This window comes from Paraburkholderia sp. UCT31 (assembly GCF_014397655.1).
GTDB classification, from domain to species: domain Bacteria; phylum Pseudomonadota; class Gammaproteobacteria; order Burkholderiales; family Burkholderiaceae; genus Paraburkholderia; species Paraburkholderia tuberum.
In genome coordinates, this window is record NZ_VZQP01000001.1 from 112020 (window position 1) to 227362 (window position 115343).

General features: G+C 63.2%; 78 protein-coding genes and 3 pseudogenes (1 of these 81 only partly in view). 56 read left to right on the forward strand and 25 right to left on the reverse strand.

The window, feature by feature from the left end:
* Positions 1-637: 637 nt before the first annotated feature.
* The 6 genes from tssE (F6X40_RS00555) to tssK (F6X40_RS00580) form a co-directional block, all read right to left on the reverse strand.
* The gene (gene tssE, locus F6X40_RS00555; protein ID WP_184010942.1) at positions 638-1063 is read right to left on the reverse strand and encodes a type VI secretion system baseplate subunit TssE; all 426 of its coding nucleotides are present in this window, start codon (positions 1061-1063) and stop codon (positions 638-640) included.
* 14 nt (positions 1064-1077) lie between these two features.
* Positions 1078-3789 (reverse strand): type VI secretion system ATPase TssH, encoded by a 2712-nt coding sequence (tssH, locus tag F6X40_RS00560; RefSeq protein WP_187626476.1) that lies wholly within the window; start codon positions 3787-3789, stop codon positions 1078-1080.
* A 146-nt stretch (positions 3790-3935) separates the two neighbouring features.
* The gene (locus tag F6X40_RS00565) at positions 3936-4421 is read right to left on the reverse strand and encodes an Hcp family type VI secretion system effector (protein WP_184062887.1); all 486 of its coding nucleotides are present in this window, start codon (positions 4419-4421) and stop codon (positions 3936-3938) included.
* A gap of 111 nt (positions 4422-4532) precedes the next feature.
* Positions 4533-6308, reverse strand: coding sequence for an OmpA family protein (locus F6X40_RS00570; protein ID WP_316251773.1), 1776 nt, complete (start codon positions 6306-6308; stop codon positions 4533-4535).
* A complete protein-coding gene (locus F6X40_RS00575; protein WP_184062883.1) occupies positions 6305-7036 on the reverse strand; it encodes a DotU family type IV/VI secretion system protein in 732 nt (243 codons plus the stop codon). The genes F6X40_RS00570 and F6X40_RS00575 overlap by 4 nt, the downstream gene beginning before the upstream one ends.
* Positions 7033-8385, reverse strand: coding sequence for a type VI secretion system baseplate subunit TssK (tssK, locus tag F6X40_RS00580; protein WP_187626478.1), 1353 nt, complete (start codon positions 8383-8385; stop codon positions 7033-7035). The genes F6X40_RS00575 and tssK (F6X40_RS00580) overlap by 4 nt, the downstream gene beginning before the upstream one ends.
* 564 nt (positions 8386-8949) lie before the next feature.
* Here tssK (F6X40_RS00580) and tssB (F6X40_RS00585) point away from each other — a divergent pair.
* The 14 genes from tssB (F6X40_RS00585) (at position 8950) to tssJ (ending at position 31625) form a co-directional block, all read left to right on the forward strand.
* Complete coding sequence (gene tssB / locus F6X40_RS00585) at positions 8950-9462, forward strand: type VI secretion system contractile sheath small subunit (RefSeq protein ID WP_184010923.1); 513 nt, start codon at positions 8950-8952, stop codon at positions 9460-9462.
* A 73-nt stretch (positions 9463-9535) separates the two neighbouring features.
* On the forward strand, positions 9536-11092 hold the full coding sequence (gene tssC, locus F6X40_RS00590) for a type VI secretion system contractile sheath large subunit (RefSeq protein ID WP_187626479.1): 1557 nt from the start codon (positions 9536-9538) through the stop codon (positions 11090-11092).
* A 99-nt stretch (positions 11093-11191) separates the two neighbouring features.
* Positions 11192-13528, forward strand: a complete 2337-nt coding sequence (locus tag F6X40_RS00595) for a type VI secretion system Vgr family protein (RefSeq protein ID WP_187626480.1) — start codon at positions 11192-11194, stop codon at positions 13526-13528.
* An 8-nt stretch (positions 13529-13536) separates the two neighbouring features.
* The gene (locus F6X40_RS00600) at positions 13537-16224 is read left to right on the forward strand and encodes a glycoside hydrolase family 19 protein (RefSeq protein WP_262421314.1); all 2688 of its coding nucleotides are present in this window, start codon (positions 13537-13539) and stop codon (positions 16222-16224) included.
* Positions 16221-17195, forward strand: a complete 975-nt coding sequence (locus F6X40_RS00605) for a hypothetical protein (protein WP_187626481.1) — start codon at positions 16221-16223, stop codon at positions 17193-17195. Before F6X40_RS00600 ends, F6X40_RS00605 begins: the two co-directional genes overlap by 4 nt.
* Positions 17196-17404: 209 nt before the next feature.
* Entirely contained in the window at positions 17405-19945 is a 2541-nt protein-coding gene (locus tag F6X40_RS00610; RefSeq protein ID WP_262421315.1) for a glycoside hydrolase family 19 protein, read from the forward strand.
* Entirely contained in the window at positions 19945-20439 is a 495-nt protein-coding gene (locus F6X40_RS00615) for a hypothetical protein (RefSeq protein WP_187626482.1), read from the forward strand. The genes F6X40_RS00610 and F6X40_RS00615 overlap by 1 nt, the downstream gene beginning before the upstream one ends.
* Positions 20440-21403: 964 nt before the next feature.
* Positions 21404-21661, forward strand: coding sequence for a PAAR domain-containing protein (locus F6X40_RS00620; protein ID WP_187626483.1), 258 nt, complete (start codon positions 21404-21406; stop codon positions 21659-21661).
* Positions 21630-22907 (forward strand): hypothetical protein, encoded by a 1278-nt coding sequence (locus F6X40_RS00625; RefSeq protein ID WP_262421316.1) that lies wholly within the window; start codon positions 21630-21632, stop codon positions 22905-22907. The genes F6X40_RS00620 and F6X40_RS00625 overlap by 32 nt, the downstream gene beginning before the upstream one ends.
* Entirely contained in the window at positions 22904-26515 is a 3612-nt protein-coding gene (locus F6X40_RS00630; RefSeq protein WP_187626484.1) for an ImcF-related family protein, read from the forward strand. The genes F6X40_RS00625 and F6X40_RS00630 overlap by 4 nt, the downstream gene beginning before the upstream one ends.
* The gene (gene tssA, locus F6X40_RS00635; protein WP_187626485.1) at positions 26516-28102 is read left to right on the forward strand and encodes a type VI secretion system protein TssA; all 1587 of its coding nucleotides are present in this window, start codon (positions 26516-26518) and stop codon (positions 28100-28102) included.
* A gap of 15 nt (positions 28103-28117) precedes the next feature.
* Positions 28118-29932: a type VI secretion system baseplate subunit TssF gene (gene tssF / locus F6X40_RS00640; RefSeq protein WP_187626486.1), complete on the forward strand. Its 1815-nt coding sequence runs from the start codon at positions 28118-28120 to the stop codon at positions 29930-29932.
* Positions 29929-31080, forward strand: a complete 1152-nt coding sequence (gene tssG, locus F6X40_RS00645) for a type VI secretion system baseplate subunit TssG (RefSeq protein WP_187626487.1) — start codon at positions 29929-29931, stop codon at positions 31078-31080. Before tssF (F6X40_RS00640) ends, tssG (F6X40_RS00645) begins: the two co-directional genes overlap by 4 nt.
* A gap of 23 nt (positions 31081-31103) precedes the next feature.
* On the forward strand, positions 31104-31625 hold the full coding sequence (gene tssJ / locus F6X40_RS00650) for a type VI secretion system lipoprotein TssJ (RefSeq protein ID WP_262421317.1): 522 nt from the start codon (positions 31104-31106) through the stop codon (positions 31623-31625).
* Positions 31626-31638: 13 nt separating this feature from the next.
* Here tssJ and F6X40_RS00655 read toward each other — a convergent pair whose 3' ends face one another.
* The 3 genes from F6X40_RS00655 to F6X40_RS00665 form a co-directional block, all read right to left on the reverse strand.
* A complete protein-coding gene (locus F6X40_RS00655; protein WP_187626489.1) occupies positions 31639-32232 on the reverse strand; it encodes a ParB-like protein in 594 nt (197 codons plus the stop codon).
* An 86-nt stretch (positions 32233-32318) separates the two neighbouring features.
* Positions 32319-33971: a murein transglycosylase A gene (locus F6X40_RS00660; protein WP_187626490.1), complete on the reverse strand. Its 1653-nt coding sequence runs from the start codon at positions 33969-33971 to the stop codon at positions 32319-32321.
* 37 nt (positions 33972-34008) lie between these two features.
* Complete coding sequence (locus F6X40_RS00665; protein WP_187626491.1) at positions 34009-35979, reverse strand: serine/threonine-protein kinase; 1971 nt, start codon at positions 35977-35979, stop codon at positions 34009-34011.
* 277 nt (positions 35980-36256) lie between these two features.
* Here F6X40_RS00665 and F6X40_RS00670 point away from each other — a divergent pair, with 277 nt between their 5' ends.
* The 3 genes from F6X40_RS00670 to F6X40_RS00680 all read left to right on the forward strand — a co-directional run bounded on the left by F6X40_RS00670 (position 36257) and on the right by F6X40_RS00680 (position 44841).
* Positions 36257-38521 carry a CHAT domain-containing protein gene (locus F6X40_RS00670; RefSeq protein WP_316251774.1) on the forward strand — a complete coding sequence of 755 codons (2265 nt, stop codon included), beginning with the start codon at positions 36257-36259 and terminating at the stop codon, positions 38519-38521.
* 20 nt (positions 38522-38541) lie between these two features.
* Positions 38542-40215 (forward strand): ShlB/FhaC/HecB family hemolysin secretion/activation protein, encoded by a 1674-nt coding sequence (locus F6X40_RS00675; protein ID WP_187626492.1) that lies wholly within the window; start codon positions 38542-38544, stop codon positions 40213-40215.
* 66 nt (positions 40216-40281) lie between these two features.
* Positions 40282-44841 carry a beta strand repeat-containing protein gene (locus tag F6X40_RS00680; protein ID WP_187626493.1) on the forward strand — a complete coding sequence of 1520 codons (4560 nt, stop codon included), beginning with the start codon at positions 40282-40284 and terminating at the stop codon, positions 44839-44841.
* On the opposite strand, the gene F6X40_RS00685 is transcribed toward F6X40_RS00680, so the two are convergent.
* Genes F6X40_RS00685 through F6X40_RS00695 form a run of 3 tightly spaced genes read right to left on the reverse strand, consistent with a single transcriptional unit; the run spans position 44838 to position 47278 of the window.
* Complete coding sequence (locus F6X40_RS00685; protein WP_222945953.1) at positions 44838-45638, reverse strand: glycosyltransferase family 2 protein; 801 nt, start codon at positions 45636-45638, stop codon at positions 44838-44840. The two genes, F6X40_RS00680 and F6X40_RS00685, sit on opposite strands and share 4 nt — an antisense overlap.
* A gap of 34 nt (positions 45639-45672) precedes the next feature.
* A complete protein-coding gene (locus F6X40_RS00690) occupies positions 45673-46467 on the reverse strand; it encodes a PP2C family protein-serine/threonine phosphatase (protein WP_187626494.1) in 795 nt (264 codons plus the stop codon).
* Positions 46468-46501: 34 nt separating this feature from the next.
* Positions 46502-47278 carry a hypothetical protein gene (locus F6X40_RS00695; RefSeq protein ID WP_187626495.1) on the reverse strand — a complete coding sequence of 259 codons (777 nt, stop codon included), beginning with the start codon at positions 47276-47278 and terminating at the stop codon, positions 46502-46504.
* A gap of 783 nt (positions 47279-48061) precedes the next feature.
* Here F6X40_RS00695 and tssA (F6X40_RS00700) point away from each other — a divergent pair.
* The 22 genes from tssA (F6X40_RS00700) to F6X40_RS00805 all read left to right on the forward strand — a co-directional run bounded on the left by tssA (F6X40_RS00700) (position 48062) and on the right by F6X40_RS00805 (position 76067).
* Complete coding sequence (gene tssA, locus F6X40_RS00700) at positions 48062-49093, forward strand: type VI secretion system protein TssA (protein WP_187626496.1); 1032 nt, start codon at positions 48062-48064, stop codon at positions 49091-49093.
* Positions 49094-49186: 93 nt separating this feature from the next.
* Entirely contained in the window at positions 49187-49687 is a 501-nt protein-coding gene (gene tssB, locus F6X40_RS00705) for a type VI secretion system contractile sheath small subunit (protein WP_184031811.1), read from the forward strand.
* A gap of 25 nt (positions 49688-49712) precedes the next feature.
* Positions 49713-51209 (forward strand): type VI secretion system contractile sheath large subunit, encoded by a 1497-nt coding sequence (gene tssC / locus F6X40_RS00710; protein ID WP_184062841.1) that lies wholly within the window; start codon positions 49713-49715, stop codon positions 51207-51209.
* 45 nt (positions 51210-51254) lie between these two features.
* The gene (locus F6X40_RS00715; protein WP_184031795.1) at positions 51255-51743 is read left to right on the forward strand and encodes an Hcp family type VI secretion system effector; all 489 of its coding nucleotides are present in this window, start codon (positions 51255-51257) and stop codon (positions 51741-51743) included.
* A 95-nt stretch (positions 51744-51838) separates the two neighbouring features.
* Complete coding sequence (locus F6X40_RS00720) at positions 51839-52675, forward strand: type VI secretion system accessory protein TagJ (RefSeq protein WP_184062840.1); 837 nt, start codon at positions 51839-51841, stop codon at positions 52673-52675.
* Positions 52668-53180: a type VI secretion system baseplate subunit TssE gene (gene tssE / locus F6X40_RS00725; RefSeq protein ID WP_018422993.1), complete on the forward strand. Its 513-nt coding sequence runs from the start codon at positions 52668-52670 to the stop codon at positions 53178-53180. Before F6X40_RS00720 ends, tssE (F6X40_RS00725) begins: the two co-directional genes overlap by 8 nt.
* Positions 53181-53184: 4 nt before the next feature.
* Positions 53185-55080, forward strand: coding sequence for a type VI secretion system baseplate subunit TssF (gene tssF, locus F6X40_RS00730; protein ID WP_187626497.1), 1896 nt, complete (start codon positions 53185-53187; stop codon positions 55078-55080).
* Entirely contained in the window at positions 55065-56144 is a 1080-nt protein-coding gene (gene tssG / locus F6X40_RS00735; RefSeq protein ID WP_187626498.1) for a type VI secretion system baseplate subunit TssG, read from the forward strand. Before tssF (F6X40_RS00730) ends, tssG (F6X40_RS00735) begins: the two co-directional genes overlap by 16 nt.
* A gap of 4 nt (positions 56145-56148) precedes the next feature.
* Positions 56149-58962 carry a type VI secretion system ATPase TssH gene (gene tssH, locus F6X40_RS00740; protein WP_187626499.1) on the forward strand — a complete coding sequence of 938 codons (2814 nt, stop codon included), beginning with the start codon at positions 56149-56151 and terminating at the stop codon, positions 58960-58962.
* Between the two features lie 23 nt (positions 58963-58985).
* Complete coding sequence (locus tag F6X40_RS00745; RefSeq protein ID WP_018422989.1) at positions 58986-59375, forward strand: DUF4280 domain-containing protein; 390 nt, start codon at positions 58986-58988, stop codon at positions 59373-59375.
* 1 nt (position 59376) lies between these two features.
* Positions 59377-61368, forward strand: coding sequence for a type VI secretion system Vgr family protein (locus F6X40_RS00750; RefSeq protein ID WP_187626500.1), 1992 nt, complete (start codon positions 59377-59379; stop codon positions 61366-61368).
* Between the two features lie 31 nt (positions 61369-61399).
* On the forward strand, positions 61400-63157 hold the full coding sequence (gene tagH, locus F6X40_RS00755) for a type VI secretion system-associated FHA domain protein TagH (RefSeq protein ID WP_187626501.1): 1758 nt from the start codon (positions 61400-61402) through the stop codon (positions 63155-63157).
* 20 nt (positions 63158-63177) lie between these two features.
* The gene (tssK, locus tag F6X40_RS00760) at positions 63178-64512 is read left to right on the forward strand and encodes a type VI secretion system baseplate subunit TssK (RefSeq protein WP_187626502.1); all 1335 of its coding nucleotides are present in this window, start codon (positions 63178-63180) and stop codon (positions 64510-64512) included.
* Positions 64513-64535: 23 nt separating this feature from the next.
* Entirely contained in the window at positions 64536-65825 is a 1290-nt protein-coding gene (locus F6X40_RS00765) for a DotU family type VI secretion system protein (protein WP_187626503.1), read from the forward strand.
* A 46-nt stretch (positions 65826-65871) separates the two neighbouring features.
* On the forward strand, positions 65872-69417 hold the full coding sequence (tssM, locus tag F6X40_RS00770; protein WP_187626504.1) for a type VI secretion system membrane subunit TssM: 3546 nt from the start codon (positions 65872-65874) through the stop codon (positions 69415-69417).
* A complete protein-coding gene (gene tagF / locus F6X40_RS00775; RefSeq protein WP_187626505.1) occupies positions 69414-70118 on the forward strand; it encodes a type VI secretion system-associated protein TagF in 705 nt (234 codons plus the stop codon). Before tssM ends, tagF begins: the two co-directional genes overlap by 4 nt.
* 172 nt (positions 70119-70290) lie before the next feature.
* Entirely contained in the window at positions 70291-70896 is a 606-nt protein-coding gene (locus tag F6X40_RS00780) for an OmpA family protein (protein WP_184062826.1), read from the forward strand.
* 21 nt (positions 70897-70917) lie between these two features.
* Complete coding sequence (locus F6X40_RS00785) at positions 70918-71844, forward strand: hypothetical protein (protein ID WP_187626506.1); 927 nt, start codon at positions 70918-70920, stop codon at positions 71842-71844.
* A 53-nt stretch (positions 71845-71897) separates the two neighbouring features.
* Complete coding sequence (locus F6X40_RS00790) at positions 71898-72449, forward strand: hypothetical protein (protein ID WP_187626507.1); 552 nt, start codon at positions 71898-71900, stop codon at positions 72447-72449.
* Between the two features lie 165 nt (positions 72450-72614).
* Positions 72615-73604, forward strand: coding sequence for a hypothetical protein (locus F6X40_RS00795; RefSeq protein ID WP_187626508.1), 990 nt, complete (start codon positions 72615-72617; stop codon positions 73602-73604).
* An 86-nt stretch (positions 73605-73690) separates the two neighbouring features.
* Positions 73691-74569 (forward strand): DUF3365 domain-containing protein, encoded by an 879-nt coding sequence (locus F6X40_RS00800; RefSeq protein WP_187616297.1) that lies wholly within the window; start codon positions 73691-73693, stop codon positions 74567-74569.
* A gap of 40 nt (positions 74570-74609) precedes the next feature.
* Entirely contained in the window at positions 74610-76067 is a 1458-nt protein-coding gene (locus F6X40_RS00805; RefSeq protein ID WP_187626509.1) for a serine/threonine-protein kinase, read from the forward strand.
* 33 nt (positions 76068-76100) lie between these two features.
* Here F6X40_RS00805 and F6X40_RS00810 read toward each other — a convergent pair whose 3' ends face one another.
* Positions 76101-77861 carry a tannase/feruloyl esterase family alpha/beta hydrolase gene (locus F6X40_RS00810; RefSeq protein ID WP_262421318.1) on the reverse strand — a complete coding sequence of 587 codons (1761 nt, stop codon included), beginning with the start codon at positions 77859-77861 and terminating at the stop codon, positions 76101-76103.
* Positions 77862-77920: 59 nt separating this feature from the next.
* Complete coding sequence (locus F6X40_RS00815) at positions 77921-78070, reverse strand: hypothetical protein (protein ID WP_184062814.1); 150 nt, start codon at positions 78068-78070, stop codon at positions 77921-77923.
* Positions 78071-78394: 324 nt separating this feature from the next.
* On the opposite strand from F6X40_RS00815, the pseudogene F6X40_RS42065 reads away from it, so the two are divergent.
* Positions 78395-78532 (forward strand): annotated as a pseudogene (locus F6X40_RS42065) (DUF4148 domain-containing protein); the annotation flags it as partial.
* A gap of 129 nt (positions 78533-78661) precedes the next feature.
* On the opposite strand, the gene F6X40_RS00820 reads toward F6X40_RS42065, so the two are convergent.
* The 4 genes from F6X40_RS00820 to F6X40_RS00835 all read right to left on the reverse strand — a co-directional run bounded on the left by F6X40_RS00820 (position 78662) and on the right by F6X40_RS00835 (position 85232).
* The gene (locus F6X40_RS00820; RefSeq protein WP_262421319.1) at positions 78662-80908 is read right to left on the reverse strand and encodes an EAL domain-containing protein; all 2247 of its coding nucleotides are present in this window, start codon (positions 80906-80908) and stop codon (positions 78662-78664) included.
* Between the two features lie 299 nt (positions 80909-81207).
* A complete protein-coding gene (locus tag F6X40_RS00825; protein WP_187626511.1) occupies positions 81208-82569 on the reverse strand; it encodes a metallophosphoesterase family protein in 1362 nt (453 codons plus the stop codon).
* 212 nt (positions 82570-82781) lie between these two features.
* Entirely contained in the window at positions 82782-84074 is a 1293-nt protein-coding gene (locus F6X40_RS00830) for an NRAMP family divalent metal transporter (protein ID WP_187626512.1), read from the reverse strand.
* Between the two features lie 324 nt (positions 84075-84398).
* Positions 84399-85232 (reverse strand): class II glutamine amidotransferase, encoded by an 834-nt coding sequence (locus tag F6X40_RS00835; protein ID WP_187626513.1) that lies wholly within the window; start codon positions 85230-85232, stop codon positions 84399-84401.
* 181 nt (positions 85233-85413) lie between these two features.
* Here F6X40_RS00835 and F6X40_RS43410 point away from each other — a divergent pair.
* From F6X40_RS43410 to F6X40_RS00850, 3 genes and pseudogenes are all read left to right on the forward strand, one after another.
* A pseudogene (locus F6X40_RS43410) lies at positions 85414-85557 on the forward strand (nitrate reductase); the annotation flags it as partial.
* 248 nt (positions 85558-85805) lie between these two features.
* Positions 85806-86477 (forward strand): SagB/ThcOx family dehydrogenase, encoded by a 672-nt coding sequence (locus tag F6X40_RS00845; RefSeq protein ID WP_187626514.1) that lies wholly within the window; start codon positions 85806-85808, stop codon positions 86475-86477.
* Between the two features lie 273 nt (positions 86478-86750).
* Positions 86751-87644 (forward strand): class I SAM-dependent methyltransferase, encoded by an 894-nt coding sequence (locus F6X40_RS00850; protein WP_187626515.1) that lies wholly within the window; start codon positions 86751-86753, stop codon positions 87642-87644.
* 166 nt (positions 87645-87810) lie between these two features.
* On the opposite strand, the gene F6X40_RS00855 is transcribed toward F6X40_RS00850, so the two are convergent.
* Positions 87811-89958: a molybdopterin-dependent oxidoreductase gene (locus tag F6X40_RS00855; protein WP_187626516.1), complete on the reverse strand. Its 2148-nt coding sequence runs from the start codon at positions 89956-89958 to the stop codon at positions 87811-87813.
* Between the two features lie 717 nt (positions 89959-90675).
* On the opposite strand from F6X40_RS00855, the gene F6X40_RS00860 reads away from it, so the two are divergent.
* Together F6X40_RS00860 and dctA are read left to right on the forward strand one after the other, a co-directional pair.
* On the forward strand, positions 90676-91644 hold the full coding sequence (locus F6X40_RS00860; protein WP_184063383.1) for a LysR family transcriptional regulator: 969 nt from the start codon (positions 90676-90678) through the stop codon (positions 91642-91644).
* Positions 91641-92960 (forward strand): C4-dicarboxylate transporter DctA, encoded by a 1320-nt coding sequence (gene dctA / locus F6X40_RS00865; RefSeq protein WP_187626517.1) that lies wholly within the window; start codon positions 91641-91643, stop codon positions 92958-92960. The genes F6X40_RS00860 and dctA overlap by 4 nt, the downstream gene beginning before the upstream one ends.
* A 40-nt stretch (positions 92961-93000) precedes the next feature.
* Here the strand turns inward: dctA and F6X40_RS00870 are convergent, their stop codons facing one another.
* From F6X40_RS00870 to F6X40_RS00890, 5 genes are all read right to left on the reverse strand, one after another.
* Positions 93001-93783, reverse strand: coding sequence for a substrate-binding domain-containing protein (locus tag F6X40_RS00870; protein ID WP_187626518.1), 783 nt, complete (start codon positions 93781-93783; stop codon positions 93001-93003).
* Between the two features lie 53 nt (positions 93784-93836).
* On the reverse strand, positions 93837-95135 hold the full coding sequence (locus tag F6X40_RS00875) for an MFS transporter (protein ID WP_187626519.1): 1299 nt from the start codon (positions 95133-95135) through the stop codon (positions 93837-93839).
* Between the two features lie 202 nt (positions 95136-95337).
* Positions 95338-98037 carry a CoA-binding protein gene (locus F6X40_RS00880; protein WP_187626520.1) on the reverse strand — a complete coding sequence of 900 codons (2700 nt, stop codon included), beginning with the start codon at positions 98035-98037 and terminating at the stop codon, positions 95338-95340.
* 10 nt (positions 98038-98047) lie between these two features.
* Positions 98048-99352, reverse strand: coding sequence for an ATP-grasp domain-containing protein (locus tag F6X40_RS00885; RefSeq protein WP_187626521.1), 1305 nt, complete (start codon positions 99350-99352; stop codon positions 98048-98050).
* Between the two features lie 533 nt (positions 99353-99885).
* Complete coding sequence (locus F6X40_RS00890) at positions 99886-100626, reverse strand: FadR/GntR family transcriptional regulator (RefSeq protein ID WP_187626522.1); 741 nt, start codon at positions 100624-100626, stop codon at positions 99886-99888.
* A 244-nt stretch (positions 100627-100870) separates the two neighbouring features.
* Between F6X40_RS00890 and F6X40_RS00895 the strand changes: the two genes are divergently transcribed.
* The 7 genes from F6X40_RS00895 to F6X40_RS00925 all read left to right on the forward strand — a co-directional run bounded on the left by F6X40_RS00895 (position 100871) and on the right by F6X40_RS00925 (position 108294).
* Positions 100871-102418: a sugar ABC transporter ATP-binding protein gene (locus tag F6X40_RS00895; RefSeq protein ID WP_262421334.1), complete on the forward strand. Its 1548-nt coding sequence runs from the start codon at positions 100871-100873 to the stop codon at positions 102416-102418.
* Complete coding sequence (locus F6X40_RS00900) at positions 102411-103439, forward strand: ABC transporter permease (RefSeq protein WP_184031637.1); 1029 nt, start codon at positions 102411-102413, stop codon at positions 103437-103439. Before F6X40_RS00895 ends, F6X40_RS00900 begins: the two co-directional genes overlap by 8 nt.
* A 68-nt stretch (positions 103440-103507) precedes the next feature.
* On the forward strand, positions 103508-104452 hold the full coding sequence (locus F6X40_RS00905) for an ABC transporter substrate-binding protein (RefSeq protein ID WP_187626523.1): 945 nt from the start codon (positions 103508-103510) through the stop codon (positions 104450-104452).
* A gap of 114 nt (positions 104453-104566) precedes the next feature.
* Positions 104567-105583 (forward strand): aldo/keto reductase, encoded by a 1017-nt coding sequence (locus tag F6X40_RS00910; RefSeq protein ID WP_187626524.1) that lies wholly within the window; start codon positions 104567-104569, stop codon positions 105581-105583.
* Positions 105580-106011 carry an L-rhamnose mutarotase gene (locus F6X40_RS00915; RefSeq protein WP_316251775.1) on the forward strand — a complete coding sequence of 144 codons (432 nt, stop codon included), beginning with the start codon at positions 105580-105582 and terminating at the stop codon, positions 106009-106011. The genes F6X40_RS00910 and F6X40_RS00915 overlap by 4 nt, the downstream gene beginning before the upstream one ends.
* Before the next feature lie 113 nt (positions 106012-106124).
* Positions 106125-107135, forward strand: coding sequence for a zinc-binding alcohol dehydrogenase family protein (locus tag F6X40_RS00920; protein ID WP_187626525.1), 1011 nt, complete (start codon positions 106125-106127; stop codon positions 107133-107135).
* Between the two features lie 25 nt (positions 107136-107160).
* Positions 107161-108294, forward strand: coding sequence for a mannitol dehydrogenase family protein (locus tag F6X40_RS00925; protein WP_187626526.1), 1134 nt, complete (start codon positions 107161-107163; stop codon positions 108292-108294).
* Positions 108295-108338: 44 nt separating this feature from the next.
* Here the strand turns inward: F6X40_RS00925 and F6X40_RS00930 are convergent.
* Positions 108339-108755: pseudogene (locus F6X40_RS00930) on the reverse strand (TonB-dependent receptor domain-containing protein); the annotation flags it as partial.
* Between the two features lie 545 nt (positions 108756-109300).
* Here F6X40_RS00930 and bcsR point away from each other — a divergent pair.
* From bcsR to bcsB (F6X40_RS00950), 4 genes are all read left to right on the forward strand, one after another.
* On the forward strand, positions 109301-109723 hold the full coding sequence (bcsR, locus tag F6X40_RS00935) for a BcsR/BcsP family cellulose biosynthesis protein (protein ID WP_090806611.1): 423 nt from the start codon (positions 109301-109303) through the stop codon (positions 109721-109723).
* Between the two features lie 103 nt (positions 109724-109826).
* Positions 109827-112073, forward strand: coding sequence for a UDP-forming cellulose synthase catalytic subunit (gene bcsA / locus F6X40_RS00940; protein WP_187626527.1), 2247 nt, complete (start codon positions 109827-109829; stop codon positions 112071-112073).
* Positions 112070-114394 (forward strand): cellulose biosynthesis cyclic di-GMP-binding regulatory protein BcsB, encoded by a 2325-nt coding sequence (bcsB, locus tag F6X40_RS00945; RefSeq protein ID WP_187626528.1) that lies wholly within the window; start codon positions 112070-112072, stop codon positions 114392-114394. Before bcsA ends, bcsB (F6X40_RS00945) begins: the two co-directional genes overlap by 4 nt.
* A 40-nt stretch (positions 114395-114434) precedes the next feature.
* Positions 114435-115343 carry the 5' end (the start) of a cellulose biosynthesis cyclic di-GMP-binding regulatory protein BcsB gene (gene bcsB, locus F6X40_RS00950; RefSeq protein WP_187626529.1) on the forward strand. The gene runs 1500 nt beyond the window's last position, so the window shows 909 of its 2409 coding nt (coding positions 1-909); it begins with the start codon at positions 114435-114437; its stop codon lies beyond the right edge, outside the window.

A 115343-nucleotide genomic window follows, 5' to 3' on the forward strand; every position in this document is an offset into this window, starting at 1 on the left:
CCCCCTGTGCGGGATTTTTTTTGTCAGTCGACATTGCGGGCGCTCGGTAATGCACTGCCACATCCGCACGGCAGGGGAAAACAACAATTTTAACTTTTGTTTGCATTGCGTTTCTTGCTTAATCGTTATAGTCGAACGGGAATCGCGAAAATGTGATTCGGGTTCACTTTTTATTTTTTATGCGCACGCGACACAAGGAAAAGTGCATGTTTAGCTCGCGATTTATGTCGGCTGTGTGAAATTCGGGTGAAAAAGCAAGCGGAACAAATAATGCTTATTCGAAAATCCTTTCTGTTTGCCGTTATTGTCTCCGTCGTGGGGACGACGCAGACCGATAGTCCCGATCCTCACGAACGGCCCGCGCGGATGAATGCGGCGGACGGCACACTGGCCACGTGATCGCCTGCTAACGGGGCAGCAAGGAAAAAAGCCTCGAACACAGGGCGTGATCGAGGCTGCCGAAGGACAGACTCAATGCCTGTCTGGGAAGGTCGATCGGACCCGTGATCGACCTTCCCACTATAGCGAGTTACCCGCCGAGCAACTGTGAACAAATGTCGCGGTCGAATCGACCGGCGAATTCGCGAATAAATCTGAATCGTAGCTTCGGATTCGACTGGCATGCGGATAACGCTGATTACCCACGCCCCTGCATCCGGCGTCGTATATGCAGCCGCCCCGGCGGCTCGAAATACGTGCCGAAGCGCACGAGCCCGGCCTTCTTCAAATGACATGTCATTTCGAAGCTGACCAGCACGCCGGGGTCGTCGTCCTCGAGGATGTCGATGTCGATCGCGCGAATACGAGGTTCATATTTCAGCAGCGTCGCTTCCATCTGCTGCTTCAGCGCGTGCGCCGACGACGGCAATGCCTTGTAGATGTTCGTCATGTCCGGCAGACCGTAATCGGGCAGGTGCTTCAATGCGCCCGCGCGCGTGTTCAGAATGCGTTGCACGTTCTGCTGCACGCTCAGGCATTCGAGCGTGCGGTCGTCGTATGCGTCGAGCGGCTCGCCGCCGATCTGGCCGAGCAGCATATCGTAGAGAGACGGTCCCGCCGGCATCGAGTGGCGCTCCGTTAGCCGTTCGCCGCATGTTCAGCCACGGCTTCTTCGCGATCGATGAAATCGATCGTCAGACTACCTTCGGGTGAACCGGTCAGCAGGATCCTGGCGGGCGCGATTCCATATGCCATGCGCGCGAGCAGTTCGCGCGACACCGTGGGCAGAATGCGCTGATTGACAAACGCATCGACGTTGCGCGCGCCCGATTCGCGCGCGAGACACAACGCGGCCATCGCATCGATCAGCGCTTCGTCGCAGCTCAGTTCGACACCGTGCTGGCGGTGCAGACGCTGCGCGACGTTACCGAGCTTCAGGCGCACGATCGAGGCCAGCGCGCTCGCATCGAGAGGGCGGTACACGAGCGTCTGGAAGCGCGCGAGCAGCGCCGGTTGAAAGTGGCCGACGAGCTGCGGATGAATCGCGTCGAGCAGTTCGTCGTGCGAGATCTCGGGGCTTTCCGCGGTCGTGTCATCGATTTGCGCGCTGCCGAGATTGGACGTCATCAGGATCACGCAATTGCGAAAGTCGATCTCGCGCCCCTCGCCATCGCGCATCATGCCGCGATCGAACACCTGATAGAACATGTCGAGCACGTCGCGGTGCGCTTTTTCGACTTCGTCGAGCAGCACGACGCTGTACGGACGCTGCCGCACCGCCTCGGTCAGAATGCCGCCGCGTCCATAACCGATGTAGCCGGGCGGCGAGCCCTTCAGTTGCGAGACTGTGTGCGATTCCTGGTACTCGGACATATTGATCGTCGTGAGCGCGGCTTCACCGCCGAACAGCAGGTCGGCGAGCGCGAGCGCGGTTTCGGTCTTGCCGACGCCCGATGGTCCAGCAAGCAGAAACACGCCGAGCGGCGCGTGTTCATTCTTGAGCCCCGCCTTGGCGGTCCGCAGGCTTTCGGACAGGGCGGCGAGCGCGTCGTGCTGCGCGACGACGCGTGTCGCGAGCTGCGTTTCCAGCGTCAGCAGGCTTTGCAGTTCGTCTTCGACGAGACTGCCAACCGGCACGCCGGTCCACTCGGCGACGACGCGTGCGATCGCCTGGGCGTCGACGTCGGCGAAGATCAACGGGGCCTTGCCTTGTGCAGTCGTCAGTGCGCGACATGCTCGCGCGAAAGCGCTGGCATCGCGCGAGACGGCATCGCTGTCGCGTTGGCGGTGCAGCGCCTGGACGAGTTCGAGCTCCTGTTCGTAACGTGTTTGCAGCGCCGCGAGTTCGGCCTTCGCGCTCGCGAGCGCGGCGTCCAGTGCGCCGCGGCGTGCTTCGCTATCGTCGATGCCGATGCGTTCGTCGTCTGCGAGCGCCGCGCGTTCGAGCTTCAGCGCGGCGACCGCGGCCCGCGCGCGTTGCAACTCGGCCGGCGGTGCTTCGAGGCCCATGCGTACGCGCGCGGCGGCCGTGTCGATCAGATCGACGGCCTTGTCCGGCAGTTGCCGCGCCGGGATGTAGCGACGCGCCAGCTTGACCGCGGCGACCAGCGCTTCGTCGCGAATGTGTACATGGTGGTATCGGGCGTAGTGGCTTTTCAGGCCGCGTAGCATCAAGCAGGCCGCGTCGTCGTCGGGTTCTTCGACCTTGATCATCTGGAAGCGGCGTTCGAGTGCCGCATCGCGCTCGAAGAATTCCTTGTATTCGGACCACGTGGTCGCCGCGATCGTGCGCAATTCGCCGCGCGCGAGCGCAGGCTTCAGCAGGTTCGCGGCGTCGGCGCCGCCCGCCGCGTTGCCGGCGCCGATCAGCGTGTGCGCTTCGTCGATGAACAGCAGGATCGGCACGGGCGAAGCCTGAACGTCGTCGATCACGGTCTTCAGGCGTTGCTCGAATTCGCCTTTCACGCCGGCGCCCGCTTGCAGCAGGCCGAGATCGAGCGTGAGGATGCGCACGTCGCTTATTACGTTCGGCACGCTGCCTTCGGCGACGCGCAACGCGAGCCCTTCGACGAGCGCGGTCTTGCCGACACCCGGTTCGCCGACGAGGATCGGATTGTTCTTGCGACGGCGCGCGAGCACGTCGACCATCTGCTGGATCTCGCGCTCGCGCCCGAACACAGGATCGATGTCGCCGCGGCGCGCCTTGTCGGTCAGGTCGATCGCAAAGCGGGCGAGGGCGTCGGCGCTGGCAGGTGTGGTCTCTTTTGCGCGAAAGACGCCGTTCGCCGCCGCGGCGCTTGCCGCAGGTTGCGGCCGTTCAGATCGTTGTTCCTCGTCTTCGCTTTCGATTTCACTTTCGCACGACCGATGCGCCATTCGCGGCAGCAACCGTTCGATCTGCGCACTGCTGACGGCAAGCAGTGGCCACGCATTCTGGGCGCGCAGCATATGCGGCGCATCGACGATCGCCTGCAGCAAATTCCCCGAGCGGATTCGCGCCTCGGCGCTCTCCGAAGATGCGTGAAGCCATGCATCCCTAAGCAGTGCCGCCAGCTGCGGCGACAGGGCGGGCTTGCCGCGCAGATTGCGCGGCAGACGGTCGATTGCACCGAGCAGCGCATCCCACAGCGCGTCGATATCGATCGTGCAACGCCGCAGGATAGCGGGGATGTCGCCGTCGCCCGCTTCGATCAGCTTCAGCAACCAGTGCTCGACCGTGATCTCGTCAGCCAGCCGCGTCTGGCAAAGACTCGCGGCCGCTTCGAGCGCCTGCGCGCAGTGCGGGTTGAGTCGGCGCAGCAGATGAGTGATGTCCCAAAGGGCGCTTCTTCGGTCGTCGCGCAAGGTCATGTCGGCAGTTCGGTCACGGAGGGAAGCGGCAAGTGCGCTGTGCACTCGCCGATGAAAAAGGACCAGCCCGCCACGCGGACCGGTAAAGACGCGTCAACGCACGTCACGAGACCGGCGCTGCGCCGGTCCCACTTACCACGCTTACATCAGGAACGCTCGTTCCAGGTGTCCTTGTGGATGATGTTGCCGTCCTTGTACGACCACGTGATCGTCTCGTAGCGCAGCTCGACGTCTTCGATGTGGTTGTGCTTCTCGTAGTCGGGGTTCTTGATGTCGAACATTTTGGGCTTGACCGCGACGATCTTCACGTTGTCCAGCTTCGTGTTGAAGTACTCCTTTTCCTTGCCGGCGTCGTCGATCTTGTACCACTTGATCTCGACCGACTTCAGTGTCTGACCGCTCGTGACAGCCTTGTACAGATACGGCGTCGACGCATCGGTTTCCTTCGTCAGCGTGATCGGTTTGTGCACGCGGGTGCCGGTCAGCTTGCCGGTGTTGCCGTCGGTCGGAATATGCACGCCGTGATCGAACGCGACGAGCTCGACGCTGCCTTCGCGGCCTTGCACCGTCACCGAACCCTTGATGTCAGCGCCGCCGTCGTCCTTGAGCCACATGTAGGCCGGAATTGCCATACTTTCTACTCCTTGATTTTTCTACTGCTGCGACAACCGCCCGGAGCAGCCCCCGAGCGTCTGGATCCCGAAGCGCGGTGCTTCAGGGGCGAAACACTGCGATTTTTTCGCCTATTGGTTTGAAGGAGCGTCCGGCACGAGCGTGATTTCAACTCGCCGGTTCTTCGCGCGTCCGTCGTCGGTAGCATTGCTCGCGATCGGCCGCGTCTCGCCATAGCCCTGAATCGCAAACTGCGACGCCGTGAGGCCCGACACGTCGATCAGCCAGTCGCGCACGGCTTGCGCGCGAGCCGTGGACAACTTCAGATTGCTCTGCGGATTGCCGACGTTATCGGTGTGCCCGGCGACCAGAATCCGCTTGTCTGGATTCTTCCTGATCATTTCGAGTGCACCGACCATCGCGCGCGTCGAGCCGGGCTTCAGCTGAGCGCGGCCGCTGTCGAATAGCGACATGCTGTCGAGCGCGACGACCGCCGGCGGCGCAGCAGGCGGCACGTACGACGCGATCGCGGTGTCCAGCGCCGGCAGCAGTTGCGCACCGCGATACATGCCGAGCGACAGTCGCAGCGGCACTCCGATGCGCGCGTAACGGTCGAGCTGATCGCGATCGGCGACGAGCGCTTGCAGCGCGTCGCGTTTGGCGTTGTCGTGCGCGGCCGGAATCATCGAATAGCGGCCGAGGTCGGTGCCGATGCGATCGAGCAGGGCTTCGTTGTTTCTCGCGGCGGACCACGACGCGACGGCGGCTGCGCAAGCGAGCAGCGCGAGCGCATGCGCGCAGGCAGTGCGGCGCGGCGACATCCAGTAGCGCCGCGGTGTTGCTTCGATCAGCGGTTGCGGTAGCGGCCACGGCAGCGGTGATGCGCCGACGGCGGCGCGGCTCACACAGGTTTTCATCTGCACGTCGCGTTCCCACGGATCGGCCGAACCGGTTGCCGAACTGCTTGCTGGACCGCAATCGATCCAACCCGCGCCGAACAACGCCCACGGCGTGGCGGGCTGCTGCGGGTCGGTCAACGTGCCGATCACGAGACGCTGCGTCCAGCCGACGAGCGACGCGAGCGCCGCCGCGCGCGCGGCACCCGTGGTAGGCGTGGTAGCCGTGGTAGCCGTGGTACTGCCCGCGTCGCCAGGCACGCGCTGAGGCTCGGCTTCGGCCGCGCGGACCACGAGTTCGAAACGCTCGGCATCGACGATTCGCGTCGCCGACGACACCCCGTACCACGCAGGCGCCGACAGACCAGGCGGGCACGTCGTCATCCGCTGATAGACGGCGACATAGCCCGGCAGCCGCGTGCCGAGCGTGCGAGCCGCATCGGCGACGCAATGGCGCACGACGCGCAGCTTCTGCGTGAGCATGTCGGCCCCGACATGCAGCGCGGGCGCCACCGACAGCACGACGCCATCGGGCGCACGTCCGTCGCGCCACTGTCTGAGCGCAACCGCGAGACGCGGTAACTGCTGCGGATGATCGACGCGCAACCAGATCGCGCCGTCGCCGACATGCGCGAAGCGCTCCTCGTGGTTGCGATCGAACAGAGCCGGCAGACCGTCGCCGGTAACGAGCACGAGCGGCATGCGGGTGCGCAGCTTCGGCGGAATTCCGGCGGTCGAGGCGCCGAGCGCGGCCAGGACCTGCGCGCTCTGTTCGCCCGCGCGGGATAGCCAGAGCGTGCGCCATCCGACGAGTACGCCCACGAGCAAGCCGACGACCGCCGTCAGCGCCCATGCGATGCCGCGTCCGCCCGGCAGCACGAACCAGATCGCCGCGAGCGCCAGCACGGCCGTGAACACGAGCATCGCGCGCAACGGGTAACCGAGTCTCTCGTACGCGCGATCGGGCGTGCGCGTCGGCGTTGCGGACAGGATGCGCAGATCGGACTTCACGGCTGCGTGGGCTTCGCGTGCGCGAGTTGCGCTAGCTGGCTGTCGAGCAGGGCCGACCAGACCAGCCAGACGATGGCGGCGACCACGCATGCGAGCCCTGCAATCGCCCACGGCGAGAGCCGGTAGAACCAGTCCGACAAGCGGCGGCCGGGGCGATCGGCGATGAAGGTGCGTGCGGGCGCTGGGCGAAGTTTTTCCAGCTGCGCATGCAGCGCTGTCGTCAACGCCGTGCGTTTCGCTTCGCCATCGCGCGCGAAACGGCCGATCAAGCCGAGGCTCAGAATCGCCGCGTAGCATTCGAGCAGCTCGATGTGCGGCGACGCTTCACGCATGCGCGCTTCGAGCCGTTCGAACACGCGCTCACCCGCGTCGTGCAGGTTGAACAACTCGACTTGCAGCGGTTTCAGTTCCCACCCCGCGCGGCTTTCGGGCGGCAGATAGCGCAGCGCGACTTCATCGAGCAGCCCGCATTGCGCGAGTAGCGCTTCGCGCCGTACGTCGTCGGGATAGCCGCGCCGCTCGAGTGCAGTCGAGAAGTTGGCGATCAGCGCAGCGCAACGATTGCGGAAGTCGATTGCGTGACCCGCGTGACCGCCGGGCGTAAGCGTCGTGACGAGCAGCGCGGTGTCGCGCAGCAGGTCGCGAATGCCTTCGCGCGACGCGCGCGTCGCGCCGGGCGCGCTGTCGAGCAGCGCCGCTTCGTTGGGGCTTCGGGGCAGGGCGTTCATGAGCGCAGTACCGCGTAAAGTTCGAGCGATGCGTCGGGCACCGACGCCGGCAGATAGATCTGGCAGGCGCGCGCGGCGAGCATCTTCGCATGCGCGGCGTTCGCTGGATCGAGCGCGAAGTATTGGTTGTCGAGGCGCACCGGAATCGCGGCCGGCACGCGCGCTACCGCCTTGAGCGGGATGCCGAGCAGCGCCGAATTGATGATGTGCTCGACGTCGTCGGGCGCGCCGATCTTGCACAGGCGCGGGAACTGCTCTGCGAGCTCGAACGCCGGCACCGGCGCGTTGACCGACAGATACCAGTCGGCCGCGCCTTCGACGATGCGCTCGTCGAGGAACTGACCCGCCCACGTGGTCGCGCTTTTGCGCGTGAGGCCGATCGACACGACGCGCGACGGAATGATCGCGTCGAGCAATTCGCGGATCGTGGCCTCGAGCTTTGTGAACACCTCGTCGGCGCGCGCGTGGTCGTAGGCGGGAATGTCGGTGAGTTGCACGCGCGTCGAGAACGTGATCAACGCGCTGACCAGTTGCGCGAGCGTCGTGTAGAGCTGCTCCGGTGAGCGGCGCGGATGCGCCGCGTAGAGCCGCAACTGCGGCCATGCCGCGTGAATGCAGTGCAAAAGCCAGAACAGCTGCACGTCGGCGACGCCATATTCGGCGACCTGTTCGAGCCGTTCGCTACGACGCGCGCCGAGCGCAACGCTCTTCGCCTGCAGGATATCGGCGAGGCGATTGATGCGCTCGACATGCAGTGGGTGGCTGCCGAGCGTCAGGCACGGCGGCACGAAACGGTGATCGACCTGGAACTGGCCGCTCGCGCTGCGCGTGAGCCGCGCGATGGCGCAGACCGTGTCGTCGGCATGCGATTCGAAATCGAACAGCAGACGCAGCGCGTGACGCTCGGACGCGATCTCGGTTTCGCTGCCGCCGTTCAGATCCACGACCTTGACGAATTCGCGATACGTGCGGCGTGGACGCGCAAGCGACGTTTCATCGAACCGGCAGTTGTCGCCGTTCGCATCGGGCAGCGCGAGCGCCGCGAACACGACGACGCTTTGCAGATCAGCGGGCACGCCTTGCGCCAGATCGCGCGCGGCGGGCAGAGCGTCGGTCAGCGTCGTGTCGACCGGCGTGCCGTCTGAAAAGCGCAGCTTGAGCCGTGCGAGCTTCAGACGGCCGGTGGCCAACGCCTCTTCGTCGATCTCGACGCCGAGCGTGCCCCACGGTTGCGCGAGCGCGGACGTGGCGAGCTGTTGCAGCGCGAAGCCGGCCCATCGTTCTTGCTGCTGGAAGTGCTGCTGCGTGAGGATGAGGCCCTCATGCCAGAGCGGTTTGTCGATCCGCATAGGTATTTTGGTCTGATGCTTGTTGCTGATTTAATCTGGATTATCCGAGATTTCGGATTCTATATGTCGTATTCGCTGTTCGTATACCCATATTTCGACTGACGTTGAAAATATGACAAAAATTGACTAATTCAGATTTGAGATACGGTTGAGATTTATCCTGAGAAAGCGAAATTCAATTTGAGATTGTGTCAAATAAATGCGCGGCGAATTGACGAAATTTAATAAATGTTAAATTGCGTTAATTCCTCGTTTGCGGCTCTGGGCGGTGCAGCGGCGAGAATATGTGAAAGCAGAATTTATTTAACCATTGTTCACACTGTTTGATTCCGCGTCTCGATCAATATGCTTTGACGTCATGCGGGAAAACCTGCTTTAATATCGTCTGAATTTAAATGAGGTGCACGATCCGAAGTCGTGCAATGCGGTATCGTCGTCGTAATTCCCATTGCGAGTCGCGCATATCTCTTTAAGCGCGCTCGCGGGCATGCGCGAATGGAATTACCGCATCGCCATGGGCGAGATCTGCGGGTTGTGTCGAATCTGATTACATGAGGAGTATGAATGGACAGCTTTCAGCGCGAAATTCCGAAGAGTCGCGTCTCGATCACGTTGGACCTGCACACGGGCGGCGCGCAGAAGAAGGTCGAGCTGCCTCTCAAGCTGCTGGTCGCCGGCGATTTCAGTGCGGGCCGCGAGCAGGCGGCACTGGCGGAGCGCAAGAAGGTCAACATCGACAAAAATAATTTCGACGCGGTGCTCGCCGACTACGCCCCCGACCTGAAGATCGCGGCCGAGAACACGCTCGCCGACGATGGTTCGGAGCTACCGGTCAAGCTCGCGTTTCGCTCGATGAAAGACTTCGAGCCGGAGCAGGTGGCGCGTCAGATTCCCGAATTGCAGGCGCTGCTGGCGATGCGCAATCTGCTGCGCGATCTGAAGTCCAATCTGCTCGACAACAGTACGTTCCGTCGCGAGTTCGAAAAGGTCCTGAAGGACCGGCGCCTGTCGGACAAACTGCGCGGCGAACTCGCGCAGATCGCCACTGCCGCGACCCAGCCGGAAGGCCATGCCTGAGCGGGGACGGTCGAAGCAAGCCGTCACCGCCTGGCGCAACCGCATTGCTGCAAAAACTCAGCCAGGAACAAAAATGGAACAGAACGAATCCCGTCAGGGCGCGACCGAGACCGTTGTGCTCGATGCCGCGCAAGACATGTCCTTCGCCGGCGACAGCGTCTATGCGTCGCTGTGCAACAAGATCAACCTGAAGCCCGTATCCGAGGCGCGCCCGCTCGAGGCATTCCGCGATAGCGACATGCTGTCCGAGGCGTCGGCCGACGAGCGCATCGCGCGTGGTATCGGCGCGTTTCTCGAGCTGGTCGCGCAATCGAGCCAGCCTGTCGAGCGTCTCGACAAGTCGCTGCTCGATTTTCATATCGGCCAGCTCGACCGGCAGATCAGCCGACAGCTCGACGCGGTGCTGCATACCCCTGAGTTTCAGGCGCTGGAGGGCCGCTGGCGTGGCCTGAAGATGCTGGTGTCGCGCACGGATTTTCGCAAGAACGCGCGCATCGAAGTGCTGGACGTGTCGAAGGATGCGCTGCAACGCGACTTCGAAGACACGCCGGAGCTGATCCAGAGCGGCCTGTATCGCCTCACGTATATCGAGGAGTACGACACGCCGGGCGGCCAGCCGATCAGCGCGTTGATCAGCGACTTCGAGTTCGCCAATTCGCCGCAGGACGTAGCACTGCTGCGCAACATCTCGAAGGTCGCGGCGGCTGCGCATATGCCGTTCATCGGCTCGGTCGGCGCGGCATTCTTCGGCAAGAAGTCGATGGAGGAAGTCGCGGCGATCCAGGATATCGGCAACTACTTCGATCGCGCCGAGTACATCAAGTGGAAGAGCTTCCGCGATACGGACGACGCGCGTTACGTCGGTCTGACGATGCCGCGCGTGATCGGCCGCCTGCCGTATGGCAAGGACACGACGCCGGTGCGCGCGTTCAATTACGAGGAAGCGGTGAAGGGCCCGGACCATGACCGGTACCTGTGGGTCAACGCGTCGTTCGCGTTCGCGGCCAACATGACGCGCAGCTTCGTGAATAACGGCTGGTGCGTGCAGATCCGCGGCCCGCAGGCTGGTGGCAAGGTGGAAGACCTGCCGGTGCACCTGTACGACCTTGGCACCGGCGTGCAGCCAAAGATCCCGACCGAAGTGCTGATTCCGGAAACGCGCGAATTCGAGTTCGCGAATCTGGGCTTCATTCCGCTGTCGTTCTACAAGAACCACGACTTCGCGTGCTTCTTCTCGGCGAATTCTGCACAGAAGCCGGCACTGTACGAGACCAAGGAAGCGACGGCCAATAGCCGTATCAACGCACGGCTGCCGTACATCTTCCTGCTGTCGCGTATCGCGCACTACCTGAAGCTGATTCAGCGCGAAAACATCGGGACGACCAAGGATCGACGTCTGCTGGAGATCGAGCTCAACAACTGGATCAAGGGTCTCGTGACCGAGATGAAAGATCCGGGCGACGAGTTGCAGGCATCGCACCCGCTGCGTGAAGCGAAGGTGACCGTCGAAGACATCGAGGACAACCCGGGCTTCTTCCGCATCAAGCTCTTCATCATCCCGCACTTCCAGGTCGAGGGGATGGACATCGGGCTGTCGCTGGTGTCGCAAATGCCGAAGGCGAAGAGCTGATCAGGGGTTTTCTGATTGAGTCTTCGCACGAGCTGCCGGGGCAACCGTTAGCAGTTGCCTCGACAGCGCTGTGATATTGGCGTAATCGAGAGGAATTCAATGCTGATGGCATTGCCGTTGCAGGCTTATGAATTGAAGCTGGCGCCGCACCCGGCGCCGTTCTCGATCCTGAAGTTCACGGGCGTCGATCGCATCAGTGAGCTGTATGGCTATGAGATCGAATTCACAAGCCCGGTAGCGGGAATTCCGATGGATCAGGTGCTCGGGCGCCCGGGGCGGTTCACGATCGAGCCGGGCGATCCGGATATCGACTATCTGCGCAAGATGTTTGGCGAGAACGCCGAGAAGTTCAGCACGAGACCGCCCGCGCATACGATTCACGGCATCGTGACGAAGTTCGACGAGTTCGAGACATCGGCCGATCAAACGCGCTACAGGGTCGTGCTGGAGCCGAAACTCGCCGATCTCGATCGCGGCGTGACGAGCCGGTTGTTTCAGAAGCAATCGGTCGAGGAGATCATTACCGATACGTTGCGGCACTACGGGTATCGCAGCGGAGTCGACTTCGTGTTCCAGCTACGTGGGCAGTACAAGCGGCATGAGTACATCACGCAGTATCGCGAGACGACATTCAGGTTTATCCAGAGGCTCTGCGCGCAGGAAGGAATGTGGTTTCGGTGGGAACAGAAGAAGGATCGCGCGATGATCGTGTTCGGCGACGATCTCGATGCGTACGCGCGTAAGCAGCGTAGGGTGCCGTACCGGCGTAATGCGGGAATGGAGGGTGCCGGAGCGGAGGCAATCACGGCGCTCGAGAAAAGGACGCAGCGCGTTCCCGAGTCCGTGCGCCTGCACGACTATAACCATCGCCAGGCGGGAATATCGTTGCTCGTGGAGGAGAACACCGCGCGCGACGACAGCACCACGAACGCGGTCGATTACCGCTGGGGCGAGCATTACGAAACGCCCGACGAAGGTCAGCGTATTGCCCGGTTGCGGCATGAGGCGCATCTGGCCAGTCAGATTGCGTTTGTCGGCACGGGGAATCCGTTCTGGCTCGAGGCGGGCGAGGTCATGTCGATCGATCCGAATCCGGCCGATGCGAAGTATGGGATTTTCGTGACTTCAGTGAGGTCGCAGGGCGCGCGGGATCAGGCATATCAGGTGACGTTCGAGGGGATTCCGTCGGATCGTGTGTGGCGGACTTCGATGGAGTCGGTTCGGCGGCCTACCATCGATGGAATCTTGCCCGCGCGGGTCACGTCGCCGGGGAATTATAAGTACGCGTATCTGACCGAGCAGGGCTGGTATGTGATCGTGCTGCCGTTCGATCTCGATGAGTGGAGTCCGGGCGGAACCAGCCGGCCGGTGCGGTTTGCGAAGCCCTATAGCGGGGATGATTATGGTCATCACTTTCCGCTGATCGATGGGGCGGAAGTGGCGATCGTGTTCACGGCTGGGGACCCGGATCGGCCTGTGATCATCGGGGCGATGCATGACAGCTTGCACCCGGATCTGGTTAATAACCTCAACAATACGCGCAATATCGTTCGAACCGCCGCTCAGAATGAAATGCGGATGGAGGATAAGGAAGGGGTTGAGCATATCCATCTGACTACGCCGTTTCAGACCAGTGAGCTGAATCTGGGGCATATGGTTGATGGGGAGAGGAAGGAGCGGGGACAAGGCGCCGAGCTAAGGACGGATGGGTATCTGTCAGCCCGGGCGGCCAAAGGATTGTTGCTTAGTGCCGAGGCGCAGCCTGGTGCTGTGGGCGAGCAACTCGCGATGCCCAACGCCGACACAACACTTCAGCAAGCCGAGGAAATCCTGCGCTCGCTCAACGGTTCTGCGAGTGCCGCGCAGGCGTTGCTGGCCGCAGTCGATCAGCAACGTGTGCTCGTCGAGCAAAAGCTCGCGGAACTCCGGAAGCCGGTGATCGTGGCGAGCGCACCTGAAGGCATTGGTGTCGCTAGTGGCGCGCACATGCAGTTGGCCGCGGGTAAGCAGATGTTCGTTACTGCTGGCGAAGGAATCGACATCGGCGTGCTCAAGCGGATCACGGCAGCGGCCGGCGAGGCAATTTCACTGTTTGCCGCGAAGCTCGGAATCCGGATTTTCGCAGCCAAGGGCAAGGTGCAGGTTCAGGCCCAAGGGGACGCTCTGGAATTGATGGCGCTTACCAACGTCGCGGTTAGTTCGTCGACAGGCGAAGTAGTCATTACTGGGTCGAAAGGGATCACGCTGGGCGATGGAGCAGGTGCGTACGTAAAAATCGCAAACGGGAAGATCGTGATTGCGAGCTCAAGTGAGATACAGGTCAAGGGTGGGCTGGATGTCGATGGTCCGGCGAAGAGCAATTTTACCTTTCCAAGCTGGCCGGGTGCTCCCCTTAAAGATGTCAAAGGGAACGCGAACTTCGGGTTTTCAGAATAAGCATAGTCATGGCAACTACGACTCCTCCGCCGAATCCACCCATCACGCCCGTGAAGCTGCTTCAGTTTGCGTTTCCGTTCCGCAGGAAGGGCACCGGTGGGGCGCCGGCAGATTTCATTGACGAGCATGAATTCCACAAACTGTTGAGGCAGGAGCCATCGGGCGCCTATTCGGTCAGCGGCAAAGGCATGTGGCACGGCGGAATACATGTGACCGAGGCGGGCGCCGGCGCATCGCTGGATCTGAAAGGCGGAGTGCGCTGTATTGCGAACGGCGAAGTGGTCGCATGGCGCCTCGATAGTACTTACCCGGTAAGCGAGATCCCCGCGCGGAATGGCCAACCTGCAATCAGTGCGCCGTACAGCACAGGGTTTGCGCTGGTGCGTCATTCAATGGAGTTTCCCAAAGACAGGAAACTGACTTTTTACAGCCTGTACGCACACCTGCAGGACTTCGCGGACTACGAGAGTGACGCACATCTACCCAGGCCGAAGTACTGGGCGACGCGATTCGAGGTGACCACCTGTGCGCAGGACCGTCCTACGGCCGGGTCGGGTGGCCAGCTGGCGCCCGCCGGGCAGCAGGGACTGCGGGTCCGGGTATCCAGGCCGCATGGCGCGGTACTCTGCATCCTCCCTCAGGGGGCTCAGGTTAGCCTTGGAAGACGCGAGGACGGCTGGGGGCAGATCAAGGATGCGAGCGGCGTGTCACCCTATCCGGGAACCGCCGGCGGTGTCGCGCATCCCGCGACAAACGGATGGATCTTTCTTGGCGCAGAGCACGGTGGTCCAGTTGTCAGGGAAGTAATGCCTGACTCCTCGCTGGACCGGGTGATCGTGTTGTCGACGCCCTCCGAAGTCGTCCCGATCAAGGCGGGTGAACTGATTGGCCATCTTGGTCGCTACGACCCGTTGTCCCGGCAGACTTCCGGAAACCGGATGGTGCACATTGAGGTCTTCTGCGACGACAGCATCAAGTCGTTCATCGACGAGGGGCGCAGCTGGATCGGGCAGAACGGCGCAAAGGTCAACGCATGGAAGCAGTTGGCCCTTCCCGGTGAGCCAACGATCCAGCGGATCGACAGTGGGACCACGTTGTACACGAGACACAATGAGGAAGGAGCTGAAGCCGGACAGACCGGTGTAATCGAGGTCTTTCCGCTTGCGGCGCTTGCCAGGGGAAGCACAGATCGTCAGTACATCGAGACAGAGACAGGCGGCGATGGCGACAAGTGGCGTTGGTGGAAGATCGACAGCGCGGATGTTCGTCACCAGCCGATCGATGGCTGGGTACGGGAAGAGAATTTTGCGGGCGGGAGGGTGACGCGGGAATTCGCGCAGAAGTGGGTGGACTTCCAGACGCTGGACGACGAGCACGATCCGACGCATACGATGTTTGCGACGACGAACGGGTTTGTCGACTATGCGATGGGTGCGGACGTGCCGGATGCGGGTTCGCTGGGCAAGCTCAGTGCGCTCATGTCATCGATTTACCAGGCGCTGAATCTGGGCGGCGACCCTGCACGGGCTGCTGACGGATTACGCAATGCGGCGAACGACCCGTGGACGGCGCTGCGGATGTCGAGGCTGATCATCCAGCACGAGAGCGAGTGGGCGAATCCGGATAAGTGGAAGCAGTTGATTGCGGCGATCGAACAGCGCACGGGGCCGAAGGCTGAGCACGTCGAGGAGCAGAAACGGATCGGGAAGCTGGTCTGGTGGGATGTCGTCAAGGCCGGGCTGACGGACTTTCCTGGGTCGAATGTGTTTCATATTCATCCGGTTGGGTTGGTGGGGAATTTCCGGAAACTAGATAGTTGTGACTGCGGATGCTGCTTGATAAACGGGTGCAAGGTAACTCGTTGGAATGGACAGACTGTTCATTATGGACCGATCTATAAAGGCAATTTGTCATTGGAGAATTCGCCCGCCATGCGCCGGTTCCTTGACACTGGCCGAATGACCGAACAGGAACATCGCATTCTTGTGGCAATGTCGCAGAACGAAGGAAATGTCGATGGTGTTCAGGCATACGACAGTGAGATCTTTACTGCGGGTGCTTGTCAAAAAACAGTTAACCCCACAGGGGCGGGCGAATTCACAACGCAGGTTGCTCAGTTCAAAGCCGAGAACGAGGCAGCTTATCAGCGTCTTTTTGCTCAATGCGGCTGGACAATTGAAGAAGATAGCGGGTTGAAAATGTACTACCAAGATTCCGAGATAACGGGAGGTGTAAAGATAACTGGCGATGAGCTATACAAGAAGCTGAGGGAGGGCTGTACACAAGCTACGTTCGGGCACAGTATTAAGCAAAAACCGCTGGCCGCTATAGCTCATGCCATCCGGGACGACGAGTTTCAAGACAAGCAAGTGAAAGATTTCGTAGCTCGCTTGCGGTTGGTTCGCACGCTCACCCCAGTGGGCTATGCTCATTCACTTGCTGAGTACTTTCTGACGGATCTTGGTCACGCAACCGCACTTGACGAACACGTCAACCGCCCCAGCAATGTCGTGAAAGATACAGGAAAAGCCTTGGATGTCTTCTTTCATGCCAATCCCACGGTGAAAAAGGATCCATCAACTTGGGGAGACTCTCACGCTGCATACGAGTTAGAGATCCTTGCTTACTATGGTGAACATCGAAATATGAACGATTGTCGTCCCAGATTTGCGCAACTGAGGGGCAAGTTGTCATGAAAACGATTAGCTTATATTTTGGCAAGAGAAGATTCGTCGTCATTTGGATGGCGTCATGTTTCTTTGTCTCGACATTTCCTAAGACGGTTTTTGGGGAGCAAACCCTTCTGCCTGGCGGCCAGTCAATTGAGCTTGTGCGACCTTTAGCCGGTCAGATGAAGGATCGTTTTGGCGATGGCTGGTCCACAGGTTTTTTCGTTGACAAGGATGGTCATCGCCTCCAGCTATTTTCTGAAGAGCAATTGACGAAGAACGGTGGGGTCGTATTCGAGGGATTCGATCAAAGAGATGTGTCCGTCACCGGCCGCTATGCCGTCTTGCCCGTCGTCCGACAAGGAACGCTGGAGGTCGCAGGTGAGAAGCCGCGCATTGAGGGAAGGGAGTATTGTCCTGTCGTCGAAACGGCGACAGGGTGCATCCTTACCATGCAAACCGGTGAAATATGCGGTGGACAATGGGCAGCCCGAGGGGACCAATGGTTGGATGCGAGTGTCGATCGTACTGCGGAAATGATAGAGAAGACCACTTTCGATGCCAAAAGACTTTGGAAAGAGTTTTCGAATTCGAGCGTCCATTTAAAGCTCGTGGATGTAATTGTCGCGAACATGGGTATCTCAAATGTGATGGCGTGCGATCCCGTCAGTAACGACAATCATAAAGATTACTTGGCGATCGTAAGGCAGCTAAAAAACGAAAAGGCGACGTCGGAAGCCGAATACATAGAATCCAAATTGGCATTGCCTGCTGGAAAGTCACATCTAACTGGGACGAAACTCATAGTCATTGTCGACCGGACGTGGCTATATGACTCTCCTCATCCGGAAGAAAAGACAAAATCGTATATCGTTAGAGGTGAGGTTGTCACGGAAGTTAGTGCTGTTGATTCCGGCTGGGTCCAAGTAGATTATTTTAGAAGTAACGGTCGGGTTCTGCGCAAATGGATTCGAATCGACGATGTCAGACCGCTGTGAGAAAGGGGGGGCTTATTTCACGCTAAGACGGGCATAAGGCGGCTACGAATTTTTCGCGATCTCGGAGGGCGTATTGGCCTATGTCTGCAGCCTATAAGAAGATGCATCTGGACTTGATGAGCAAGTTGGCAATCTTTGATCGTCGGACAGAGTCCAGCCGATCCGGTCAAGGGGAATACGAACTTCGGCTTTTCAGAATAAGCATAATCATGGCAACTACGACTTCTCCGTCAAATCCACCCATCACGCCCGTGAAGCTGCTTCAGTTTGCGTTTCCGTTCCGCAGGAAGGGCACCGGTGGGGCGCCGGCGGATTTCATTGACGAGCATGAATTCCACAAACTGTTGAGGCAGGAGCCATCGGGCGCCTATTCGGTCAGCGGCAAAGGCATGTGGCACGGCGGAATACATGTGACCGAGGCGGGCGCCGGCGCATCGCTGGATCTGAAAGGCGGAGTGCGCTGTATTGCGAACGGCGAAGTGGTCGCATGGCGCCTCGATAGTACTTACCCGGTAAGCGAGATCCCCGCGCGGAATGGCCAACCTGCAATCAGTGCGCCGTACAGCACAGGGTTTGCGCTGGTGCGTCATTCAATGGAGTTTCCCAAAGACAGGAAACTGACTTTTTACAGCCTGTACGCACACCTGCAGGACTTCGCGGACTACGAGAGTGACGCACATCTACCCAGGCCGAAGTACTGGGCGACGCGATTCGAGGTGACCACCTGTGCGCAGGACCGTCCTACGGCCGGGTCGGGTGGCCAGCTGGCGCCCGCCGGGCAGCAGGGACTGCGGGTCCGGGTATCCAGGCCGCATGGCGCGGTACTCTGCATCCTCCCTCAGGGGGCTCAGGTTAGCCTTGGAAGACGCGAGGACGGCTGGGGGCAGATCAAGGATGCGAGCGGCGTGTCACCCTATCCGGGAACCGCCGGCGGTGTCGCGCATCCCGCGACAAACGGATGGATCTTTCTTGGCGCAGAGCACGGTGGTCCAGTTGTCAGGGAAGTAATGCCTGACTCCTCGCTGGACCGGGTGATCGTGTTGTCGACGCCCTCCGAAGTCGTCCCGATCAAGGCGGGTGAACTGATTGGCCATCTTGGTCGCTACGACCCGTTGTCCCGGCAGACTTCCGGAAACCGGATGGTGCACATTGAGGTCTTCTGCGACGACAGCATCAAGTCGTTCATCGACGAGGGGCGCAGCTGGATCGGGCAGAACGGCGCAAAGGTCAACGCATGGAAGCAGTTGGCCCTTCCCGGTGAGCCAACGATCCAGCGGATCGACAGTGGGACCACGTTGTACACGAGACACAATGAGGAAGGAGCTGAAGCCGGACAGACCGGTGTAATCGAGGTCTTTCCGCTTGCGGCGCTTGCCAGGGGAAGCACAGATCGTCAGTACATCGAGACAGAGACAGGCGGCGATGGCGACAAGTGGCGTTGGTGGAAGATCGACAGCGCGGATGTTCGTCACCAGCCGATCGATGGCTGGGTACGGGAAGAGAATTTTGCGGGCGGGAGGGTGACGCGGGAATTCGCGCAGAAGTGGGTGGACTTCCAGACGCTGGACGACGAGCACGATCCGACGCATACGATGTTTGCGACGACGAACGGGTTTGTCGACTATGCGATGGGTGCGGACGTGCCGGATGCGGGTTCGCTGGGCAAGCTCAGTGCGCTCATGTCATCGATTTACCAGGCGCTGAATCTGGGCGGCGACCCTGCACGGGCTGCTGACGGATTACGCAATGCGGCGAACGACCCGTGGACGGCGCTGCGGATGTCGAGGCTGATCATCCAGCACGAGAGCGAGTGGGCGAATCCGGATAAGTGGAAGCAGTTGATTGCGGCGATCGAGCAGCGCACGGGGCCGAAGCCTGAACACGTCGAGGAGCAGAAACGGATCGGGAAGCTGGTCTGGTGGGATGCTGTCAAGGCCGGGCTGACGGACTTTCCTGGGTCGAATGTGTTTCATATTCATCCGGTTGGGTTGGTGGGGAATTTCTGTCCAAGGAGCTTCCAATTCACAATGGAAATGATGCGACACATTTTCCCAAGCGCAGACGTTGCAACGTTGCAAGTGGTCATCATTGAATTAAATAATAATATCGATTTATTCAAGCTAAACACCTCACTGAGGCGAGAACATTTTTTTGCGCAAATCCGGAGAGAGGCTGGTTCGTCATTGGCTATTCACACCGGTGAAAGTCTGAACTATCCTCCGTCAAGACTATCGGTAAAATTTAGTTATTTCCGGCGTCATCCAGCAGAAGCAGAGCTATACGGACGGACTAGTAGTCATCCAGCCAATCAGAAGGAAATTGCAAACCGAGCTTATGCTAATCGGAATGGCAATAATGACGTCTCGAGTGGAGATGGATGGAAGTATCGCGGGAGAGGTTTGATACAGATAACAGGGCGAACGCAATATCGAAAATTCACTGAGTGGCATAGGCAGAATTCACAAGGTTGGCCAGCTGAGAAAGGTTTGGATTTCCTCGAGGATTTTGAGTTGATTGCGCAGCCAAAATACGCGGTGAGATCAGCTGCTGCTTATTGGATAAACAACAGAATGTACGAGATCGCTGATCAAGGTGCATCAACCGATGATGTCGATAACATTGCCAAAGTAATAAACCCGGGTCTTTTTAGCCATGCCCCAGGGCATTCCATAAGTGGTGACAATATGGATGATATTGTCGATCGGAGAAATAATTTCGACTCAATGCACAATTGGCAGGGATTAAGATAATGCAAACGCGGAAAATATTTCTTTTGATTCAGGTCGCAATTTTAAAATTTGCTTACGCCAACGAATTGGCTCCGCAAGAAGAAATAACCCTTTGCAATGAAGGTGAGGATGTGTATTTTAGTTGTCCGCTGGACAATGGAAAAGTAATTTCGGTTTGCGCAAAGAATAATTTGAATCCAAAACAGGGCTACGTAAAATATAAATACGGAGCTGGCAGGGATATCTTTGTGTATCCAAAAAACGGTATTCCGCCAAATAAAATATTGAAACTTTCAGACGTTTCGGAGGGAAGTATTCGAGGCTTGCATTTAAAATTTGAAAATGGACCGTATACTTATGTTGTATCCTCGGTTTGGCCCGGACAATTATATGTTTTGAAGAATAAAAAAATTGTTTTTGATAAACAGTGTCAAGCATCAAAATATAAAAGCTTTTCCAATAAAATATTTGATGGCGTAAATCAGGCGCCTCCTTCCGAAGTCGACGTGCATTAGGTTGTGACAATGAGGGCGAATGCGCGGATATCGGATGGCAATATTAACTATTCGTGTCTTGGCGCTGCGAACGCTGGTCGGAAAATGTGATGGCCGAGGCACACGAAGGTTCTGTCGCCGCAAAGGTAAATGCTATTGCCGCGATTGTTAACGTTCATGCTGATAGCTACGCGTCGCGCGTTAATCATTTAAATTCGATCTACACTAGAGGGACTTTCAATTGAAGGCGAACTGCTATCTGATTTTTCTTGCAAAAGCGATTTTTGTTTATGGGGTAACCTTGTTTAGCGCCAATGCGGGGGCAGGCGAGGTTACGCTTTGTTATCCTCATGAGGAAGTATATTTCAGCTGCCCAACAAATAGTAAAATAATGTCAGTATGCGCTGCAGGGAACATATCACCTGATAATGGATATGTTCAATACCGGTTTGGAAAAATTGGGCATGTCGAAATTGAATTTCCGGAGAAGCCATATCCTCCGGAAAAGTGGTTTTCAATAAGTGATATCCAGAATGGAAATTTGAGTTTCACGCACCTGAAATTTAGCTCGGGACGGTACCACTATGTTCTGTATCAAGGATTTCCGAGCGGAATATATGTTAAAAAGGACGCGAAAATAATATCCAATCATATTTGCGATGTTGGAGTGTACCAACCGATCAGTTTTCGAGCATTCAGAGGAATCAAAACAGTCGAGCCGATTGATGGAATAGATAATTAATGAGGAGGTACGTTCCGGCAACCTCTGTGTAATCGAGCTGATGAGCTATCGCATTTCATTTCTTGATGATGGAGTGAGCATAGAGTTCGGTGCGGAACCTCGCCACGATGGAGACGGAGTACGGGCATATCTGAAAGGTATTACAGATTCAGGGAGTGTTTTTGTCGATCTAACAATGAAGCGGACCGAGTCCCCCGGAAAATCAAGCCGAATTGATCGAATCTGATTAGGAAGATGAATCGAATGAAAAAACTAGCATACGAAGGCGACAGCACGAGCCACGGGGGCAAGATCCTGACCGGCTCGAATCGGATCAAGGTCAACGGGCGCCGCGCGGCACGGGTCGGAGACCTCGTGTCCTGTCCGATTCACGGCGACAACGTAATCGTGGCAGGAAGTAGCAGTTTCAAGGATGCTGGCACGCCACTTTCATGCGATGGAGACAAGACCCAGTGCGGGAGTGTCCTCATTGCCCTATCTGATGGCGCGACGGTTAGCTAAACGAATGCCGATCGACTTCGCTCGTTTTCCGCCGCGGGTAGCGGTGCCTCCGCCTCCGCAACTATCAAAACTGGTTTGGACTGCGCTTCTAGGCGTCCTACTGTGTTTTGGTGCAGCACTAACGATTCTTCTATGGCCGCGAGGCGGACCAACCAATCCGATCTGGTTTTGGTTCTGCGCCATCGGTTATCCGATCCTGGCGTGGGCGTTTTTGCTGTGCTGCCGTCTCGGATATCTATATGCGCGACGCAGCGAAGCGATAGCGATGAATCGAGTTAGCGACCGTGAGACCGAAAATTGTCACGCCCTTGCCAGCGTGCCGCTCGCGTTGATAGGTCATGCATGGCGCTTTTCTGCCAATCGCGACGAGAACGATGTTCGAGGCATTGTCGATGGCAGCCTGAAGCTGGAGCCTCGGGCGAGCAGGGCCACGCCGAATACCGATGTTGATGCACGCTGGATAGAAATCCCGAACCAGAGGTTCAATGCTGGAAACGAACTCACGGAATATCTTCGCCAACGCGTGGTCTGCAACTGGCTTCTGGCCCAGTTGATCGACGATCTGACGCCGCAACTCGCTGCTCTTCCTGCGCGGATGACGCTTTACGTTGAAGCAGTTTCGCATTGCGCCCTTGAGAGCATCGAAGTGTCGGCGAGACTGAAGAATCTAGTTGCCGGGAAGTTCCCGTCGGTGCATGTGATCTTGAAGCCTCCGGCCGGATCCTCCACGTTGTTTAGTACCGACGCGTGGTTCGACAGCATGAGGCCAGAGGTGGCTCATCTGCTGGTCGCAGTGCAATTGCGCAACGCCGTCAGCGAACGTCTAGAGGATGGTGTTGCAGAGGCGGGCGTCGCGTTACTGCTGGGGCACCAAAATCTTGCCCAGACGAAGGCGAAAGCTCCTGCTGTGCTCCTGCATCGTCCGGCACGCGGTCTGGCCAATGCGGTAGGCGAAACGGTGGAAAACGCCACGCGTTGGGGAAAAGTAGAGCGGACGAACATTGGGGCGGTCTGGCGCCACGGAGTTTCGTCGGAAATGGAGGCCGCAATCAGGTCGTCGCCCGAATTCGATCGACAAAGCTCCAGGGTCGACCTGAGCACCACCGTTGGGGATTGCGGAGAGGCGGGCGGCTGGCTCGCCACCGCACTCGCGGCTGAATTCGCCGCGCGAACCGGGAAACCGCAACTCGTCCTTACGCAAGAAAACCGCGACCTGATCGCGCTCGTGTGCAGAAAACAAGCATGAATGAACGCAAGTCTGAACCGGTAGCTCTTTTCATTGGCATCGGAATTTTCATCCTTTTCGTCGCGCTGGGTCTGGCCGTCTGGATAGAAGGGCGGGCGCGCGGATGGACGTATGAGACACGAATCATTATTGAATTGTGCCTTCTCTCGGGCATGCTCATTGCGCTGATGCTAGTAAAGCATTTTGAAGCCGTCCTGCTGTGGATCGCCTCGATGCACGCAACGCGGTGGTTGGCTCTCTACGATTCGAGAAAAAAGCAAGCGCAAGGTGCCAGCGAAGGCGCGCCAGTAACGCATGTTGCGGCCCCGCAGAAGCATGTTGCATTGCGTAATGCGCTCCGCGACCTCCACGGCCGCCGCTGGCGCTACTTCGACCGCTGGATCCTGATAGCCGGCGACCTCCCTCTAGTCAAACGCCTCGCCCCAACCCTCGCCGAAACCGGCTACGCCATCATCGGCAGCACAGTCCTGCTCTACGCGACACAAACCGGCACGACCCTCGACACGGCCTGGCTCACCCAAATCCGCCGCCTGCGCCGCCGCCGCCCGATCGACGCGATCGTCGCGGTAACGCGCAACCGCAGTTCAGGCAACGCGCCATTCGACGCCGCCGCATTATCCCAACGCCTCGCCCGCCACGCCCGCGCGCTGCACTGGTCCGCGCCTGCCTATCTGCTGAACGTGACCGATTTCAGCACGGAACCAAAAGGCGAGGACGAAGCCATCGGCTTCACATGGTCGAGCGCGCGGGTGCACGCCAACCACATCGACGACTCGCTGCAAAACCTCACCCGCAATCTCGCCGATGCCGGCGTGCTGCGTATAGCCGAGGACTCGAACGATCGCTATCCCGCGGAACTGTCGCAACACATCGAAAGGCTGTCCAGCGCATTGTCGGGACTGGTCGCGCAGACGGCGCATTCGCGCTACTGGCGTCAGGCCGTCCACGGTCTGCTGTTCGCGCCACTTTTCAAGGAGCGCGAACTCGCTCTGCTCGCAGCCACGAACAAAGATACCAACACGGACAACGCGGACGAAAACGCGCGAGACGATCACCTCACCCCCCAACACCGAACGATCCCCCAAGGGGACTTCCTTCGGGGCGTCTGGCAAACCGTCGCCGACCACAGCCGCAAGCTCCACGGCCGCCGCGTCGGCTTCTCGTTATTCACCGCCGCCGCATGGACGAGCACCGCGGCCATCGCGCTATGGATCACCGGCACGATGTTCTCCGGCTGCACGAACCGCGCAACGATCCACACCGCCGGCGACACCCTAACGAAACTCGCGGGCATCCAGGACCCAACCCGATCGATGCAAACGCTCGACGCCCTCGACAAGCAGATCGACACACTCGAATCGCACCAGCGCGAGGGCGCCCCGCGTCTCACGCGCTTCGGTCTGAACCGCGACGCGGCACTGCTCGACGCGCTATGGCCAAGGTATGAAAACGCCGCCGGCAGCATCCTCGTCAGCCCGATCCGCGAGAAGCTCGAAGCCCGTCTGCATCAACTCGCGTCACTGACCGACGCCGAAATAGCGAGCGGCGGCAGCGGCCAGGTACAAGCCGCGTACGACACGCTGAAGACCTACCTGATGCTCGCCAAGCCCGAGCGCGCGGTCGCCGCCTTCCTCGCTCCGCAGCTCGCCGCGACGTCCGCGCTCGCGCGTCCCGACAACTCGCCGCTATCGGCCGGCACATGGGAAGACCTGCGCCAGCACACAATCGACTTCTTCGCGCATCACCTCGGCCAGCACGTATCGACAAGCGGTTCGTCGCTCGCAATCGTCCTCGACAGCGGACTGATTTCAGCAACTCGTCAAACGATCATCGGCGTGCGCGGCATTCAGAACTCGACCGACACGGTCTATCAGCGGATCCTCGACGACGCGAAAGCCAAATACCCGCCGATTTCGCTCGCGACGCTGCTCGGCGATACGCAGAGCAGAGGCCTCTTCAACTCGACAGCGACGGTCCCCGGCGTCTTCACACGCGCCGCGTGGGATGAGCGCATCGCGAAAGCGATCGACGACGCGAGCGAGCAGAGCAACGTCGCGGGCGACTGGGTGCTGTCGGACGTGAAGAGCAAAACCGAGCCGCCGTCGTCGCTAAAGGCCGCGCTGCGTCAACGCTATTTCGACGACTACGCGCGCGCGTGGGCGCTGTTCCTGAATAGCCTGCGCTGGCAATCAGCCCCGACGCTGTCCGCGACGGCCGATCAGCTGACGCTGCTCGGTGACCCGCAGCGCTCGCCGCTTCTGATGCTGATGAACGCGGTCGTCTATCAGGCGGGCACGGGCGCCAGCACGCAATCGCTGTCCGACACGCTGATCAGCAAGGCGCAGCAACTGGTCGGCGCCGACGAGAAAGATCCGTCGAAGCAAACCCAGCCGCAGCTTGCGCCGCTCGCGGTCGCGTTCGGGCCGATTCTGCGTTTGACCGGCAGCGATGTCGCGTCCAGCGCCACGCCGGCGAACGCGAAGGCCGTGGCGCGACTTACGTCGACTGGCGACCTGAGTCTCGCGCGCTATCTCGAACGCGTGAGCGCGATGCGTCTAAGAATCGAGCAGATGGTGTCGAGTGCGGACACCGATGCGATGTCGCGTGTGGCCGCGCAAGCGGTGCTGCAAGGCAAGACCTCGGACATCGCCGACAGCCGCGACTACGCGGGCCGCGTTGCCGCGAGTCTGGGCGAGCAGTGGGCCGGGTTCGGCGAGCTGTTGCGGGCGCCGCTCGATCAAACTTGGCAGGTGCTCGTGCAGCCGGCCGCGGCGAGCCTCAACGAGATCTGGCGCACGGCGATCGTCGCGGACTGGAACGGCGCGTTCGGCGGCCGCTATCCGTTCGCGGACTCCGACAACGACGCGTCGTTGCCCGAGATGGCGCGCTTCATGCGGCCCGACAACGGCGTAATCGCGCAGTTCGTGATCACGCAGTTGGCCGGTGTGGTCGAGCGGCAGGGCGATCGCTGGGTCGCCGCGCAGGGCGCAAGCCACGGCGCGTTGACGCTCGATCCCGCGTTCCTCGACGGACTAAACAGAATGACGCGCGCATCGACGGTGTTGTTCCCATCGGGCGACGCGCACGTGCGCTACGAGTTGCGCGCGGTGCCGACGCCCGGCGTCACCGACATGCGCTTCGTGCTGTCGGGCCGCGAACTGCATTACTTCAATCAGAAGGAGGAGTGGACGCCTTTCCTGTGGCCCGGCGACTCGCTCGACAACCTGTCGCATATCGAATGGCAGACCGAGCACGGCGGCCTGCGTTCTGCGCTCGACGCCCAGGGCCGCTTCGGCCTGATCCGGCTGCTCGAACGCGCGCAGGTGTCGCAGCAGGACGGCGCGCGTTACCTGTTGTCGTGGCAGCCCGATCAGAGCGAGGGCATTGCGCTACGCGTGCAGCTGCGCGGTGAGGCGGGCTCAGGGCCGCTCGAAGTGCTCGCGCTACGTCATTTCAAGCTGCCCGCGCGCATCTTCGTGACTGGTGCGGCAAAAGGCACACCGAAGCTATCCGGGGCCAATCCGCCGCCGTTGCCGCCGGCGGCGCTTGCCGCGGCGAAACGTGCCGCAGTGTCGCTGCCCAAAGGTTCGCTGCCGGAGGTCGAATAAATGCTGTCGAGTTTGTTGAAGACGCTGTTCCCGTCGCGTGATGACGAACAACGCGTGCGCGCGCGTGTCGATGCGTGGAGCGCATGGCTGCAACCGCTGCCGGGCGAACAGGGCTGCGGTCGCGACCCGGGCTACGAAGACCTGTTCTTCGAGTTGCGCGAGGAAACGCAGAAGCTCTCCGGTATCGACGATGGTCTGATCGTCCGCTCGTGCGAGCAGTTGCTCAAGGAGACCGGCAAGGATCTGCGTCTGGCCGGTTACTACGCGTTCGCACGTCTGCGCATGGACGGCCCTGTCGGCTTCGCGGATGGTCTCGAACTCGCGGCATCGCTTGTCGAGCGTTTCGGCGAGAACGTACTGCCTGCGCGCGCCGAAGCGAAGAAGGGCGCGCTCGACATGCTCGCCACCGCGCGCATCATCGAGCTGCTCGACAGTCGCGGCGAGTTCGCGCCGGCCGATCTCGAACGCGCGATCGCCGCGCTCGATCTGCTCGTCACGGCCACGGCCGCGTGGGCCGACGCGGCGCGGCCGAGTCTCGGCGCGCTCGTCGCGCGCTTCGAGCGCAACGACGCGTCGGTGCCCAGTAGTGAGCCCGATACGACAACGTCATCCGCGTCGGCCGGCGCTGCCTTTAGCAGCAGTCCAAACGTATCGATCGCATCGACGCGTGATCTGCTCGATCAGACCCGCTCGATGGCGCTGTGGCTTCGCGATCAGGAGAGCGGCTATCTACCGTCGGTGCGGCTGGTGCGCACCGTTCGCTGGGACACGCTGCACGAAGTGCCGCCCGGCGATGCGGCGTCGCGCACGCGTCTGATGCCACCGCGTGGCGAGCTGCGTCAGCAGATGAAGCGGCTCGTGCTGCAAAAGCAGTGGCATGAGCTGCTCGAACGCGTCGAGGGTGCGTTCATGGAGGGTGTCAATCATCTGTGGTTCGATCTGCAGTATTTCCAGCACGTCGCGCTCGATCACGTCGGCGCTCCCTATGGCGGATGGCGCGAACAGTTGCGCGCGGATTTCGCGCTGTTTCTCGAACGCTTGCCCGGCGTCGAACGTCTCGCGTTCAACGACGGCACGCCGTTCGCCGACGACGCGACGCTCGAATGGATCGCGCGTCACGCGGTCGTGCGCAATCTCGACGCGGGCGAAAGCATCGCGCCGCTGCCGGTATCGGCCGGCAACGACGACGATGCGACCGGTGACTGGCCCGAGATCGAAGCGCAGGCGCGCGACCTCGCGGGGCAGCACGGTATCGAGGCCGCGTTCGCCTGGCTCGAAGCGTTGCCGGGTCTGCGCACCGATCGTCATCGCTACCTGCAACGTCTGGTGATGGCGCGCCTCGCCGATCACGCAGGTCGCGCGGACACGGCGCTCGCGCTACTGGCCGAACTTGACGCGAGCGGGCGCTCGCTGCCGCTCACCCGCTGGGAGCCCGCGCTCGTCTTCGAGGTCAAGCAGCAACTGCTGCGCGCGCTGAAGGCGCTGAGCAGTCGTAAGGATGCCGATAAATCCGCGCTGGCACGCCGCATCGGCGAACTGCAAGCGGAGCTGACCGTGCTGGACCCGGCGCGGGCGCTGACCCTCTGATAACCATACCTAAGCATGGAACACGACGACCCCATCCTGCGCTACTACGAAGCCGAAATGCGCTACCTGCGCGAGGCCGGCAAGGAATTCGCGAAGGCGCATCCCGACCGCGCGCGCATGCTGAATCTCGATCGCGTCGGCGATCGCGATCCCTACGTCGAGCGGCTGCACGAAGGTTTTGCGTTTCTGACCGGACGCCTGCAGCAAAAGCTCGACGACGAATTGCCGGAGCTGACCGAAGGCCTCGTGAGTCTGCTGTGGCCGCACTATTTGCGGATGATTCCGTCGCTGTCGATCGTCGAACTGTTGCCGCTCGCGGAGAAACTGCAGCGAACCGAGGTCGTGCCGGCCGGCGTGCCGGTGCGCTCGGCGCCGATCGCGGTGCCGAACGCGGCGGGTGTCGAGAGCACAACGCCGAAGACCGTGCAATGTCTGTACCGGACCACGCAGCCGGTCACGCTGCAGCCGCTGTCGATCACGCACGCGGGCCCGGCCGTGCGCCACGATGGCCGCTCGATCATCCGGCTCGGCTTCGAGCTCGATCAGTCCGCGCGCCGCAAGGAAACCGATCTGTCGCGGCTGCGGGTGTATCTGAATGCCGATCTGCCGACCGCGTTCGCGATGCATGTCGCGCTCACGCGCGAGGTCGATGCAATCCACTGGCGCATTCCGGAAGTGCGCGACGGCGAAGCGCTGCCGCTCGCCAACGTGGCGATCGAGCCCGCTGGCTTCTCGGCCGACGAGAGGTTGTGGCCGAAGGCCGACGCGGCGTTTTCCGGGTATCAGTTGCTGCTCGAATACTTCACGTTCCGCGAGAAATTCCTGTTCGTCGATCTGTGTGGACTCGACGTGACCAAGCTACCGGAGAAGTCGACGCGCTTCGAACTGGAGATCTTGCTGAAGCACGCGTATCCGTCCGATCAGCGTTTCAGCGCGGAAAACCTGCGGCTTTTCTGCACGCCGGTGATCAACCTGTTCGAACTCGATGCCGAGCCGATCGAGATCGACCATCACGAAACGCAATACCGCGTGTTGCCGGCCGGCCATCAGGGCGAGCACGTCGAGACCTATTCCGTCGATGCAATCGACGCGTTCGATCACGACACCGCCGAGCGCTACGAGTACGTGCCGTTCGCGACGTTCCGGCATCGCGGCGGCATGCTGCGCCACGAGGCGCCGGAACGCTACTTCCATGCGCGCGTGCGGCCCGGTGTCGCGGGTCTGCATCAGACGTGGGTCGTGCTCGGCGGTCACGCGTGGGACACGATGGACACGCTGCCCGAGGAAAGCCTGTCGCTGCGCGTAACCGGCACGAACGGCATGCTGCCGCGCAAGGGCCTGCGCGAAGCCAGCATCGCCGAGCTGGCGGCCAGCACGCCGAACGTCGTGGGCGTGAACAATCTCGTCGCGCCGACCCTGCCGCTCTATCCGCCGACCGGCGACCGTTTCCAGTGGCGCGTGCTGTCGCACCTCGCGCCGAACTTCCTGTCGATGATGAACGCGGAAGTGCTGCGCGGCGCGCTCGCGCTCTACGACTGGACCAGCGACGAACTGAACCGCCGGCGCCTCGCGGGCATTCTGTGGGTGTCGCAGGAATTGCTCGAGGAGGTGTCGGGCGGCTCGGTCGAGCGTGGCGTGCACATCGAGGTGACACTCGATTCGCATGCGTTCGCGGGCGACGGCGACGTGATGCTGTTCGGCGAGTTGTTGCAACGTTTTTTCGCGCTGTACGCGGAGATCAATCTGTTCACGAAGCTGTCGATCGTCAGCCTACCGTCGCAGACCCGCACGGTCTGGCCGCGCAGCAAGGCGCAGCGGGCTCCGCTATGAGCGCGTACGCTAACGCTTTCGAAGCGCGCAATGACCCGCCGAATCTCGACCCGCTCGTCGCATCGCTCCTCGCGCGCGCGCCGCGGATGAACTTCATGCAGTTGTGCCGACTGCTCGAATTGCGGATGCCGCGGCAGCCGGGCTTCGGCACGCTCGATACACCGGCGCATGAACCGGTGCGCTTCCGGCCACGCGCGCGCACAGGCTTTCCGGCGGGCGAGATCGCCGCAGTCGAATTCGCTGCTGATCCGGATTCCCTGGTCAGTGCCGCGGCGCCGACCGTGCGCACGACGTTCATGGGTCTTTACGGCGTCGACGCGGCGATGCCGTCGCACATGATCGACGAGATCGTGATGCGCGAGGAAGGGCACGAAGCGGTCGAGGCCTTTCTCGATCAGTTCAATCATCGTTTCGTCACGCTGCTGTATCGGGCGTGGAAGAAGTACCGCTATCCGGAAAGCTTTCGCGCGGGCGGCAGCGATGCGCATTCGCGCAATCTGTTGTGCCTCGCCGGCTTTGGCTGGGGCGACAAGCCGCAACGCGCCGGCTTGTCCGATTCGCGGATGCTCGCGCTGCTCGGTCTGCTGATCCAGCGAACGCGCACACCTGAAGGGCTCGCGGGCGTGATCGCGCTCGCGGTGCCCGGCGCGGACGTGCGCGTCGATGAGTTCTTTCCCGCGCTCGCGCGCGCGGGCGAGCCGCAGCCGCTGACGTCGTCGGCCGCTCGTGCCGGTGCGGTGAACGAGGACGCGCGTCGCGGCCTCGGCGGCGGCTATGTGCTCGGCAAGCGGCTTGCGTATCGCAGTCGCGCGGTACGCGTGACGTTGCGGCCGGCCCATGCCACGCAGGCGCACGATCTGTTGCCGGGTGCGTGGCTGCATCGCGAGTTGATGGCGTTCGTGCAGTTGTATGTCGGGCTGAAGGCCGACGTGCATCTGCGGATGGAATTGTCGTCGCGCCTCGCGCCGTCGCCGGCGATCAACTCGCCCGGCCCGGTCGCTGCCGGATCGGCCGGACCCGCGCCGCGCCTCGGCTGGACGACCGTGCTGCCTGCCGTGAACGAACGCCTGATCGACGTCGCACTCGGGGTCTATTGGGCGCTTCCGAAGCCCGCCGCCAATCCGTACCTGACTCATGCCGCGTCATGAACGACGCGCCGAAAGGACCATTGATGAACCTTCGTTTTACCGTTTCCACCGTTGCGTCCGTCGCGCTGCTGTCGGCATGCGGCGCCTGGCAATCCGTATCGGACGCGTCGTCGAGCGCTTATCACGCGGTGTTTTTCAAGCAGATCAAGGTGCTCGACATCGATCTGTCCGCGCGCGAAGCGCTGAACCCCGACGATGCTGGTCGTGCGACATCGGTCGCGGTGCGCGTGTATCAACTGAAGGACCGCAAGATGTTCGATGGGGCGTCGTACGAGGATCTGCTGAAGAACGACCGCACGGTGCTCGCGCAGGACTTGCAGGCGAGCATGGCATCGGTGCTGAATCCCGGTGCGTCGGCAAGCCTGTCGCAGCCGATGCGGGCCGACACGAACTATGTGGCGGTCGTCGCGTTCTATCGCAATCCGGGTAGCGGGGATGGTTGGAAGTATGTGATCGGGAAGAAGAAGCTCGATGCGGACAAGCCGTTGAAGATCTCGTTGATGGATCAGTTTCTAGTGCCTGCGGGCAGAGCGGCCCACGATTGAGTGGGCCGCCGACTCAATCCGTGCGACCGAGATAGCCCGGTAGCCCCAATGCAGAGTCGCTCCTCGCCAGCTTCAAGGCTTCCTCGAGCAAAGCTGTGAACTTCTCGTCGCTATCGGGCCGCGGCAACGTCGCGCGAAAGAAGTCGGCCCAGCGAAATTCTTCCAGCGGGACACTGGTTTTTTCATAGCCGCCGGCATCGCGGACCGCTGCCGCGAGGCTTCGGTATTCATCGTCCTTCATTTCCCACACGTGCTCCGCCAATTCGGCAAACGGCCGGCGCACGCCTTGCGCGTCATACGGAAAGGTCCATCGTTGGTTTTCCATGCTGAGCCAGAACGATGCCCACGTGTACGACGAAAGATCCCGCACCAGCACGACCGGAACCGCGCGCACGCCCACCTGCCACAGCGCCGCCGCCACATGGTGATGATCGATCGCGAACGGTATGCCGTTGGGTCCGCAGACGACCGGTATCGGCTTTTCGGCGATGGCCATCTCCAGGTCATGGCTGCTCAGGGACCGGTATTGGCGGGCTTTTTCGCGGACCTCCCGCGCGCCGTGGGTCATTTGTGTGGGGAGGAGCTCTTCGATTTGCCGCGTGTCCATGTCGGTCTCCTTGTCTGGATGCGTTGACGCGGCTCCCGCAAATTTCATGCCCCCGGGCGAGGCGTCGCCCACTTTCCGCCAGACGTCTACGGCGCATCGTCCACACACAGCACCGGGTCGCTGACCAGACAATCCGCATCAGACGCGGCAGGTCCGCCGCCGCGCGTTTTCAACGACGTCTGCTGCGCGGCGATGCGCAATCCCTTGGGCAGCAGCACCCACATGCGCAGCCGCTCTTTGGTGTGGCTCGCCTGGGTCTGCGCGGTTTGACCGAAGCCGTAGAAGTAGTCGGCTCTGACGGCGCCCTGAATCGCACCGCCCGAGTCCTGCGCGAGCATCAGGCGGTTGATCGCGCCGGGTGCCTGTGGGTCGTCACGCGTGGACACGAATACCGGCGCGCCGAGCGGCGTGGTGCGCGGATCGACGGCCACCGAGCGGCCCGCCGACAACGGCACGCCCAACGCGCCCAGCGGACCGTTCGGTGAATCGGGGATCACACGAAAGAACACATAGCTCGGATCCGAAACCGCATACACGGGATGAGGTTTCGGCGTGGTCGTCGCCAGGGTGAAACCGCGCAGCAACGGCGACGTGGGTTCGTCATCGTCACCGTCGGCGGGCGCCGCGTTGCCTTCGTTGCTCGTAGCGGGCGCGCCGTCGTCGCTGACGTCGACCTCCATCTCCATGCCGCGCACGACGAGCTTGCGCGCGCCGGCCGTCGCGTTGCCGCTGTGCGCGAGCGGCGGCAGGAACGGCCGGCCGTTCTGTTCCGCATAGGCGAAGCGGCGAATCGAGCCGTCGCTCATGCGGACCTTGCCCGCGCCTTGCAGCTGCATCGAGTACAACATCACGGGGTCGTCGACATAGGCGAGGATCGGCGCCTTCAGTGCGCCGCGCTCGATCTCGGCGCGCGTGTAGTACGGCACGATGCGCCCGCCATCGAGCCGCAGTCGAATCTTCTTGTCGCGGATATCCGGCACGCTATCGCGCAGGTCCAGCGCGTAGACGCCTTTGAGGTCGCCGCTCGTCGTATCGCTGAGCGGGATCACGTTACGTCCATCGATGCGAGCCGCGCTCACGTCACCTCGCGCGCGGTCCGGCAGGCGCCGCGCGTCGAGGTAGAGCATGTCGGCCGGCGTGCCATAGACCGGATAAAGATAGGCGCCGCCGTACTGCTGGCTGCCATTGAGCAGCGGCTCGTAGTAGCCGGTCATCGTACCGTCGAGCGAGCGGTCGGGATTGCGGATCTGGTACGCGTTGAAATACGTTTCGAAGAATCGCCGGATCGCCGCGACGTCGCCTACGTCCACCGCTCGCGCGGCATTGCACGGTTCCGACCAGCCGCTGCGCGCGCCGAGCACGGTGCAACTGCGGCGAAACGCTTCCCATGACGCGGTGACGTCGTCCGTGTCCCACCCGGGCAGGTCGGCGAAAGCAATCGGCTCGTAGTAAGCGTGGCGCGTGGCGAAGCCGCCGCTCAACGCAGCCTTGGGACGCGGGTTATTGGAGCCGGTGGACGTGCCCGAGACCGTCGCGTGTGTCGTTACGGGAGCCGGCGTCGGCCCAGGCATCGTCGGCGGCGCGGGTGGCGATGCTTGCGCCGTCGGCGCCGCCTGCTCGACCGGCGAGGTCGCCGTGTGGCTCGTGTCCCCCAGGATGACGCTGGTCGCGGGCGTGTTGCTCGCGCAAGCCGCGAGCGTGGCTGTCAGCGCAAGCAGGAGAAGCTGAGCCCGTTGCATGCGGCCTCCTTGCGGACCATCGCGAACGTCGCGCGTGCTAGCCTGGCGGCTTGACGGCATCGATGGTGAACGTGGCGGCGCCGAACGCGCCGGTGCAATCCGCCGTGCCTGCCGGGCAACGCGGCTTGCCCGCGAACGGCGAGTAGCGCGGGCCGCGACGCGCGGCCGCTTGCTGCTGGGCATCAGCGGGGATTGACTGGAACGGCGCCGCGGACTTCAATCCACCGTCGGAAAAATCGCGCGGCGTCGTCGATACCAGCGTCAGAAAATGGTTGGGACCAGGCGGGTTGCCCGCCAGCATCGGCCAGCTGGCGCGCGGCAACGACAGTGTCTGACCGGCGGCGATCCGGTTGTTGCGATCGAGTCCGTTCGGAAACAGCATCAGGTACTGACCGTCCGGATCGACCATGAACACATACACGTAGCCCGCGCGGTTGCTGTCGAGTTTGAACTGCAGATGATCCTTGCCGATCGTGGCGGACGTGCTGCGCGGTGTGGCGGTGACCTGAATCGATGGATCGGCCAGCGTCACGATTCGCTCGAGTTCGCTCGCGGGGGTGAAGGGCGCGAGGTCGTCGGCCTGCGCGGGTGGTGTGGCGGGCGCGGCAACCGTGGCGGGCGAGGCAGGAGCAACCGGGGCAACAGGGGCAACAGCAGCAACGGCTGCCGGGCTTTGAGCGGCATTGCCAGGCGTCGGCGCAGCCGTGTCGCGCGCATCCGTGCTTGCCGTGACAGCCGGGCTCGCGGCCGGTGGCGAACGCATGGCAAACCACGTACCGACCGCCGCGAGCGCCACGACGCAAACGGCACCTGCTGCGATCAAGCTCGTGCGTTTCTTTTGACTACCGCCAGCCGCACGAACGGCCGCTGTGCCTGGCTCATTTCGCTTCGCCTCGACTGTCGCGGCCGTCGCGGCCGTCGTTGTTCGCGGCGCATTGGTACCCGCTGTCTCGACGGAAGCGCGAGTCGTGGGTTCGATCGCCGCAGCGGTGTCATCACGCGTATCGATGGCAATGCCCAGTTCGTTCGCCAGCGCCTGAACGCTTTGCGGGCGCTGTTCGGGGCGGACCGCGAGCGCATGGTCGATCGCGCGCAGGAACCGCTCGCTATAGCGGCCGGCCGCCGTCGTGGCGAGCGGCACATACGTGTCGCTCATCAGTCTGCCGACCGACGGCGGCGGTGTCTTGCCCTGAATCGCGAAATAGATGACCGCGGCGAGTGCGTACACATCGGTCCACGGCCCCTGTTTCAAGGCCGCCACTTCGGCATATTGCTCGACGGGCGCATAGCCGGGCTTCAGGATCACCGTCAAGGCCTGGGTCATGTCGCCGATCACGCGCCGCGCCGCGCCGAAGTCCAGCAGCACGGGGCGGCCGCTGCCCTTGAGCAGCATGATGTTGTCCGGCGCGATGTCGCGGTGATAGCACTGCGCCGCATGCAATACCGCCAGCGCTTCGAGCAGCGGCGCGAGCAGGGCGCGCAGCCATGCTTCATCGGGTGGGGCATTCATGCGGCGCAAGCCGTCGCGCAGCGTCACGCCCTCGTAGTACGGCATCACCATGTACGCGGTGCCGTTGGCCTCCCAGAACCGGTACACCTTGACGAGCGAATGATGATCGAAGCGGGCGAGCAGCCGCGCCTCGTTGATGAAGCTTTTCAGGCCGGCGCGAAAGGTTTCTTCATGACGTTCCGAGCGGACCGACACTTCGGCCGTGCCGACGCGCGAGGCCAGCGCAGCGGGAATGTATTCCTTCAGCGCGACGTGACGTCCTAGCTGGGTGTCGTAGGCGAGATAGACGATACCGAAGCCGCCTTCGCCAATCAGATCGACGATCTCGAACTCGCCGAGCCGTGTGCCGGCGGGCAGCGCATGTTGCGCGTTCGAACCCTGCGCGGCGGGGCGGGTGACGACTGTGCGATCGGCGTCCGCCGCTTCGGCGGGGTTCTGCTGGCCGTCCGGTCCGGACGCCCGTTGCACCATCACGGTTTTGTCGTCGGGGCTGCTCATCGGCTGTGGCTCCCTGGAGGGTACGACGGCAGAGCCCGGCACACGCGAGCGCCACCCTCACGCGCAGGCGCGTCCGTCTTTAAGACGAATGAGCGGGTCATTTTTTGAAATCAGGCGGGCGCGCGTGCCTGAGCGGTGGTCCACGTGCGGCCGCCGGTTTCAAAATCGGCCGGCCGGATTCGTCTATACGGTGTCGGTCAACCGCTGCGTGCAGCTTGCGGGTTGTACGCGCATTCCATCCCAGCCGCTTCCTTTTGCCTTCTTGCAGGAAGTTAAAGTGAACGAGCGCCAAGGCTTATCGAGCGGGATGGGACACCGCGTCGTGCGACGCGACTCGCGGCGCGCGGTCGTCGCATGGGCGCACCGGATCGACGCCGCGTGGATCACGGGCGCGCTCGTCATGGGCTCGATGCTGCTGGGCGCGGCGGGCAATACGCTGGCCGCTGGCACGTCCGCCGCCGCGGCGCGGCCCGCGAGCGCCGTGGCCCTCGCGCCCGAGTCGTTCGGCTTTCGTCAGGCCGATGAACGCGAACGCGACGCCGAAACGATCAACACGTTGACGTCCGAGGGACGTCTGCTGCTGTCGCGAGACCGCGTCAAACTCCCTGCCTACGACTATTGCAGCATGTCCGTCGCGGCCGCCGAGCGCGGCGACTTCCGCGACAGCGTCGATGCCGCCGCGCGCGCCCTGGTGGTGGCCGGGCAGACCAATAATGCGGATCTGGCGGCCCTGTCCAAACGCGATCTCGCGATCGCCTACAGCTATGCCGGCGACCTCGACAACGCCGAACGCTACGCCCGCGATGCGCTCGCTTCGACGCCGAAGGCGCCCGAGCAGGTCTTTGCTCCGGCCAACAAGGTGCTCGGCGATGTCGCGTTGCGCCGGGGCAAGCCGCAGCAGGCGCTGGCCGCCTACGAAGACGCGCTCACGACCGCCTCGCCGCGTTACAAACCGCTGGTGCTGATGTCGATCATCAACGCGCAGCTCGCCGAGGGCGATACGCCTGGCGCGCGCCAAACCTTCGATGCCGTCGGCGCACCGGCCACCGCGGAACTCGCGCCCGCCTACCGGCGCATCGAAGGCAATCTGCTGCTGGCCGAAGGCAAGCCCGAGGATGCGAAACACGCGTTCGAAGCGCTGTTGAGCCAAAGCGGCAATTCCAGCGACGCCAACTACGACCGCCTGTGGGCCCACGAAGGAATCGGCCGCGCCGACCTCGCGCTCGGCGACAGGCCGCATGCGCGCGAAGCCTACCTGCTGGCCGTCGACGACTCCGAGAAAATCCGCGCGCGGTTTCGCAGCGACGAGTTCAAGACGGCGCTGTTCGGCGACACGCAAACGGTATTCGAAGAGGCCATCGCGCTGACGGTCGAAGCCGGCGACTACGAGAGCGCCTGGAGTCTGTCCGAACGCAGCCGGGCGCGTGCGCTGCTCGACGTCGTGCGCAACCGCGTCGACGCCGGCGTCGACGACCGTCAATTGAACGGGCAGGTGCCAAGTCTTGCCGCGACGCGCGGCGCGCTCCGGCCCAACGAGGCGATCGTCGAATTTCACAGCCTGCCCAACGAGCTGATCGTCTGGGTGGTGCGCAACGATGGCCTGACCGGCCACACCTTGCCGATCGCGCGCGCCGACATGGATGCCGCCGTGACCGACCTGCGCAATGCGATCGTGCGCCGGCGACCGGCCGCGCTGACCTATGGCGACAAGCTCGATGCGTTGCTGATCGCGCCGCTCGGCTTGCGCGCGAACGAGCGGCTCATCATCGTGCCGCACGGCGCGCTGCACTATCTGCCGTTTCAGGCGCTGCACGATGCCGACGGCTTTCTGATCGAACGCCATGCGATCGCGCTCGAACCATCGGCGAGCGTCGCGGTACAACTCGCGCAACGCCAGCAGAAGATCGCGAGCGATCTGGTCGCGTTCGGCAATCCGACCATCACACCTGCCTATGCGCTGCCAGGGGCCGAGGCGGAAGTGCAGGGCATCGCGCCGCTGTTCGCGCGCGACGAGGTGTTTCTGCATAGCGATGCCACGCGCCTGAGCTTTCGCGACAACGCGCCCGCCGGACGCGTGTTGCACGTGGCGACGCACGCCCAGGCCGACACGATCGATCCGTTGCACTCGAGCATCCTGCTCGCGCCCGCGACGCAGCCGGCCGACGGCCCGGACGCGCTGCTGGCCAAAGACATCTACAACCTGAAGCTCAACAACGTCTCGCTCGTCACGCTGTCGGCCTGCGAGACGGGGCTTGGCCGGATCGCGCGCGGCGACGAAATTCTCGGCTTCACGCGCGCGTTCTTCTATGCGGGCGCCACCAGCCTGATCGTGTCGATGTGGCCGGTCGCGGACGAATCGAGCGCGCTGACGATGCGCACCTTCTACGCGCAACTCGCGCAAGGCCATGACGCGATCGACGCTATGCGCACCGCGCAGCTGGCGGTTTTGCACACGCCGCGCTTCGCGCATCCGTTCTTCTGGGCGCCATTCGATCTGATGGGTGGCTGGCGTTTGACCATCGCGCGTCAGCAGCAGGGATGAACCAAACAAACCCTAGACCGATGAACAGACTCCGACTGATCGCCGCGGCGGTGTCCTGCAGCAGTGCGCTCGCGTGGGGCCAGACGCTGCCGAACGCGGGCAGCATCCTGAACCAGACGGCGCCGCGCGAGACCCGGCCGGCGCCGCCGGGCGGCACTCAGGCGTTACCCGCCGTGCCGCCGCCGGCGGCGCCCGTGACGGCGCCCGGCCCGACCTTCCTGCTGAAGAGCATCACGTTGAAGGGCAACGATACGATCGCCAGCGACGCGCTGCTTGCGCCCGTTCAGGACAAGCTCGGCAAGCAAACCAGCTTCGCCGGGCTCGAAGAGATTGCCGCGCGCATCACGCAGATTTATCGCGATCACGGCTATCTGCTCGCCCAGGTGGTGATCCCGCCGCAGGACGTCACGTCCGGCAACGTCGAAATGAGCGTGCTCGAAGGGCGCGTCGGCCATGTGCGGCTCGACATCGCGGCCGGCACGCCGATCCGCGAAGATCTGTTGCGCGCGCGGGTCGCGCAGATTCCGTTGGGCAAGCCGCTGCAGCAGCACGAACTCGAACGGACCATGCTGCTGCTGTCCGATCTGCCGGGTATTCAGGTCTCCTCGGCAATCGAAGCGGGCGAGGAGCCGGGCACGGTCGATCTGACCGTCAACGTCGCGCCGGCCAAACGCTGGACCTTTGCGCTCGATGTCGACAACTTCGGCGCGGAGTCCAGCGGCACCTGGCGGCTCGGTGCGCTCGCGCGCCTGAACTCGCCGTTCATGATCGGCGACAACCTGGACCTGCGGCTGCTCGGCAGCGAACGCGGCGACACCCTTTACGGGCGCGTCGGCTACGAAGCGCCGATCAATGCGCAAGGCACGCGCGTCGGGGTCGCGGTGTCGCGGCTCAACTATGCGCTCGGCCAGGAATTCGCGTCGCTCGACGCGCAGGGCGAGGCGACCGTGGTGGACTTCACGCTCACGCATCCGCTCGTGCGCACACGCAATCAGAGCCTGTTGGGGCGTGTCAATCTCGAGTATCGCGACCTGATCGACAACGTCGGCATCGTCGATCAACACAATCCCAGATCGCTGGTGGAGGGCAGTATCGGCCTGAGCTATGAAAGCCGCGACGCGCTGTTCGGCGGCGGCTTCAATAGCGCGGATGTCGAGCTCTTGATCGGCAGTCTGCATTTCCGCAACGCGCAAGCCGAGACGCTCGATGCCTCGCCGCTCGGGCGCGACACGCAAGGCACCGAAGTGCGCGCCACTTTCTTCGCCAACCGCCTGAACGCGATCACCGAGCGGCTCAGCGTATTCGCCGGCGTGTCCGGCCAGTGGGCCGGAACCACGCTCGACAGTTCGTCGCGCTTCCTGCTCGGCGGCCCGCACGCGGTGCGCGCTTATTCGCCGTCCGAGGCACTGGTCGACGAGGGGTTCGTCGCCACCCTCGAAGGGCGCTTTGCGATCGATGCGCGGGCGACCGTGTTCACGTTCTTCGACTTCGGTACCGGTTGGTACAACGCCACGCCGCGTCCGGGCCAAGGGTCGAACGTGATCACGCGCAGTGGCGCGGGTCTCGGCGCGTTCTGGGCCGCGCCGGGCGGCATTGCGCTACAAGGCACGGTCGCATGGCGCACGACCGGGCCCGATACGACCGGCAACGACAGGCTGCCGCGCTTTTATGTGCAACTGACCAAGACGTTCTAGCAGGCAGCGAAACGCAACGAGACGCAACGCAACGACAAGCAGCAGCAATCTGCACCGAGGTGTGCGATGAACAAGCCATGCAATGTGCGACCCGGGCATGTGAGCACGATCGCCGGCGCGGTCGCCGCGTTGTTCGCGGCGTCGTATATGCCGCTCGCGCTCGCGAATCCGACCGGCGCCCAGGTGGTGGCCGGCACGGTCAGCATCAACTCGCCGGGCGCGGGACAGATGCACATCACGCAGGGCTCGTCCAATGCGATCGTCAACTGGAACACGTTTTCGATCGGTAGCGGCGAAGCGGTCAGGATCTCGCAGCCGTCGGCTTCCGCCGCGCTGCTCAACCGCGTGACGGGCAACGACCCCAGCGTAATCGCCGGACGCCTGCAGGCCAACGGCAAGGTGTTTCTCGTCAATCCGGCGGGGGTGATCTTTGCGCCGGGATCGTCGGTGAACGTGGGGTCGATGATCGCCTCGACACTCAATATCTCCAATGCCGATTTCCTTGCCGGCAACTTCCATTTCGTCGGCGCGTCCGCGGCGGCGATCAGCAATGCGGGGTCGCTGACGGCGGCCGCGGGCGGCACCATCGCGTTGCTCGGCGGCACGGTCAGCAATAGCGGCACGGTCAGCGCAAAACTAGGCAGCGTCGCGCTGGGCGCGGGCAACGACATCACCGTCGACTTTGCCGGCGACGGTTTGACCACCCTGAAGATCAACCAGGGCGCGGCGCACGCGCTGATCGGCAATACCGGCACGCTGGCCGCCGACGGCGGCACCGTGGTGATGAGCGCACAGACGGCCGACGCGCTGGCGGGCACCGTCATCAACCAGCAAGGCATCGTGCGCGCGCAGAGCCTGAGCGAACACGACGGCCGCATTCTGCTCGACGGCGGCACGAACGGCGTGACACAGGTGAGCGGGACGCTCGACGCCAGCGGCGGCGCGGGGCAAACCGGCGGCAGGATCGACGTGACCGGCTACGACGTGGCGCTGCTGGCCGGAGCGTACGTCGATGCGAGCGGCGCCGCGGGCGGCGGAACCGTCCACTTCGGCGGCGGCCCGGCGGGTGCGGACCCCTCCGTTCGCAATGCCAATGCGATCTGGATGTCGCCGACCGCCAGCCTCCATGCGGATGCGCTCGTCGACGGCAATGGCGGCAACGTCGTGGCTTACAGCGAAACGGCCGGCCGCATTTACGGCACGTTGACCGCGAAGGGCGGGCCGCAGGGCGGTAACGGCGGCTTGATCGAAACGTCCGGCCACACGCTCGACACGACCGGCATGAGCGTCGACGCATCGGCGGCGAAGGGTCAGGGCGGCAGGTGGCTGCTCGATCCGTTCGAGGTCGACATCGTGACGCAGGTGCCGGATGTCACCGCGGCGCCGGTCCCGACGCAAACCGCAGCCGATTCGAACACCATGACGTTCGGGCCGATCACGGGCAGCACGTTCATCCTGAACACGGCGCTCACCGGTCCGCTGAGCCTCGGCACGTCGGTGACAGTACTGACAGGGACCGATCCCAACTTCGGCGCGGGCGACATCGTCGTCGACGCGCCGCTCAACCTCACGACCGGCACGCTTCCCGCCACGCTGAAGCTGAGCGCGACGGGATCGGTGCTGGTCAACAACACCATCACGTCGAGCGCGGGGCCGCTCAGCCTCGTATTCGATGCGAACGTGGGCGGCACGAGTCCGCTCAGTCTGGTCTCGTTCCAGGGCGTCACGGTGAAGACCAACGGCGGCAGCGTGACGTTGGGAAGCGGTGGCGCGAGCCCGGTCCTGATCCAGAACTCGAACATCGACACCGCGGGCGGCGATCTGACGGTCACCGGCACGTTCCCGATCAATGGCGTGGCGATTGGCTATCTGATCACGTCGTCGTCGGCCATTTTCATCGACTCGTCGACCATTTCCGCGGAGGGCGGCGTGTTCTCGCTGACGGGCGTGGCGCTGGGTCCGAACGCCAACGGTGTGGCGATCAACGGCACCAGCTCGCTGTCGACGACGAGCGGCGCGCTTCGCATCACCGGCACGGCCACCGCCGGCGGCGGAGGCAACGACGGCGTGATCGCACAAGGTGACAATACGATTCAAACCGGCAGCGGCGCGCTCACCATCAGCGGCGCCGGCAGTTCGAATATCGAGGATCAGGGCATCGGCGTGCTTCTATCAGGCACTTCAGCCAGCACGACGAGCGGGGCACTGAGCGTGAACGGCAGTTCTTCAGGCAGCAGCGCGATGGGCGTGTTCCTGACCGGCGGCGCCACGGTGGGCGAGGGTCCCGCGCTGCAGCCCGGGCTCAGCAGTTCGGGCGGCGCGATCACGGTCAACGGTAGCGTGGCGCAAAGCGCGCAAGGGGGCTTCGGCGTCGAGATTCAGAACACCACGATCTCCAACACGACCGGCGCGATCGGCGTGACGGGCAATGTCACCGGTACAGCCGCCGGCGGCACCTTCGCGGACGGCGTCTATTTCTATGGCACCACGTTGAGCACCGGCAGCGGCGACATTTCCGCCACCGGCAGCGTGTCGTCGAACATGAACGTCAGCATCGGCCTCGACATGCATGGGTCGTCGGTCCAGTCGACGAGCGGCAACCTCGAGTTCACCGGACAAAGCGTGGGAGCCGCGGTCAACGGCGACTCGGTGATCGGGCTGATGTTCGAGAACACGCTATGCGTGGACTGCATCCAGACAGCCCCCGTATCGGTGACGACCGGCACGGGCACGGTGAGCCTGTTCGGCAGCGGCACCGGTCCGTTCGTGCAGGGTGTGCTGATCACCGACGGCACGACGATCACGTCGACCAACGGCGGGGCGATCGATATCCGCGGCGCGGTGAGCGGCCCGGCCGGAAGCAGTCCGAACCTGCAGAACGACTACGGCGTGCTGATCGCCAATGGCGCGATCAGCGCGACCGGGACGCGTACCACCACGATCGGCATTGCCGGTTCGACCACGACGTCCGATCCGGGCGTCGCGATCGGCCTTGCGGTGCCCGAGATCGAGCAGAGCGAGTTTGGGCTGATCAATCCGACCTCCATCGCCACCGGCGGCGGCGTGACGAGCGCGGTCGCCAATGCCACCGCCGACAACGTGACGATCTCGACGACGAATCCCGCTTCGATCGTGTTGCGCGCATTCAACGACGGCACGGCGAGCAGCCTCGCCATCACGCAGGCGACGCTGTCGTCGCCGGGCGGCGTGCTGTCGATCATGCCGGCGTCGGTGGACCCGTCGAGCTTCACGATCACCGCTCAGAACGCGATGCCGATCACGCTGCTCGGCACGGGCGGCGGTCTCAGCATCGACGCCCCGACTTTCTCGACCTTCGCGTCGATTCCCAGCATCGTGCTCGGGTCCAGCACGCAAACCGGGCGCATCACAGTGAACGGGCAGTGCGTATCGGCCGGCTCGCCTTGCGTGCCGACGCGTCCGGGCTTCGCGAACAATCTCACGCTGTCCAACCCGGGCGCGGACAGTCAAGGGATCGCGCTGACCTATGGCATCTCGACTCCGGGCCACACCTTGATGCTGCTGTCGGCCGGTCCCGTCACGGACCCTGGCGGCATCCAGACCGCCGGGTTGATTCTCGCCGGCCCCGGTACCTTCACGCTGACCGATCCGCAAAACGACGTCGGCGTGCTGGCGATGGCCAACGCGGGGAGCGTCGACTTCTCGAACTCGCATGGCTTCGTGATCGGCCCGCTGACGAGCCAGACGTTCGACTCCGTCGCGAGCCAGTTGAGCCCGATGAGCGTGACGAACTCTACGCTAACCGGCAGCCTCGTCGCGACCGCTACGACCGGCAATATCGGGCTGGGCGCGAGCACGCCGTCCGCGACGGCTCCGAATACGAATCTGAGCGCGGGCGGCTCGATCGATCTGGTGATGGAGAACGGCGTGTTCGTCGATGCGAACTCCGGCACACTTGGCGCCGGCAACGCATGGCGAGTCTGGGCCAGCACCTGGAACGGCGAGACACGCGGCAGCGTGCAGCCGAACACCGCGCAGCCCAATTTCTACGGCTGCCTGTTTGGCTCGGGCTGTAGTTGGGGCGGCACGGTGCCCACCACCGGCAATCATTTCGTCTATGTCGCACGGCCGACGGTCACGGTCAGCGCGGACGGCGCGACGCGCTACGTCGGCGCACCGAACCCGGCGTTCACCTACACGACGAGCGGTCTGATCAACGGCGATACCGCCGCGGGCACGTTGAGCGGCTCGCAGACGACCACGGCCACTCTGACTTCACCGGCGGGCGGCTATCCGATCGACCCCAACTTCACGTCCAGCGTGGGCTATATCGTCAACGAAGTGCCGGGCACGCTGACGGTGATTCCGTTTCAGAGCACGATCCCGAATCCGCAGGGCCCGATCCCCAATCCGGTCGCGCAAAGCGGTCTGCAGACGTTTTTCAGCAGCCAGGAGCAGACGTTCGTCTACGAAAACAATCTGCAGGGCACCAACATCTGCATCGGCTCGAACCAGCCGCTCTTCAGCACGACGCCGCCTGGCGAGAAACAGGACATCCTCGCGGTCGAATGGAAGCGGGTGCGTTCGCAGCCGAACCTGAACAGCTGCCTGCTGACCAACACCCAGCACGGCTGCGGTGACTTCTAGCGGGAGCCGGGCGAAGCGGGCGGGACGGGTGGCGCGGCGCCTGCGGGCGAATGCAGCGCGCGCAGTTGCGCGATGGCGGCCTCGGCGCTCGCGACGAACCGTTGCGAGAGCCGCCATGCTTCGACGACCTCCTGATGGACGGGCTGCTCCATCCCGAGGTGAATCCGGAAGAATCGTTCAGCGTGGATGGCCGGGTGGTAATGCTGGCGCACCCGCTTCGCGTCGATCAGCCGCCGGTTGCCGAACAGCCTGCTCAATGCCCACGAAAACGCGCCGTCTTCTCCGCCGACGCGACGAAAGAACGCGTCGAGCGGAAACCCGCCCAGCGCGCGATACACCGCCCGCCGGATCACGAGACTGCTCGGCACGGTGTTGCTGAGGATTGCGGCATATTTATCGAAATCGGGATGCTCTACGATCGCGCGCGGAAAGCCCGCATAGTCGACGTCGAGCCGCACCGATGCCTCGCCCGGACAACGCTGCAGATAGCCACTCGCCGCGGCCAGCGCGCCGGGCAGATATTCGTCGTCGGCGTCGATGAATCCGAGCAGATCCTCGGTCGCGTGCATCGCGGCCCAGTTGCGCGCGGCGGCGACACCGCCGTTCACGTGCATGCGCAGCACCTGCACGCGCGCGTCGAGGCGGCCGTAATGTTGCGCGAGTTCGATCGAAGCATCGGTCGAGCCATCGTCGACGACGATGATTTGCGCGGCCTCAGGCTGGATCAGGCAGCTTTCCAGTGCGCGGCCAAGCGTTGCCGCCATCTGCAGACAGGGAATGATGATCGAGATCGGCATGATGCGAGCCCCGTTCCGATGCTGATCCGCTGCGTTACGCCTGTGCCGGGCCGGGCATCAATTGCGTCGCCTCTGCGTCGTCGCCGACCCACACCGCGAACGCCGTGAAGTTGTCGTGATTCGTGCTGGCGCTCGCGCGCACCTGTTGCGCGAGCGCGTCGAGCCAGGCGCCGGGTGTCGCCGCATGGGCCAGCGCGTCGGCGATGCCGGCGTCGTCGGCGTACTCCCACAGGCCGTCCGTGCAGATCAGGAAAGCGTCGCCGTCATGCAGCGCGAAAGTACCGTCGACGCCCGCAATGTTGAGTGCGTCGCGCGTGCCCAGCGCCGCATACAGCACGTTGCGGCGCGGATGATGACGCATCTCCTCCTCGGCGAGCAGCCGCGCGTCGACCATCTGCTGAACCATGCTGTGGTCGCGCGTGCGCGCGCAGATCTCGCCGTGGCGGAAACAGTAGAGGCGGGTGTCGCCGCAATGGGCCCACGCGGCCGTCGCGCATTCGCGGTCGATGGCGAGCACCACGGCCGTCGAGCGCATGTCTTTTTCATTGCCTTTGCCGCGCAACTGTTCTTCGACGATGTTCTCATTGGCATGCGTGAGCGCGCTGATCAGCCGGTCGCCCGTCGGCGGCAATTCGGCAACGGTCAGGTAGCGCAAATCCGCCAGCACCGAAGCGACGACGAGGCGCGAGGCGGTGTCGCCGCCGCCGTGTCCGCCGGCGCCGTCGGCGACGACGCAATAGTAGAGCCGTTCGCTCGACCAGTCGCCGAACGAATCTTCGTTGCGCGGGCGGTCGCCCCTGTCGGTCAGGCTTGCGGTGGCAAGTTGCACCGTTGACCTCTCATATGCTCGTGGTCTGTCGAGCTCATTCCTGCGCGTGCGACTGCGCGGACAGAATGCCCAGAACCAGCAGGATGACGATGCGATTGCCCGGCGAGATGTCAATGCCAAGGCTGTGCTCGATCCATTGGCCGATTTGCGTGCGGGCGAAGTCGGCGGGTATCGAGCCTTTTTTCAGCGTGACGCCAAGCTTGCGCGCCCGGTAGTGATACGACGCGATGCCGTAACGCGCGGCCACCTGCGACAGACCGCCTTTCTCGTTCGACAGCCAGCCGAGACTGCCGGCGAGCAGCATGCGGTCGGCGTCGTCGAGCGAAGCAATGAAATGCGACGCGGAGTCGCGTACCTCGGCTTCGTGCAGACCGTATTGCAACAGGACCGAGCCGATCGGATCGGGATGAAAAGCCGTTTGCCGGTCGATTTCGAGCATCACGTCGCCTTCGTCGAGCGACACGTTGCGCTGATGGCTCGCGCTGCGCAGACAGTCGATCAGATAGCGGCGGAAATAGGCGCACACGGCATGGCTGGTCGACGGCGCGCTGTGCAGCGGGAAGGTGGGCAATGCCGTCGGCGCGGTATCGAAACGGAACACCTTGAGATAGAGGAACTGCGAGATCAGTTCTTCCTTGTCCTCGCCCAGCGCCTGCAATTCCGACGGATGGTAGCCGGTCAGCGCGCGGCGCACGATCGTATAGATCGACGCCATTTCGTCGTGGCTCAGGCAGGTGCGGCGTTGCCACAGGTCGGGCAGTGCGCTTTCTCCAGCGTGGTCGGCAATTGCAGCGCTTTGGATATCTGCCACTTTTCACCCCGAGGTGGTGAGCCCCGCTTCTTAAGGGCGGAGCCCGGCTGCTGACACTACCCATTTCGCCGCGTGTGTGGTGCGCCGGTTTTCTGTCCCCAATGAATCCGGCACTCGCTTTGCCGCCATATCGGGCAGATTGCGTATGCCAAACGCTTGCAATACCGGCAATTCCGCCGTGCAACCGGCGCGTGATTGGAAAACAGACTTAGTCTATTGGCACGTTTTATATATTACAAGGTAAAACTTAATATGTTATTCACCGCTGCGGCGACGGGTTCTATCGCTATCAGGACTAACCCTAAACGCAACGTAAGCGCTTACCGGCAACCCGGAAAGGTCAAATTTTTTAAAAAATCCGGGCACCTGATTCGTTTACCCAGATGTCGGGCGATCCCGCCAATCGACCGTCCTGAAAGGGCGCGCTGGTGAGGTCGTAAGACGACTGTCGGGGCTTGTGATTGTAATGGTGCCGGAACGAAAAGGTTAAAACTTCTTAAGTGTTTATGGAGTTGAATGGTATTACATATACTGTTTCGCTTAATTAAACAAAATCCGTTTCTATTGCTATCCGGCTTTGATTTTCCGGGCTGCGTGCTATTCTCATATCGGATTGCCGCCGAGAAAGGACAACGCTCGCTAAAAACATCGCAATAGCTGGCGAAGGCAATCTAATCAGAGTTAACACGTATTTCCGGGAACGCTGATTCCCGGCGGGCAAGGGCAACCCGTACCGGTCACTTACGGTGCGTCGAGACTACTCATCCGAGACCGATACCAGACATGGCCACGCTTCTCGCGGGCGAAATGCTTGCCGACATATCAGCTGCCAGTCCATGCGGGGACGACCTCGAGTACGACCCTGACTTCCTTGCGCTCGAGCAGGTCGTCCACGGCAAGCCGGAGGTGCAGTTCGGCGAGACCATGGTCGCCGCCACGCCGCCTGACTGGAAAGTGGCCGAAGCGCTGTCGCTCGATCTGCTCGCAAAAGGCCGCGACTTGCGCGTCGCGGTACACCTGGCGCGCGCGCTACTCAATCGCCGTCGTTTCGCCGGCTTCGCCGAGGGCCTCGCACTCGTCGAAGGCCTGCTCGAACAGCGCTGGGACCATGTCTATCCACAGCTCGATCCCGACGACGACAACGATCCGACCGCCCGCGTCAACGCGCTCGCCGCCCTCGTCGAACCGTCCGGCATGCTGGTGGACGTGCGCGACGCACCGCTCGCGTCGTCGCGCGCGCACGGTGGCGTCAGCTTGCGCGACATCGAATATGCGACCGGCGAAGTGCCGCTGCCCAAGGGCGTCGAGGCGGCGTCGCTGAGCTCGATCGACGCGGTGATCGCCGACGCCCACGAAGACGCCGCTGAAGCGCACACTGCCTTGCTCGCGGCCACGCATAGCGCGATGCGCATCGAGACGGTATTGACCGAGCGTGTCGGCGCGGCGCGCTCCATCGATCTGTCGCCGCTATCGAGGCTGCTGCGGCGTGCAGCCGACTTTCTCGGCGAACGTCTCGACGTCCCGGGCGGAGCGCCGCAAGCATCGCCGAACGGCGACGTGACCCCGGGCGAAAGCGCCGGCGCGGCGCCGGCACCCGTGCCGCTGTCCGGCGACATCACGGACCGTCAGGACGTGATCCGCATGATCGACAAGATCTGCGCGTACTACGAGCGTCACGAACCCTCCAGCCCGTTGCCGCTGCTGCTGCGGCGCGCGCGCCGGCTGGTCGACAGGAACTTCATGGAAATTCTGCAGGACCTCGCGCCCGAAGGCGTGCGCCAGGCCAGGCAGGCCGGCGGTATCGAAAACGAGTAAGCAGTCAGGCGGGGATGGGCTTTTTCGCTTCTAGCAACGCCAGTCATGCGGCGCGCTGCTCGCGGCCGTGCGGCGTCAACCAGGGGAATGGTCGTGGCCAAGGAAAGCAGCCAGAAATTCATCGCGCGCAATCGAGCGCCGCGAGTTCAGATCGAATATGACGTCGAAGTCTACGGGTCGGAGAAAAAGGTCAATCTGCCCTTCGTCATGGGCGTGCTGGCCGATCTCTCCGGTCAGCCGGCGGACCCGCTCGCGCCGGTGGCGGATCGAAAGTTTCTCGAGATCGACGTCGACAACTTCGACGAGCGTCTGAAGTCGATGAAACCGCGCGTCGCCGTGCAGGTGCCGAACATGCTGACCGGTCAGGGCAACCTCGCGGTCGACATGACCTTCGAGAGCATGGACGACTTTTCGCCCGCGGCGGTCGCGCGCAAGGTGGACGCGTTGTCGAAGCTGCTGGAGGCGCGCGGCCAGTTGCAAAACCTGCTGACCTATATGGACGGCAAGACCGGCGCCGAGGAGCTGATCGCGAAACTGCTCAACGATCCTGCGTTGCTGCAGTCGTTGGCGTCCGCACCGAAGCCGCAGCAATGAGCGTGATCTACAGGGGAGTCTGACCATGGCTGAACCTAGCACCCAAGGGCAAGCGCAACCCGGCGAGGCGTCGCTTGAAACGAGCGATTTCGCGAATCTGCTGCAAAAGGAATTCAAGCCGAAGAGCGAGAAGGCGAAGGAAGCCGTCGAGACGGCGGTGCGCACGCTCGCCGAACAGGCGCTGCGCGATACGAACGTGATTTCGGGCGATGTGCTCGCGACGATCGAATCGCTGATCGCGCAGATCGACGAGAAGCTGACCGCCCAGATCAATCAGATCATCCATTCGGAAGAGTTCCAGAAAGTCGAGAGCGCGTGGCGCGGCTTGCACTATCTGGTCAACAACACCGAGACGGACGAGACGTTGAAGATCCGCGTGATGAACGTATCGAAGGGCGATCTGTACAAGACGCTCAAGAAGTACAAGGGCACCGCGTGGGATCAAAGCCCGATCTTCAAGAAGCTCTACGAAGAGGAATACGGCCAGTTCGGCGGCGAGCCGTATGGCGCGCTGGTGGCTGATTATTACTTCGACAACGGCGGGCCCGACGTCGATCTGCTGACGCAGATATCAAAGATCTCGGCCGCCGCGCATGCGCCGTTCATCGCCGGCGCCGATCCCGCGGTGATGCTGATGGATTCATGGCAGGAGCTGGCCAATCCGCGCGACCTGACGAAAATCTTCCAGACGCCTGAGCATGCCGCGTGGCGCTCGCTGCGCGAATCCGAGGATGCGCGCTACGTCGGTCTCGCGATGCCGCGTTTTCTCGCGCGCGCGCCGTATGGCGCCAAGACCAATCCGGTCGAGGAATTCGATTTCGAGGAAGACACGGCCGGCGCGGACAGCGGCAAATACGCATGGGCCAATGCCGCCTATGCGATGGCGACCAATATCAACCGCTCGTTCAAGATGTACGGCTGGTGTTCGCGGATTCGCGGCATCGAGTCGGGGGGCGCCGTCGAGAACCTGCCGGTGCACGCGTTCCCCACCGACGACGGCGGCATCGACATGAAGTGCCCGACCGAAATCGCCATTAGCGATCGCCGCGAAGCCGAACTCGCGAAGAACGGCTTCATGCCGCTCGTGCACAAGAAGAACTCCGATTTCGCCGCCTTCATCGGCGCGCAGTCGCTGCACAAGCCCGCCGAGTTCGAAGACCCCGATGCCACCGCGAACGCGAACCTGGCCGCGCGTCTGCCCTACCTGTTCGCCTGCAGCCGCTTCGCTCACTACCTGAAGTGCATCGTGCGCGACAAGATCGGCAGTTTCAAGGAGAGGGACGACATGCAGCGCTGGCTGCAGAACTGGATCCTTCAGTACGTCGACGGCGATCCGGCGCACTCGACGGAAGAGTCCAAGGCACGACGCCCGCTCGCGGCCGCCGAGGTGGTCGTCGAGGAAGTCGAAGGCAATCCCGGTTATTACACGTCGAAGTTTTTCCTGCGTCCGCACTACCAGTTGGAAGGCCTGACCGTATCGCTACGGTTGGTTTCGAAGCTTCCGTCCGCCAAGGCGGCATGACGGAAATCCCCATTCAGTGACGAATTGCTTTGAGCGGAGAAGAAGATGGCCATCGACATGTTCATGAAGCTGGGCGATATCAAGGGCGAGTCGCAGGACAAGACCCACAAGGAAGAAATCGAAGTGCTCGCGTGGAGCTGGGGCATGAGCCAGAGCGGCACGATGCACATGGGCACGGGCGGCGGCGCCGGCAAGGTGTCGGTGCAGGACCTGTCATTTACCAAATACAGCGACAAGGCGAGTCCGCCGATCATGGCAGCCTGCACCAAAGGCACGCACATCGACACGGCGTTGCTGACGGTGCGCAAGGCAGGTGGCGACAATCCGCTCGAGTACTACAAGATCACGTTGAACGGCGTACTGATCAGCTCGTATTCGACCGGCGGCTCGGGCGGCGAAGAACGCTTCACCGAGAACGTCACGCTCAACTTCGAAAAATTCCATGTCGAGTACCAGCCGCAAAACGCGAAGGGCGAGAAGGAAGGCGGGGTGGTCGAAGTGAAATGGAACATCCCCGCCAACGCCACTACCTGATCGGCTGAGCGCAAAGGGCGACTGCACTGCGGCGGTCCTGCCGTCGCAGTGCGGCGGCGGGTGGGACGACTCGAGCCAGACCGGAGCGAACCGGCATGAACGCAGAAGAATGCTTGCGCGAAGGCGATCTGGACGGATGTCTGCGCGAATTGCAAAAACAGGTTCGCAAGGATCCGTCGAAAGCCGCCTATCGCGTCTTTCTATTCCAGTTGCTCGCGGTGACGGGCGCCTGGGATCGCGCATTGACGCAACTGAACGTCGTCGGCGAACTCGACGCGGCCGCGTTGCCGATGGTGCAAACCTATCGTGAAGCGTTGCAATGCGAGGCGCTGCGCGAAGCGGTTTTCAAAGGCGAGCGCGCGCCGCTGATCTTCGGCGAGCCGACCGGCTGGCTTGCGTTGCTCCTCGAGGCATTGCGGCTCGACACCGCGGGCGATAGCGGCGCGGCGGCCGCCGCGCGCGCGCGGGCGCTCGACGAGGCACCCGCCAGCGCCGGCGCATTGAATGGCGAACCGTTCAGGTGGCTCGCCGACGCCGACAACCGGCTCGGCCCGACACTCGAAGCCGTGCTGAACGGCCGCTATTACTGGATTCCTTTTTCGCGCATCAAACGGATCGAAATCGAGCCGCCGTCCGACCTGCGCGACCGCGTCTGGATGCCGGCCGTTTTCACGTGGGCCAACGACGGCCAGGGCGCCGGTCTGATTCCCGCCCGCTATCCGGGCACGCTCGCCGAGCCGAATCGAGCGTTGTGGCTCGCGCGCCTGACCGAATGGATCGGTGACGATCCCGTGCTCGCGCGGCCGGTGGGACAGCGTATGTTCGCCTCCGATGCGAACGACTACGCGCTCTTCGACGTGCGCACCATCGAACTGACGAGCGGCGACGCGCCTGCCGAACAGGACGGCGCGGCCGCTCCGGATCATGGCTGAACTGACCGCGCGTGATCGCCTGCAACCGTCGCTGCTCGACCGGCTGACCGATCTCGAACCGGAGGCGAAGCAGGAAGCGCGCGAGCGGCGCGTTCTGTCGATGCGCGCGCTGCGCGAGAGCGTGCAGCGCGACCTCGGTTGGCTGCTGAACGCGAATGGCCTCGCGTCGGTGCAGGATCTGAGCGGCTATCCGTATGTCGCGACCTCCGTGATCAATTTCGGCCTGCCGGACATTGCCGGCAAGACCGCCTCAGGCATCGATCCGTCGCGGCTCGAGCGGCTCGTGCGCGATGCGATCTGGGCGTTCGAGCCGCGCATTCTGCGCGACACCGTGCGGGTCAGTTCGATGCAACTCGAAGAGACGACCGGGCGCCACAACACCGTGTCGTTTCTGGTGGAGGGCGATCTGTGGGCGCAGCCGTATCCGGAGCGGCTCTACTTCAGGACCGAACTCGACCTGGAAGTCGGCGAAATCCGCGTGATCGACCAGGGCGGGCCGCGCTGAAGCCATGAATCCAGACCTGATCAAATACTACAGCCAGGAACTGCAGCATCTTCGGGAGATGGGCGGCGAGTTCGCGCGCGAATTTCCGAAGATCGCCGGGCGCCTCGGACTGGAAAACCTCGAATGCGCGGACCCCTACGTGGAGCGTCTGCTCGAAGGCTTCAGTTTCCTCGCGGCGCGCGTGCAACTGAAGATCGACGACGAGTTTCCGCGCTTCACCCAGCATCTCGCGGAGCTGGTGTACCCGCATTACCTCGCGCCCACGCCGTCGATGGCCGTGGTGCAGATCCAGCCGGACCTGACCAGCTCCAATCTCGCGGACGGCGTGCGGGTTCCACGCGGCAGTACGCTGCGCAGCGTGCTCGACAAGAACGGCTCGACGCGCTGCGAATACCGCAGCGCGCACGAACTGAAGCTTTGGCCGCTCGAAATCACGGAAGCGCGGTTTTTTACGCACGCGGGCTCGCTCGGTGGCATCGACAGCGCGCTGCCGGCGAGCATGGCGGCGGGCGCCGCTATCAAGGCCGGCCTCAGGCTGCGCTTACGCGCCACCGCTGGTCTGAGAATCAACCAGCTGAAACTCGACCGGCTGACGCTGTATCTGCGCGGCGCGGACGGGATGGCCACGCGTATCCACGAGCGTCTGCTCGGTTCGGTGAGCGGCGTCGTCGTGATGCCGGCCAAACGTCCGGCGTCCTGGCATGTGCAGTTGCCGGCGAGCGCGCTGCGGCCGCTCGGGTTTGCCGACGATGAAGCACTGCTGCCGGTCAGCCGGCAGTCGTTCCAGGGCTACCGGCTGTTGCAGGAGTATTTCGCGTTTGCGCAGCGCTTCATGTTTCTCGCCATCGACGGTTTGCACGCGGCGTTGCGGCGTTGCGCGGACAGCGAAATCGAAGTCATCGTGTTGCTCAAACGCGGTGATCCGCTGCTCGAACAATCGCTCGATGCCAATAATTTCGCGCTGCATTGCACGCCCGCGATCAATCTCTTTTCGCGGCGTACCGATCGCATCGCGCTGTCGGACGAACAGTTCGAATATCACGTGGTGGCCGACCGCACCCGGCCGATGGACTTCGAGATCTATCAGATCGAGAGTGCGACCGGCTATAGCGCGGGCGCCGGGGGCGAGCAGCGCTTCGAGCCGTTCTATCACGCGCGCGATCTCGGCGCGACGTATCGCGCCGGCGCGTACTACCAGGTGCGCCGCGAAAAACGGCTGCCTTCGGCGCGTCAGCATGAGCGCGGCCCGCGCACGAGCTACCTCGGCAGCGAGATGTTCATCGCGCTGGTGGACGCGAGCAATGCGCCGTTTCGCGCTGACCTGCGGCAACTCGGCTTGCAGGTGCTGTGCACGAATCGCGACCTGCCACTGACGATGCCGGTCGGCGTCGGCCCCGCCGATTTCACGCTCGATGTCGAAGCGCCGGTGCAGAGCGTGCGCTGCGTGAGCGGCCCGAGCCGGCCGCTGCCGTCGTATGCGCACGGGGCCGTGGCGTGGCGGCTGTTGAGTCACCTGTCGTTGAACTACTCGTCGCTGCTCGATAACGATGCACAGGAGGGCGCCCGCGCGCTGCGCGATCTGCTGAGTCTCTACTGTCCCGCCGACGAGATCGCGAGTCAGCGGCTGATCGAGGGCGTGCGCTCGATCGATTCGCGCTCGGTGACGCGACGCTTGCCGGGCGCGGGACCGATCGTATTCGGCCGCGGTCTCGAAGTGACGCTGACGCTCGACGAAGCCGCGTTCGAAGGCGCCGGCGCGTTTCTGCTCGGTGCCGTGCTCGCGCAATATTTCGCGCAATACGTATCGATCAACTCGTTCACCGAGACCGTCGTGAAGACGCTGTCGCGCGGCGAGATCATGCGCTGGCCAGCGAGGGTCGGACAATGCCGGACGCTCTGACACTGTTGCGCCGGCTCGAAGACGATGCGCGCCGCTTCGACTTCTTCCAGGTCGTGCGGCTGCTGGAGAACGCGTATGCGGACAAGCCGCGCGTCGGCGAGTCGATGCAGCCGCGCGACGATGCGATCCGTTTCGTGCAGGAGCCCGAACTGGTTTTCCATCCGACCACGCTCGGTGACTTCACCCCGGCCGGCGAGCATCACGCCGCGCGCCTCGCGGTCAAGTTCTTCGGCCTGCTCGGGCCGCATGGTCCGTTGCCCACCCATCTGACCGAGTACGCTCGCGACCGCGCCCGCAACGCGAACGATCCGACCTTCGCGCGCTTTCTCGATGTCTTTCACCACCGGATGGTGTCGCTGTTCTATCGCGCGTGGGCCAATGCGCAACCGGCCGTGAGTCTCGACCGTCCGGGGCGCGATCGCTTTTCCTTTTATGTCGGCAGCGTGTTCGGGCTGGGCGAGCCGACGCTGCGCGAGCGCGACGCGGTGCCCGATTTCGCCAAACTGCACTTCGCCGGATTGCTGGGCGGCCCGACCCGTCCGGCCGCCGGTTTGAAACTCGTGCTGGCGCGCTTTTTCAACCTGCCGGTCGACATCGAGCAGTGGGTCGGCCATTGGATGACGCTGCCCGCGAATTCGTTGTTGCGCCTGGGCGCAGCGGACGGTTCGGCCGCGCTCGGCGTGTCGACGCTGCTCGGCGCGCGAGTCTGGGATTGCCAGCATAAATTCCGCATCGTCATCGGACCGTTGAGCCGCGCTGATTACGAGCGCTTCCTGCCGGGCGGCGAGAGTCTGAAGCGCCTCGTCGACTGGGTGCGCAATTACTCGCGCGACGGGCTCGATTGGGATCTCCGGCTGGTGCTGAAACAGGAGGCGGTGCCACGCCTGAAGCTCGGGCGCCACACGCGGCTCGGTTACACCACGTGGACGCTCGGCCACCCGGCGCGCGGCGATCAGCGGCAGCTGGTGTTGCGGCCGACCGGTCCGGACGGCCGTTCACGGATTGCCGTGGCGGCCCGCGAGGTGTCCGCGGGGGCGCCGCCATCGACATCATCGAGGGAATAGAGAAATGGCCGAGATCAAACGGGCAGCGTTGTTCGGCAAGCTGAACAAGCTCGGATTCCGCGCAATCGAGAGCGCGAACGTGTTTTGCAAGTTGCGCGGCAATCCTTATATCGAGCTGTCGCACTGGTTCCACCAGATCCTGCAACTGCAGGACTCCGATCTGCACCGCATCGTCAAACACTACGGGCTCGAGCCTTCCGCGTTGGCGCGCGATCTGACCGAAGCGCTCGACCGTCTGCCGCGCGGTTCGGCTTCGGTGACCGACATCTCGTCGCAAGTCGAGGAGGCGGTCGAACGTGGCTGGGTGTTCGGCTCGCTGATGTTCGGCGAGTCGCAGGTGCGTACCGGCCATCTGGTGGTCGGCCTCCTGAAGACGCCGTCGCTGCGCAACGGGCTCTACGGCATCTCGCGTCAGTTCGAGCGCATCAAGCTCGATTCGCTCGTCGACGAATTTCACAGCCTGCTGCGCGAGTCGCCCGAAGCGGCGCTGAGCGCGAGCGATGGTTTTCAGGCGGGCGGCGCGCAGCGCGAAGGCGGCGACGCGGACACCACGGGCGGCCCGGTGCCGGCCGCCGCGCTGGGCAAGCAGGAAGCGCTGCGGCGCTTCACCACCGATCTGACCGAACAGGCGCGCAACGGCAAGCTCGACCCGATCGTCGGGCGCGACGAGGAAATTCGCCAGGTGATCGACATCCTGATGCGCCGCCGCCAGAACAATCCGATCCTGACGGGCGAAGCGGGCGTCGGCAAAACCGCGGTGGTCGAAGGCTTCGCGCAGCGCATCGCGGCGGGCGACGTGCCGCCGTCGCTGCACGACGTGCAGTTGCGCACGCTCGACGTCGGTCTGTTGCAGGCGGGCGCGAGCATGAAGGGCGAGTTCGAGAACCGCTTGCGGCAGGTGATCGAGGAAGTGCAGGCCTCGGAAAAGCCGATCATCCTGTTCATCGACGAAGCGCACACGCTGGTCGGCGCGGGCGGGGCGGCCGGCACCGGCGACGCGGCGAATCTGCTGAAACCGGCGCTCGCGCGCGGCACGCTGCGCACGGTGGCCGCAACCACGTGGGCCGAATACAAGAAGCACATCGAGAAGGACCCCGCACTGACGCGGCGCTTCCAGGTCGTGCAGGTCAGCGAGCCGGACGAGACCCGCGCGATCCTGATGATGCGGGGTGTCACCTCGACGATGGAGCAGCACCACAAGGTGCAGGTGCTCGACGAAGCGCTCGAAGCCGCGGTACGTCTGTCGCATCGCTACATCCCGGCGCGGCAGTTGCCCGACAAGGCGGTCAGCCTGCTCGACACCGCCTGCGCGCGCGTGGCGGTCAGCCAGCATGCGACGCCCGCAGCGGTCGACGATTCGCGCAAGCGGATCGTCGCGCTCGAAACCGAGCTGGCGATCATCGGCCGAGAAAGCGCGGTGGGCGTCGACACGCGGGAGCGTGAAGCCGCCGCGGCGGAAAAGCTCGCCGCCGAACAGGCGCGTCTCGCCACGCTCGACACCCGCTGGCAGGCGGAAAAACAACTGGTGACGCGGATTCTCGCGCTGCGCGCGCAACTGCGGGGCGAGACCGGCAAGGTGGAAGGCGCGGCGCAAGCCAGCCGCACGAACGAAGCGAACGAAGCGAACGAAGCGAACGAAGCGAACGAAGCGAACGAAGCTGCGAACGGAACGGTAAACGAAACAGCGGCCACCGGCGCGACTGACAACCTCGCCAGCGACACCGCGACGCGCGAAGCGCGGCTCGCCGAACTGCGCGACCTGCAGGCGCAGCTCGCGCAGCATCAAGGCGAAGACCCTTTGATCCTGCCGACCGTCGACCAGCAGGCGGTCGCCTCCGTCGTGCAGGACTGGACCGGCATACCGGTGGGCCGGATGGTCCGCAACGAAATCGAAAACGTCCTGAAGCTCGCGGAGAACCTGAACCGGCGCATCATCGGCCAGGCTCATGCGACGGAGATGATCGCGCGGCGCATTCAAACTTCGCGCGCGGGTCTCGACAATCCGAACAAGCCGATCGGCGTGTTCATGCTCGCCGGCACCTCCGGAGTCGGCAAGACCGAGACCGCGCTGGCGCTCGCCGAGGTGCTGTATGGCGGCGAGCAGAACGTCATCACGATCAACATGAGCGAGTATCAGGAAGCGCATACGGTGTCGTCCCTGAAGGGCGCGCCGCCCGGCTACGTCGGCTACGGCGAAGGCGGCGTGCTGACCGAGGCGGTGCGCCGCCGTCCATACAGCGTGGTGCTGCTCGACGAGGTCGAGAAGGCGCATCCCGACGTCCACGAGCTGTTCTTCCAGGTGTTCGACAAGGGTTGGATGGAAGACGGCGAGGGCCGCGTGATCGACTTCAAGAACACGCTGATCCTGTTGACCACCAATGTCGGCACGGATCTGATCACGAGCCTGTGCAAGGACCCGGAGCTGATGCCGGAGCCGGAGGGTATTGCGAAAGCGCTGCGCGAGCCGTTGCTGAAAGTGTTTCCGCCGGCCTTGCTGGGGCGCGTCGTGGTCATTCCGTACTTTCCGCTGTCCGACGAGATGCTCGGCGCGATCATCCGGCTGCAGCTCGGCCGGATCGAGAAACGCATCCGCGTGTCGCACAAGATTCCGTTCAGCTACGACGACGACGTCGTGAAGCTGATCGGCAGCCGCTGCACCGAACTCGAAAGCGGCGGACGCATGATCGACGCGATCCTGACCAACACGCTGTTGCCGCGCATCAGCACCGAGTTTCTGACGCGGATGATGAACGGCAGCGCGGTCACGAAAGTGCAGATCGGCGCGCGCGACGGTGAATTTCTCTATACGTTCGATTGATCGAAAGGGGAGGATGCCTTCTTATGCCGCAACAAGTCAGCATGGGCGCGACGCTGCAATGTTCGTTCGGCGCGGCGCCTTCGACGCTCGTGGTGTTGCCGGTCAACCGGGTGATGGGCGAAGGGCCGCCCGCGGCCAACATCATGGATCACATTCCGCTCGTCAATATCATGCCGTTCGGCGTGTGCAGCTCGCCCGCCAATCCGACCGTCGCCGCCGCGACGGCGGCGGCGTTGGGCGTGCTGACGCCGATGCCGTGCATTCCGGCCACCATGACGCCGTGGACGCCGGGCGCGCCGACCGTGCTGCTCGGCAACCAGCCGTCGCTCGACAACGTGTCGACCTGCATGTGCAACTGGGGTGGCGTGGTCACGATCGTCAATCCGGCGACAGTCAAGACGATGATTCCGTGACATGACCACGCAAAACCCGAACCGACACGTCACCGTCAGTTGCGCGCCTGCCGGCGAGGATCTGCTGTTTCTGCATCTGAGCGGCACCGAGGAGTTGGGGCGCCTGAGCGAATGGCGGCTCGATCTGCTTGGCAAGCGCAACGATCTGCAGGCCGGCGATCTGCTCGGGCATGACATCTCGATTGCGCTGTCGTTGCCAGAGGACGGCGAGCGGCAATTCAACGGGATCGTCACGGCGTTCCGGATCGTCGCACCGGGCGACAACACCCGCAACCGCATGGCGCGCTATGAAGCGGTGGTGCGTCCGCGGCTGTGGCTGCTCACGCGCGCGTCGCACAGCCGCTTTTTCCATGAAAAGAGCGTGCTCGATATCGTGACCGGCGTGCTGCAGGACTACAACATCGACGTCAGCAATAAATGCCAGGCGACCTATCCGCCGCTGCAGCACTGCGCGCAATACCGGGAGACCGATTTCGCCTTCGTGAGCCGCCTGATGGAGCACGAGGGCATGTACTACTACTTCGAGCACAAAGGGGGCAAGCACACGCTGGTGTTGACCGATTCGAGCGACGTTCACGGACCGATCGAACACTATGCGTCGATTTCTTACGACGCGTGGTACGAGCCTTCGAATGAGAAGGAATGCGTGTATGCGTGGAGTTCGGGCGCGGAATTGCAGACCGGCAAGTACGAAGTCAACGACTACGATTTCGAAAAGCCCACGTTGAGCAACCAGCAAGGCCTGCTGTCGCGCGCGACGCGGCCGAAAGTCTACGATCCGCCGGTGTACGCGATGCAGGAACATCTGAGCGGCCACGCGCAGTCGAGCGATGGCGACCGCTATGCGAAGGTCGGTATCGAGATCCGTCAGGCGCGCAACGACAGCATTTCGGGCCGATCGAGCGCGCGCGGCATCAGGCCGGGCGGTCAGTTCAAGCTCGAGAATCACGCCTGCGATGCGCAGAACCACGAGTATCTGGTGGTCAGCGCCGCGTACGAGATCAATTCGGATGTCTATGTGTCGACGGTGCGCCACGATCCTTCGCTGCCGCTCTTCGACTGCGCGTTCACCGTGTTGCGCAAGGAAAACCACTTCCGCTCTGAGCGGCTGACGCCGCAGCCGGTCGTGGCGGGCCCGCAGACCGCCATGGTGGTCGGCCCGGACGGCGAAGAAATCCTCACCGATAAATATGGCCGCATCAAGGTGCAGTTTCATTGGGAGCAGTTCGCTCCGCCGGCCGATGCCGACGCGCGCATGAAGCGGTGCTGGGTGCGGGTGTCGCAGAGCTGGGCCGGCAAACGCTGGGGCACGTTCTTCTTGCCGCGGATCGGTCAGGAGGTGGTCGTCGAGTTCGTCGAGGGCGATCCGAACCGGCCGCTCGTGACCGCTTGCGTCTACAACGCGAACACGATGCCGCCGTACGAACTGCCGGCCAATCAGATGTTCTCGACGCTGAAGAGCAATTCGACCAAGGGCGGCAGCGGTTTCAACGAAATGCGTTTCGACGACGACAAGGGCAGCGAGCAACTGTTCTTCCACGCCGAGAAGGACCACGAGACCTGGGTCAAGAACGACATGCTGAGTAACGTCGGCAACGACCGGCATCTGAAAGTGACCGGCAACGAGTTCGTGGCGATCACCGGCGCGCGCCACGACGCCGTGACGGGCGACCAGAACGCCCAGGTCGATGGCAACGCGTCGCTGAAGGTCGGGCAGAAGTTGCAGGAAAAGGTCGGCATGGACTATGCGATCGACGCCGGCATGAATATCCACATCAAGGCCGGCATGAACATCGTGATCGAAGCGGGTGCGAGCATTACGCTGAAGGCGGGCGGCGCCTTCGTGGTGGTCGGGCCGGTCAGCGTGGCGGTGTCGGGCACGCCGATCCTGCTCAATTCGGGCGGCTCGGCGGGCTCCGGCAGCGGCTCGTCACCGACCGCGCCGAGCGCGCCCAAAGACGCCGACGACGGAACCAAAAAAATCAAATCGTGAGTGATGCACCTGACCGCTCGTGGGGAGCCAAGTGAACTATCCGATTCTTTCGCTGCGGGTTGCGCGATTCAACGACGAGACGCTGGCCGAGCCGATCGCGATCGCGTTCGGCCCCGCCGGAGGCACGATCGGCCGGGCCAACGACTGCACGCTGGTGCTGCCCGATCAACAACGCGCGATCTCGCGCGTTCACGCGCGCGTCGAGTTTCGCGGCGGCGACTATCTGCTGTGCGATCTGGGCAGCAATCCGAGCGTGCTGAATCAGCGCGCGTTGGGCGGCACGCGCGAGGCGCGGCTCGCGGACGGCGACCGTCTGCTGATCGGACCGTATCTGCTCGAGGTGTCGATCGGCGAGCAGGCGGCCGGCGTGCGCGGTCTGACGGGCGGGCGTGATCCGCTGAGTGCCGCGCAGGTGCTCAGTGGACCGTTGCCGGCCGATTCGCAAGGCGACGCGTTGCAGATGGGCGCGCTCGATCCACTCGGCCAGCCGGGCTTCGGCGAACCGCAGCGGATCTCGTCGGGTCCGGGCTTTGCGGGCTCGGAAAGCGATCATGTGTCGCCGGAGTTGCAGGCGTTTTCGGCGCCGCAAGCGTCCCGGCCCGATCCCGGCCGGCCTGCCACACCCACGGGCGGTATTCCGGCGGACTACGACCCGCTCGCGGAGGCGTTGGCGCAATGGGAAACGCCCGGGCAGCCGGGCAGCGGCTCGCCGGCCGCGCCGCATCCTTCGCACGAGTTGCCGGGGTGGCCCACTGCGCCCGCGCCGGCGGCCGCGCCTTTGGGCGGCCCGACCGGCTTGCCGCCGGGATTGCTCGATCCCGGCGCGGCAGGGTCGGCGGCGACACCGTTCGATGATCTGTTCGGGATACCAACAACGCCGTCGACGCAGTTTGCGCTATCGACCCCTTTGGCTCCCGTGGTGCCGGTGGTCGTGCCGGTGGTCGCGCCGCAGGCCGCCACCGCGCGGGTGGCTGTGCCTGGCGCGGCGCCGGGGCCGTCGTCCGCTGCGCAGCCCGCTTTGGAGCCCGCTTTGGAGCCCGTTGCGCAGCAGCTTCAGCAGCCGGCTCCGTCCGCGGGCCCGATCACGTCAGCGCCTGCCATGCCGGCGCCGACCGCCCAGCCGGCCCCGGTTCGCCACGCGGCCGCCGCCACTTCCGCGAGCCAGAACCCGGCCACCCTGCAGGCGCTGCTCGAAGGCCTCGGCCTCGATCCGTCGCGCGCGCCGAACCTGCCCGAAGCGGAGTTCGCGCGTCTGATCGGCACGATGCTGCGCGACGCGCTGCGCGGCACGATGGGCGTGCTGCGCGCGCGCTCGATGACCAAACGCGAAGCCCGTCTCGACACGACGATGATCGTCGCGCGCGACAACAATCCGCTCAAGTTTTTCCCGGACGTCGACAGCGCGCTGGCGCAGATGCTGACTGGCCGCTCGGCCGGTTATCTGCCGCCCGACGAGGCGCTCAGGCGCGCCTTCGACGATATCGAGGCGCACGAGCTCGCGGTGCTCGCCGGCATGCGCGCGGCGCTCGCGCACGTGCTCGGACGCTTCGATCCCGCTTCGATCGAAGCGCAGCTGAAAGACTCCGGTGCGCTCGAAAAAGTGCTGTCCAACCGCAAGGCGAAACTGTGGGATCTGTTCGTCGCATTGCAGGGCGCCGTCGCGCGCGAAGCCGACGACGATTTCCAGAAGCTCTTCGGTCAGGCGTTCAATGACGCATACGAGGCCCAGATCGACGAACTGCGCGCGGCCCGCGAGCGTCAGCCGAAGCATCCCGCCGGTCCCACCTAGAAACGTTTGAACGAGACAACATGTCCTGGAACAGCAAAGTCATCTGGTCGGAGGGGATGTTTCTGCAGCCCCAGCACTTGCAGCAGCACGACCGCTATCTGCAGCGGCAACTGGAGACGCGCGCGGCCGGCCTGCGTCCGTACAGTTGGGGCTTTAACGCGCTGGAGATCGACGAGTCGCTGCTCAAGCTCGGCAAGCTCGCGCTGCTGTCGTGCTCCGGCGTGATGCCGGACGGCACACCGTTCGATCTGCCCGCCGACGATGACTTGCCCGAGCCGCTCGAGATTCCCGAAGGCACCCGCAACATGCTGGTCCAACTGGCATTGCCGGTGCGCAGGCCGGGTCTCGCCGAAACCGGCAACGACGCCAGCGAGGAGAACTTCGCGCGACACCGTGTCACCGAATTCGACGTCAGCGACAGCAACGATCCGAATGCCGGCGCGGCGTTGCTGCAGATCGGCAAACTGCGCGTGCGTCTCGCGCTCGCCCCCGAAGTGGCCAATGCCTACACCGCGCTCGGCGTCGCGCGCGTGCTCGAACGGCTGCCCGACAACCGCGTCGTGCTCGAAAACGACTACAGCCCGCCGTGTCTCGACTATCGGGTGGCGCGCCGTCTCGCGGCGTTCGTCGACGACCTCGTGGGCCTTCTGCATCAACGCGGTGAAGCGCTGGCCGGACGCCTTGCACAGCCCGGCGTGACGGGTGTCGCGGAAGTGGCCGATTTCCTGTTGCTGCAGCTGATCAATCGCCACGAGCCGCTGGCCGCGCATCTCTCGACGATGACCGGTCTGCATCCCGAGGCGCTGTACCAGGCGGCGGTGCAGTTGGCCGGCGAGCTGGCGACCTTCAGCCAGGCGTCGAAGCGGCCGCCGGCGTATCCGGTGTATCGCCATGAGTGGTTGCGCGAAACCTTCGCACCGGTGATCGACGACATTCGCGCGTCGCTGAGCATGGTGATGGACCCGCACGCGGTGGCGATCCCGCTCGAAGAGCGCAAGTTCGGCTTGCGCGTGGCGATCGTGCCGGACAAGACGCTGTTTGCCGGCGCCACCTTCGTGCTCGCGGTGCGCGCGCAAATGCCGGCCGAGCACATCCTGACCGGCTTCCCGCCACAGGTGAAGATCGGCCCGATCGAACGTATTCGCGATCTCGTCAATCTGCAATTGCCGGGCGTCGGCCTGCGCGCGTTGCCCGTGGCGCCCCGGCAACTGCCGTTCCATGCGGGCTTTACCTACTTCGAACTCGATCGCGGCAACGAACTGTGGAAACAGTTCGCGAATTCCGCGGGCATGGCGTTGCACGTCGCCGGCGACTTTCCCGGACTGACGATGGAGTTCTGGGCAATTCGCCGCTGATGCATTGATTGAGGAAGTTCATCGTGAGTCCAGACGAACCGCGTGGCCCCGCCGACGATCCCGGCGCGACGATTCTGATTCCGACACCGGGCGGCGCGCGGGCGGCGTTCATGGCGGCCGCGGCAACGCCCGCGCCGATGCTGCCCGCCGGCGGCGGTCTGAATCCGCTGTTGCGCGCGGCCAACCCGCTGATCGAACTGGCGCTGCCGTTGCGGCAGTTGCCGACCCATCCGAATGTGGAAGACCTGCGCAACCAGCTGATGCAGATGGTGCGCAACTTCGAGACGCAAGGCCGCGCCAACGGCATCGACGACGAGAAGCTCGGCGCCTCGCGCTATTGCCTGTGCACGTTCCTCGACGAAGCGATCGCCAGCACGCCATGGGGGGCGGGCTTGTGGGGCAGCCGCAGCTTGCTGGTGACGTTCCACAACGAGGCCTCGGGTGGCGAGCGCTTTTTCCTGATCCTGCAGCGTCTCGCGCAGAACCCCGCGGGCAATATCGACGTGCTCGAATTGATCTACGTGATTCTCGGCCTCGGTTTCGAAGGACGTTACCGTCTGATCGACGGTGGCCGCACGCAGCTCGACACGATCCGCGAACGCCTCGAACAGATGATTCGCGGCCAGCGCGGCGCGGCCGAACGCGATCTGTCGCCGCACTGGCTGCCGGTCAAGGTCGAACGCAAGCCGTTGCTGCAACTCGTGCCGTTGTGGGTGGCGGCGGCAATCGCCTGCCTCGTGCTGGTGATCGTCAATCTGGTCTTGAGCTTCAGGCTCAACGACATGTCCGACCGCGTGTTCGAAGCGCTGCACGGCATCCGCGTCGCGCCGGCTCCCGTGCTTGCCTCGAAGCTGGCGGCGGCGCCAAAACTTGCGCCGAAGCTAGCGCAGTTCCTCGCGCCTGAAATCGCCCAAGGCCTCGTGCGTGTCTCGGAGTTGCCCGACCGGACCGTCGTCACGATCAATGGCGACGGCCTGTTCGGCTCGGGCAGCGCCGATCTCGCCGCGGGTTTCGTCCCGCTCATCCAGCGTATCGGCGACGCGTTGAAGGAAGTGCCGGGCAACGTGGTGGTCGCGGGTCACACGGACAGCCAGCGAGTCTTGTCCGCGCGCTTCCCGTCGAACTGGCATCTGTCGCAGGCGCGCGCCGAAGCGGTGCGCGACATGCTCGCGTCGCGGGCCGGCAACCCCGCCCGCTTCAGCGCCGAAGGGCGCGGCGACGCCGAGCCGATCGCACCGAACGACACCGCCGCGAATCGTGCGCGCAACCGCCGCGTCGATATCACGGTGCTGGCGCCGGGAGCGGCGTCGTGAAGGCCTTCGGGATGAGTCCGTCGCGGGTGGCACAGGGGAGCCGGGTATGAAAATCTTTGGCTGGCTCAGACGAGCCATCGTGCTGTCGTTGCTCGGCGTGCTGGCACTGTCGCTGATCGTGTGGGTCGAGGGGCCGCTCGTCGCGTACGCGGGTCATGAGCCGCTCGAAAGCAACAGCAGCCGCTGGGCCGTGATCATCGTGTTGCTGCTGGTGTGGGCGGTGTACTGGAGCGTGCGCTGGATCGCGGTGCGTCTCGCCAACATCCAGTTCACTCGCGTGGTGGCAGAGGGACCGGCCGAGCCCGCGCCCGGCAAGAAAGAATCCGAGGCCGACATCGCCGCGTTGAAGCAGCGTTTCGAAGCCGCCATGGCGACCTTGCGCAAGGCGCGGGTCAAGGGGCGCTTCGGTAGTCAGTACGTGTACCAGTTGCCGTGGTACATGTTCGTCGGCGCGCCCGGCACGGGCAAAACCACCGCGCTGTTGAACTCCGGACTCAAGTTTCCGCTCGCCGAGCGGCTCGGCAAGCAGTCGATCGGCGGCGTGGGCGGTACGCGCAATTGCGACTGGTGGTTCACCGACGATGCGGTGCTGCTCGATACCGCGGGCCGCTTCACCACCCAGGATAGTTTCGCCGAAGCCGATCAGGCCGCGTGGGCCGGCTTCCTGCAACTGCTGCGCAAGTATCGGCCACGCCGGCCCCTGAATGGCGTGATCGTGGCCTTGTCGACGCGCGACCTGCTGCAACTGTCCGACCCGCAACGCGCGCAGCAGGCGCAAGCCGTGCGCGAGCGTCTCAGGGAACTGTACGGCAAGCTCGGCATGCGTTTTCCGGTCTACGTGATCGTGACCAAATGCGATCTGCTCGCGGGTTTCGCGGAATTCTTCGACGACCTCGGCCGCGACGAGCGCGAACAGGTCTGGGGCATGACGTTCCCGTTCACCGAGCAAGGCTCACCGGACGACGCACTGGCCGCATTTCCCGCCGAATTCGACGCGCTGGAAAAGCAGCTGCAAGCCCGCGTGCTGAATCGTATGCAGCGCGAGACCGATGTGCGCCGGCGTGCGCTCGTCTATGGATTTCCGCAGCAGTTCGCGGGTCTGCAAGCCGTACTGAAAAGCTTTCTCGACGAAACCTTCAGTACCTCGCGCTTCGAGGAGTCCGCGTTGCTGCGCGGCGTGTATTTCACGAGCGGCACCCAGGAAGGCCGGCCGATCGATCGCGTGATGAGCGCGGTCGCCTCGGCGCTCGGCTTCCAGCAACAGGTCGTGTTGCCCGACCCGGCGAGCGGGCGCGCTTACTTCATCACGCGGCTGCTGCGCGGCGTGATCTTCGAGGAAGCCGGACTCGCGGGCGTGAACCAGAAGCTGGAGCGGCGCCGCGCCTGGTTTCAGCGCGCCGCGCTGGCGGCGATCGGCATTGTCACGGTGCTGGCGCTGGTTCTGTTCTTCGTCAGCTATCAACGCAATCGCGCTTACGTCGCCGATGTTCGACAGCACGTTGCCGGGTTGCAGAAGCTCGCGCAGACCACCCAGCCGGGCGATAACCCGCTTGCGCTGCTGCCGCTGCTCAATGCCGCGCGCGACCTTCCCGGCGGTTACGCGGACCGCGACAGGAGCGTGCCGTGGCTGTCGCGCCTCGGCCTTTATCAGGGCGACAAGCTCGGCCTCGAAGCGCAGACCAGTTATCGGCGGCTGTTGCGGCAGACCCTGTTGCCTCTGGTCGTGAGCCGCATGGAAGAAGAATTGCGCCGCGGTGACGCGAACAATCCCGACTTCCAGTACGAAGTCTTGCGCGCATATCTGATGCTGGGCGATTCGCTGCACTTCGACGCCGACTCGGTGCGCTTGTGGGCCGATGTCGATTGGCGCCGCGGGCCGTTGCGCGATGCCAGCGACGATCAGCGCAACGATCTCGACGGCCATCTCGCCGCGCTGTTGCAGCCGGCGCGCTTCGATGCGTCGCTGCCGCTCGACAAGGATCTGATCGCGCAGGCGCGCGCGACGCTCGCCAAAATGCCGCTGACGCAGCGTCTGTTCAACCGCGTCAAACGCGATCTCGAACAGAGCAGACTGCCGGAGTTCAGCGTCGCCGACGCGGCCGGGCGCAATGCCGCGCTGGTGCTCGTGCGCAAGAGCGGCGCGCCGTTGACGCGCGGTGTTTCAGGCGCGTACACGCGGGCCGGCTATCAGAAGTTCGGCCAGTTGCGCGACGCGGCGGTGATCGATATCGCGAAGGACGATTGGGTGCTCGGCCGTCAGGAATCGGTATTGACGCCGAACGGTATCGAGGATCTGAAGGCGGGCATCACCCGGCTTTACTACGACGAGTACATCCGCCAGTGGGACGCGTTGCTCAACGATATCGACGTGGTGCCGTTCGACGGTGTGCAGCAGGGGGCACGCGTGGCGAATGTGCTCGCGGCGCCGGACTCGCCGCTGCGCTCGCTGATGCTGGCCGCGGCGCAGGAAACCACGCTGGGCAGCACCAGAACGGGCGGTTCGCTGACGGAGGAGGGCGTTGCCGCATTGACCAACAAGCTCGATGCGGCCAAAAAACGCCTCGAGAGCGCGCTCGGCAACCAGCCGGAAGACGCGGCACCGCCCGCGCCGGCCGAGCTCAATCCGGTCGACGCGCATTTCCAGGCGCTGCACGAACTGGCCGGCAAACCCGGCGCACCGGGCCCGGCTCCGCTGGACGCGCAACTCGCCGCGCTGAAGGACGCCGCGACCTATCTGGAGGCCGCGGACTCGGCGCGCCGTCAGGGCTTGCCGCCGCCACCCGGCGATGCGTTGAACAAGCTCAAGCTGGTGGCCCAGGGGGCGCCGCCGCCGCTCGCGACGGTGGCCACCAGCGTCGCGAGCGGGGCGGGGTCGCTGATGGTGGGCGGCGAGCGGGCGCGCCTGAATGCGTTGTGGCAGGCGAACGTGGCGCAGCTGTGCCGGCAGGCGCTCGACGGTCGCTATCCTCTCGTGCGCGGCTCGACGCGCGACGTCGCGCCCGACGATTTCGGCAGGCTGCTGAGCCCAGGCGGCCTGATCGACGATTTCTTCCAGAAGAATCTGGCAACGATGGTCGACATGTCGGGACCGCAGTGGAAATGGCGCAGCGGCGTCGATACGCTCGGCATCCCGGTCGACGTGCTCGGCCAGTTCCAGCGCGCCGCGCAGATCCGCGACGCGTTCTTCCGGGCCGGCGGCCGGGACGTGTCGGTGCGCTTCACGGTGAAGCCGCTCACCATCGATCCATCGATTACCCAGTTCACGCTCGACATCGATGGGCAGCAAATGGTCGTCAAACCCGACACGCCGCAATCGATGGTGTTCCAGTGGCCGAGCGGCAAGGGCACCGGCCAGGCGCACGTCGAGTTCACGCCGGCGGGCAGCACACCGGCGGCGCGCGCCGACGGACCGTGGGCACTGCTGCATCTGATGGACGATGCGCGTCTGCAACCCACCGCGCAACCCGACCGCTTTCGCCTGAGCTTCGACTCGGATGGCCGGCGCGCGGAGTTCGAACTGGCAGCCAGCAGCATCGTGAATCCGTTTCGCCGTGCCATGCTCGAGCAGTTCCGCTGTCCGGATCGGCTATGAGCGGCGAGCTTGCGCAGGAGCCGACATTCGGGCCCGGCTTCTTCGGCAAGGTGCGCACGCATGGCGACTTCGTGGGACGGCGCTTGCCAGTCGAATTCGTCACGCTTTGGGATGAGCGCTTGCAGGAAGGCATGTTGCTCGCGCGGCAGCGCTTTGGCGCGCAGTGGCTGGAACTGTATCTGAATGCCCCGGTGTGGTGTTTCGCGCTGGGCGCGGGTCTGTATGGCCCGAGCGCGTGGGCGGGCGTTCTGACGCCGGGCGTGGACCGTGTGGGACGCTATTTTCCGTTCACGATCGCAGAGGCGATCGACGGCGCCGAACCCGCACGGCGACTGGCCGATGCGCAAGGATGGTATGACCGCCTGGTGGCGCTCGCATTGTCGACACTGACGCAGGAATTCGCCCTCGATGCTTTCGACGCGGCGTTGCGAGCCGAGAGCCTGTTCAATCGGGATCGCGCATCGACGCCGTGGCGGCTCGCCATCCCTGATGCAGCCGACGGCGGATTCGCCGCCTTGCTCGAACAGACCGTCGCAACGGGACACGCGCTCTGGTGGAGCGACGGATCGCCGGCCGTGCCGGCTTCGGCGAGAGTTTCCGCGGGCGCGACGACCGGCTTGCAGTTCGCGAGTCTGCTCGACGTCGGCACGCAGGAGTGGGATTCGGTGATCGACGTGATTTCGAACCCGGGCGCACAGTAACGGCATCACTGACGTCGCCGCCGCGGGTAAGGGTAAGCGTTTCAAATTGACTTCCCATCATTCGTCTTTAAAGGATGAGGCTGTCATACGCCGGTTCCCGCCGGTGTTCGCCGACGGTCCGTAAAGGGGCGCTGGCGGCCTCACCGCAACTCCATTCTGCGGAGATCGCCGTATGTCACGCCTGACCCATCCGTCTTCCGCACGACGCATTCCGGGCGGCGTTCTGTCCGCCACGCTGTGCTTGCTCGCATTGCTGTGCACGGCCTCGCGCGCAGCCGAACCGGTCCTGAACGAGCAGGACATCAACGAGCAGTCGGTGACGCGCGCGCTCGAGCCCGACCAGTCGAGCGAGTCGGGCGAGAACGTCCTGACGCGCGGCTTCGTGCTGTCGAACAAGCCGCCGTCCGCCGCGCCGCGCCCTGCGCCCGCGAGAAAACCCGCCGCGCAAATCCTGATCACGTTCGCCACCAATTCGGCCACGCTCACCGACAGCGCGAAGGCCGCGCTCGACAAGGTCGCCGGTGCATTGCAGTCGGAAAAACTCGCGGCGTACCGATTTCGCGTCGAAGGGCATGCCGACCCGCGCGGGTCGCCCGATGCCAACATGAAGCTCTCCGAAGACCGTGCCGCCGCGGTGGTCGCATATCTGACGCAGAAAGACGGTATCTCGGCGGAGCGGCTATCGTCGCTCGGCAAGGGTTCTTCCGATCCGTTGAACAAGCGCAATCCGACGGCGCCCGAGAACCGTCGGGTGACGATCGTCACGGTCACGGATTAGGCGCTGTCGAGGTTGCCGCCGATGACACGTTATCGCGTGTATTGCAACGTGGCGACGGGCGCGGCGCTGCTGTTCGCGTGCGTCACCACGATCGCGCTCGCCGCGGGTCCGCAGGACTCGAACAACGCCGCCGACAGACCCGCGGCCGTCGACGACGACACCGGAGCGGTGCGCTTGCCGCTTGCCCGGCTCGCCGCCGCGTTGGCCCCCGACGCGCGCCTGCAACTGTTCACCGTGACGGACCAACCCGGCCTCCATGTGATGCAGGCGGCCAGCCTCGAGCAACAGGGCGCGATGTTCACGCGCGTGGTGGCATTGCTCGAACGCCGCGATATGCCGCGCGACCGCGTGGTGTCGGCGGCGGCCATCGCGGCTCACGCGCGGCGCTTTGGCACCGACCCCGCCGGGCTGACGGCGGGCAACAACTTCAGCACGGAGGAGTTGACGCATTTTTTCGAACTCGCGCGCGAGCAGGGCGTGGTGCTGAACCAGGGCGAGCGCACGTTGCAGACGATTCTCGTGCGATGGCGTTTGATTCGCGAGGAGCAGGGGATCTGGAAAGCGACGAACGCACACGATTTTCTGATCACTATTCCCGGGCTGGGTCGCGCGCCAGGCGGCGAGATGATCGACGCCACCGTCAGGGCCGCGATCCTCAGTCACGAATTGGGCCATTGGCGGTACTTTTCGGACGGCGCATACGCACATGCGTGCCGCGCGTTCTGGTGGCAGGTATTGAGCTTCGAGGAACGCGCGGAGTTGACCCGGCAACTGGAGAATCTCGGCTACGACCCGAGCGACCGGATCGTGATCGATGAGATGCAGGCCTATTTGCTGCATACGCCTGCGCGCTATATGCCGATCGTCGACACGCCGGGACCTGGCGGCGTCGATGTCGGCAAGGTGCGGCGGCGCTTGCAGGAGGCGGTCGCGAGAGCGGGCGGATAGCAAGGACGAAGCGAGCCGCGCGAATCGCGCGACACACGCTGTCGAGGTGACGCATGACGGATTACGCAGAACTCAACCGCATTTTGCCGCGCCTGTCGCACGCGCATGCGACCGCTGCGTTTAGCGACGAGGTGGCCCCGCTGCTGGTCGACCTGTGGGCTGATGATTATGTTCCGCGCGTGGCATCGTGCGAATTGCTCGAAACGTCCATGGGCCAGTTTTCATATCTGTTCGATATGACGACCGAGCGCCTCGTCGCAGCGTGGGGAATCAGTCAGGGAAAGAGTACGGTGGCGCGCAAGGAAATCGCGACGCGGATGCGCGGACATCCGCTCGCCAACGGCGGGACCTATCACCGGGGGCACGCCGTTCCGCACACGCTCGGCGGCTCGACCGATATCAACCTCGTGGCGCAGCTGGGCAAGATCAATTCGGGGCCGTTCCAGGCGTTGGAACGACTGGCGGTCAGCCATGCGGGAGCGCTTTACTTCACCTACTGGCTGTACGGGCCGGGCAATAGTCAGGTGCCCCTTGGTGTGGAGCAGGGGCTTCTGATGCCGGGGGCGACTGCGTGCACGTTCAAGCTGGCGACGTTTGCGAATTGAGGCAAGCGCGGCGGTCCGCAATAAACGACGCTATGCGCGTCTTTTTGAAAGCCGCACGCCGCGATTGGGGAAATACGCCGTGTGTCGGCCTTCGTCGGTTAACCCCTCGACGAATCGGACCGTCTACGATAAACAGTACCGCAGACACCGACGTAACGGACCCCGATGATGCCATCCGCTCGCCGTTTCCTCGTCATGCTGGCGTCAGCCTTCCTGCGCGCACGCGCGGGCGGCGCGCTGGCGCTGTTTGCGTCGGCGGTGCCGCTCGTCCACGCGGACGTCGTCGTCTCTTTCGCCGAGAGTCCCGTGTCGGTGATTCGCGGCGCCTCGTTGTATCGGACGGGCGAGGGCGCCAGGCTGCGCGATGACGACATCATCGAAACCGACGCCGGCAAATCCGCGCAGCTCGAAGACGGTGCGGGGACGCTGATCGCGCTCGGGCCGCAAACGCAAATACTGCTCAAAACGCCGTCGACGTCGCAAAACGCCGCGGCGGGACCGCTGCGAATCACGATGCTGAGCGGCTGGCTCAAGGTTGGCTGCAAGGTGAACGCAGGCGCGCAACCGCCGCTGTCGATCGAGCTTCACGGCCTCGACATCAAACCTTCAGGCAATGGTCCGTGGTCGGTCGTCGCGATGACCACCGGCGAGCGCGCCGCAATCTTCGCGGAGTCCGGGGATGACGCGATCGTCGTCGTTCGCGCCCCTGCCCAGGCGCCCAGGCAGATCCTGCACGCGGGCCAGTACCTCGAGCGACATGCCGACGGGCCCCTGCGCGCGCAAGCCCGGCCATCCGCGGAGTTCATCGGCACGATGCCGCCAGGCTTTCGGGACGCGCTGGTCGGGGTGGCGGGACGGCTCGCGAGCAGGCACGAACTTGCCGCGCCACTGCGCGCCGTCGACTACGCCGACGTCTCCGACTGGCTCACGAGCAGCGTCAGCGAGCGTGCCACCTTCGTCAAACGCTTCGTGCCGCGCCTGAAGACAGCGGCCTTCCGCGCGCAGGTCGACGCCCATCTGGACGTTTTGCCGGAATGGCGGCCGATATTGCATCCGCCGCCACCACGCCCGGCGAGCGAGCCGCACAAAAGGCCCGCGCAAGCGCCGCCGGCGGTGCGTCCCGAATCCGTCCCCAGCTGGCTATACCGGAACTAACCTACGCCGGACGACGCCGACGCGTATTGACGTACCATGCACCACCAGGCGTTGACGCCCTTGCACACCGTTCGCGTGGAGCAGCCATGAACCTGTCGTTGACTCTGAAGTTCAATCTCGCCTTCCTCGTCGTGTTCGCCGCGGGATTCGCCGCGACGGGTTTCGTGGCCGACCGGGTGTTGCGGGAAAACGCGGTGCAGACAACCGTGCGCGACGCGAGCCTGATGATCGAAGCCGCTACCGCGGCGCAGAACTACACGTCCGATCAGGTGACGCCGCTGCTTTCCACGCAGATCAAATACGCGTTCGTCCCGCAGTCGATTCCCGCGTATTCCGCCGTCGAGAGCCTGCTCGCGATCCAGAAGAAGTTTCCGGGCTTCTCGTACAAGAGCGCGATGCTCGATCCGACCAACCCGCGCGATCGCGCCACGGATTGGGAGACCGATGTGATCCGGCGCCTGCATGACCACCCCGAATTGCCCGAACTGATTGGCGAACGCGCGACGCCGTCGGGCCCCAGCCTGTACATCGCGCGGCCCACCCGCATCGACTCGGCCGCGTGCCTCGAATGCCACAGCACGCCCAGCGCGGCGCCGCGCACGATGATCGACAAATACGGGCCGGCGAACGGCTTCAACTGGCCCCTGCATGAAACGATCGGCGCGCAGGTCGTGTCCGTGCCGATGTCGCTGCCGCTGGGACAGGCGCACAGCGTCTGGCGCACGTTCATGCTGTCGTTCGCCGCGGTGTTCGGATGCGTGCTGATCGCGCTGAACCTGATGGTGCATTTCCTCGTGACGAAGCGGCTCAAGGCTTTGTCGCGCGCGGCCGACGAAGTCAGCCTCGGCAAGCTCGACACCGCATCGTTTTCGACGCGCGGCGGCGACGAAATCGCCTCGCTCGCGGTCTCGTTCAACCGCATGAAAACGAGTCTCGTCGAAGCGCTGCGGATGCTGGGGGCGTAAGCTGGCGTGATCGGCCAGGCGCCCCTCGACCGGAACCCGAATGAGCCACGAAGCAACGCCTACGCGCATTGGCAAGTACCGCATCGACCGCGTGCTGGGGACGGGCGCCATGGGCGTCGTCTATCTCGCGTTCGACCCGCACCTGGAAAGACCGGTGGCGCTGAAAACCGTGCGTCGCGAACTGCTCGCCGGCGAGGACACGAGTGGCGACATGCTGCTGCGTTTTCGCAACGAGGCACGCGCGGCCGGTCGGCTCGCGCATCCGAACATCGTCATGGTCCACGATTTCGGCGAAGACGGCGATACGGCTTATATCGTGATGGAGTACGTCGCCGGGCATGGCCTCGATACATTGCTGGTGCCGGGCCACGCGTTGCCGCTGTCGGACGCTTTCCACTGGCTCGCGCAACTGCTCGCCGCGCTCGCGTATGCGCATGAGGCCGGCGTCGTGCACCGCGATATCAAGCCCGCGAATCTGCTCGTCACGGCGGCAGGGCTTCTGAAGGTCGCCGATTTTGGCGTCGCGCGGATCGGCTCATCCGCCACCTCGTCCGGGTGGATGATCGGCACGCCGAGCTACATGTCGCCCGAGCAGTTCGAGGGCGAATCGGTCGATGCCCGCGCGGACCTGTTCTCGGCCGGCGTCGTGCTGTACCGCATGCTGACCGGCCGCCAGCCGTTCGTCGGCTCGCCGGCCACGATCAGGCAGAAGATCATCAAAGATGCGCCGGCCCGGCCATCGGAAATCGTCTCCGCGTTGCCGCCGGCGCTCGACGCGATGGTCGCGAAAGCACTCGCGAGGCGGCCGGACGACCGCTTCGGTTCGGCCGCGGAATGGCTCGCGAGCTTGAGGTCGTTGGCCGTCGCACCGGCGGCGGCCGACGATGACCGGACTATCGTGACGCCGTCCGCGTATTGGTCCGCGTCCGCTTCCTTGCCAGCGCATGCGACGGGCGTCGGCCCCGCACCTGTGCCCGTGCCTTCGGCGCCGCCGAGTTGGCCGCCCGAGATGCTCGCGCGCATCGAACGCCAACTCGCGACCCAGATGGGCCCGCTCGCGAGCCTTCTGGTGCGACGCGCGGCCACCCAGACGAACGACCTGCCGACGCTCGGCGCGCAGCTGGCGGCGGCGTTGCCGGACATGGCGCGGCTCGAATTCGAGCAGGCCTTCGCGCGGCTGACGGCTGGCTTGCCCGATATGTCGATGATGACCTCGTCATCGCCGGGCTCACGCGTCGCGACGGCTGCCGCAAAGGTATCGGCTGTATCGTCCGCGAGCGCCGCGGGCACGTCACCAGACAGTGCGATCGATCAGGCCAGCATCGATGCCGTCGCCGTTAAACTGGCCGTCTATCTGGGCCCGATCGCGAAGATGATCGCCAGTCGCGAGGCGCGGCATGCCGCGAATTTCGACGAGTTCGTCCAGCGGGTCGAGGACTGCATCACCGACCCCGCGCAACGCGGTCGATTCCGGCACGATGTCGATTCATCCAGTTAGCGCCGCGACCGGCAAGCCTCTCCCTGACCGGCTTCACTGCACGCAGGTAAACGAGCTCGCGCTGTTCACGTCGCCCGCGCCGTTATAGCTGGGCCACGCCGGATACTGGCATAGCGGCCGCGTGCGTCCCGGCACACCCGCCGTGTCGGTGACCACCTGATGCGCCGGCGGTGTGCCGTGCTCGACCCAGTTCTCCAGCGTCGTCAGCGAGTCCCACGACGCATTGAACTCGGTGCCGACCGCGTGCTGCAGCCCCGGAATCTCATAGAAGCGCGCGAACGAGCCGACCGCGCCAAAGCCCATCGTCACCAGCATGCGCTGATAGTAGATCTCGGTTGCCCGCGTGCTGACGGTCTGATCGACGGTGCCGTGCGCCATCAGCAACTTGCCGCCGTGCTGCATGAAGGGCGTCAGGTTCGCATCGGTCGCGTCAAGCCCCGACAGCATGCTGACGCGGCCGGACCATCGACCGGCAATCGCGGGGTTGTACTGCAGCGAGTCTGCGTCCGGGTCGTCCATCACCGTGTAGCGGACGAAGTCGTCGGCGATCTGGCCGTCGAACATCGCGGTGCTTTGCAGCGGATACGACGGCTGCGTCGTGCCGAGCGCGAGCGTCGTGACGGTGCCTTCGAGCGGTGAACTGCTGCCCACCCCGAGATCGGCGCCATACACGTTATAGCCGGGATACAGCGTTTCGCCGCTTTCGAGCGGGTACGCAAACACGAGCGGCGTGTTCATCGTGTTCAGCGCCGCGATCTGCCGGTCCGACAGGCACGTGTCGCCGCGCGCGATACCGCCGGCGCAACGCAAAGGCTTGCCGTCGACGCTGGCCGTCGCCGGGTTGAACGTCGCATTGCACGCCTGCACGTTGCTGATGAGACCGTCGACTACGCCGTCGAGTCCGTCGCAAGCCTGCATGACCGCGTTGAGCAGCAGCGCGCGCTGCGCTGTGTCGAGATACGCGCCGGGCGCTGCGAAGCCTTCGGTCACGCGCAATTGCTGAAGGCTCAGCGTCGTAAAGTCGTACGCGGGATAGAACGCGATGATGCCGTCCCAGTCGCGCGGCCAGCGCTGCGCGACGGTCAGCGCCTCGCGCCCGCCAGTTGAGCCGCCCGCGAAATACGCCCTGGACGGATGCGTGCCGTAATGCGCGTCGATGATCACGAGCGAGGCGTCATGCGTTTTCTTCAGCGCTTCTCCCATGAAGTTGTCGTAGGCCTCGGCGTTGACGGAGAACGCGCCGTTCACCGAACCGTTGGTCGCCTCGTGCCCGGAATCGCTCGCGAACACCGCGTAGCCGCGCGACAACGGTCCCGGCAGAGCCGCCGGCGCGCTCGGCACGTTACCTGTGATGGCGGGAATCGAGCCGTCGAAACCCCCGCCGCCGAGCATCAGGATCTTGCCGTTCCACTCGTCCGGCAACGCGACGTTGAACAGGATGTCTGGCGCGGATGGATCGACCGGATGAATCGCGCCGGCCACGAGGCAGTACGACCCGGTAGCCGTCGCACCGCTGCCGCTCGCGGCCATCTGGGTCGTCGAGGTGACGACGGCGCCTGTCGTCGGCAAACCGATCTCACGGGCGCGGATGGTCAATCCATTCAGATTCGGACAGCTGAGTTTCGATCGGGGTGGTGGCTCGTGCCTTTTGCATGCCTCGCCCTGGCATTGTCCTGCTGTCGAACCCGCGTACGCGCCGTGGCTCCACATCGCGCACAGCGCCAGCACACAGCAGGCCCCCACCCACGACGGCACGCGCCCACGCGCGCGCCACGACTCTCTGCTCAAGTTCATCGCCGTGTCTCCTTCCAATGAGGCCTGGAGACGGCACCGGACGTCGCGGCATCAGCCCCCTATGCCATGACGTACCCATGACCTTTGACCTTTGTTGTTTTTGCCAACGGCGCGGCCACCGCGTGCGCAACGCCACGTCGCGTCTTGCGCGCAATACCGCCCGACACCGCATATCCGCACTTGCATTCGATTTGGTAGAAGTCTTTCATCGGCCTGTCGATGTGGTTCCGGTCGGCCAGAATTAACCAATCAATCATAGTCGGCTAACTCACGCAACGCGCGCCGAATCGTCATCGCGGGCGCACCAGAGTGTCGTACTCGCTCGACACTGCGAAGCCACGTAAATCGAATCGGGAATAACCACCGCATCCCCGCGTTCTTGCAGGTAAGACTGACGGCAAATGGGTGATCAAATGAACATCGTCGATATGGCCCGCGCATCGGAACAGGTCGTGACGCACGAGACCAGCGGGACGTTCGCATGACGTTGCGGATACAAGCCGCGTTGCGCCGGATGCAACTCGGCTCCGGCACTCGAGGAGCTGGAAGCGGCCGGATATAACCCGTCGGTCGGCGACGATGGTTCGTATCCCGCCGACATTCAAGCTGCCGAAACGAAGGTCGCGGCCATGCATCGAGTGGAAAGAGGCGCGGCGATGAGTGCGGGATAGAGCGGGCAACCGGTGCGCACGCATTGAGGGCAAAGGCGAGAACCGGAACGGAAGCGGGTTGGCTGCGTCATCGTATGTAGGTCGAGGCCGGCAATCGCTGATTGCGCCCGGTCGTCGCGGAGCTGTTCGTCAGTGGGAGCAGTAGCTGGTTGCTCCCGCTGCGGACAAAGGCACGAAGCGTTCGCACTGAACCAGATTCTCCGCATTCATCGGCTTCGTCAAAAAGAACCCTTGCACGTAGTCGCAGCCTGCGTCGCGCAGCGCATGCAGCTGTGGATTCGTTTCGACACCTTCGGCCGTCACTTTGATGCCGAGTTCGTGCGACATCTGAATGATGCCCCGAACGATCGACGCGGCCGCCGCGTCGCGGCCCAGCCGGGCCGTAAACGAGCGGTCGATCTTGACGATGTCCGGCGAAAAATCGGCCAGATAACGCAGGCTCGAGTATCCCGTTCCGAAGTCGTCGATGGCGATGCGCACGCCAAGCCGCTTGAGCGCCATCAGCGTTGCCTGCGCGAGTGAGGGGTTTACCATCAACGCGCTTTCGGTCAGTTCGATCTGGAGGCAGCGCGGCGGCACCCGGTGTTTTCGCAGCGCCTGGTCGACTATGGCGACAAGCGAGTCATCCCTGAGCTGACGCGCGGACACGTTCACCGACATGGACAGCTCTTTCCTTCCGGCGGCCTGCCAGACGGCCAGTTGAGCGAGGGCCGCGTCCACGACCCATGCCCCGACTTCGACGATGAACCCGCTTTCTTCGAGGATCGGAATGAAGCTGCCCGGACCCACCAGGCCTCGTGCTGGATGATTCCATCGGACCAGTGCTTCGACGCCTTTCACCGCCAGAGAGGCTGGCTCATGAATACCCTGGAAATGCAGCACGAATTGGTTCGACGCCAGCGCCGTGGGCAGACTGCACTCGAGTTCGAAATCGCCGAGCACATCGCTGGATGCTTCGTCGGCGAACCGGAAGCCGTTGCGACCGCCTTTTTTCGCCGCATACATCGCGATATCCGCGCTCGTCAGCAGCGCCTCGTGATTGCGGCCGTGCTCGGGAAAGATCGATATGCCGATCGACGCCGTGACGAATGGCGCGGCGTGGTCTTTTCGAACGTCGCTTGAAAACAGGTTCAGCAGAGACTGCGCCAGGCTCGCCAACGTGGCCTTGTCGCTCTCGCCCCTGACGATCACCGCGAACTCGTCTCCGCCGAGGCGCGCTACACAGGCATCCGGCGCAAGCGCTCCCTGAATGACTTTGGCGATGTCCTGCAACAGACGGTCAGCGGCCGTATGGCCCGCCGTATCGTTCAGGACCTTGAATCGGTCGAGATCGACGAACATCAGGCTGAAGGCGACGTTCTGCCTGCAAAGCGTCTTCATCTGGCGGATCAGCGCGCCCCGGTTAGCCAAACCTGTCAGGCCATCGGTGTAGGCCAGATGGTCGAGCGCCGCGAGGCGCTCCTGTTCCAGCGTGATGTCCTCGCTGACACCGACGATGCGCACCACGTTCGCGGAGCCGTCGCACACGGGATAGGCCGTGCTTCTGATCCAGCGCAGGCAACCATCCGGACGGCGGATGCGGTATTCGACGCGACCTTCCGCCACTTCGGACGCGACGCGGTCCATCTCGGCGAGCAATGGCTCCAGATCCTCCGGCACCACGAGATCGAGCCACGCGGAAGGCCTGTTGCCAAGCTCTTGAGGCGTAATGCCGAACACGCTTTCGACACCTGCGCTGACATGATGACAGTGTTCAAAATGCGAGCTATACGAATAGAACACGAGCCGGACATGCAACTCCATCTCATGCATCAATTCATCGCGTTCGCGCAGTGTCTTCAACAGCTCGGATTGCTGGGTGACGTCCTCGGAAGCACAAAGCAGCGCGCTCACCGCACCGTCGTCGCCCGTCACTGGCGTGAGCGTGGAGTTCCACCACCTGGTACGCCCCCTCGTCGTCGCGCAGCTTCCAGTGAACGATGTGCTCTTGCCGGAAACGGCGCCCGCCAAAGCCTTCTCGGCCGCCGTGCGGTCCTCGCCGGTCCAGAATGCGAGCCAGTCCGCGCCGGACAGTTGCTCCGGTGACTCCGCTTCCATCAACATCGCGCCATGCTCCGACACCCGCAGCATTTTTCCGTCGGTAGCGAGCACCTTCAGGCAGTCGCGATTCGCGTGCAGAAGCCCGCTCGCCAGTGCGGTGGCGGCGCTTTGCCGCGCGTAATCCAGGCCGAGTTTGCGACGAACGATCGCGAGACCGGCGACGCCCGACACCATCGACAATGCGACACGTAGGGTAATCGCCGCTTCACCGGCCGCTTGATGCACAAGAGCACCGATGCCAACGCCGGCAACGACGGCAATGCAGAGACTCGACAACGGTATGGTCCTGCGTTGACCGTACCGCGACAGGAAATAGGAAAGAAACTGCTGGTTGCGGGCTGACCAGCCATTGGCATGTGCGTCGCTATCGACCCGGGACTCAATCGGTTTGGTTTCTTTAGGGCACGAAGCCGCTTTGAATCTCACGCTGTTCTCCGGCTACCGGATTGAGCGACGGCTCGAACGCTGCGAGCCGCCTCACTTTTATTATTACGGTAGGAAGTCACAAATCTTTAATGCGGGGAAACGCGCGGGAACCGCGGTTCGCATGAGATCGGGGGCGGATTGCGCGCCCATCAGCCTTGGTGGGGCTTGACCTGCGCGAACTGACGAATGCGCTCCGCAAGAGCGGGTATTCCCGAGTCGCGAGCCACGTAGTGAGCGACCTGCCGGGTGGCCAGATCGATGGTCACCTGATCGTCGGGGGTCTTCGTGTTGGGTCCGTCAACGGCGGGATGGTATTCGATACGCAGTTGCCTCGCGTTGGCGACGAGCCGTAAATAGCCGAAGTTGCGGTCGTCGTAGCTTTCGAGGACCACGGCATCCGTGTCTTTCGACGCAGCCTGGATCAGCTGCGGCGCGCGAAGGGGCGGCTGTCCGTTGGTGGTGAGTCGCTGTACGGCGTGACCGCCGTTCCCGCAAACGATGTAAGGGATGTGGGTGCCATCGGAACGGGTTCGCGTAAAGCGCTGATAGTTGTGCGCGTGTCCCGCGAGGTCGGCATGCGGCCAGATACCGACCTCATTGCAAACGGTATCGATCTGCTGTTGCATTTCGACGCTCCAGCCATGACGGCCACGCGCCACATAGGGCGGATGGTGATGCGCGAAAAGCAGGGCGCCTCGATAGTTCTCTTTCTTCACCCGCAATAACGCCGCTTTCAGGAACTTCAGCTGGCTGTTGCCGATGTGACGGTCCGCGATCACGCCTGGGTCCTCGAGCGTATTGCTGTACAACGCAATGATGCGCACGAACGGCGCCTCGAACGTGAAGAAAACGCCTGGCTGAATTTGCGCCGTCCGTGAAAGATTGCCCGCATCGGGAGAGACCTGGAAGCAGTCGGAGCAGAAGTTCCTCAGAAACGCCTGCAGGCTCTTCTCATGCTGCAACGGCGAAACCATTCCGTCGTGATTGCCGGCAGCGGCGAGAATCGGCGCATGATAGTTGCGGTACGGCTCATAGAACTGATCGTAGTAATACTGCGCTTCGCCAAAGCTGTAGACGATGTCGCCCAGCAGGAAGTTGAATTGCGGCACCTCGGCGGGATCGGCTTCGTCGAAGTCGCTGACCATCTTGTCCGAAACTTCATTCTGGGTGGACGGACCTTTCGTACTGCCGCAATCGCCGGTGGCGTGAAAGACGATCTGTCCGCTCGCGCTGATCGTATCGAGGAGCTTCTGGTTGTTGTCCACCACCTCCACAAACGTCAGCCGGGGCTCGGTGCCGCCGCGCGGTGGCGGAAACGGCAGCGCCTTCAGCTTGTGCTCGCGGTTCAGTTCGTCGATGACCTTGTAGGCTGCGGCATCGGATGCGTGCCTGACCACGAAAGTTTGCGGGTCCGGCGTGGGTTGTGGCTGCGAGAAAACGGGCGCGGCGAGAATCCTGTCGCTGCGGTTGCCGCGTGCGGTTGGCGATTCATCTGAACGCTTTTTCGGCATTTGCAATCCTCCTTGATCGTCGAACGGGAGCGGCCTCGCTGTTGTCGGCAAACCGTCAGCATGTGACGGCGCTGTCGCTGGCCGGATGCACCGTTCAGACGAACCTGAAACGGGGAAGTTCAGATTCGCTTGCCGTTGCGCAACCCGTGCGGCCCGAATTGCGGCGCACCTCTGTTCCGTGCGCAAGCCGGGTTCACGGTGGCACGCGTCTGTTACGACGGTACGAACATGCCTACAGCCGCCAGCGCCATCGCGAGCGTTGCGAGCCATCCTCCCCAGGCCAGCACGCCCTTGACGGCGAACTGTCCCATGACCCGCCGGCTTCGCGCCATCAGCATCATGATGACCATGATCGGCACCGCGGTAACGCCATTGATCACCGCGCTCCAGTACAGCGCGCGGATCGGGTCGAAATGCATGAAGGTGATGGCCACACCGCCCAGGATGGCCAGTGCGATCACCGCATAGAATTCACGCGCGAGTGTCAGATGCAACGCGAGACTGCTGCGCCAGCGAAAGCTGCCCGCGGCGGCGTAGGCGGCCGAGCCGGCGAGGACCGGCAGCGCGAGCAGGCCGGTTCCGATGATGCCGAGCGCAAACAGGACGTAAGCGAAGCGCCCGGCAAACGGCTCGAGCGCGCGCGCGGCATCGGCCGAGGTTTTCACGTCGATGTGATGCAGATGCAGCGTAGCCGCCGCCGTCAACATGATGAAGAATGCAACGAAGTTGGACACCCCCATGCCAACCCACGTATCGAAACGGATCCTTCGCAACTGCGCGGGCGCCTGGTGCGGTACGCGGCGCAACGGCGCCTGTTCCGGTGCCGAGCGCATTTCTTCGACTTCCTGCGACGCCTGCCAGAAGAACAGGTACGGACTGATCGTCGTGCCCAGCACCGCGACGACCATGGTCAGATAGTCCGACGTCAGCGAGATGCGCGGCAACACAATGGCGCGCGCGACTTCACCCCAGGGGATCGGAACGATGAATGCGACCGCGACGTACGAAAGAAGCGAGAGGGCGGTCCACTTCAGAACGCGCGCATAACTGTCGTAGGGGACAAAAATCTGCAGAACGACGCAGAGCGTCCCGAGGCCGACGACATAAAGGTGCTGCGGACCTGGCAGCAGCAATTCGGCCGCGGCGCCCATCGCCGACAGATCGGCGGCGATGTTGATCACGTTCGCCACGACGAGCAGGGCGACCGCGCCGTACAGCAGCCATGCCGGATAATGCGCGCGTATGTTGGACGCGAGGCCCTTGCCGGTTACCCGGCCAATCTGCGCGCTCACCAGCTGTATTGCGGTCATCAATGGATACGTGATCAGGATCACCCACAGAAGGTTGAATCCGAACTGCGCGCCGGCCTGCGAATAGGTGCCGATTCCTGACGGATCGTCGTCCGCGGCGCCCGTGATCAGGCCAGGGCCCAGGCGTCTGATCCAGGATCGCTCCACGGAATCGCGTACGGCGGATTCCGGCTCGATCAATTTTTCGTCGTTCATATATGTGTCACCTCGCGGCAACGTTTAGCAAGTCGCGGGCCCGGGCGTTCGTGCCAGCGTCGCGCGGCTTCGGGAGGCGGGCATAGGAATCGGCTGCACATCATGGACGCGCTCGACGAGCGCACCGGCGAAGGTGCGCAAGGCGCCTTCGCTGAAAGTGCGCGGAAATGCGGGTTTCTAAACGGAGTAACGAACTTTGGGCCGTGCCGGTGGACACCGTCACGCATGGTGCGCAAGAGGCTTCGTCCGCAACTGGATCTCGTCGATCGCGTCAGGCAAGTCTTCGAGCACGATTGGCTTGGCGCGACTCAGTCCATGCGCGGCTCAGTCCAGTCGCGGCTTGAACGCATACTGCCCAATCTCGCCGCCGCGCGCGACCACCGCCGTGCTCTCGGGAATTTCCTCCCAAAAGCCCGCCAAGTCCTCGAGCGGCTCGGACAACACGAGGAACGCATTCTCGCCGGCCGCCTTGATGCGCTCGTCGTCGGGATACAACTCGCGCAGATGACGGACCGACGTGCTGTGAAACAGCGAGCGCGACTGTCCTTCGCTCGAATAGCGGACCGCGATGATCTGCTCGCCGTCGGTCGCGCACACGGTCATGTTCAGCGGTTCATCCACGCCATGCCGGCGGCCGGTGGCTTCGACGAATCCGACCATCCGTTCGAGCGCGGTGACGGGCGCGAACTCCAGCCCGAAGGTCAGCGCGAGAAAAAACAGCACCTCGGAATCGGTCGAGCCTTCGATGGACGGGAACAGATCGGGGTCGATCTTTACCATCAGGTCGCGGCGCACCGCCGGATAGTTGCGCACCAGGCCGTTGTGCGCGAACAGCCAGCGGCCGTGGCGGAACGGATGACAGTTGGTTTCCTGCGACGGCGTGTCGGTCGCCGCGCGCACGTGCGCGACGAACAGCGGCGAGTGGATTGCCCGCGCGGCCTCGCGTAGATTGCGGTCGCTCCACGCGGGCTGGATGCAGCGGTAGCGAAACGGAATGTCAGTGGGATGTCCATACCAGCCGATCCCGAAACCGTCGCCATTGGTGGTGGTGGCGCCGAGCCGGGAATGCATGCTCTGATCGATCAGCGAATGCCGGGCGTGGAACAGCACGGTTTCGAGCTGAAGCGGATTGCCGGTATAAGCGAGCCAGCGGCACATGATTGCTCTCCTGTCGGTTGCGCATGACAACCCTACACCACCCGCGGGCGGCGATTGTAGGACCAAAGTCCGATTGAGGCAGACACCGTACCTGTCACTATGCCAGATGGCGTTTAGGTGCTTGCGTGCCGGGCATCGCTTTGAGCTTGCACCGGCCTGATCTGATAGAGGCAGGACGCGCATGAGCCACTTTCTGGACAGGTTACGTTACTTCACGGCCCCCCGTCCCCAGTCCTCGGATGGTCATGATGCTGTCACAGATGAACACCGGCAATGGGAGGATGCTGACCGCCAGCGCCGGCAGCACGACAAGATAGTTCGCTCCATGGGCGTCGTCACCGGGATCGTCTGGGTTTCGCTGATCCTGATCTACCTGTCGGAAGTGCGGCGCACACCGGTCGTGGGTTCCGTCGCTTAGCCGTGTTCGTGTTTGCTCCGCGCGAATGGTCGACTGCGCCGTTGCCGCTCGACGGACCGCCCCGCAACAGACGAGGCGGCAAATCTGCAGCACTGAGATTCGCGCAGGCTGCAGGCTCTGCCGGCCAGCCTGCTTTTTTGCTGATGGAGGTGCCGATGAAACGCCGTGAACTGTTGGTTGCGCTGGCCGCAGGCGCGCTCGCCGAGGGTTCTACCGGCCTGGCGCAGGCAAGCCAGGCGAAATTCACCGGTCAGATCGATCTGCCCAAGCCCAACCTCAAAGGCACGCTGTCCCTCGAAGAAGCCATCGAGAAGCGCAGGTCCGTGCGCAGATTCGCGCCAAAGCCGCTGCCCGTCGAGGCCATTGGCCAACTGCTGTGGGCCGGGCAGGGCATCACCAGCTCGGACGGCAAGCGCGCGGCTCCGGCGGCCGGCGCTTTGTACGCGCTCGAACTTTACGTGGTGACCGCCACGGAGGTGATGCACTATCTGCCTGATGGCCACCGGGCCGAGACGCGGGCGACCCACGACCTGCGCCCCGAGCTGAGAGCACTGGCGGTCAACCAGGCGTCCGTCGAGGCGGCCCCGGCCTTGCTCGTGGTGGCCGCCGATCCCAGTCGGCTGACCGCGAGGTATGGCGGGAGAGCGAATCTGTATGCCGATCTCGAGGTCGGGCACGCGACCCAGAACATGCTGCTCCAGGTCGTCTCGCTTGGGCTCGTCGCGGTGCCCGTGGGCGCCGTCGACGGAGCTCCGGCGGCGCGCAAGCTCGGCCTGCCGCACGCCCAGACCGTCGTCTATTTGGTCCCGGTAGGTTTTCCGGTCTAAGTCATTGCGTGAGAATGAAATGAACGCGCCCCACCCGCGAACGAAAGGTGCTCGATACTTTCAAACAGGACCTGGACCTCGCGTTCGATACGCTGACGGCAATAGAAGACACCTACAAGGCATCGCCCGCTCCCTGACACGCGGGCTCGAGGACTGGGGTCCTTCCCGGCGCGACGGCATGCGCGGACATCGATGCACCGGCCAGCAGTGCGGCAAACACGAACTTCGAAGGAGCGGGTATCGTGTGTGCCATGTCAACTCCGCGCGGTGCCTATGAAGCCGATTCTCGTGCGCTCGACCCTGGTGGAATATTCGAAGCGTCGTGCTGTCCGTTTCGCGATGACGGTGATCGCGACGATCATGGCCGGATGCGTTTCCTCCTCACAGCTGAGCGGTCATGTCACGCCTTCGCAAGCTTCCGAGGCGAAGGCGCTCGACCTGGCGGTCGCCAATCCGCAACGCAGTCAGACCGCCCGGGCGCGCGACGTCTATCGTCACCCGGCGCAGACGTTGCGCTTCTTCGATCTGAGTCCGACGCAAACCGTGCTGGAGATCGCGCCGGGCGGCGGGTGGTACACGGACATTCTGGCGCCCTATCTGCACGACGCGGGTCACCTGTACGAAGCGCAATATCTGAGCACGTCCGCGGACCTGGCCTCGGAAGACCGGTCAATCGATGCAGAGTATTTGCGCAAGCTCGCGGGTGCCCCCGCAATCTACGGGAACGTCGTGGTCGGCACATTGCACGCGGGCCAGTTTTTCGGCTTCGATGCACACGAGCGGTTCGATCGCGTGCTTACTTTTCGCAACATTCACAACTGGATCAAGGATGGGCAGCTCGATGCCAATCTGCGTGCGTTCCATGACGCGCTGAAGCACGGGGGCGAACTTGGTGTGGAAGAACATCGCGCCCGGCCCGGCTCGACGGTACAGCAGATGATCGAATCCGGATATGTGACTGAAGCTTTCGTGATTGACCGGGCACAGGCGGCCGGCTTCGTGCTCGCGCAACGCAGCGAAATCAACGCGAACGCGCGAGATACGAAAGATTATCCGCATGGCGTATGGTCGCTGCCGCCGGGCTACGCGGGCGGTGACGTCGACCGCTCGCGCTACGCCGCAATCGGTGAATCGGATCGCATGACGCTGAGATTCGTCAAGCCTTAGCGTGTTCTACGGGCGCCAGCCGCGGGCGGCAATCGGCCGACGCGTTGGGCTGCGCTCAGTTTGTTGCACGACCCGCAGTAGCGTATCGACGGCAGGACGGCCGGGTAGCTGCATCGTCGCGCTCGGAAACAAATCGTTCGATTCGAACGGGGTTCTCTCTTGCGATTCAGACTACAGCTTCGATGCGTACCGGCATCGCGCTCATTACCGGCATGGCGTTGATCGGATCAAGACCAACTGTAGTGCTGAGCAACTGGTTTGGATTGGCGCCGGCGTAGGTCTCGGGCTCATCATCGGGCATCGGTCCCCAGCCGTGCGGGATGGACACGACGCCTCGGCGCAGCGCGGCGTCCCCTTTGACGATGGCTCGAATGCGGCCGTACGGCGAAACAATGGCCACGCACTGGCCTTCGGTCAGTCCTTGAGCAGCCAGGTCATCGGGATGCACAAAGGCCGGATTGAACGGCATGCGTCGGCGCACCGCGGGCAGGTGGTGGTACATGGTGTTCTGCACGTCGCGCACGCGCCGCACCGCCAGGCGATGCGTGAACCCCGGCGGGGCCCCCGCTTCGTTCAGTACGCCCGCCAGTTCGCACTCGACGTCGTCCGGCATCACGTCGAAGCGCGCGGCGTTCCCTGGCTCGCCGGGCTGCACGATCATCGGTTCGATCTCGTAGACTTTCCCTTGTGGGTACAGCTTCAGTTCGTCAAATGAGATCGAGCCGTGGCGAACCAGGATCGCCAGCAGCTCTTCGGTGGTCGGAGCTGCGCGCATATCGAGCGGAACGTCGTCGAATATGACGGTCTTGCCCAGGCGCCGCGCCAGATCCCAGAATACGAACCAGTCGTCCACGACTTCGGATCCCTCCGGCGGCGTCGCCACGGCGGCCGAGTATTGTGCGTAAGGCTGAAACATGATGTAGGACTCATAGTCGCGCGAATGCAGGTCGGCGCGCTCGAACATCAGCTTCGGTGGAATCACGTAGTGCGCGAGCCGCGCAGTGTTAGTCATGAAAGGCTCGATGCATACCAGCAGTTGCAGTTGGCGCAGCGCATCGGCGATGCGGCGCTGGTCGGGCACGGCATCGACTGGATTGCCGCCGTCGACCAACAGCGCGCGGATCTGGCCGGCGCCAGGCGTAGTGACTTCCTGGGCCAGCGTGCCGCTCATCTTCTGGCCGAACAGCATGCCATAGCCGCCGACACGGCTCTTCCAGCCGGATTCCCAGGAGCGGCGTGGCGCAATCACTTCGGCCCGGCGCTGGTAGCGTGGGGCGACTACGCCGGGGTTCGGTACAGGGTCGCCGGGGCGAGCGAAGCGGCCACACACGACGTTGATGCATTCGACCAGGTGCTCGGCCAGATTGGAGTGCGGCGCCATGTTGGGCCCGGTTCCCGACGCGGCCGAGCCACGCTTGCGGCGCAGGCCGCCGGCCTCCCGGACCGGTTCCGCGAAGGCCGCAGCGGCGGCTTCGAGCCCTTCGACGCTTACGCCGGCGCGCCGGGCGACGTATTCGGGCGTGAACGGCTCGACCGCGCGCGCCAGTCGTCGCAGGTCCTTGACGTAGCGCGCGCAGAATTCAGCATCGTGCCAGCCGCGACACAGAATGATGCGCAGCAGGCCAGCCAGGACGGTCGGGTCCTCGCCCGGCAGCACCTGCAGGAAGACATCGGCATGGCGGGCGGTCTCTGTCTCTCGTGGATCAATCACCACCAGCTTCAGGCCGCGCTCCTTCGCTTCGTGGAGCTGCTTGACCGGATTCTGCAATGCAAAGTTGAACGTGGATAGCGACACCAGCGGATTGGTGCCGACGAACAATAGCGCGTCGGCGAGCGCATACGGATCTTTGCCGGCGGCCCAGCCGCCCAGTCGCTCAAATGCCACCCATTTGGCTGACTGGTCGATGGTCATTGTAGAGAAAAACGAATTCGAACCCAGCGCCGCGAGGAAGGCGGGCAACATATGATTGGCGGCGAGGTTAGAGTAGTTCATGGTGCCGCGAAAGGCTGCGACCGCATCGGCGCCGTGGCGCTCGATCAGTGCCTGGAGTTGCGCCGCGATCTCGGCCAGCATCACGTCAAGGGGCATCTGCACGAAACTGCCATCGGGCTGCCGTTTCAGCGGGTGCAGGAGCCGCTCCGCGCTGTTATGCGCCTCATGCAGATACGCGCCCTTGATGCAGGCGTAGCCGCGCGTGAGCGGATTGTCGCGGTCGCCGCGCGCAGCAACGACGCGTCCGGCGTCGTCCAGGGTCAAGCGCAGTGAACAGTTGCCGGCGCAGATGCGGCAGGCGGTGACGGCTTCGCGTGGCACGGCGAGCTCCTCCTGTAGTGTGGCCCACACCTCGTAACCACCCACAACTTTCGGCGTAAAGGTTAAAGCCGAGCCGGATACCTGCGCGACGACAGAGCACCCGCATACGACTAGCGTTAGATCGCCGCCAGATTGCGGCCGTCCATTCGCCATTATAAACGACGTTCATATTTTGGCAAATAGCCCGGCGACCTGTTGCGAGCGCCGCTGCCCGCAAGTCCGGCACGCCGCGCCCCGGCAGGGACATCGGGCCTCGCGACGGCCCGTCGCACGAGAAGCACGAACTCAATCCTCACCGGCGTCATGAGAGCCCAAGCTATCGCTCTTCCCGATCAACTTTCTCGCGATGGCCTTCGCGCGCGTCATGTCATCGGCAGGCGCTGGTGCCGCGTTCGCACCTGCCTGCGCGGTGGCGCTGGTGCTTAGCGCTCCGTCGCGTTGATGCGCATCGACCGACACTGTCATCGAGAGGCCTCGCTTTTCTAGCGCCCTGCTGCTGTCTCACACGACTTTGGCGCGCCGTGCTTTCGCCCGTTGTCGGCCAGAGGGCGATGTCCGCGTCTCTCGTATGAATGACGGCTGAGTCCGTGAAACCGGCCCGTCGCGCCTCACGTCTACAGTACCGCCGGAGGGCCGAGCGAACGGGCGTAGTTCGCAATGGGCGCTTTGAGCTGCTTCATGCAAAATAGCCACATCCAGGATCTGGAGGATGACTCCGTGGGTATCAACTTCGACTTGAACGACTTGCAGGCGTTTCGAGCAGTAGTGGAACTGGGAAGCTTCCGCAAGGCCGCCGAGGCGGTGAGCATTTCGCAGCCGGCCTTGAGCCGCCGGATCGACAAGCTCGAGGAAGCACTCGGCGTGCGTCTATTCGAGCGCACCACGCGCAGCGTCACGCTCACCACCGTCGGCCGGGTATTCGCGCCGAGCGCCGAGCAGCTGCTTGATGATCTCGACGTCGCGTTGCTCGGCATCCGCGATGTTTCTTCGAGCCGACTGGGACATGTCACCATCGCCTGCGTGCCTTCGGTGGCCTACTACTTCCTGCCGAGCGCCGTCGCGAGCTATCATCGCCGCTTCCCGCGCATCAGGGTCAAGATGCTGGATATGAGCGCGAATGAGGTGCTTGGCGTCGTCATCAGCGGAGAGGCGGATTTCGGCGTGAGCTTTCTGGGCAGCCAGGAGTCCGAGGTCGAGTTCAAGGTTCTGCTGCAGGAGCGCTTCGTGGCCGCCTGCCGCCGTGATCACCCGCTCGCGCGCAAAAAACGCGTGACCTGGAACGAGCTTTACGAGTACGAGTACGTCTCGGTGGACAAAACTTCCGGCAACCGACTGCTGCTCGATCAGGCGCTGTCGGCCGTGGCGCCGCGTGCGCCGAGCGTCTGCGAGACGCGTCACGTAACGACCATGCTCGGTTTAATCGAGGCGGGGCTCGGTGTCGCCGCAGTGCCGTCGATGGCCATGCCCGGGCGCGATCACCCCATCCTCACGAGCGTGCCGCTCGTTGAACCGGTGGTGAAGCGGCGCGTGGGAATCGTGAGACGCCGCGGACGTCCACTTACACCGGCTGCGCAGGAGTTTCACAGAACGATTGTCGAGATGAAGCGCGGCGGCGTCGCATGCAGCGATGCCGTGGGCAATAACACGTCTCCAAAAGAGCCGCCAGGCAGGAAAACCGCATCGTGAGGTTGGCAAGACCGCTTCGTTCGCTCTATCTGCAGGTTTTGCTGGGCATGATGCTCGGCATGGCGCTCGGTCACTTCTTGCCGCAAGCGAGCCCGCTGCTCAAGCCCTTGAGCGACGGGTTCATCGGCCTCGTGAGGATGATGATTGCGCCGATCGTTTTCTGCACGATCGTCTCGGGGATCACGTCGCTTGCGAGCGGGAAGGCCATCGGGCGCACAATTTTTCAGGCGCTGGGACTGTTCTATTTTTTGACAGCCGTGGCGCTTGCGCTCGGACTCGTCACGGCCTTCGTGCTGCGGCCCGGCGCGGGCATGCACATCGACGCTAACCAACTGGACGCGAGCATCCTCGCGCAATATGCGAAGCACGCGCAGCCGGGCGGCCTTGTCGCATTTGCGCTGAGCGTCATCCCCGAGACGATGCTTGGCGCCTTCGACAAGGGCGAGGTGCTGCCAGTGCTGCTGCTCTCGCTGCTCTTCGGCTTTGCGCTAAATTCCTGTCCGGAGGCGGGCAGGCCGGTGCTCGCGCTCATCGACGGCATTGCCCAGGCCCTGTTCCGCATCCTCGCGATGATCATGCGACTCGCTCCGCTCGGGGCATTCGGCGCGATGGCTTTCACGGTGGGCCGCTTCGGCATCCGCTCGGTCGGATCGCTCGGGATGTTGATGGTGTCCTTCTACGTGGCATGCCTGCTGTTCATTGCGCTGGTGCTCGCTCCGCTCGCGCGGCTGCACGGCTTCGCACTTTGGCGGCTCTTGCGCTACATGCGCGAGGAGTTGCTCATCGTTCTCGCGACATCGTCGACGGAGCCGGTACTGCCGCGCCTGATCGCGAAGCTTGAGGCGCTCGGCTGCGACAAGGGCGTTGTGGGGCTTGTGCTGCCCGCAGGCTACTCGTTCAATCTCGACGGCACCGCGATCTATCTGACGCTCGCCTCGATGTTCATCGCGCAGGCGTGCGACGTGCCGCTTTCCGCGCCGCAGATCGCGATGATGCTCGCCGTTATGTTGCTCACGTCCAAGGGGGCGGCGGGTGTGTCGGGCAGCGGATTAGTGGCGCTCGTCGCGACGCTGACGGTGATTCCCGATCTGCCCGTCGCCGGGGTGGCGCTACTGGTGGGCATCGACCGCTTCATGTCCGAGGCGCGCGCCCTGACGAGCGTGATCAGCAACGCCTGCGCGGTGATCTTCGTTTCGATGTGGGAGGGTGCTTGCGATCGTACGCGTCTTGCGCGAATGCTCGGGGCGGCAGCGCCAGGCGGCGCGGACGGTGCGGACGGTGCGGGGGATCCCGCGAGAGATACCTCGGGGATGTGACAGGAAGGCCGCCTGAGGCAAGCCTTCATTCAGGTTTGCGTCAATGAGCGGAGACGGTATCCAGCCCTGTCGATTTGACGTCTGCCTGTACGCCAGGTGAAGCGAGGTAGTCGAGCAGGGCTTTCGCTTCCTTCGGATGCTGTGCGCCGACGGGAATGCCGGCGGCGAAACGCGTGACCGACTGCAGGGACTCAGGAATCTTTCCGACGAAGGTCGCCCCCTTGACGGGCAGCAACTCGCTCACCTGCTGGAAGCCGATTTCGTAGTTGCCGTTCGCCACCACCGAGGCTACCGGAATCCGCGGGATCATCTTCGCCTTCGGCTTGACCTGATCCTCGATGCCGAGCTTCCTGAACAACTCCCGCTCAATGTAGACACCGCTTGCGCTGTCCGAGTACGCGATCGACTTCGCATGCAGCAGGGTCTGCCGGAGGCCTTCTGCCGAACTGATATCGGGTTTCACCGCTCCTTCGCGCACGACCATGCCGATGCGCGAATCGGCCAGCTCGACCCGCGATCCGGGGATGACCTTGCCTTTCCGGATCAGTTCGTCAAGCGCATATCCGACCATGATAACGGCGTCGGCGGGCTCGCCACGCTCGAGCCTGTTGGGGATCGCTTCGGGCGATTTGCCCATCGACGGACCAAGCGCGGTGTCGAGCGTGTTGCCCGTCTCGGATGCGAACTTCGGGCCGAGCACCTTGTACGCTGCGGTAAAGCCACCCGAGCTCATGACGTGCAGGTCGGCGGCTTGCACGTTTGCCGCAACAGCCGAGGTTGCGACCAGTGCTGCGGCGCATAGTTTCAGAAACAGATTTCTCATGATCGGAGTCGTGTCAGATTGTGTGTTTAGCCGCATGCGGAGCGAGACGCGAATCAGTGCGCCGGAGTCAGCGTCGCTGCGCGGCGGCGATAGAGTGCAAACGTCGCCATCAGGGCGCACGCTGCCGCGAAGCTCATCCAGTAGCCGGGTGCGGCCTTGTCGCCAGTCATGTGAATGAGCGCCGTGGAGATCGCCGGTGTGAAACCGCCGAATACGGCGGTCGCGAGGCTATAGGCGAGCGAGAAGCCCGCGACGCGTACCTGCGCCGGCATCACTTCCGTCAGTGCGACGATCATCGCGCCGTTATAGATGCCGTACATGAACGAGAGCCAAAGGAGGGCGAGCAGCATGTTGAGGAAGCTGGGCGCGTGAGCGAGCAGCGACAGGGCCGGGTGCGCGGTCGCGATGGCGAGCACCGTCATGGCGATGAGGAGCGGCCGGCGGCCGATCCTGTCGGAGAGGGCTCCGCCGATCGGCAGCCACACGAAGTTCGACACGGCCACACACAGCGTCACAAGCAAACTATCGGCGGTGCTGAGGTGCAGGACCGTCTTGCCGAAAGTCGGCGCGTAGACCGTGATGAGATAGAAGCTCGCGGTGGTCATCGCCACCAGCATCATGCCTGCAATCACGACGGTCCAGTTCTGGACCAGCGTCGTGAATACCTCCTTCATGCTCGGGCGATGCTGGCGAGCCTTGAACTCCTCGGTTTCCTGCAGATTACGACGCAGCACGAAGACGAACGGCACGATCATGCAGCCGACGAAGAACGGCACGCGCCATCCCCACGCCGCGATGGTAGCGGCGTTCAGCGATTGGTTGAGCGCGAAGCCGAGGCCCGCGGCCACGACGATCGCCACCTGCTGGCTCGCGGACTGCCAGCTCGTGAAGAAGCCCTTGCGGCCGGGCGTGGCCATCTCGGCGAGATACACCGACACGCCGCCCAGCTCCGCACCCGCGGAGAAGCCCTGCAACAGCCGCCCGAGCAGCACAAGCGCGGGTGCCACAAGGCCAATGGTCGCGTAGCCCGGCACGAACGCAATGAGGATGGTGCCGCTCGCCATGATGGAGAGCGTGACGATGAGCCCCTTGCGGCGGCCGACGTCGTCGATGTACGCGCCGAGCACGACCGCGCCGAGCGGGCGCATCAGAAAACCGGCACCGAAGACCGCGAACGTCATCATCAACGAGGCAAATTCGCTCCCGGCCGGAAAGAAGACGTTGGCGATCTGCGTCGCATAGAAGCCAAACAGAAAGAAGTCGAACTGCTCCAGAAAATTTCCGGCCGTCACGCGGAAAACCGCCGCGGCCTTTGAATGTCCCGGCGAAAGGGTAGAGGGTGAGGGGTGCATCAATGTGTCTCCTGAAATCCCGAGCTATGCGGTGGTCCCGCTCTTTGTCTGTTCGGGAATTTTGGCCCGTGGCCAATCAAACGATAAGTGCAATCTTCTGAACGATTGATGTCGAATGGTTATCAATCGGCGCCCCCTTTTTCGCCGCCGCCGCGCGTTAGCTGTGCGCCAGCGCGTGGCGGCGACCATCAGAGGCCAGCGGTCAGGCCACGAAACGACACTGGGAAGCGGCCGTACGCGTGTCCATATTGCGTCCGCGGTTCAAATGATCGTCAATTTCCGCAGCGCAGCCCAGCATGCGCGGATAGAGGAAGATCGTGAACGCGGCCGTTTCAAGGTCCGCCTCGCTGAACTCCCCGCGCTTGAGCGGCTGCCACAGCATCTTCAACAGCAACGCGGCAATCACGGCATCGACATTGACGCAATAGACATTGCGCGAGACGCCTGCGTCGAACAAAGCCTGCACCAGCACACGGTAAAACGCATGAAACGCGTTGTACTCGCCACGGGCTTCATAAAGGTTGGCGATGAAGATTTCCCGCGGGTCGTGGTTCACCGGCTTGTCTTTGAAGACCGGATGATTAACACCCGGAAGTTTCGCAATATCGAGGCTCCCCAACTGCTTCTGGCGCGCCTTGTACTGCGCGTATCGCTCGACGGAGCGCCGGGCGAGCGCTTCGAGGTCCACGGCATGATGAGCATCGGTCGGATCTTCAAGGCCGCTGCTGCGGAACGCCTCGTTGAGGAACGCAATGCCTTCGTAGCCGTTGCCGCCATGCGTATATCCAGTGTGCGTGAGGAACCCCGCCAGAGCCTTGTTTAGCTGCACCCGCTCGGGACTTTCCGGGCCATCGGCAGATACTGCGCCCTTTGCGCCTTGCGCCGAAATGGCGCCGGGTCCGTTCGTGAGCAGCAAACCGACAAGGGTCTTGAACGCGAAAAGGTCGTCGACAGTCGGTTTCAGGTTTAGCAGCGCTGCGAAGGCGATTTCCGTCAGAGTGCGTTCGCCGAGTAATTCTTCGGTGGCGAAGCCGCAAAATCCGTCCGGGCCGTGCTGCGAGGCGTCCGCTGAGGCGCCGATCATGGTGCCGAAGAGCTTTGTCCACCACGGCAAGCTTTCTGCGGTCAGGCGGGAGATCCGCTTGCGCATGAGCGGGCCCCAGGCGAGTGTCGTCGTGATCGCCGCGAGTACTGCTTCCGGGCGCGGATGGCCCGGGCCACACGACAGCCATCGGATCATTGCGGAACTTACGCCGCGCGAGGCGAGCCCGCCCAGCATTGCTTGCGCCTCTGGATCGGGTTCATCGCAGAACAGCGCTGCAGTGTCCGCGGTGTGGACGGCATTGACATCAAAGGTCTCGTCGAACGCGTCCGTGAGCCTGGCTGTCGCGAAGCCGTCGATCATCAGTGCTGCCGCCTCGCGCGCAGCACGCTGGCGATTCGGCCCGACGATCGCCGCCGCGGCCGCGAGCACGGCATTGGGCGCATTGCCCGCCTCGCGCGAAGCCTGCGCGGCCGCCAGTTCTGGTGTCCCGTGCAGATTCACTGCAGCGCCAACAGCCACGTCGATGAGCTTTGTGTCGTTTGCCCCGCCGAACTCCCGCAACAGCGCGAGGCAGATGTTCTCCTCAAGCGAGTGCGTCGCTGCTTCGAGCATGGATACCCCGTGCAGGCTGCTCACCTGCGTTTTTGCGTCCATCTGCGAGGCGCCCGAAGCGTCCTTCAAGGGTTGGCGCGGCGGGATTGCGCCGATCTGGCTGTTCGCCCGCGTAATCTGTTCGTTGTACGGCGCGACTGCTTCCACGACCGGCAGGGCGAGGTAGTCTGGCAGTTCGATCCCCTGATCCGAGCCAAACCACGGTTTGAGCGAGAGGCTGCCTTCCGGCTCAAAGTCGGGCATCGTCGCGTTCGCGCGCATCACTGCGGTGAGCGCGGCGGGAATGTGCGCGATGTTTGTCACAACTGCGCCCTTCACCGAGCAGCATGGATCGTCCGGCGTAAAAAGACGCTCGACGCCGAACTTCTCCATGAACCAACGCTCCTTCGCAAGAGCATCGTCGGCGCCGCCCGCCATTGCGCCCGCATGCCCCACCGCGCGCGTCAGACGACTCTTCCAGCGCCCTACCACGCAGGCAATGACGGGTTTCGTAAATGTGGCGTCGGCCTCGTAGTAGCCGCCCGGCTCACAGTACAGTACGGCAGCCTTGCTGCGCGCGTCGTTGGCGAGGGCAAAGGCGAACTCCGGCGCCGCATAGTGGATGTAGACGTCCTTGCCGCTGGATACGACGGTCGTTGTACCCCAGCCGCTCATGCGCAGATATTGCGCAATGGTGGTGCTAAACCCGCCCGAATTGGAAAAGATCGCGATCGAGCCCCGCCGCAAAGTTGCGCCGGGATCATCGCCGCCGAGCGCACCCCCGATGCGCACCCGCTGCCAGGAGTCCGCGACGCCCAGCCCGTTAGCGCCAAAAATGTCGATGCCTGCTTGCTGGCCCATCGCGCGAATTTCCCGGGCGTCGTGCACGGAGATCTTCTCCGTAATGATAAAAATCTTGCGCAGATCGGGATTGACGCGGATCAGTTCGGCCACCCCATCGCGCGCGGCCGACGGCGGCAGATAGACGACGCCGCAATTGAAACGATGCCCGGCTTCGAGGCCTTCGCGCACGTTGTTATAGACGGGGATGTCGCCGGCAGGCGTCACGAGCACCTGCCCGCGCTTGCCAGGCGCAGTGCCGAATACGATATTCCCACCGGAAAACGCGTGGCTCACCGGCGTCACGTCCGACGACTCGCCTCCCAGAATGTTGAGCACACAAACGCGGTCCTCGCGCGTGACTATTTGTGCAAGCGACCGGATGCCGACGAAATACCTGAAATGATTATTGCCTTGCTTGACCATGTCGATCTCCTTACGCCTTTGCCGTATCCGCCTGCGGTTGCGCCTGACGCGCGCCGATGCGCGCTGCGACCCGCGCGCGTCCTCCCGATTGCATCCACGCATCGGCCTTCCGTGCGTACTGGATCACTTCGCTGATGTCGGAGTCAAAGCCGAACAGGCGATAGGGAAGGCCGAGCGAATCACAGGTGTCGCGCAGTGCCGACATGCCACGAACAAGGTTTGGACCGCCGCGCCCAAGGACGACATAAAGCGGGGTGGGACCGCGCTCGCTGAAGTGCTCGCGTAGCGCATCGGCCATCGCGCGCAATGTTTCGTAGATATCGGTGTTGTTGGACTTGCCGCCAATGATGAACAGTACGTTGGACTGCTTCAGCCAATGCCGGAAGCAGATGCGCGCCACTTCCTTCATTTTTTCGTAGGGAGGATTGCCGCCGAAATCCGAAGAGATGATGGCTGCGTCGCCCAACATCTCCGTGACGAGCGAGTTGGCCCCGCCGCCGAACGTGGGCGCGAGGATCGTTCCCTTGTCATTGATCACATAGACATCGCTTTGACCCTGGTGCGTGCGAAGCTGGTTGATCTCCTGCTCGAAGTCTGAGTAGTCGGCAGCGAACAGGTGAGCAGGCAGGCCGAGGCGCGAGAAGCGCGGGTCGTCACGGTCGAACCCGCACTTGAAGTCGCAGGCCACGGGTGTGAGCCGACCGTTCTTGTCCTCGCGCATGCGGATCGGATTCAGCTCGAGCGTCGTCATGCCGAAGTCGTGAAAGAGCTCCCAGAGCTTCGGCAATTGCTGCACGAGTGGGGAAATGATTTCGCGCGGCGCGCCGATCTCGCTCAACGCATTCGCGACGACGAACGCCTTCAGGCCGGTCAATGCATCAAAGGGCACCATTGCGACTTGCTTTGGATCGACCTCTTCGATGTCCATGCCACCCGCGTGCGACAGCGTCATGGTGGGAGCGCGAAAGCGGGTGGAATCGGTGATCGAGAAGTAGACTTCATGTTTGGCCGGTACGCCTGCTTCGAACGTGACGCCGTTCGCCTTGGCCCTTACATGACCCACGACGTGCTCGGCGAAGTACAGCCGCTCTTTCTCGGCGAGCGCCGTCTTGAGATCTGTCGCGCGCCCGAGCAACCCGGCCTTGCCCTTCTTGCCCACGCCGCCCTTGAAAACCGGCTTGATAAAGACCTGCCCGTGGCGGTCGATCAGCGACTTTATCTCCTCTTCGCTGGCGCTCGGCCCCAGCACTTCGCTAGCCGGGAACCCGACGAATTGCAATAGGCGCGCGCCGTGCAACATTCCGGTGATCTGCATATGAGTGTCTCCTGAAATTCAAGGCAATGACGAATGAAGCAGGTACTGAGTGCGCTTAGCTCGCTGCGCAAGGCGCGAAATGCTCATCTGCCGTGGACTCGCTTGAAAGCGGCGGCAGGATTCACAACGCGAGGCGGGTCATGCGAGATGGGCATCGGCTACCGTTGGCGGCACCCGTGACCGGGTTGCACTGGAATGCGGCGAAACGCTGTTCTGCGTTTCGCGCCTGTCTCCGATGCGTTCTCTGTCGACGCGTTTATGAACTTCTTGAGCATCGATATTTGCTCAAGACGCCCCGAACGAGAAGTGCAATTTTCTGAAGCATTGATGTTCAACGGTTATCAATATCGTCGAACGCCGTTACGTTGTTGTGGCGACAAGCGCTGCTTTCATGGTGGGCCTCACGGCGACGTTCAGGATTGCGCAGGGAACTGGCCGAGCTGAAGGAACAGGCCGAACCAGTCCTCCATGTGCCACGTGGTGGTCATGCGCTTGAAATTTCTGCGCAAGCTCTAACCGGTCGACTTCGCAACTCAACCCAGTCGCACGCGGCCAGCTTTACCGTCGGCATCGTTGGGTGCAACTTTCTTGATGTCACTTCCGACCCAACGCTCTTCAGAAGATTTCAGATGCGATCGCATCGCCGCTTCTGCAGCGATAGGGTCTCCTGCTTGCAGTGCATGCAGAACATTTTCGTGCTCCTCAACCGCAGCCATCCATGTGGCCGTATTTTCGACGAGTTCGCTAATCCTCGCCCCGATCGGATCGCGCCTCGCGTCGAACAGATCGGCCACATACCGGCTCAACACCGTATTGCCGGCCGTTTCCGCGATGATCAGGTGGAACTGCCGGTCCGGTTCCACAGGAGATTTGCCGGCAGAGGCGAGGCGATGCATCGCATCCACGCTGCGCCGCAACCGGTCCAGAGAGCCGGCCGTAAGCCGCGTGCTGGCGAGCACGACGAGGCTGCCTTCGATTACGGCCCGGGCCTGCATGATTTCCGTCGGACTTTCGCCTAATACAGCCAGTGACCCTTCACGTTCGTTTGCGGTTTCGAGCACATAGACGCCCGAACCCATGCGGGTCTCGACGCTGCCGCCGATTTCCAGTGCGATCAACGCCTCGCGCAGAGACGGGCGCGAAACACCCAGTTGCTGCGACAACTCGCGCTCCGGCGGCAGTCTCGACCCCGGCGGGAAATCCCCTCCGTGGATGAGGCCGCGAATCTGGTCGGCGACTAATTGGTAAAGCCGCTTTGGCTCGGTCTGTTTCATTTTGCTGCCGGAAGGATAAATGGCCCGGGTCGTCTGTCGACCAGCGATCAAAGTCTACCACGCAAGCCTGACAAGGTTTTCAGCGCATTTCGCAGGAACAGTTCGGGTTTGCCCTTGGTAAGGCCAGAAGAAGTATCTTGCAAATTGGCTTGACCAAAATCGCCGTTTATTCTTTAATCTGCATCAGATTGGCCTGACCGACGGCAGCGCCTCTACACAAAAGAAGGAGACACGTGTGACAGATCTGAGCACTGACCTGGCCCCGCGCGTGGTGGACGGCTTCGCGGTAAAGGAACCCCCGGAGCTATTGAAACTGAGCGGGCTGGGCAAGCGGTTTCCCGGTGTCGTTGCACTGGAGGACGTGCACTTCCAATTGCGCCGCGGCGAAGTCCACGCGATTTGTGGCGAAAACGGCGCTGGCAAGTCGACCCTGATGAAAATCGTCAGCGGGCAATACCAGCCGGATGCCGGCACGATCGTTTTTCGCGGCATGGAAAGGCGGTTCGCGTCCTCACTCGAGGCACAGGAAGCAGGCATTGCGATCATTCACCAGGAACTGAACCTGGTGCCCCACCTGTCGATTGCGGAAAACATCTACCTGGCACGCGAGCCCAAACGCGGGCCGTTCATCGATCGCGCACGACTGAATGGGAACGCCCAGCGCGCGCTCGCCCGCATTGGATTGTCGTTGCCGCCCACGAGGCTGGTGGGGACGCTGTCGATCGCCCAGCAACAGATGGTCGAAATCGCCAAGGCGCTCTCGCTCGACGCCCAGGTGCTGATCATGGATGAACCCACTTCGTCGCTCACGGAATCCGAAACCATGCACCTGTTCCGGATCATCAAGGAGTTGCGCGAGAGCGGGGTCGGCATTGTCTACATCTCTCATCGTCTCGATGAACTGAAGCAGATTGTCGACCGCGTGACGGTGCTGCGCGACGGACACCACATTTCAACCGACGATTTCGCGGCGACCAGCATGGATGAAATCGTTGCGCGGATGGTCGGCCGGGCGCTGAACGATGCGTACCCGCCGCGCCGCTCGGTTCCGACGCAGGACGTGCTGCTGCGCGTCGACAATCTGTCGCGCGCACCGGCATTTGGGCCGGTTTCGTTCGAACTGAGGCGAGGCGAGATTCTCGGCTTCGCCGGTTTGATGGGCGCAGGCCGGACCGAAGTGGCACGGGCGATTTTCGGCGCTGACCAACCGGACGGCGGCGAGATTCATATGGGGAGCGAGCGCCTCTCGATCCGCTCGCCTATCGATGCAATTCGCCACGGTATCGCGTATCTGTCGGAAGACCGCAAGAGCGACGGCCTCGCGCTGAAGATGCCGGTCGCGACCAACATCACGCTGGCCAATATCGAGGCGGTGTCAGGTCGCGCCGGCTTCATTCGTTTCGCCGAAGAAGCGGCCATCGCACAGCGTTATGTCGAAACGCTCGGGATCCGCACGCCGACCGTCCATCAACTCACGCGCAACCTGTCCGGCGGCAATCAGCAGAAGGTTGTCATCGGCAAATGGCTGTTTCGCGAATCGAAGATTCTGTTTTTCGACGAGCCCACGCGCGGGATCGATGTCGGCGCGAAATACGCGATCTACACGCTGATGGACCAGCTCGCCGCGCAGGGCATCGGCGTTGTGCTGATCAGTTCGGAATTGCCTGAAATTCTCGGCATGTCCGATCGCGTCGCGGTATTCCACGAAGGCCAGATCGCCACGATCCTGGAGACGCGCCACACCAATCAGGAAGAAATCATGCACTTCGCATCGGGACGAAATCATGCTTGAAATAACATCCGAACAGACCACTACTGTCGACACCAGCGCGAAGCTCCGGCGTCGCGACCTGATTCAGAAATTTGCCGCGCTCGGCAGTCTGATCATGCTGGTGGCCGTCTTTTCATTGACCAGTTCCGCTTTCTTCTCGGTCGACAATGGCATGACAGTGGCCTTGCAGGTGACGTCGATTGCCTATCTCGGCGTGGCGGCAACCTGCGTGATCATTACGGGCGGAATCGACCTGTCCGTGGGTTCCGTACTCGCGCTGTCTGGTGTGGTCGCCGCGTTGCTCGTCAAGGCTGGCGTGCCGATTCCTCTCGGCATGCTCGGCGGCGTCGTGGTGGGCGGCCTGTGCGGATTCGTTAACGGCCTGTGCGTCACGCGTATGGGTCTGCCGCCTTTTATCGCCACGCTCGGCATGATGCTGGTCGCGCGTGGTCTCGCGCTTCAGATCACCGGCGCGCGCCCGGTTTCGGGACTCGGCGACGCGTTCGGCGAACTCGGAAATGGCGCGTTGTTCCGCATCTCGCATATCGGTGCAGACGGGTTCCCCGATACGGTATTTCCGGGGATCCCGTATCCCGTGATCATCATGGTCGTGCTGGCGGTGGCCGTGTCGATCATGCTGACGCGCACCTCGCTTGGCCGCCACATCTACGCAGTCGGATCGAATGCCGAAGCCGCGCGGCTCTCCGGCGTCAATGTCCGCCGCGTCACCTTGTTTACCTATGTGCTGTCCGGCGTGCTCGCCGGTCTGACGGGTTGTGTGCTGATGTCGCGCCTCGTCACGGCGCAACCGAACGAAGGCGTCATGTACGAGCTCGATGCGATCGCCAGCGCCGTGATTGGCGGGACGTCCCTGATGGGCGGTGTAGGCACGATCTCCGGTACGGCCATCGGTGCGTTTGTGATCGGCGTGCTGCGCAATGGCCTGAACATGAATGGCGTATCGAGTTTCATCCAGCAAATCATCATCGGACTGGTCATTCTCGGCACGGTCTGGATCGACCAGGTCAGAAACCGTCGATGAAGCACATCGAATGAAGCCATTCGAGAAGTCCAACAAAGCAGTGCAATCACCAACCCAAGGAGTGAGACATGAGAAAGATGTATCTGGCATTGGCCGCCGCACTTTTGACCGCAGTGACGGCGCACGCGAATGCGGCGGGCGGAGAGATCGCCGTGATCGTCAAGACGGCCAACTCGAATTTCTGGCAGAACGTGCAAAAGGGTGCAACGGAGGGCATGAAAGGGCTGAACGGCTACACGATGACGTTTCAGGGACCGGCGACCGAGTCAGCCGTGGCGGACGAGGTCAATATGGTCGAGAACGCGGTGAACCGGCATGTCGCGGCGATCGTGCTCGCGCCGTCCGATCCCGACGCACTGATCCCGGCAATGAAGAAGGCCTGGGAGGCAAAAATTCCGGTCGTCCTGATCGATTCGCTCGTGTCCGATTCCGGCAAGCAGTATTACCAGTCGTTTCTCTCGACCGATAACGTCAAGGCCGGTGAGTTGTGCGCGAAAGCGATGATCGACCGTGTCGGACAGACGGGGAAAGTCGCTGTGATGTCGTACGTCGCCGGCGCCGGTTCCGAGATTGGCCGCGTGGGTGGGTTCCGGAAGTATCTCGAGCAGCACTCGAAGCTGCAGATTGTCGGACCGTTCTACTCGCAGTCGCAGATGGCGACCGCGCTCAATCAGACGACCGACGTGCTGTCTGCCAATCCGGATCTGAAGGGTATCTTCGGTGCAAATGAACCGACTGCTGTGGGGATGGGGCGCGCGTTGGCGCAGTCCGGGAAAGCCGGCAAGATCGTCGCGATCGGCTTTGACGGCAACCAGGACCTCCAGGGCTTCATCAAGGACGGAACCATCCAGGCCATCGCTGTCCAGGGCTCGTATCAGATGGGCTACAAGGGTGTCAAAACGGCGGTGGATGTCATCGAACACAAGCCGGTTACGAAGCAACTGGATACCGGTGTCGTGATGGTCGAGAAGGACAACATCGATCAGCCCGCCGCGAAGAATGTCTTGTATTGAAGTGCGATGCGGACGACGCCAGACGGCGTTGTCCGCCCTTGAGCCCAGCGCTGCTCAAGACGCGCTGTGAAGCGTTGAACATCCAGCAACGAATCCCTGGGAACGGAATTCCTGATGAAAGCAAGTGATCTGCGTGAGGTGTCGCGTGCCGGGGTGCAACTGAGCGCACTGGGTATGGGCTGTTCGCAACTTGGCGGCTTGTATCGCACGATGCCGCCGGAACAGGCGCGCGCGGTGATGGACGAAGCATGGTCGCTCGGTCTGCGCTATTTCGACACTGCGCCGTTCTACGGGTACACGCTTTCGGAACGCCGCGTGGGCAACGCGTTGTCAGCGCGGCCACGCGACGAGTTCGTGCTGAGTACGAAAGTCGGCAGGCTTCTTCGGCCGGATCCGACTGTTCAATGCGGCGACGACGGCTGGGCTGAGCCGCTTCCTTTCCGGCCGCACTACGACTACAGCTTCGACGGCGTCATGCGCTCTTTCGAAGACAGCCAGCAGCGTCTCGGTATTGCGCAGATCGATCTGCTGTATGTGCATGACATCGGTCGAATGACACATGGGGATGCAAACGTCGAATTCTGGAAACAGCTTACAGAAGGGGGCGGTTTCCGCGCGCTCGACACGCTGCGCAACGCGGGGGTGGTCAAAGCCATCGGCCTCGGCGTGAACGAGTGGCAGGTCGCGCAGGAAGCCATGCAGGAGCTACAGCTCGATGTGACGTTACTGGCGGGCCGCTATACCCTCCTCGAGCAGGATTGTCTCGCGCCGTTTCTCGACAATTGTGTACGGTATGGGAATTCGATCGTGGTCGGCGGTGTGTTCAATTCTGGCGTGCTGGCAGGTAACGGCAAGTTCAATTACGGGGACGCCCCCGCCGGTGTCGTGTCGCGCGTCAACCGGCTGGCTCAGGTTTGCCGCGAATTCGAGGTTCCGCTACCCGCCGCGGCACTGCAGTTTCCGCTTGCGCATCCTGCGGTTGTGTCGTGCGTGGTGGGCGCGCGCAGTGTCGAACAACTCCAGCAGAACGTCGCGTGGTTTGAGCAGGCGCTGCCTGCCGGATTGTGGCAGGAGCTGAAGTCGGACGGTCTGATCGCGGACACCGCACCTGTGCCCGAGGTGGTCGAGTGAGCCTGCGTATCGACGCACATCACCATTTCTGGCACCTCGCGGCGCGTGTGGGGCATTGGCCGCCTGCCAGCCTCGGCTCGAAGAATAGGGAGAGTGTAGTGCAACGAATGGGAATGGTCATCGGTATCGATCCGCAGCACATCGACGAATACAAACGCTTGCATGCGCAGGTGTGGCCGACGGTGCTCGATCGCCTGAAACGCTCGAATGTCACCCGCTACTCGATTTTCCTGCGGGAGCCCGAGAACCTGTTGTTTGGTTACTGGGAATACGTCGGAACTGACTATGAAAGCGATATGGCCGAGATTGCGAGCGACCCGGAAACACAACGTTGGTGGAGCCTGTGCAGCCCGTGCCAGAAACCGTTGGTGAGTCGTGCGCCGTCGGAACACTGGGCACAGATGGAAGAGGTCTTTTACCTCGAATAGCGTTGTCTCGACACGGCACTCGTTTGAGCTCGCCATGAAGAAACAGATTAACCGGGCTCGCATCGAAACCGCACGATGGCTTCGCGGGTTCTGTAGCTGAAAAAGGAAACCTCATGCTCACTATTATTTGTGAAACTCCCGGCGTACTACGCGCTGAGACGCGCTCACGGCCACCGCGCGATCGCGGCGAAGTGTTGCTACGCGTTCGACGCGTCGGCGTATGCGGCACCGACCTGCACATCTTTACCGGCAATCAGCCATTTCTCGCCTACCCCCGCGTGATGGGACACGAACTGTCAGGGACGGTCGAAGAAGCCGACACGGATTCCGGCCTGGACGCCGGCGACCCGGTCTACGTGATGCCCTACCTGTCATGCGGTCAGTGCATTGCCTGCAGGAACGGAAAGACGAACTGCTGCGTGAACATTCAGGTATTGGGCGTGCATCGTGATGGCGCATTGACGGAGTATCTAAGTTTGCCGCGTCAGTTCGTTCACAAGGCTGAAGGAATCACGCTCGATCAGGCGGCAATGATCGAGTTTCTCGCCATTGGCGCGCACGCGGTTCGTCGCGCGGACGTTCAGGCGGGACAGCGCGTGCTGGTAGTCGGTGCAGGTCCGATCGGTATGGCCGCAATGATCTTTTCACGTCTGCGCGGGGCCACGGTGACGGCGCTCGATACACGGCTCGATCGTCTCGACTTCTGCGCTGAGAAAATTGAAGTGGCGGCTACTGTGCAAATCGGTGATACCGACGTCGACGAGCTGGCGAAACTCACCGACGGCGAATTCTTCGATGTGGTCTTCGATGCGACGGGTAATCCGGCTGCCATGGAGCGTGGCTTTGAGTTTATTGCGCACGGCGGGAAATACGTGTTGATTTCCGTGGTGAGAGACAAGATCACTTTCTCCGATCCGGAGTTCCACAAGCGCGAAGCCACCTTGATCGGAAGCCGCAATGCGACTGCGGAAGATTTCGAAACTGTGCTCAGGGCCATGCGTGCCGGTCAGGTGCCCGATGCGGCACTCAACACGCACCGGATGAAGCTTGCCGATGTTCCTGCCGAATTTTCGAAACTGCTCGAACCGTCCGCAGGTGTAGTGAAAGCCATCATCGAATGCTGACTCTGACGCATATCGGATATTTGCCATGAGCCAGCCAATTCTCCAGTTCGGCACTAGCCGCTTTCTTCAGGCGCATGTCGACCTGTTTGTTTCGGAAGCCATGACGCGGGGTGCCGCGCTCGGTGGCATTACAGTCGTGCAGACCACCAGCAGCGAGTCCAGTCAGAAGCGTATTGCAGCGCTGGCAGAGGGCGGGCGATATCCGGTACGGGTTCGAGGTATGCGTCACGGAGTGCTGGTGGACGAAATGCTGAGCGGCAACGCGGTGCGCGCAGCATGGCACGCCGAGTCTCATTGGGCACAAGTGCGAGACGCCGTGGCAGAGCACGTCGAAGTGATTGTTTCCAATACGGGAGACAGGGGATTCCGGCTGGATGACCGGGATACCGCGACGCTCGTGAATCATCCGGAGCGCGTGCCACAGAGCTTTCCGGCCAAGCTGCTGGTGTTGCTTCATGCCCGTTGGGAACGAAACCCTGATGCGCCGCTCTCCCTTTTTCCATGCGAACTCGTGGTCAATAACGGCGATACGTTGCGCGAACTTGTCGTGACTCTCGCGGTAAAGTGGCGGCTGCCGGAGCCGTTCACTATCTACCTTCGAACGCGTTGCATATGGGCCAATTCGCTCGTCGATCGCATCGTTTCGCAGGCGATTGAACCGGTGGGCGCCGTTGCCGAACCGTATGCGCTCTGGGCGATTGAGCAGCAGCCGGGGCTGGTTCTACCCTGCACCCATGAAAACATCGTTTTGACTGACGATCTGCAGCACTTCGAGCGCCTGAAGTTGTTCCTGCTCAATCTCGGTCACAGCTATCTGGCGGAGCGGTGGCTAGAGGACCGCCGACCGGTTGACGAGACCGTATGTCAGGCAATGAACGACCCGATACTACGCGCCAGCCTGGAAACTGTCTGGGCGGAAGATGTGCTCCCGACATTTGCGGTCCTCGGTCAGCGCGAGCAGGCTCTCGCCTATCTCGTCGAGTTACGCGAGCGCCTACTCAATCCGTTTCTTGAGCACCGGATAGCGGACATCGCGCAGAATCACACAGAAAAATTGCAGCGGCGTTTTCTGCCGCTCGTGCAACTTGCCGACAAACTCGGCGTGAAGCCTGGACCGCTGCGAATACGAGCGATGCTGGAGCGCGTCGCATCGGTTTAGCCAAGTCCCGAATACCCGCCATTGCGAAGCTTGGAAATGCCTTATCACCAATCACATTTCGCAGTAGCCAACACAGTCCGCTCGTTGCCGAATACACAAGCTGGGTACGATTGGCAAGCGCTCACGTAGCGAGGATCGAACACGTTCGCCACATTCAGTGCGAGGCGCCAGTTGCGAGTGTCATAGCGCAGCGCGGCGTCTCACAACGTATAGCTTGTGATGGTGAGCGAGTTGTCGGCCGCTCCCGCCAGCGCGCTCTGATAGCGGATGCCCGCGCCGATGCCGAAGCCGGTGAGCGCGCCCGTATGCCATGTCCAGTTGGTCCACAGCGACGCCATCTGGCGCGGGCGCGCAACGTCGACCGGCCAGTTGTTCAGCGAAGCGTCGTTTGCCTTGACGTTCTTCACGTCCTGATAGACGTACGACGCAATTATCGACCGGTCCCGCGTTACATTTCCGACGTCGGCCCTCGTATGCCAGTGCTCGAACAGATCCAGAGCGATTTCATGACAACGACCTCAAGGGCAACACCACGGCGCGCTTTTCAAAACCGATTCCCAGCGCAAATTCGGGAATAATCGGGCGCCCAATAAAAAGCAAACGTTTGACTGACCATATTTAACATTTTAAACGCTTAACTTTGCTCTGGAAATGCCGATATATAGATTGGAATTATTTGGGGGCCACGCATTAAATTCCGCTGTACAATACGCGCCGCTCATCCTGAGCGCAAGGGTATCTCATGAGTTACACGCTCGTACCGCAGCGGCGGGGCCCTCGGTTGCCTTGACTGAAAAAAGACCTGGGCGCGGCTCTCCTGAAGAGGTCTCTAAAGGGCGAGTGTATCAATGGTGCCGCCTCACGATTTGGGAATTATTATGGCGGACGCAATGATGTAACGAATAATGGTTATCCTTATTCGGTAAGTAAAAATTACGGCAGATTGCCCGATGGTACGCGGTGCAGTCTGCAACAAACAATATGGCCAGTTCGACGGGGATGGCGTATGAGCAGTGCATCAGACATTTCGAATCTCTTCCAGATGTTGGGCGTGAGCCCGTCGCATTATCAAGAAATAGAAAGAATAGAGCAGGGGCAAGGTTCGCGTGGGCGTTGGTCCATGCAGACCACGTCGTCGCCAGGGGACACGACCCGGGACGACTCGGCTCGCGAGGCTGAAGCCGTTCTTCCCACCGATGTGACTGAAGTGGCCCCCGCCGCGCCGCCGCAGCTGATTGCGCCAGCCGTCCCCGCTGCCGTGTCCGGATCTCTTCCGGTATTGCAAGCCGCCCCCGAACAGCCGGTCCTTCAGTTCAATCCCGAACCTGTCACCGCTCCTCAACAGCCGGATTCTCTGAGCGCCGTGTTTGCGCGCCTGCGGGAACGGAGCGAGCCTCAAGAAGGTGTTCCGCAACGCCAGACGTCATGAACTTCGTCACAGTCTTTTCCGTCAATGACGGCCTGGTTAAAACCACGGTGGCCGCGAACCTGCGCGTCGTGCCGAACCGGCGCACGCGCTAGAAGACCTTTCCATGGCACAGATCAAAGGTAGGCTGAGCAAGACGGAGCCGCGGCGGCAAACGCGCAACACGGACCATGCCGGAGGTTGGGACGACAAACTTCTGGAAGCGGGGACACCGCTATGGGCGTCGAACTGGCTGCGGCTGGCAGTGACGCTATTGGCCGCGCTGTTGTTCACTTCTGCCATGACAGTCAATCTGGCCGTGTCGAAGCAATGGACGTTTGGCATCCTTTGCATGGTCGTCGCGGTTCTGCTGAACCGCATTCGCGGCAGGATCATCACGGTGTCCCTGGTGGCATTGTCGGTGTTTATGTCCTTGCGCTACCTGTACTGGCGCCTGACGCAGACGCTGTCCTTTACCACCTCGCTCGACATGACCTTTGGCTGCCTTCTGCTGCTGGCCGAAGGGTACGCGGTGCTCATGCTGTTGTGCAGCTACTTTCAGACGCTCTGGCCTCTGCATCGCCGGCCTGCGCGATTGCCGGCCGATAGCTCGGCATGGCCGACGGTGGATGTGTACATTCCCACGTTCAATGAGCCGCTGCAGGTCGTGCGGCAGTCGGTGCTGGCCGCCACACTGCTCGACTGGCCGGCCGACAAGCTGCGCGTGTATGTGCTGGACGACGGCCGTCGTGACGAATTCCGGCAATTCTGCGAGCAGGCTGGCGTGGATTATCTGACCCGGCCGGACAACGCGCATGCCAAAGCAGGCAATCTCAACGCGGCACTCTCCAGGACGAGCGGCGAGTACATCGCAGTGTTCGACTGCGATCACGTCACCACGCGCTCGTTCCTGCAGGTCTGCATGGGTTGGTTCCTGAAAGATCCGAAGATGGCCATGGTGCAGACGCCGCACGTCTTCTACTCGCCCGATCCGTTCGAGCGCAACCTCGAAACCTTCCGCAAGGTGCCCAACGAGAGTGACCTGTTTTACGGCGTGCTGCAAAACGGCAACGACTTGTGGAATGCCGCTTTTTTCTGCGGTTCCTGCGCGGTGCTGCGGCGTTCGGCGCTGGAGGATGTAGGCGGCGTGGCGACGGAAAGTGTCACGGAAGATGCGCTCACCGCGCTCAAGATGAGCACGAGGGGCTACAACACGGCCTATCTCGCCATCCCTCAGGCAGCGGGTCTCGCCACCGAGAGTCTGGGGCGTCACGTCGGTCAGCGCATACGCTGGGCACGAGGCATGGCGGAAATATTCCGTCGCTTCAACCCGCTGTTGATCGCAGGGCTAACACTGCCACAGCGTCTGTGTTACCTGAGCGCGATGATGCACTTTTTCTTCGGCTTGCCGCGCATCGTGTTTCTGATCACACCGATGGCGTATCTGTTCTTTGGCGCGCACGTCTTTCATGCTTCCGCGCTGATGGTGCTGGCCTATGTCGTGCCGCACCTCGTCATTTCGAGCCTCGGCGCCTCGCGCATTCAAGGGCGTTTCCGACATTCATTCTGGAGCGAAGTCTACGAAACGGTACTGGCCTGGTACGTGATTCTGCCCGCGTTGCAAGCCGTACTCTTTCCAGGCAGCAAAGGCTTCAACGTGACGTCCAAGGGCGGGGTGATCCGTCAGTCCTTCCTCGACTGGGCGATGGCCCGGCCCTACATCGTTCTGCTGCTCATCAATCTGAGCGGATTCATGGTGGGTGTCGCAGGTCTGATCCGCAGTCCGGGTTGGCCCGAAGCGACGAGCATTCTGTTCAACCTGGTATGGGTAACCTACAACATCATGAACCTCAGCGCGGCCGCGGGCGTAGCGAGCGAATCGAGACAGTTGCGTCTCGCTCCGCGGGTCCAGATCGAACTGCCGGCCGCCGTGATTCACGCCGACGGAACTCGCATCGACTGTCAGACCAGCGACTATTCGCACGGTGGTCTGGGGCTGGTGCTGCCTGAGGGCGCACCGTTGCCGGAGCACGGCGATCGCATCACGGTGGCGGTGTTGCGCGACGACTACGAGGACGTTTTCCCGGCCGAAGTGCAGGTGTGCCGCGGACGCACCGTCGGCGTGAGTTTTCCGACCCTGACGATCGCTCAGGAGCGCGCCTGGATAGGGGCGACGTTTTCGCGCGCCGACAGCTGGATCGCCTCATGGGGCAGATATCGTCCCGACAGGCCGCTGCGAAGCCTGTTTGAGGTGCTCGGCATCGGCATGCGCGGCTTCGGGGAGTTGTTCCGGCATCTGTTCCTGGGTGGGCGTGAGCGCCTTGGCCGTTCGTCCGCAGACCCGGCAAGCGACTTGGGAACAAAGCAATCGTGAGTGTCGGCTACCTGTCGCTTTTGCGCTCCTTGACGAGCGCGCGCCGGTTGGGCGCGGTGTTGTGTTCGGTCCTGTTGCTCGGAGCGGGCGACGTGCTGGCCGCGTCGGCTGTCCCGGTCGATGCCGTGCGCCAAGGCCCGCACCCGGAACTCAGCGCGGCGGCGCCGGCCGACGCGTATACCTACCGGATCCCGCTGCTGCGGCAAAACGCGGAGCAGGGATTGACCTTGCTCGGCGAGGATGCCTATGCGGGCATGGACTTCGGTTTGCGCCGCGACGAGCGCGTGGTCAGCGCGCGGCTCGTGCTGGACTACAGTTACTCGTCCACATTGCTGCCTACGCTCTCGCATCTCAAGGTGTTGCTCAACAGCGTTGTGGGGGCGACCGTAGCGTTGCCCGAACCGGCACCGCGGACGCCGGCGCATATCAGTGTGGACCTGCCGGTGTCGCTGCTGTCCGGGTTCAACCAGCTCACCCTCGAGTTGATCGCGCATAGCAAGGCGAGCGATCAGGGCAACAATCCGCTGAGTTCCGACCTGTGGCTGAAGCCCGGGCCGGACAGTGCGCTGGAACTGACCGTGGTTCCGGCGACCCTGTCCAGTGACCTGTCGCAACTGCCCGCGCCGTTCCTCGACGTGCGCGATGTGCGCAGGGTGGACCTGCCCGTCGTGCTGCCGCAAGCGCCTCGCGCGCAGCGCCTCGAATCGGCCGGTATCGTGACCTCGTGGCTGGGTGCGCAGGCGGGCTATCGCGGTGCGCACTTCTCCGCGAGCCTGGGTGCGATACCCGCGCATGGACATGCGGTGGTGCTCGCGCTGCCGGGCGAGGTGCCGGGCTTGACCCTGCCTGCGGTGGAAGGGCCGATGCTGGCCATCGTGCCCAACCCCAATGACGCTAACGGCAAGCTGCTGCTGGTCATGGGCCGCAACGACGCGCAGATCCGCGAGGCCGCGACCGCGCTGGTGCTTGGCGCGAAGACGCTGTCGGGCTCTCGGGTCAAGATCGACGCCCCGGTTTCCGTTGTGCCGCGCAAGCCTTATGACGCACCCAACTGGCTGCCGGGTGACCGCCCGGTGCAGTTGGGCGAGATGCTAGCGGCGGACCGCTTGACGGTGCAGGGCTTTCGCCCTGGGGCGATCAATGTGGACCTGCGTCTGCCGCCGGGTCTGTTCGGTTTTGACAACAGCGGCGCGGTGCTGAACCTGCATTACCGTTATACGGCCCGTCCGGAGTCAACGCGCTCGGAGCTCGGTGTGCTGGCCGGCAACACGCCCCTGCAGACCTTGCCGCTGACAGGCGACGCGTCGGACGGTTATGCGGTGATACGCGTTCCGACCTATCTGCTGCCGACGTTGACGACGCTGCAATTCGACTATCGCTACGAGTCCGTGGCGCCGCAAGACCACGTCGAGGACGTGCCCGGCGGCCCGCTCCTGAGCGCCATCGATCCGACTTCGACGATCGACATTTCCCAACTGCCGCGTTACGCAGCCATGCCGGATCTGCGCGCCTTCGCAGACGCAGGCTTTCCGTTCACGCGGATGGCCGATCTGTCCGGGACGGCGGTGATCCTGCCCGCACAGCCGGTCGCTGGCGACTATTCCGCTTACCTGACGCTGATGGGCAGCATGGGTCAAACCACGGGTTATCCGGTGCTGGGCATGACGGTGGGCGATCCAGCGCAGGTTGACGCGCTGCGTCGCAAGGACCTGCTCGTGCTGGCGTCGGGCGATAACCAGCCCTTGCTCAAAGCATGGCGTGATGATCTGCCGCGCGGCTTCTTCGCTCCGGTTGCTTCATCGAACCGCTGGATCGCCGCGTGGTGGGAAAAGCTGACGGGTGGGCATGCGCAGGCTGAACGCGAGGCCGCCATCGCCGCACTGTATAGCAGCGACGACCATGACGGCATGTTGGCGGGACTCGAGTCGCCGCTGGCGCGCGGCCGCAGCGCGGTGGTCGTAGCGGGCAATACGCCGGACGGTCTCGACACTGTCGTGGACGTGCTGCAAGCCAACCGCTACCTCATCAGCAAGCGTCCGGACCACAAGATCAGCGGCAGCCTCGTGGTCGTGCATGACGGCACGCTCACCACGCTGAGCAACGATCAAAGCTATTTCATCGGGTCCTTGCCGCCTGGGCTCGCGCTCGAATGGTTCTTCGCGAGCCACATCCTGCTGCTGCTCGTGGCGACGCTCGCCAGCGTCGCGCTCATAGGTTTGCTCGGCGGCGTGTTTCTGCACCGGCGTGCCCTGAATCGATTAGACCTGGATATTCCCCAGACATCGCAACGTGAAGAAGGACGAAGAGGTTCTCATGTTTAGAAGACGGCCTGACATCTCCCGGGCACGCCTTGCGCGTTGCATGACTGCGCAACCAGTATGGCCGGCACTGTTGCTCGGTTGTGTGTTTGTCACATCGACGGTAACCCAGGCCGCGCAACCAGCGGCGGCTGCCGCCGCTGCGCGGCAGGACGCGCCGGCTTCGGCCGGCGGCGCGGCCAACCCGGTCGCGCGGCCGGCAACGGGAGATAGCAACGCGGCGCCGCTGCAGTCCGCGCCGGACGCCGGAGCCGCTACCGCGGCTTCTTCGACGGTGACCTATTCGCTGCAGCAACTCGGCGCGCAATACGCGCTCAACCTGCGCGGCGTCGACGGCAGCAATACGCTGCCGGTCGGCGTGCGCGACGATCGGGTCGTCACAGGTGCGCGACTGAACCTGCGCTATGCCTATTCGCCGGCGCTGCTGCCCGATCTGTCGCACATCAATGTGCTGGTCAACGATCAGGTGGCGGCGTCGATCGACGTGCCCAAAAACACCTCCGGCACCAACCTGCAGCGCACTATCACGCTGCCGCCGTATCTGTTCACCGCGAACAGCAAGCTGCGTCTGCAACTGATCGGCCACTACACCAACCAGTGCGAAGACCCGCTGCATTCGAGCCTGTGGGCCAACATCAGCAACGACAGTACGCTGAGCATCGACACCCAGCCGCTGGCGCAGGCCAGCGAGCTGGCTCGCCTGCCGCGACCCTTCTTCGACGAGCACGATATTCGCCGGTTGAACCTGCCGTTCGTGTTCGCCGGCAATCCTGATACGGCCGCGCTGGAAGCGGCCGGCGCCGTGTCGTCGTGGTTCGGCGCATTGGCGACCTATCGCGGCGCGCAATTCCCGGTATCGATCTCTACCGTGCCTGCCAGGGGCAACGCGGTCGTCATCGTCGACAGCGCGGCGCAAGCGAGCCTGGCGGGCTCGCCGCTGCAAGGTCCGACT

What these genes read in the sequence shown, in the direction of transcription:
- F6X40_RS00890 (WP_187626522.1), bottom strand. Translation starts at nt 100,626, where the DNA reads ATGAAACAGACCGAGCCAAAGCGGCTTTACCAATTAGTCGCCGACCAG.
- F6X40_RS00745 (WP_018422989.1), top strand. Translation starts at nt 58,986, where the DNA reads ATGCCGCAACAAGTCAGCATGGGCGCGACGCTGCAATGTTCGTTCGGC.
- F6X40_RS00905 (WP_187626523.1), top strand. Translation starts at nt 103,508, where the DNA reads ATGAGAAAGATGTATCTGGCATTGGCCGCCGCACTTTTGACCGCAGTG.
- F6X40_RS00845 (WP_187626514.1), top strand. Translation starts at nt 85,806, where the DNA reads ATGAAACGCCGTGAACTGTTGGTTGCGCTGGCCGCAGGCGCGCTCGCC.
- tagF (WP_187626505.1), top strand. Translation starts at nt 69,414, where the DNA reads ATGAGCGGCGAGCTTGCGCAGGAGCCGACATTCGGGCCCGGCTTCTTC.
- F6X40_RS00675 (WP_187626492.1), top strand. Translation starts at nt 38,542, where the DNA reads ATGAACAGACTCCGACTGATCGCCGCGGCGGTGTCCTGCAGCAGTGCG.
- tssG (WP_187626498.1), top strand. Translation starts at nt 55,065, where the DNA reads ATGCCGGACGCTCTGACACTGTTGCGCCGGCTCGAAGACGATGCGCGC.
- F6X40_RS00595 (WP_187626480.1), top strand. Translation starts at nt 11,192, where the DNA reads ATGCTGATGGCATTGCCGTTGCAGGCTTATGAATTGAAGCTGGCGCCG.
- F6X40_RS00790 (WP_187626507.1), top strand. Translation starts at nt 71,898, where the DNA reads ATGACGGATTACGCAGAACTCAACCGCATTTTGCCGCGCCTGTCGCAC.
- F6X40_RS00660 (WP_187626490.1), bottom strand. Translation starts at nt 33,971, where the DNA reads ATGCAACGGGCTCAGCTTCTCCTGCTTGCGCTGACAGCCACGCTCGCG.
- tssE (WP_184010942.1), bottom strand. Translation starts at nt 1,063, where the DNA reads ATGCCGGCGGGACCGTCTCTCTACGATATGCTGCTCGGCCAGATCGGC.
- tssE (WP_018422993.1), top strand. Translation starts at nt 52,668, where the DNA reads ATGGCTGAACTGACCGCGCGTGATCGCCTGCAACCGTCGCTGCTCGAC.
- bcsR (WP_090806611.1), top strand. Translation starts at nt 109,301, where the DNA reads ATGAGCAGTGCATCAGACATTTCGAATCTCTTCCAGATGTTGGGCGTG.
- tssK (WP_187626478.1), bottom strand. Translation starts at nt 8,385, where the DNA reads ATGCGGATCGACAAACCGCTCTGGCATGAGGGCCTCATCCTCACGCAG.
- F6X40_RS00780 (WP_184062826.1), top strand. Translation starts at nt 70,291, where the DNA reads ATGTCACGCCTGACCCATCCGTCTTCCGCACGACGCATTCCGGGCGGC.
- tssJ (WP_262421317.1), top strand. Translation starts at nt 31,104, where the DNA reads ATGAACCTTCGTTTTACCGTTTCCACCGTTGCGTCCGTCGCGCTGCTG.
- F6X40_RS00665 (WP_187626491.1), bottom strand. Translation starts at nt 35,979, where the DNA reads ATGAGCAGCCCCGACGACAAAACCGTGATGGTGCAACGGGCGTCCGGA.
- tssM (WP_187626504.1), top strand. Translation starts at nt 65,872, where the DNA reads ATGAAAATCTTTGGCTGGCTCAGACGAGCCATCGTGCTGTCGTTGCTC.
- F6X40_RS00750 (WP_187626500.1), top strand. Translation starts at nt 59,377, where the DNA reads ATGACCACGCAAAACCCGAACCGACACGTCACCGTCAGTTGCGCGCCT.
- F6X40_RS00885 (WP_187626521.1), bottom strand. Translation starts at nt 99,352, where the DNA reads ATGCAGATCACCGGAATGTTGCACGGCGCGCGCCTATTGCAATTCGTC.
- F6X40_RS00800 (WP_187616297.1), top strand. Translation starts at nt 73,691, where the DNA reads ATGAACCTGTCGTTGACTCTGAAGTTCAATCTCGCCTTCCTCGTCGTG.
- F6X40_RS00575 (WP_184062883.1), bottom strand. Translation starts at nt 7,036, where the DNA reads ATGAACGCCCTGCCCCGAAGCCCCAACGAAGCGGCGCTGCTCGACAGC.
- F6X40_RS00785 (WP_187626506.1), top strand. Translation starts at nt 70,918, where the DNA reads ATGACACGTTATCGCGTGTATTGCAACGTGGCGACGGGCGCGGCGCTG.
- tssF (WP_187626497.1), top strand. Translation starts at nt 53,185, where the DNA reads ATGAATCCAGACCTGATCAAATACTACAGCCAGGAACTGCAGCATCTT.
- F6X40_RS00925 (WP_187626526.1), top strand. Translation starts at nt 107,161, where the DNA reads ATGAGCCAGCCAATTCTCCAGTTCGGCACTAGCCGCTTTCTTCAGGCG.
- F6X40_RS00680 (WP_187626493.1), top strand. Translation starts at nt 40,282, where the DNA reads ATGAACAAGCCATGCAATGTGCGACCCGGGCATGTGAGCACGATCGCC.
- F6X40_RS00615 (WP_187626482.1), top strand. Translation starts at nt 19,945, where the DNA reads ATGCAAACGCGGAAAATATTTCTTTTGATTCAGGTCGCAATTTTAAAA.
- F6X40_RS00830 (WP_187626512.1), bottom strand. Translation starts at nt 84,074, where the DNA reads ATGAACGACGAAAAATTGATCGAGCCGGAATCCGCCGTACGCGATTCC.
- F6X40_RS00605 (WP_187626481.1), top strand. Translation starts at nt 16,221, where the DNA reads ATGAAAACGATTAGCTTATATTTTGGCAAGAGAAGATTCGTCGTCATT.
- F6X40_RS00720 (WP_184062840.1), top strand. Translation starts at nt 51,839, where the DNA reads ATGAACGCAGAAGAATGCTTGCGCGAAGGCGATCTGGACGGATGTCTG.
- F6X40_RS00630 (WP_187626484.1), top strand. Translation starts at nt 22,904, where the DNA reads ATGAATGAACGCAAGTCTGAACCGGTAGCTCTTTTCATTGGCATCGGA.
- F6X40_RS00880 (WP_187626520.1), bottom strand. Translation starts at nt 98,037, where the DNA reads ATGGTCAAGCAAGGCAATAATCATTTCAGGTATTTCGTCGGCATCCGG.
- tssC (WP_184062841.1), top strand. Translation starts at nt 49,713, where the DNA reads ATGGCTGAACCTAGCACCCAAGGGCAAGCGCAACCCGGCGAGGCGTCG.
- bcsA (WP_187626527.1), top strand. Translation starts at nt 109,827, where the DNA reads ATGGCACAGATCAAAGGTAGGCTGAGCAAGACGGAGCCGCGGCGGCAA.
- F6X40_RS00610 (WP_262421315.1), top strand. Translation starts at nt 17,405, where the DNA reads ATGGCAACTACGACTTCTCCGTCAAATCCACCCATCACGCCCGTGAAG.
- F6X40_RS00850 (WP_187626515.1), top strand. Translation starts at nt 86,751, where the DNA reads ATGAAGCCGATTCTCGTGCGCTCGACCCTGGTGGAATATTCGAAGCGT.
- F6X40_RS00795 (WP_187626508.1), top strand. Translation starts at nt 72,615, where the DNA reads ATGATGCCATCCGCTCGCCGTTTCCTCGTCATGCTGGCGTCAGCCTTC.
- F6X40_RS00835 (WP_187626513.1), bottom strand. Translation starts at nt 85,232, where the DNA reads ATGTGCCGCTGGCTCGCTTATACCGGCAATCCGCTTCAGCTCGAAACC.
- tssH (WP_187626476.1), bottom strand. Translation starts at nt 3,789, where the DNA reads ATGACCTTGCGCGACGACCGAAGAAGCGCCCTTTGGGACATCACTCAT.
- F6X40_RS00655 (WP_187626489.1), bottom strand. Translation starts at nt 32,232, where the DNA reads ATGGACACGCGGCAAATCGAAGAGCTCCTCCCCACACAAATGACCCAC.
- F6X40_RS00875 (WP_187626519.1), bottom strand. Translation starts at nt 95,135, where the DNA reads ATGCACCCCTCACCCTCTACCCTTTCGCCGGGACATTCAAAGGCCGCG.
- F6X40_RS00805 (WP_187626509.1), top strand. Translation starts at nt 74,610, where the DNA reads ATGAGCCACGAAGCAACGCCTACGCGCATTGGCAAGTACCGCATCGAC.
- tssF (WP_187626486.1), top strand. Translation starts at nt 28,118, where the DNA reads ATGGAACACGACGACCCCATCCTGCGCTACTACGAAGCCGAAATGCGC.
- F6X40_RS00620 (WP_187626483.1), top strand. Translation starts at nt 21,404, where the DNA reads ATGAAAAAACTAGCATACGAAGGCGACAGCACGAGCCACGGGGGCAAG.
- F6X40_RS00600 (WP_262421314.1), top strand. Translation starts at nt 13,537, where the DNA reads ATGGCAACTACGACTCCTCCGCCGAATCCACCCATCACGCCCGTGAAG.
- tssK (WP_187626502.1), top strand. Translation starts at nt 63,178, where the DNA reads ATGTCCTGGAACAGCAAAGTCATCTGGTCGGAGGGGATGTTTCTGCAG.
- F6X40_RS00815 (WP_184062814.1), bottom strand. Translation starts at nt 78,070, where the DNA reads ATGAAAGACTTCTACCAAATCGAATGCAAGTGCGGATATGCGGTGTCG.
- F6X40_RS00715 (WP_184031795.1), top strand. Translation starts at nt 51,255, where the DNA reads ATGGCCATCGACATGTTCATGAAGCTGGGCGATATCAAGGGCGAGTCG.
- tssG (WP_187626487.1), top strand. Translation starts at nt 29,929, where the DNA reads ATGAGCGCGTACGCTAACGCTTTCGAAGCGCGCAATGACCCGCCGAAT.
- F6X40_RS00810 (WP_262421318.1), bottom strand. Translation starts at nt 77,861, where the DNA reads ATGAACTTGAGCAGAGAGTCGTGGCGCGCGCGTGGGCGCGTGCCGTCG.
- F6X40_RS00825 (WP_187626511.1), bottom strand. Translation starts at nt 82,569, where the DNA reads ATGCCGAAAAAGCGTTCAGATGAATCGCCAACCGCACGCGGCAACCGC.
- tssA (WP_187626485.1), top strand. Translation starts at nt 26,516, where the DNA reads ATGCTGTCGAGTTTGTTGAAGACGCTGTTCCCGTCGCGTGATGACGAA.
- tssA (WP_187626496.1), top strand. Translation starts at nt 48,062, where the DNA reads ATGGCCACGCTTCTCGCGGGCGAAATGCTTGCCGACATATCAGCTGCC.
- F6X40_RS00685 (WP_222945953.1), bottom strand. Translation starts at nt 45,638, where the DNA reads ATGCCGATCTCGATCATCATTCCCTGTCTGCAGATGGCGGCAACGCTT.
- F6X40_RS00565 (WP_184062887.1), bottom strand. Translation starts at nt 4,421, where the DNA reads ATGGCAATTCCGGCCTACATGTGGCTCAAGGACGACGGCGGCGCTGAC.
- F6X40_RS00910 (WP_187626524.1), top strand. Translation starts at nt 104,567, where the DNA reads ATGAAAGCAAGTGATCTGCGTGAGGTGTCGCGTGCCGGGGTGCAACTG.
- tssH (WP_187626499.1), top strand. Translation starts at nt 56,149, where the DNA reads ATGGCCGAGATCAAACGGGCAGCGTTGTTCGGCAAGCTGAACAAGCTC.
- F6X40_RS00870 (WP_187626518.1), bottom strand. Translation starts at nt 93,783, where the DNA reads ATGAGAAATCTGTTTCTGAAACTATGCGCCGCAGCACTGGTCGCAACC.
- tssB (WP_184010923.1), top strand. Translation starts at nt 8,950, where the DNA reads ATGGACAGCTTTCAGCGCGAAATTCCGAAGAGTCGCGTCTCGATCACG.
- F6X40_RS00920 (WP_187626525.1), top strand. Translation starts at nt 106,125, where the DNA reads ATGCTCACTATTATTTGTGAAACTCCCGGCGTACTACGCGCTGAGACG.
- tssC (WP_187626479.1), top strand. Translation starts at nt 9,536, where the DNA reads ATGGAACAGAACGAATCCCGTCAGGGCGCGACCGAGACCGTTGTGCTC.
- F6X40_RS00900 (WP_184031637.1), top strand. Translation starts at nt 102,411, where the DNA reads ATGCTTGAAATAACATCCGAACAGACCACTACTGTCGACACCAGCGCG.